This window comes from Rhizobium sp. SSA_523, assembly GCF_030435705.1.
Taxonomy (GTDB): domain Bacteria; phylum Pseudomonadota; class Alphaproteobacteria; order Rhizobiales; family Rhizobiaceae; genus Neorhizobium.
In genome coordinates this window covers 3177765-3290867 of sequence record NZ_CP129382.1, presented here as the reverse complement: position 1 = coordinate 3290867, position 113103 = coordinate 3177765, and the positions used below count along the sequence as shown (strand labels likewise).

Annotated in this window: 105 protein-coding genes and 1 tRNA gene (2 of these 106 running past the window's edge); 42 read left to right on the top strand and 64 right to left on the bottom strand. The window is 62.3% G+C overall.

The features are described 5' to 3' along the window. The 3 genes from QTJ18_RS23895 to pgi all read left to right on the top strand — a co-directional run. Positions 1-840, top strand: partial view of a long-chain-fatty-acid--CoA ligase gene (locus QTJ18_RS23895; protein WP_252753349.1) — the 3' end only. Its footprint begins 864 nt before the window's first position; only the last 840 of its 1704 coding nucleotides appear in the window; its start codon lies off the left edge, out of view; its stop codon occupies positions 838-840. 172 nt (positions 841-1012) lie between these two features. Then, positions 1013-2218 (top strand): alpha/beta hydrolase, encoded by a 1206-nt coding sequence (locus QTJ18_RS23890; RefSeq protein WP_252753671.1) that lies wholly within the window; start codon positions 1013-1015, stop codon positions 2216-2218. Between the two features lie 75 nt (positions 2219-2293). Beyond that, on the top strand, positions 2294-3910 hold the full coding sequence (gene pgi / locus QTJ18_RS23885) for a glucose-6-phosphate isomerase (RefSeq protein ID WP_252753350.1): 1617 nt from the start codon (positions 2294-2296) through the stop codon (positions 3908-3910). A gap of 221 nt (positions 3911-4131) precedes the next feature. Here pgi and QTJ18_RS23880 read toward each other — a convergent pair whose 3' ends face one another. The 5 genes from QTJ18_RS23880 to pyrC form a co-directional block, all read right to left on the bottom strand. Beyond that, positions 4132-5481, bottom strand: a complete 1350-nt coding sequence (locus QTJ18_RS23880; protein ID WP_252753351.1) for a dicarboxylate/amino acid:cation symporter — start codon at positions 5479-5481, stop codon at positions 4132-4134. Positions 5482-5725: 244 nt separating this feature from the next. Next, positions 5726-6652, bottom strand: a complete 927-nt coding sequence (locus QTJ18_RS23875; RefSeq protein WP_252753352.1) for a carbohydrate kinase family protein — start codon at positions 6650-6652, stop codon at positions 5726-5728. A 100-nt stretch (positions 6653-6752) separates the two neighbouring features. Further along, entirely contained in the window at positions 6753-7451 is a 699-nt protein-coding gene (locus tag QTJ18_RS23870; protein ID WP_252753353.1) for an orotate phosphoribosyltransferase, read from the bottom strand. A 73-nt stretch (positions 7452-7524) separates the two neighbouring features. Further along, a complete protein-coding gene (locus QTJ18_RS23865) occupies positions 7525-8700 on the bottom strand; it encodes a GGDEF domain-containing protein (protein ID WP_252753354.1) in 1176 nt (391 codons plus the stop codon). Positions 8701-8802: 102 nt separating this feature from the next. Beyond that, positions 8803-9840, bottom strand: a complete 1038-nt coding sequence (gene pyrC, locus QTJ18_RS23860) for a dihydroorotase (protein ID WP_252753355.1) — start codon at positions 9838-9840, stop codon at positions 8803-8805. A 237-nt stretch (positions 9841-10077) separates the two neighbouring features. Between pyrC and QTJ18_RS23855 the strand changes: the two genes are divergently transcribed. Then, positions 10078-11013, top strand: a complete 936-nt coding sequence (locus QTJ18_RS23855) for a tetratricopeptide repeat protein (RefSeq protein WP_252753356.1) — start codon at positions 10078-10080, stop codon at positions 11011-11013. 125 nt (positions 11014-11138) lie between these two features. Here QTJ18_RS23855 and QTJ18_RS23850 read toward each other — a convergent pair whose 3' ends face one another. After that, positions 11139-12179 (bottom strand): proline racemase family protein, encoded by a 1041-nt coding sequence (locus QTJ18_RS23850; protein ID WP_252753357.1) that lies wholly within the window; start codon positions 12177-12179, stop codon positions 11139-11141. Positions 12180-12389: 210 nt separating this feature from the next. Here QTJ18_RS23850 and cysQ point away from each other — a divergent pair, with 210 nt between their 5' ends. After that, entirely contained in the window at positions 12390-13184 is a 795-nt protein-coding gene (cysQ, locus tag QTJ18_RS23845; RefSeq protein ID WP_252753358.1) for a 3'(2'),5'-bisphosphate nucleotidase CysQ, read from the top strand. Between the two features lie 67 nt (positions 13185-13251). Here cysQ and hemN read toward each other — a convergent pair whose 3' ends face one another. Then, positions 13252-14601: an oxygen-independent coproporphyrinogen III oxidase gene (gene hemN, locus QTJ18_RS23840; protein WP_252753359.1), complete on the bottom strand. Its 1350-nt coding sequence runs from the start codon at positions 14599-14601 to the stop codon at positions 13252-13254. A gap of 309 nt (positions 14602-14910) precedes the next feature. On the opposite strand from hemN, the gene QTJ18_RS23835 reads away from it, so the two are divergent. Together QTJ18_RS23835 and QTJ18_RS23830 are read left to right on the top strand one after the other, a co-directional pair. Further along, positions 14911-15633, top strand: a complete 723-nt coding sequence (locus QTJ18_RS23835; RefSeq protein ID WP_252753360.1) for a Crp/Fnr family transcriptional regulator — start codon at positions 14911-14913, stop codon at positions 15631-15633. 119 nt (positions 15634-15752) lie between these two features. Next, complete coding sequence (locus tag QTJ18_RS23830; protein WP_252753361.1) at positions 15753-16262, top strand: flavin reductase; 510 nt, start codon at positions 15753-15755, stop codon at positions 16260-16262. Between the two features lie 23 nt (positions 16263-16285). Here the strand turns inward: QTJ18_RS23830 and QTJ18_RS23825 are convergent, their stop codons facing one another. The 8 genes from QTJ18_RS23825 to QTJ18_RS23790 form a co-directional block, all read right to left on the bottom strand. After that, on the bottom strand, positions 16286-18016 hold the full coding sequence (locus QTJ18_RS23825; RefSeq protein ID WP_252753362.1) for a M14 family metallopeptidase: 1731 nt from the start codon (positions 18014-18016) through the stop codon (positions 16286-16288). A 4-nt stretch (positions 18017-18020) separates the two neighbouring features. Beyond that, the gene (locus QTJ18_RS23820; RefSeq protein WP_252753363.1) at positions 18021-18875 is read right to left on the bottom strand and encodes an ABC transporter permease; all 855 of its coding nucleotides are present in this window, start codon (positions 18873-18875) and stop codon (positions 18021-18023) included. 8 nt (positions 18876-18883) lie between these two features. Beyond that, positions 18884-19807, bottom strand: coding sequence for an ABC transporter permease (locus tag QTJ18_RS23815; protein ID WP_252753364.1), 924 nt, complete (start codon positions 19805-19807; stop codon positions 18884-18886). Between the two features lie 135 nt (positions 19808-19942). Further along, on the bottom strand, positions 19943-21475 hold the full coding sequence (locus QTJ18_RS23810) for an ABC transporter substrate-binding protein (RefSeq protein WP_252753365.1): 1533 nt from the start codon (positions 21473-21475) through the stop codon (positions 19943-19945). A gap of 41 nt (positions 21476-21516) precedes the next feature. After that, the gene (locus tag QTJ18_RS23805; protein WP_252753366.1) at positions 21517-23343 is read right to left on the bottom strand and encodes an ABC transporter ATP-binding protein; all 1827 of its coding nucleotides are present in this window, start codon (positions 23341-23343) and stop codon (positions 21517-21519) included. Continuing rightward, the gene (locus tag QTJ18_RS23800) at positions 23340-25139 is read right to left on the bottom strand and encodes an acetyl/propionyl/methylcrotonyl-CoA carboxylase subunit alpha (RefSeq protein WP_252753367.1); all 1800 of its coding nucleotides are present in this window, start codon (positions 25137-25139) and stop codon (positions 23340-23342) included. The genes QTJ18_RS23805 and QTJ18_RS23800 overlap by 4 nt, the downstream gene beginning before the upstream one ends. Beyond that, positions 25136-26746, bottom strand: coding sequence for a 5-oxoprolinase subunit B/C family protein (locus tag QTJ18_RS23795; protein WP_252753368.1), 1611 nt, complete (start codon positions 26744-26746; stop codon positions 25136-25138). Before QTJ18_RS23795 ends, QTJ18_RS23800 begins: the two co-directional genes overlap by 4 nt. A gap of 41 nt (positions 26747-26787) precedes the next feature. After that, positions 26788-27564 carry a LamB/YcsF family protein gene (locus QTJ18_RS23790; RefSeq protein ID WP_252753369.1) on the bottom strand — a complete coding sequence of 259 codons (777 nt, stop codon included), beginning with the start codon at positions 27562-27564 and terminating at the stop codon, positions 26788-26790. A gap of 264 nt (positions 27565-27828) precedes the next feature. On the opposite strand from QTJ18_RS23790, the gene QTJ18_RS23785 reads away from it, so the two are divergent. Further along, entirely contained in the window at positions 27829-28539 is a 711-nt protein-coding gene (locus QTJ18_RS23785) for a GntR family transcriptional regulator (protein WP_252753370.1), read from the top strand. A 213-nt stretch (positions 28540-28752) separates the two neighbouring features. On the opposite strand, the gene QTJ18_RS23780 is transcribed toward QTJ18_RS23785, so the two are convergent. Both QTJ18_RS23780 and QTJ18_RS23775 read right to left on the bottom strand, forming a co-directional pair. Next, positions 28753-28829: transfer RNA gene (locus tag QTJ18_RS23780), tRNA-Arg, on the bottom strand. A gap of 142 nt (positions 28830-28971) precedes the next feature. Beyond that, positions 28972-30402, bottom strand: coding sequence for an ATP-binding protein (locus QTJ18_RS23775; RefSeq protein WP_252753672.1), 1431 nt, complete (start codon positions 30400-30402; stop codon positions 28972-28974). A gap of 570 nt (positions 30403-30972) precedes the next feature. Between QTJ18_RS23775 and rpmH the strand changes: the two genes are divergently transcribed. The 4 genes from rpmH to yihA all read left to right on the top strand — a co-directional run bounded on the left by rpmH (position 30973) and on the right by yihA (position 34127). Beyond that, positions 30973-31107: a 50S ribosomal protein L34 gene (rpmH, locus tag QTJ18_RS23770; RefSeq protein ID WP_252753371.1), complete on the top strand. Its 135-nt coding sequence runs from the start codon at positions 30973-30975 to the stop codon at positions 31105-31107. Between the two features lie 29 nt (positions 31108-31136). Beyond that, the gene (gene rnpA, locus QTJ18_RS23765; RefSeq protein ID WP_252753372.1) at positions 31137-31529 is read left to right on the top strand and encodes a ribonuclease P protein component; all 393 of its coding nucleotides are present in this window, start codon (positions 31137-31139) and stop codon (positions 31527-31529) included. Continuing rightward, positions 31529-33367 carry a membrane protein insertase YidC gene (gene yidC, locus QTJ18_RS23760; protein ID WP_252753673.1) on the top strand — a complete coding sequence of 613 codons (1839 nt, stop codon included), beginning with the start codon at positions 31529-31531 and terminating at the stop codon, positions 33365-33367. Before rnpA ends, yidC begins: the two co-directional genes overlap by 1 nt. A 91-nt stretch (positions 33368-33458) precedes the next feature. Then, positions 33459-34127: a ribosome biogenesis GTP-binding protein YihA/YsxC gene (gene yihA, locus QTJ18_RS23755; protein WP_252753674.1), complete on the top strand. Its 669-nt coding sequence runs from the start codon at positions 33459-33461 to the stop codon at positions 34125-34127. Between the two features lie 20 nt (positions 34128-34147). On the opposite strand, the gene QTJ18_RS23750 is transcribed toward yihA, so the two are convergent. Next, entirely contained in the window at positions 34148-34900 is a 753-nt protein-coding gene (locus QTJ18_RS23750) for an anti-sigma factor (RefSeq protein WP_252753373.1), read from the bottom strand. A gap of 413 nt (positions 34901-35313) precedes the next feature. Here QTJ18_RS23750 and argB point away from each other — a divergent pair, with 413 nt between their 5' ends. Then, positions 35314-36198: an acetylglutamate kinase gene (argB, locus tag QTJ18_RS23745; protein WP_252753374.1), complete on the top strand. Its 885-nt coding sequence runs from the start codon at positions 35314-35316 to the stop codon at positions 36196-36198. On the opposite strand, the gene QTJ18_RS23740 is transcribed toward argB, so the two are convergent. Next, positions 36199-37104, bottom strand: coding sequence for an EamA family transporter (locus QTJ18_RS23740; RefSeq protein WP_252753675.1), 906 nt, complete (start codon positions 37102-37104; stop codon positions 36199-36201). Positions 37105-37205: 101 nt separating this feature from the next. On the opposite strand from QTJ18_RS23740, the gene QTJ18_RS23735 reads away from it, so the two are divergent. Then, positions 37206-37916, top strand: a complete 711-nt coding sequence (locus tag QTJ18_RS23735; protein ID WP_252753375.1) for a pyrimidine 5'-nucleotidase — start codon at positions 37206-37208, stop codon at positions 37914-37916. A gap of 141 nt (positions 37917-38057) precedes the next feature. Further along, a complete protein-coding gene (locus QTJ18_RS23730; RefSeq protein WP_252753376.1) occupies positions 38058-38762 on the top strand; it encodes a calcium-binding protein in 705 nt (234 codons plus the stop codon). Between the two features lie 81 nt (positions 38763-38843). Here QTJ18_RS23730 and QTJ18_RS23725 read toward each other — a convergent pair whose 3' ends face one another. Next, complete coding sequence (locus QTJ18_RS23725) at positions 38844-39719, bottom strand: LOG family protein (protein ID WP_252753377.1); 876 nt, start codon at positions 39717-39719, stop codon at positions 38844-38846. Between the two features lie 143 nt (positions 39720-39862). On the opposite strand from QTJ18_RS23725, the gene dapD reads away from it, so the two are divergent. From dapD to QTJ18_RS23705, 4 genes are read left to right on the top strand one after another with little or no spacing between them, the layout of a single operon-like run. Next, positions 39863-40732, top strand: a complete 870-nt coding sequence (dapD, locus tag QTJ18_RS23720; protein ID WP_252753378.1) for a 2,3,4,5-tetrahydropyridine-2,6-dicarboxylate N-succinyltransferase — start codon at positions 39863-39865, stop codon at positions 40730-40732. A 16-nt stretch (positions 40733-40748) separates the two neighbouring features. Further along, positions 40749-42044 (top strand): succinyl-diaminopimelate desuccinylase, encoded by a 1296-nt coding sequence (gene dapE / locus QTJ18_RS23715; protein ID WP_252753379.1) that lies wholly within the window; start codon positions 40749-40751, stop codon positions 42042-42044. Further along, positions 42031-42663, top strand: coding sequence for a hypothetical protein (locus QTJ18_RS23710; protein ID WP_252753380.1), 633 nt, complete (start codon positions 42031-42033; stop codon positions 42661-42663). Before dapE ends, QTJ18_RS23710 begins: the two co-directional genes overlap by 14 nt. Positions 42664-42692: 29 nt before the next feature. Beyond that, positions 42693-43289, top strand: coding sequence for a hypothetical protein (locus tag QTJ18_RS23705; protein WP_252753381.1), 597 nt, complete (start codon positions 42693-42695; stop codon positions 43287-43289). Here QTJ18_RS23705 and truA read toward each other — a convergent pair. The 3 genes from truA to def form a co-directional block, all read right to left on the bottom strand. Next, on the bottom strand, positions 43236-44045 hold the full coding sequence (gene truA, locus QTJ18_RS23700) for a tRNA pseudouridine(38-40) synthase TruA (protein ID WP_252753382.1): 810 nt from the start codon (positions 44043-44045) through the stop codon (positions 43236-43238). The genes QTJ18_RS23705 and truA overlap by 54 nt on opposite strands. Then, the gene (gene fmt / locus QTJ18_RS23695; protein WP_252753383.1) at positions 44045-44980 is read right to left on the bottom strand and encodes a methionyl-tRNA formyltransferase; all 936 of its coding nucleotides are present in this window, start codon (positions 44978-44980) and stop codon (positions 44045-44047) included. Before fmt ends, truA begins: the two co-directional genes overlap by 1 nt. A gap of 135 nt (positions 44981-45115) precedes the next feature. After that, positions 45116-45631, bottom strand: a complete 516-nt coding sequence (def, locus tag QTJ18_RS23690; protein ID WP_252753676.1) for a peptide deformylase — start codon at positions 45629-45631, stop codon at positions 45116-45118. 124 nt (positions 45632-45755) lie between these two features. Here def and QTJ18_RS23685 point away from each other — a divergent pair, with 124 nt between their 5' ends. From QTJ18_RS23685 to QTJ18_RS23670, 4 genes are all read left to right on the top strand, one after another. After that, positions 45756-46970, top strand: coding sequence for a DNA recombination protein RmuC (locus QTJ18_RS23685; protein WP_252753384.1), 1215 nt, complete (start codon positions 45756-45758; stop codon positions 46968-46970). Positions 46971-47019: 49 nt separating this feature from the next. Continuing rightward, entirely contained in the window at positions 47020-47919 is a 900-nt protein-coding gene (locus QTJ18_RS23680; protein WP_252753385.1) for a ribokinase, read from the top strand. 133 nt (positions 47920-48052) lie between these two features. Further along, positions 48053-48481, top strand: coding sequence for an Hsp20 family protein (locus QTJ18_RS23675; protein WP_252753386.1), 429 nt, complete (start codon positions 48053-48055; stop codon positions 48479-48481). 42 nt (positions 48482-48523) lie between these two features. Beyond that, entirely contained in the window at positions 48524-48781 is a 258-nt protein-coding gene (locus QTJ18_RS23670; RefSeq protein ID WP_252753677.1) for a BQ00720 family protein, read from the top strand. Between the two features lie 75 nt (positions 48782-48856). Here the strand turns inward: QTJ18_RS23670 and trmB are convergent, their stop codons facing one another. The 20 genes from trmB to QTJ18_RS23570 form a co-directional block, all read right to left on the bottom strand. Further along, positions 48857-49564: a tRNA (guanosine(46)-N7)-methyltransferase TrmB gene (gene trmB / locus QTJ18_RS23665; protein ID WP_252753387.1), complete on the bottom strand. Its 708-nt coding sequence runs from the start codon at positions 49562-49564 to the stop codon at positions 48857-48859. 2 nt (positions 49565-49566) lie between these two features. Beyond that, on the bottom strand, positions 49567-50808 hold the full coding sequence (metK, locus tag QTJ18_RS23660; RefSeq protein ID WP_252753388.1) for a methionine adenosyltransferase: 1242 nt from the start codon (positions 50806-50808) through the stop codon (positions 49567-49569). Between the two features lie 195 nt (positions 50809-51003). Continuing rightward, on the bottom strand, positions 51004-51423 hold the full coding sequence (locus QTJ18_RS23655) for a helix-turn-helix domain-containing protein (RefSeq protein WP_252753389.1): 420 nt from the start codon (positions 51421-51423) through the stop codon (positions 51004-51006). Between the two features lie 156 nt (positions 51424-51579). Then, on the bottom strand, positions 51580-53196 hold the full coding sequence (lnt, locus tag QTJ18_RS23650) for an apolipoprotein N-acyltransferase (RefSeq protein ID WP_252753390.1): 1617 nt from the start codon (positions 53194-53196) through the stop codon (positions 51580-51582). Between the two features lie 287 nt (positions 53197-53483). Further along, the gene (locus tag QTJ18_RS23645) at positions 53484-54635 is read right to left on the bottom strand and encodes a hemolysin family protein (RefSeq protein ID WP_252753391.1); all 1152 of its coding nucleotides are present in this window, start codon (positions 54633-54635) and stop codon (positions 53484-53486) included. A gap of 9 nt (positions 54636-54644) precedes the next feature. Next, the gene (gene ybeY, locus QTJ18_RS23640; protein ID WP_252753392.1) at positions 54645-55154 is read right to left on the bottom strand and encodes an rRNA maturation RNase YbeY; all 510 of its coding nucleotides are present in this window, start codon (positions 55152-55154) and stop codon (positions 54645-54647) included. Positions 55155-55330: 176 nt separating this feature from the next. Beyond that, positions 55331-56389 (bottom strand): PhoH family protein, encoded by a 1059-nt coding sequence (locus QTJ18_RS23635; protein ID WP_252753393.1) that lies wholly within the window; start codon positions 56387-56389, stop codon positions 55331-55333. A gap of 32 nt (positions 56390-56421) precedes the next feature. Continuing rightward, complete coding sequence (miaB, locus tag QTJ18_RS23630; RefSeq protein WP_252753678.1) at positions 56422-57789, bottom strand: tRNA (N6-isopentenyl adenosine(37)-C2)-methylthiotransferase MiaB; 1368 nt, start codon at positions 57787-57789, stop codon at positions 56422-56424. Between the two features lie 176 nt (positions 57790-57965). Then, entirely contained in the window at positions 57966-58760 is a 795-nt protein-coding gene (olsA, locus tag QTJ18_RS23625) for a lyso-ornithine lipid O-acyltransferase (RefSeq protein WP_252753394.1), read from the bottom strand. Beyond that, positions 58757-59185 (bottom strand): Fur family transcriptional regulator, encoded by a 429-nt coding sequence (locus QTJ18_RS23620; protein ID WP_252753395.1) that lies wholly within the window; start codon positions 59183-59185, stop codon positions 58757-58759. The genes olsA and QTJ18_RS23620 overlap by 4 nt, the downstream gene beginning before the upstream one ends. Positions 59186-59227: 42 nt before the next feature. Beyond that, positions 59228-59722: a GNAT family N-acetyltransferase gene (locus QTJ18_RS23615; protein ID WP_252753396.1), complete on the bottom strand. Its 495-nt coding sequence runs from the start codon at positions 59720-59722 to the stop codon at positions 59228-59230. Positions 59723-59731: 9 nt separating this feature from the next. Then, entirely contained in the window at positions 59732-60391 is a 660-nt protein-coding gene (gene tsaB / locus QTJ18_RS23610) for a tRNA (adenosine(37)-N6)-threonylcarbamoyltransferase complex dimerization subunit type 1 TsaB (RefSeq protein WP_252753397.1), read from the bottom strand. A 7-nt stretch (positions 60392-60398) separates the two neighbouring features. After that, positions 60399-60965, bottom strand: coding sequence for a NifU family protein (locus QTJ18_RS23605; RefSeq protein WP_252753398.1), 567 nt, complete (start codon positions 60963-60965; stop codon positions 60399-60401). 157 nt (positions 60966-61122) lie between these two features. Continuing rightward, positions 61123-61614 (bottom strand): universal stress protein, encoded by a 492-nt coding sequence (locus tag QTJ18_RS23600; RefSeq protein WP_252753399.1) that lies wholly within the window; start codon positions 61612-61614, stop codon positions 61123-61125. A 112-nt stretch (positions 61615-61726) separates the two neighbouring features. Continuing rightward, the gene (gene trpS / locus QTJ18_RS23595) at positions 61727-62791 is read right to left on the bottom strand and encodes a tryptophan--tRNA ligase (RefSeq protein ID WP_252753400.1); all 1065 of its coding nucleotides are present in this window, start codon (positions 62789-62791) and stop codon (positions 61727-61729) included. 238 nt (positions 62792-63029) lie between these two features. After that, entirely contained in the window at positions 63030-63431 is a 402-nt protein-coding gene (locus tag QTJ18_RS23590) for a VOC family protein (protein WP_252753401.1), read from the bottom strand. Between the two features lie 232 nt (positions 63432-63663). Further along, on the bottom strand, positions 63664-65271 hold the full coding sequence (locus tag QTJ18_RS23585) for an ABC transporter ATP-binding protein (RefSeq protein WP_252753402.1): 1608 nt from the start codon (positions 65269-65271) through the stop codon (positions 63664-63666). 2 nt (positions 65272-65273) lie between these two features. Continuing rightward, complete coding sequence (locus tag QTJ18_RS23580) at positions 65274-66395, bottom strand: ABC transporter permease (RefSeq protein ID WP_252753403.1); 1122 nt, start codon at positions 66393-66395, stop codon at positions 65274-65276. Then, positions 66388-67311 carry an oligopeptide ABC transporter permease OppB gene (gene oppB / locus QTJ18_RS23575; RefSeq protein WP_252753404.1) on the bottom strand — a complete coding sequence of 308 codons (924 nt, stop codon included), beginning with the start codon at positions 67309-67311 and terminating at the stop codon, positions 66388-66390. Before oppB ends, QTJ18_RS23580 begins: the two co-directional genes overlap by 8 nt. A gap of 68 nt (positions 67312-67379) precedes the next feature. Beyond that, the gene (locus tag QTJ18_RS23570) at positions 67380-68978 is read right to left on the bottom strand and encodes a peptide ABC transporter substrate-binding protein (protein ID WP_252753405.1); all 1599 of its coding nucleotides are present in this window, start codon (positions 68976-68978) and stop codon (positions 67380-67382) included. Between the two features lie 351 nt (positions 68979-69329). Between QTJ18_RS23570 and QTJ18_RS23565 the strand changes: the two genes are divergently transcribed. Continuing rightward, complete coding sequence (locus tag QTJ18_RS23565; RefSeq protein WP_252753406.1) at positions 69330-69749, top strand: YcbK family protein; 420 nt, start codon at positions 69330-69332, stop codon at positions 69747-69749. On the opposite strand, the gene murJ is transcribed toward QTJ18_RS23565, so the two are convergent. The 4 genes from murJ to mutS form a co-directional block, all read right to left on the bottom strand. Beyond that, complete coding sequence (gene murJ, locus QTJ18_RS23560) at positions 69740-71323, bottom strand: murein biosynthesis integral membrane protein MurJ (RefSeq protein WP_252753407.1); 1584 nt, start codon at positions 71321-71323, stop codon at positions 69740-69742. The two genes, QTJ18_RS23565 and murJ, sit on opposite strands and share 10 nt — an antisense overlap. Further along, positions 71320-74157: a [protein-PII] uridylyltransferase gene (locus tag QTJ18_RS23555; protein ID WP_252753408.1), complete on the bottom strand. Its 2838-nt coding sequence runs from the start codon at positions 74155-74157 to the stop codon at positions 71320-71322. The genes murJ and QTJ18_RS23555 overlap by 4 nt, the downstream gene beginning before the upstream one ends. 261 nt (positions 74158-74418) lie before the next feature. Then, positions 74419-75441: a helix-turn-helix domain-containing protein gene (locus tag QTJ18_RS23550; RefSeq protein WP_252753409.1), complete on the bottom strand. Its 1023-nt coding sequence runs from the start codon at positions 75439-75441 to the stop codon at positions 74419-74421. A gap of 103 nt (positions 75442-75544) precedes the next feature. Then, positions 75545-78187, bottom strand: a complete 2643-nt coding sequence (gene mutS / locus QTJ18_RS23545; protein WP_252753679.1) for a DNA mismatch repair protein MutS — start codon at positions 78185-78187, stop codon at positions 75545-75547. Positions 78188-78395: 208 nt separating this feature from the next. On the opposite strand from mutS, the gene QTJ18_RS23540 reads away from it, so the two are divergent. Beyond that, positions 78396-80693 (top strand): NADP-dependent malic enzyme, encoded by a 2298-nt coding sequence (locus QTJ18_RS23540; protein ID WP_252753410.1) that lies wholly within the window; start codon positions 78396-78398, stop codon positions 80691-80693. A 226-nt stretch (positions 80694-80919) separates the two neighbouring features. Here the strand turns inward: QTJ18_RS23540 and olsB are convergent, their stop codons facing one another. The 5 genes from olsB to QTJ18_RS23515 form a co-directional block, all read right to left on the bottom strand. Then, the gene (gene olsB, locus QTJ18_RS23535; protein ID WP_489667219.1) at positions 80920-81792 is read right to left on the bottom strand and encodes a l-ornithine N(alpha)-acyltransferase; all 873 of its coding nucleotides are present in this window, start codon (positions 81790-81792) and stop codon (positions 80920-80922) included. 107 nt (positions 81793-81899) lie between these two features. Next, positions 81900-84188: a hybrid sensor histidine kinase/response regulator gene (locus tag QTJ18_RS23530; protein WP_252753411.1), complete on the bottom strand. Its 2289-nt coding sequence runs from the start codon at positions 84186-84188 to the stop codon at positions 81900-81902. A gap of 57 nt (positions 84189-84245) precedes the next feature. Continuing rightward, the gene (gene lspA, locus QTJ18_RS23525) at positions 84246-84761 is read right to left on the bottom strand and encodes a signal peptidase II (protein WP_252753412.1); all 516 of its coding nucleotides are present in this window, start codon (positions 84759-84761) and stop codon (positions 84246-84248) included. Next, entirely contained in the window at positions 84758-85615 is an 858-nt protein-coding gene (locus tag QTJ18_RS23520) for a TrmH family RNA methyltransferase (protein ID WP_252753413.1), read from the bottom strand. Before QTJ18_RS23520 ends, lspA begins: the two co-directional genes overlap by 4 nt. After that, complete coding sequence (locus QTJ18_RS23515; protein ID WP_252753414.1) at positions 85612-86838, bottom strand: class I SAM-dependent methyltransferase; 1227 nt, start codon at positions 86836-86838, stop codon at positions 85612-85614. Before QTJ18_RS23515 ends, QTJ18_RS23520 begins: the two co-directional genes overlap by 4 nt. Positions 86839-86965: 127 nt before the next feature. On the opposite strand from QTJ18_RS23515, the gene QTJ18_RS23510 reads away from it, so the two are divergent. Beyond that, positions 86966-87460, top strand: coding sequence for an SRPBCC family protein (locus QTJ18_RS23510; RefSeq protein WP_252753415.1), 495 nt, complete (start codon positions 86966-86968; stop codon positions 87458-87460). An 11-nt stretch (positions 87461-87471) separates the two neighbouring features. Here the strand turns inward: QTJ18_RS23510 and QTJ18_RS23505 are convergent, their stop codons facing one another. From QTJ18_RS23505 to sppA, 3 genes are all read right to left on the bottom strand, one after another. Continuing rightward, positions 87472-87816: a DUF1049 domain-containing protein gene (locus QTJ18_RS23505; RefSeq protein ID WP_252753416.1), complete on the bottom strand. Its 345-nt coding sequence runs from the start codon at positions 87814-87816 to the stop codon at positions 87472-87474. A gap of 137 nt (positions 87817-87953) precedes the next feature. Further along, complete coding sequence (locus QTJ18_RS23500; RefSeq protein ID WP_252753417.1) at positions 87954-88265, bottom strand: integration host factor subunit beta; 312 nt, start codon at positions 88263-88265, stop codon at positions 87954-87956. A gap of 27 nt (positions 88266-88292) precedes the next feature. Beyond that, positions 88293-89249, bottom strand: a complete 957-nt coding sequence (gene sppA / locus QTJ18_RS23495) for a signal peptide peptidase SppA (protein WP_252753418.1) — start codon at positions 89247-89249, stop codon at positions 88293-88295. A 187-nt stretch (positions 89250-89436) separates the two neighbouring features. Here sppA and lptC point away from each other — a divergent pair, with 187 nt between their 5' ends. From lptC to ptsN, 6 genes are all read left to right on the top strand, one after another. Next, positions 89437-90120: an LPS export ABC transporter periplasmic protein LptC gene (gene lptC / locus QTJ18_RS23490; protein WP_252753419.1), complete on the top strand. Its 684-nt coding sequence runs from the start codon at positions 89437-89439 to the stop codon at positions 90118-90120. Beyond that, the gene (locus tag QTJ18_RS23485) at positions 90117-90689 is read left to right on the top strand and encodes an LptA/OstA family protein (protein ID WP_489667220.1); all 573 of its coding nucleotides are present in this window, start codon (positions 90117-90119) and stop codon (positions 90687-90689) included. Before lptC ends, QTJ18_RS23485 begins: the two co-directional genes overlap by 4 nt. A gap of 15 nt (positions 90690-90704) precedes the next feature. Continuing rightward, positions 90705-91499, top strand: coding sequence for an LPS export ABC transporter ATP-binding protein (lptB, locus tag QTJ18_RS23480; protein ID WP_252753420.1), 795 nt, complete (start codon positions 90705-90707; stop codon positions 91497-91499). 277 nt (positions 91500-91776) lie between these two features. Then, on the top strand, positions 91777-93333 hold the full coding sequence (rpoN, locus tag QTJ18_RS23475) for an RNA polymerase factor sigma-54 (protein WP_252753421.1): 1557 nt from the start codon (positions 91777-91779) through the stop codon (positions 93331-93333). 272 nt (positions 93334-93605) lie between these two features. Then, complete coding sequence (gene hpf, locus QTJ18_RS23470) at positions 93606-94178, top strand: ribosome hibernation-promoting factor, HPF/YfiA family (protein WP_252753422.1); 573 nt, start codon at positions 93606-93608, stop codon at positions 94176-94178. Positions 94179-94249: 71 nt separating this feature from the next. Next, entirely contained in the window at positions 94250-94714 is a 465-nt protein-coding gene (ptsN, locus tag QTJ18_RS23465) for a PTS IIA-like nitrogen regulatory protein PtsN (protein ID WP_252753423.1), read from the top strand. A 124-nt stretch (positions 94715-94838) separates the two neighbouring features. On the opposite strand, the gene grpE is transcribed toward ptsN, so the two are convergent. Next, the gene (grpE, locus tag QTJ18_RS23460; protein ID WP_252753424.1) at positions 94839-95483 is read right to left on the bottom strand and encodes a nucleotide exchange factor GrpE; all 645 of its coding nucleotides are present in this window, start codon (positions 95481-95483) and stop codon (positions 94839-94841) included. Between the two features lie 192 nt (positions 95484-95675). Continuing rightward, complete coding sequence (gene hrcA, locus QTJ18_RS23455) at positions 95676-96773, bottom strand: heat-inducible transcriptional repressor HrcA (protein ID WP_252753425.1); 1098 nt, start codon at positions 96771-96773, stop codon at positions 95676-95678. Between the two features lie 168 nt (positions 96774-96941). Here hrcA and rph point away from each other — a divergent pair, with 168 nt between their 5' ends. From rph to QTJ18_RS23430, 5 genes are all read left to right on the top strand, one after another. Further along, positions 96942-97658, top strand: a complete 717-nt coding sequence (rph, locus tag QTJ18_RS23450; RefSeq protein WP_252753426.1) for a ribonuclease PH — start codon at positions 96942-96944, stop codon at positions 97656-97658. A 12-nt stretch (positions 97659-97670) separates the two neighbouring features. Further along, positions 97671-98075, top strand: a complete 405-nt coding sequence (locus tag QTJ18_RS23445; RefSeq protein WP_252753427.1) for a VOC family protein — start codon at positions 97671-97673, stop codon at positions 98073-98075. A 12-nt stretch (positions 98076-98087) separates the two neighbouring features. Further along, entirely contained in the window at positions 98088-98732 is a 645-nt protein-coding gene (gene rdgB / locus QTJ18_RS23440) for an RdgB/HAM1 family non-canonical purine NTP pyrophosphatase (RefSeq protein ID WP_252753428.1), read from the top strand. Positions 98733-98792: 60 nt separating this feature from the next. Next, on the top strand, positions 98793-99914 hold the full coding sequence (gene hemW / locus QTJ18_RS23435; protein ID WP_252753682.1) for a radical SAM family heme chaperone HemW: 1122 nt from the start codon (positions 98793-98795) through the stop codon (positions 99912-99914). A gap of 112 nt (positions 99915-100026) precedes the next feature. Further along, positions 100027-100767: a class I SAM-dependent methyltransferase gene (locus tag QTJ18_RS23430; RefSeq protein WP_252753429.1), complete on the top strand. Its 741-nt coding sequence runs from the start codon at positions 100027-100029 to the stop codon at positions 100765-100767. 9 nt (positions 100768-100776) lie between these two features. Here QTJ18_RS23430 and QTJ18_RS23425 read toward each other — a convergent pair whose 3' ends face one another. The 5 genes from QTJ18_RS23425 to mutM all read right to left on the bottom strand — a co-directional run bounded on the left by QTJ18_RS23425 (position 100777) and on the right by mutM (position 106323). After that, positions 100777-101730: a DMT family transporter gene (locus QTJ18_RS23425; protein ID WP_252753430.1), complete on the bottom strand. Its 954-nt coding sequence runs from the start codon at positions 101728-101730 to the stop codon at positions 100777-100779. 132 nt (positions 101731-101862) lie between these two features. Beyond that, entirely contained in the window at positions 101863-102459 is a 597-nt protein-coding gene (locus QTJ18_RS23420) for a class I SAM-dependent methyltransferase (RefSeq protein ID WP_252753431.1), read from the bottom strand. Between the two features lie 17 nt (positions 102460-102476). Beyond that, a complete protein-coding gene (dnaA, locus tag QTJ18_RS23415; protein ID WP_252753432.1) occupies positions 102477-104060 on the bottom strand; it encodes a chromosomal replication initiator protein DnaA in 1584 nt (527 codons plus the stop codon). Between the two features lie 883 nt (positions 104061-104943). Then, positions 104944-105210: a 30S ribosomal protein S20 gene (rpsT, locus tag QTJ18_RS23410; RefSeq protein WP_252753433.1), complete on the bottom strand. Its 267-nt coding sequence runs from the start codon at positions 105208-105210 to the stop codon at positions 104944-104946. Positions 105211-105429: 219 nt separating this feature from the next. Next, a complete protein-coding gene (mutM, locus tag QTJ18_RS23405) occupies positions 105430-106323 on the bottom strand; it encodes a bifunctional DNA-formamidopyrimidine glycosylase/DNA-(apurinic or apyrimidinic site) lyase (protein ID WP_252753434.1) in 894 nt (297 codons plus the stop codon). A 146-nt stretch (positions 106324-106469) separates the two neighbouring features. Here mutM and ubiE point away from each other — a divergent pair, with 146 nt between their 5' ends. Together ubiE and ubiB are read left to right on the top strand one after the other, a co-directional pair. Next, positions 106470-107246: a bifunctional demethylmenaquinone methyltransferase/2-methoxy-6-polyprenyl-1,4-benzoquinol methylase UbiE gene (gene ubiE, locus QTJ18_RS23400; protein WP_252753435.1), complete on the top strand. Its 777-nt coding sequence runs from the start codon at positions 106470-106472 to the stop codon at positions 107244-107246. Positions 107247-107288: 42 nt separating this feature from the next. Continuing rightward, positions 107289-108863 (top strand): 2-polyprenylphenol 6-hydroxylase, encoded by a 1575-nt coding sequence (gene ubiB, locus QTJ18_RS23395; RefSeq protein ID WP_252753436.1) that lies wholly within the window; start codon positions 107289-107291, stop codon positions 108861-108863. Here ubiB and QTJ18_RS23390 read toward each other — a convergent pair. Next, a complete protein-coding gene (locus tag QTJ18_RS23390) occupies positions 108856-109017 on the bottom strand; it encodes a hypothetical protein (protein ID WP_252753437.1) in 162 nt (53 codons plus the stop codon). The genes ubiB and QTJ18_RS23390 overlap by 8 nt on opposite strands. A 128-nt stretch (positions 109018-109145) precedes the next feature. Between QTJ18_RS23390 and QTJ18_RS23385 the strand changes: the two genes are divergently transcribed. Further along, a complete protein-coding gene (locus QTJ18_RS23385; RefSeq protein WP_252753438.1) occupies positions 109146-110510 on the top strand; it encodes a hypothetical protein in 1365 nt (454 codons plus the stop codon). Next, positions 110507-111313 carry a COG3904 family protein gene (locus tag QTJ18_RS23380; RefSeq protein ID WP_252753439.1) on the top strand — a complete coding sequence of 269 codons (807 nt, stop codon included), beginning with the start codon at positions 110507-110509 and terminating at the stop codon, positions 111311-111313. The genes QTJ18_RS23385 and QTJ18_RS23380 overlap by 4 nt, the downstream gene beginning before the upstream one ends. Before the next feature lie 3 nt (positions 111314-111316). On the opposite strand, the gene QTJ18_RS23375 is transcribed toward QTJ18_RS23380, so the two are convergent. Then, positions 111317-111865, bottom strand: a complete 549-nt coding sequence (locus tag QTJ18_RS23375) for a glyoxalase superfamily protein (protein ID WP_252753440.1) — start codon at positions 111863-111865, stop codon at positions 111317-111319. A 349-nt stretch (positions 111866-112214) separates the two neighbouring features. On the opposite strand from QTJ18_RS23375, the gene QTJ18_RS23370 reads away from it, so the two are divergent. Beyond that, positions 112215-113103, top strand: partial view of a TRAP transporter substrate-binding protein gene (locus QTJ18_RS23370; RefSeq protein WP_252753441.1) — the 5' portion only. Its footprint extends 143 nt past the window's final position; only the first 889 of its 1032 coding nucleotides appear in the window; the start codon lies at positions 112215-112217; its stop codon lies off the right edge, out of view.

The following is a 113103-nucleotide window of genomic DNA, read 5'->3' as shown; positions in this document are numbered from 1 at the left end:
CTCGGCGCGCATAATGTGCTGATTGCCAATCCGCGTGACCTGCCTGCTTTGGTGAAGGAGATTGCCCAGCACAAGATCCATATCTTCCCGGGCCTCAACACCCTGTTCAATGCCCTGATGAACAATGCCGACTTCCAGAAGATCGATCACTCGTCGCTGCTGATGGTCTTCGGCGGCGGCATGGCTGTGCAGAGGCCGGTGGCGGAGCGCTGGCACATGATGACCGGCTGCCCGATCACCGAAGGCTACGGCCTGTCGGAGACCTCGCCGGTCGCTACCGCAAACCGGATCGACACCACCGAGTTCACCGGCACCATCGGCCTGCCCGTTCCCTCGACAGATGTCAGCATTCGCGATGATGACGGCAATGCGCTTTCCTTCGGCGAAGTGGGCGAGATCTGCATTCGCGGGCCGCAGGTGATGGCCGGCTACTGGAAAAGGCCTGATGAAACGGCAAAAGCCATGACCGATGACGGCTTTTTCAGAACCGGCGATATGGGTTTCATGGACGAACGGGGCTTCACCAAGATCGTCGATCGCAAGAAGGACATGATCCTGGTGTCCGGCTTCAACGTCTATCCGAACGAGGTGGAAGAGGTGGCCGCCATGCATCCCGGCGTGCTGGAATGCGCGGCCGTCGGCATACCGGACGCGAATTCCGGCGAGGCGGTCAAACTCTTCGTCGTCAAACGCAATGCGGCCTTGACGGAAGCCGATCTCAAGGCCCATTGCGCCGAGAACCTGACCAATTACAAGCGACCCCGCTTCATCGAATTCCGCGATGACTTGCCGAAGACGCCGGTCGGCAAGATCCTGCGCCGGGAGCTGCGCCCAAAGTGATGCTTGTGGATTATCGTCACGAATAGTGATTGGCGCAGGATGGACGCCCGGCGGCCGTTCCGATAGACCGTCTACACGAAGGAAGGTCGATCGGCCGCCAATTGAGCCAGGATGCGTCGTGCCGAAAGTCTATTCCCCTGCCCCCGGCCGATCGGTCTGCCCGATTTCGATAATGCTGCTGATGATGATGATGCTATGCGGTTGCGTCAGCCGCGCTGAGGGCGTCTTGATCCCGGAAAAGGTCAATATTGCCGGCGCGTCTCGCGTCGACATCATGGTTGCAACGACGCGCCAGGCCTCGAACCGGCCGGGCTTCCTGTTTTCCGGCGAGCGTGGCAAGCAGCCGGAGATCACCGAGATCCAGGTATCCATACCGCCGGCCAGCAACCGCCAGGTCGGACAGGTGCAGTGGCCGCGGCGCCTGCCGGCCGATCCGGCAAAGGAATTCGCCACCATCGCAGTCGAACCGCTCACGGTTCCGGCGGCGGGCCGATGGCTGAAGTCGCATCTGCCGAAAAGCCGGCGCGTGCTTGTCTTCATCCATGGCTTCAACAACCAGTATGAGGATGCCGTCTATCGTTTTGCCCAGATCGTTCATGATAGCGGCGCCGATGTTGCGCCCATCCTGTTCACCTGGCCCTCGCGCGGCAGTATCTTTGCCTATAATTACGACAAGGAAAGCGCCAATTACTCGCGTGATGCGCTGGAAACGCTGCTGCGCCAGGTCGCTCATGATCCGGCCGTCGATGAAGTGACGATCATGGCCCATTCCATGGGATCATGGCTGACGGTCGAGGCCCTTCGCCAGATGGCGATCCGCGACGGCAAGGTGGCTCGCAAGATCCAGAACGTGATCCTCGCATCTCCCGATCTCGATGTGGACGTCTTCGGCCAGCAATTGGACGAGATCGGCCAGCCGAGACCGAAATTTTCGCTCTTCGTATCGAGGGATGATCGTGCGCTGCAGCTATCCAAGCGCATTTCCGGCAATGTCGACCGGTTGGGGCAGATCGACCCGACGCAGGAACCCTATCGGTCGCAGCTGGAAACGGCGGGAATCACCGTCCTCGACCTGACGGCGCTGCGCAGCGGCGATCCGCTCAATCACGGTAAATTTGCCGAGAGCCCCTATGTGGTGAAGCTCCTCGGCAACCGGCTGATCGCCGGCCAGACGGTGACGGATTCGAATGTGGGCCTTGGCGAGGGCCTGGGCGCGCTCGCCATCGGCACTGCGCAAACGGTCGGTAGTGCTGCAAGCGTTGCCGTGAGCGCCCCGATCGCCATTTTCGATCCCAATACGCGCCGCACCTATGACGATCAGATCAACCGTTTCGGTGCAAGTCTGGGCGGTACGCTGCAGACGGCGGTCGGGCAGTAAGCGAATGCCGCGCGCTTGATTTGCCGGGGAAAGCGAATAGGTTCGTCTCACCCATTATGACCCGTGAGGAGTGCCATGCAGGCGATCGTCGACCAACTCAAATCCACCGCCGCCGAAACCTCCGCCACCGACCTGCGTGCCGCCTTTGCGGCGGATCCAGCCCGGTTCGAGACATTCAGCGCGCGTTTTGACGACCTCCTGATGGATTACTCAAAATGCGCCGTCAACGAGCGCATCATGGCGTTGCTGGAGACCCTGTTTACCGAGCGCGGCGTGGCCGAGAAACGCGAGGACATGTTCTCCGGCAAGGCGATCAACTTCACGGAAAACCGGGCCGTGCTGCACACCGCCCTTCGCAATCGGTCCAATCGGCCGGTGATGGTCGACGGCAAGGATGTGATGCCGGAGGTGAACGCCGTCCTCCAGGCCATGGGCGATTTTTCCCAGGGCATCCGGTCCGGCGCGCTGAAGGGGGCGACCGGCCGGCAGATCACCGATATTGTCAATATCGGCATCGGCGGGTCGGATCTCGGTCCGGTCATGGCCACGCTGGCGCTGGCACCCTTTCACGACGGGCCGCGTGCGCATTTCGTCTCGAATGTCGATGGCGCCCATATTGCCGACACGCTGAAGCTCCTCGATCCGCAAACCACTCTCTTCATCATCGCTTCGAAAACCTTCACCACGATCGAGACGATGACCAATGCCGCCACGGCCCGCGCCTTCATTGCCGAAACTCTGGGCGAGGCGGCGGTGAAACATCATTTCGCGGCCGTCTCCACCGCGCTGGACAAGGTGGCGGCCTTCGGGATCGATAGCGATCGCATCTTCGGTTTCTGGGACTGGGTCGGCGGCCGCTATTCGATCTGGTCCGCTATCGGCCTGCCGCTGATGATCGCCATCGGCCCGGAGAATTTCGGCCGGTTTCTGGATGGCGCGCATGCCATGGACGTGCATTTCCGCGAGGCGCCCGTGCGGGAAAACCTGCCTGCATTGCTTGGCCTGATCGGTTATTACCACCGCAATGTGCTGGATTATCCCTCCCGCGCCATCCTGCCCTATGATCAGAGATTGTCGCGCTTCCCCGCTTATCTGCAGCAGCTGGACATGGAATCGAACGGCAAGGGCGTGACCATTGACGGCACCCCGGTCGAAGGCCAGTCCGGCCCTGTCGTCTGGGGGGAGCCGGGCACCAATGGGCAGCACGCCTTCTACCAGCTGATCCACCAGGGCACGAGCGTCATCCCGGCGGAATTCATGATCGCGGCCAAGGGTTTCGAGCCGAACCTGCGCCATCAGCACGCGCTGCTGATTGCCAATTGCCTGGCCCAATCCGCAGCGCTGATGAAGGGCCGCACGCTGTCGGAGGCCAAGGCTCAGCTGTTGAAGGCGGGAATGGACGATGCCAAGGCGGATCATATCGCGCCGCACCGCGTCTTTACCGGCAATCGTCCCTCGATCACCTTCGTCTATGACCAGCTGACACCTTTCGCGCTGGGCCGCCTGATTGCCCTTTACGAGCATCGCGTCTTCGTCGAAGGCGTGCTGTTCGGCATCAACTCCTTCGATCAGTGGGGCGTCGAGCTCGGCAAGGAACTGGCAACCGGGCTTTTGCCGGTGGTGGAAGGCAAGACGGGTACCGAGGGCCAGGACGCCTCCACCGCAGGCCTGGTGAAGGCATTGATCGGCTAAGCCGGCCACCGCCGAACAAGAGCCAGACGAAAAGGCCGGCTTGCATAGCAGCCGGCCCTTAATTTCTGGGATGCCAAAGGAAGCGCGTCGCAGCCTGTCACGCCCGGCTGTCATCCAGGCTGTCACGCCTGGCTGTCATCCAGGCTGTCACTCCGGGCAGGCATTCCTTGATGGCATTGCTTGATGGAGTGGCAGCCTGCCGGCATAGCCCTTCCCGGTGCTCATTCTGCCGGCACGGCCACCGGATCCAGCGCGTCGATGCCTTCCTGACGATCATAGGCCGTCTGGTCGAGAATGCCCTGGCGCTTGGCAACCAGTGTCGGCACCAGTGCCTGGCCGGCAACGTTGACGGCTGTGCGGCCCATATCGAGAATGGGATCGACGGCCAGCAAGAGGCCGACGCCCTGCAGCGGCAGGCCCAGCGTCGAGAGCGTCAATGTCAGCATGACGGTTGCGCCGGTCAGACCCGCCGTGGCGGCCGAGCCGAGAACCGAGACGAAGACGATCAGCAGATATTCCTGTATGCCGAGCGGAACGCCGTAGAACTGCGCCACGAAGATGGCTGAAATGGCCGGATAGATGGCAGCGCAGCCGTCCATCTTGGTCGTTGCCCCGAGCGGCACGGCGAAGGCCGCATATTCGCGCGGAACCCCGAGATTGCGCTCCGTGACCTGCTCGGTCACCGGCAGGGTGCCGATCGACGAGCGGGAGACGAAAGCCAGCTGGATCGCCGGCCAGGCGGAGGAGAAGAAGCGCAACGGGTTGAGGCCGTGGATGCTAAGCAGGATCGGGTAGACGACGAAGAGTACAAGGGCGAGGCCGATATAGATGGCCGCCGAGAACCAGCCGAGCGAGGCCAGCGCCTCCCAGCCATAGACGGCAACGGCGTTGCCGAGCAGACCGATCGTCCCGATCGGCGTCAGGCGGATGACCCACCACAAGATCTTGCGGGTGATGGCCAGCAGCGAACGGTTGAAGGCGAGGAAGGGTTCGGCCTTTTCGCCCACCTGCAGGGCGGCAATGCCGATGGCGATCGACACGACGAGGATCTGCAGCACGTTGAAGCTGAGCGCCGTTGTCGCACCGCCCGCCGTCACCTTGGTGGAGGCCTGCAGTCCGAGAAGGTTGGCAGGTATGAGGCCCTTCAGGAAATCAAGCCAGGAACCGGTGCTGGACGGCGCTGCCGCCGCTGTTTCGGCAAGGCCGGTATTGAGACCAGGCTGGATGAGCAAGCCGAGGGTGATCCCGATCATGACGGAGATCAAAGCCGTGATCGCGAACCAAAGCAGGGTCTGGCCGACGAGGCGGGCCGCATTGTTCAGCTCGCGCAGATTGGCAATGCTCGCCACGATGGCGGTAAAGATCAGCAGCGGCACCAGGGCGCGCAGCAGCTGGACGAAAATCGAGCCGATGGTGGCCAGAGTCTGCACGAGCCAGTTCGGACCGGTCTCCACCGGTCCCATCTGACGTGCGACATAGCCAAGCATCAAGCCGATGATCATCGCGGCGACCACCTGAAAGCCGAACGAGGCATAAATGGGTTTGTGAGCCCGGGCGGGAGATGGAGACATTTTGAAGGGTCCTTGAGGAGGGCGAGGATAGCCAGGGGCCGCGCTCGCAAAGTGATGATGAAATTATGGGCTTCCCGCCCACATTTTCAACAGACGCTATTGCGCCAACCATCCGACCCGGAGAAATTTATTGCAGCGTCGTGGCCTGTCCGGACAATTTTCAGCGCCAAGCCCTCCGCACAGGCCTCGGCAGCCATGGGCCGCTTTCGTCAGGCCTATGCGGGATCGAGGAGACCGGTCGGCGTCAAAGGCCGATTTCATGCGCGAAGGGCGGGTTTGCACCTGCGCGTGAGACGGTGACGGCGGCCGCTTTCGCACCCAGCGTCAGGGCATCCCTGATGGCCTGATCCGAGAGATTGGCCACCTGCTCTTTGGTGAGAAGGTTCTGCCGCTTTAGCGAAGCCAGTATGCCCGCGTCGAACGTGTCGCCGGCGCCGACCGTATCGACGACAGTGACCCTTTCGCTTGGAACGACGACCTTCTCGGCCTGCGAATACCCTATGGCGCCCTCGGCACCCCGGGTGATCACCACGAGCTTCGCCCCCTGGCCCAGCCAGTAGTTTGCCAGAGTATCATGGTCACCCTCCATGCCGAACCATTCGAGATCCTCATCTGAGAACTTGATGATATCCGACATGGCGGCCATCCGGGCGACGCGCGCATGGTGCTTGGCCTTGTCCTTGATGAAGCCCGGGCGGATGTTGGGGTCGAAGGAGATGACCCTGCGCGTATATTCGCGCGCCATCAGCGTCTCATAGGTTTCGCCGCAGGGTTCCGGAATAAGGCTGATCGCGCCGAAATGCATGGCCTCGATCTCGGATCCTAGCTCCGGCAGATCCTCGCGCGACAGCATTCGACCTGCCGTCCCTTCATCATAGAAGGCATAGGTCGCCTGGCCGTCGACGAGCTTGACGAAGGCGATGGTGGTAGGCCGCGAGGATATGGCACAGAAACGCGCATCGACATGACTGTCCTTCAGCGTCTGCCGCAGGATATCGCCCATCATGTCGTCGGAAAGACCGGTAAAGAAACCCGTCGGCTGGCCCAGCCGGCCAAGAGCAATGGCTGTATTGAAGATGGCGCCGCCGGCATAGGGGGCGAACCCATTTTCGCCGCGGGTCGTCTCGCGCGGCAACATGTCGATAAGGGCTTCGCCGCAGCACAAGATCATCTTTGTCCTCCTCCTCACACCACAGGGCTGTTCTTCAATCGATTAGATCAGCCGCGCGCAAAACACCAGATGCGATGCGCGCGATCCAGCACTCTTGACATCAGGCAACAGGCAGGGCGCCGACGCCGCCATTGCGGGCCGACCATTCGAGCGGCGCATCGAGGAAGCTCTCGACCTCGGAGAGGGTCTTTTCGTCAAACAGTTTCCCTTCGCGTGCCGCGCTCAGCACCTCCCGCCAGGTGGCGATATGGTGCAGCTTGACCCCGCCATGCCGGAAGCGCTGCTGGGCCTCGGGGAAGATACCGTAGAAGAACAGCGCCATGCCGTGATCCACCACGCCGCCCGCTGCACGAATGGCATCGATGAAGGTGAACATGCTGCCGCCGGCCGTTGTCAGATCCTCGATCACCAGGACACGCGCGCCCTGCGGCAGGTGGCCCTCGATCTGCGCGTTGCGGCCGTGTCCCTTCGGCTTCTTGCGGACATAGATCATCGGCAGACCAAGACGATCGGCCAGCAAGGCGGCAAAGGGAATGCCGGCCGTCTCGCCGCCGGCAATGCAGTCGAAGGCTTCGAAGCCTGCATCGCGCATCACGCTGGAGGCGGCAAAATCCATGATGGAGGAGCGGATCCGGGGATAGGACAGAAGCTTGCGGCAATCGATATAGACGGGGCTCGCCATGCCGGATGCCAGTCTGTAGGGCTGTGCCGCATTGAAATGCACCGCGCCGATTTCCCACAGCATCTTGGCCATCAATTCGGCCATGAGCGCGCGGTCTGGGTAAATCATCTGGATCATGCTGCTCTCCGTCATCCATTTGCCTGCGGCGGCAATAGCAGCATCGGAAGCGGTAGACCAGCGGTCTGAACGCTCAGGCGGTGGACCTTTCGCCGGCGAGCATGGCATCGACGGGCGGGCGGGCAATTTCCACCCGGTTGCGGCCATTGCGCTTGGCCAGATAGAGCGCGCTGTCGGCCGCGCTCAGCATGCCCTCGAAGCTGCGCCCCTCGGGATCGCCATAGGCAATGCCGGCACTGACCGTGGCGCGGATCACATGGGAATCGATGCGAATCTCGCGTTCGGAAAAGCTCTTGCGAATGCGCTCCGCCAGCCATTCGGCATAGCCCGGCGCCGAGGACCTGACGACGGCAGCGAATTCCTCGCCGCCCAGCCGCGCCGTCGTGCTGAGCCCGACGGAGGCACCGAGCTCCTGCGCCAGGGCCCGGATCACGGAGTCGCCGACGGCATGGCCATATTGATCATTGATGGATTTGAAGCGGTCGATATCGAAGACGATGACCGCCATCTGATGCGTAAAGACCTGCGTTTCATGCAGGCCGAACAGGGCGCGACGGTTGCGAAGGCCGGTCAGCGAATCCGTCAGGGCCTCGCGGCGATGATGTTCGGTGATCCGCGCCTGATGCACCATCAAAGACATGGCGCCGACGCCTGTCATGCCCGCAATGCTGATGGCGATATTGAGATTCTCCGCCCAGTTCTCGGGCGCGTGGCCGAGAACCCATCGCCCGTCGTGCAGCAGGACGATACCGCACAGGAGGAAGGAGATGCCCGTCAGGGCATAGAGGCCAGCCATGCCGCTCAGCGGCCCTGTTGCCTCTTGCCTGCCCCTCCAGAAGACCAGGGCCGTGGCAAATAGCAGGAGCGCGGCCCAGGCATTGAGGCTGATGAAGGCAATGCCGTCAAACCCTGAGAGCATTGGCGGGCCGGTGAACAGGATGGAGAGCGCCGACCAGATGAGGATCGAGCGCAAGGGGGATCCGCCATGGCAGAACTGGATCGAGGCCGAATAGATGATGGCAAAGCCGATCAACATTAGGCTGGTGCACACAAAGCCCACCAGCGCCGTCGGATACTGGGCATAATAGGAATAGGAGAAAATGCCGGGCACGAGAAAGGCGAGCCCGATCACCCATGTCAGCAGAAAGCCGTCTCGGCGACGGGCCATCCAGGTGCCCATCAGGGTCAGGAGTAGGCAAACAGCCGACACGCCCAGCGACACGAGAAGTGTTTTGTAATCCAGCATCATGCCCCCGTTAGACGCACACAGCATCCCGTCGCAGGTGAAGCTACGCCTCAAATCCTAACGGATTCATTACCGCGAACGGGAGAATAAAAGACAAATTTCGATTTACCGAACGGCCCAATGCAAAGGAAATTTGGGGTCAAAGACAGTAATGGGACCTGCATCCGTGTCGATCTTGGCGGGATAGACAATCGGATCGGGCTGTTTTTCGAGCACGATCGTCTCTTCATTGGCTGGCAGTCCGTACCAGGCTGGACCGTTCAGCGACGCAAATGCTTCCAGCCGATCCAGAGCATTCTCCTCTTCGAAGACATGCGCCAGACAGCTCATCGTGTTGATCGACGTATAGATGCCGGCACAGCCGCAGGCGCATTCCTTGAGGGGATCGACATGCGGGGCGGAATCGGTGCCGAGGAAGAAGCGCTGATCGCCCGAGGTCGCCGCCTTGCGCAGGGCCTGCCGATGATGCTCGCGCTTGGCGACGGGCAGGCAGAAGTAATGCGGGCGAATGCCCCCGACGAGAATGTCGTTGCGATTGATGATCAGGTGATGGGTGGTGATGGAGCCCGCCAGATTGCGATCGGCGGCAAGGATGTAATCAATGCCCTCCTTTGTCGTGACATGTTCCATGGTGACGCGCAGCTCGGGCAGGCGACGGCGAATGAGATCGAGCTTTTCCTCGATGAAGACGGCTTCGCGGTCGAATATGTCGACCTCCGGCGTCGTCACCTCGCCGTGAACGCAAAGCGTGAGGCCGATCCTGGCCATTCGCTCCAGGACAGGCATGACCTTGTCGAGGTCGCGCACCCCGCCATGGGAATTGGTGGTGGCCCCGGCGGGGTAGAGCTTGACGGCGGTGATCAGGCCGGAGCGCTTGCCCTCTTCCACATCGTCAGCATTGGTCTGTTCGGTCAGGTAGAGCGTCATCAGCGGTTCGAAGCGATGGTCTGCCGGCACCGCGGCGAGGATACGATCGCGATAGGCCTTGGCATCCTGGGTCGTTACCACCGGCGGCACCAGGTTCGGCATGATGATGGCACGTCCGAAATGCCGGCTGCTATCGCCGACGACGCCGGCAAGGACGGCGCCGTCCCGCAGGTGAAGATGCCAATCGTCCGGGCGGCGAATGCTGATGGTCTTCATAAGACTTCCCAAGTTCCTGATCCTGTCGACCCTCGCTCTAATACGAAACCGCGATCATGGGAACCTGTTGCGTCGACGCATACCGCGAGAAGCCGGGCTCGCCGGGAACGCGTCGTCGGCGGCAAATAACGCCAGAAACCTGATCATCTAGATGTGAACGCTGCAATAAAGAGGAACCGTCTGCCGATTTCCGCGTTCGTTAAACAAATCTGAAGATAAAGACATCGGAGACTAAGGATGAACAGCCGTTCCTCGCAGCAGCTGACGAGTTTTGCTTGCCTTTGTGCAGGTACGATCCTGACCCTGTCTGCCCTGACCGTTGCACCACAAGCCCGCGAGCCCGCACAAACGGTCGCTGTGAAGGAAATGCAGGACCAGTGCGATCGCCTGGCTGGCAGCCCTTTCGACCGTGACCGCAATCCGGCCTATAGCCCGGTCGCCATCAATGAAGTCGATGCCAGCGCTGCAACGGCCTGTCGTGTCGCCTTCGAGGCAACCAAGAATCCCCGCTTCGCTTTCCAGCTTGGCCGGGCTCTGAACAATTCCGAGCAGGCCGACGCCGCCATGCAGGCTTACGAGACGGCCGCCAACAGCAATTATGCTGCAGCGAAGGTCAATCTCGGCATGTTGATGGGTCGGCTCGGCGATAACGAGGCCGAGTTCAAGATGTACAGCGAAGCGGCGGCCGAGGGCAATATTCTTGCGGCCTATAATCTTGGCGTTGCCTATCGCGACGGCCTTGGCACGCAGCTGGACGTCAACAAAGCATTGAAGTGGTTCGAGACCGCAGCAGCTGCGGGCGATTCCACGGCGGCCTTCAACATTGGCGTGATCTATGACGAAGGCAAGCTTCTGGTCGAAGACAACCAGATGGCCATTGCCTGGTACGATGTTGCAGCCAAGGGCGGCAGCAAGGATGCCATGATCAATCTCGGCCTGATGTATGAGGGCGGCGAAGGCATTCCGGTCAACCGCCAGGTTGCCGCAGAGCTTTACGCACAGGCCGCCGCAGCGGGCGATACATTCGGCGCCACCAAGCTGCAGCAATTGCAGCAGGCAGGCATTGCGCCGGCACCGGCTCCGGAAATCTCTTCGCTCCTGCCGGATGGTTTCCAGATGCTCGTTCTGGCTCCGAACGAAGTTGAAAGCCCGTCCAAGCTGAAAAACATCTGATCTCTTGCAATCGGGCCGATCATCCGGCCCGATTGCCTGCATTTCTCGCCAGCCTCAGGCGAGATCCGGCTGCCACTCTCTCATCTGCAGCCGGACTGCCGCGAAGCGCCCCGACAGGGACGCTGTCACGACGGAATGTCGCCGGCAGAGGGTCCCCAGACATCGGTCATGGCAAAGCCGGATGCCAGCGGGTCGAAAGGATCGAGGGCCACTGTCTGCATGCCGAAGGTAAATCCCCTGCCGCTAATGGTCGGTATGACGGCATTGATCGATCCGACGGACGTCAACCCCTTCAGCCCCACGCGAAATTCCGAACCGATGATCGAGCGGGAGGTGAAGACATCGCCCACCGCCACCTTGCCGCGCGCATGCAATGTCGCGAGATTGGCGGAATTCCCGGTTCCGCAGGGCGAGCGATCGGCGCGTCCCGGCCACATCGTGGTGCATGTGCGGACGGCTCCATCGGCGTCCTTGCTGCGGAACATCACATAGGCAACACCTGAAACGGCCGGAATTTCCGGATGCACCACCGGGAACGCCGCGTTGACTGCCTCCTTCAGTTCCATGCCGGCGGCCACGAGCGCCGCGGCATTGTGCTTTTCGATCGTGAGCCCGATCTGCTCCACATCCACCAGGGCGTAGAACACCCCGCCATAGGCCAGATCCAGCGTCACCTGTCCCCAACGTGTGGCCAGGCTTACATCAAGCGCATGAACAAAGGCGGGCACCATTGTCAGCTCGACGCGCTCGCAGCGGCCGTCGCGGCAGCTGGCTTTCGCCTGCACCAGACCGGCAGCTGTTTCCAGCGTCACGATGGTTTCCGGCTCGCGCATGTCCACAATGCCGGCCTCCAGTAGCGCGGTCGTCACGCAGATGGAATTCGACCCTGAGCTGGCATGCGCCTGATCCGGCTGCAGGATGACGAAAGCGGCATCGGCATCGGGATGAACGGGCGGCAAAAGCAGATTGACCGAACCGATCGGGTTGCCCCGCGGCTCCAGGCAGAGGAAACGGCGCAGGTCCTGCCCCTTCGGATCGGAATTCAGCCAGGCGAGCTTTTCGGCGATGGTCGCGCCGGGGATTTTCGGCACGCCCCCAATGGCCACCTTGCCGATTTCACCTTCTGCATGGACATCCAGCAATTGCATGGTGCGTTTCCAACGCATGGCAGTCTTCCCTCTTGCGGCCTCTCTTGTGGCCCGTCTTGCGGCTTTTCCAGCGGCCCCTTGCGGCCCCCGATCGGCCGGCACCTTATTGCGCCCCGGGCATAAAGAAAATCCGCGGGCGTGCCGCTCCCCCGAATTTCGCGCGCCCGGCGCATTTGCAATTTCGAAGCGTTTGCCGCATCAGAGATCGAAACCAAGAGGGACGAATCCATGCTGGAGATTTTCGAACGGGCCGCTCTGGCCGCCGGCCGGGCCATTCTGGAAATCTATCATCGCGACTTCGCGGTCGAGACAAAAGCCGACCAGAGCCCGGTCACGGAGGCCGATCTCTGCGCCGAGGCGATCATCCTGCGCATTCTCCAGACGGAATATCCGGACCTGCCGGCCATTGCGGAAGAGCAGATGGCGGCCGGATGCCAGCCCGATATTTCCGGCGGCCGATTCCTGCTGATCGATCCGCTGGACGGGACGCGGGAATTCATCCACCGCAATGGCGAGTTCACCGTCAATATCGCCCTGATCGAGAACAACGCGCCGGTTGCCGGCATCGTCTACGCGCCGGCTATCGGGGTTGCTTATCTCGGAGATCAGAAAGGCGCCTGGAAGCTCTCGGTGAGGGAGGATCAGACCGTCGTCTCCCGCAGCCGGATCCAGGCGCGCTGTGTCGCCAGTCCGCCGGTGGCCGTCGCCAGCCGCTCCTATCTGGATGCCGAGACGAGCCGCTATCTGGAAGACCTTCAGCCGGCGGAATGCCGAACCGTCGGATCCTCGCTCAAATTCGGCCTGGTGGCCGAAGGCCTCGCCGATGTCTATCCCCGCTTCGGCCGGACCATGGAATGGGACACGGCGGCCGGCGATGCCGTGGTGCGGGCGGCGGGCGGATCTGTCCTGGCTGCCGACGGCAAACCGCTCACCTATGGCAAATGCGGGCGGGCCGAGGCCGCCGATTTTGCCAATGGCGCCTTCTTCGTCTGGGGCAGCCGCGACGCACCTCAAGCGGCGTGAGGCCGAAGGAAGATCCGCGGCTGCGGCCGCAGGAGGCCGAATAGTCTCAAAAGCCCGGCCTTTCCCGTCAGACCGCGACGGAATGCCTGGCAGTGCCGCGGCCGAAATACTGGTCGAAACCTGCAGCAATGGTCCGCACGAAGATCTGGCCCTGCGGCAGCACCTCGAAGTGGTCCCCGTCAAACCGGGTAATGCCATCCGGATCCTGCTGATGGATGCGGGCAGCGCTTGCCTGGACGACTTCCGCCGCCGCGCCGTAACGCTCCTTCAGACGACGCACCGAAAAGGCGAAGTGGCACATCAGCGATTCGATCGCCTCGCCGATTGCGCGGTCCACCGGACCAAGCGCAAATCCCTTGGCGATCGGCAGCCGCCCCTCGCTCACAGCCCGCATATATTCGCCCGTGGCGACGATGTTTTGCACATAACCGCCCTCCGTCCTGCCGATTGCGGAGGCGCCGAGACCGATCAGAGCAGGCGCCTGGTCCGTCGTATAGCCCTGGAAATTGCGCTTCACCTCCTTCTGGTCCAGTGCGGCGGCAAGGCTGTCTCCCGGCCTGGCAAAGTGATCGATTCCGATGGAAAGATATCCGGCGGCCAGCAATCGTTGCGCAATCATCTGCTGCATTTCGAACCGCGTCTCGATTCCGGCAAGCGCCGTCTCGTCGATCAGGGTCTGGTGCTTCTTCATCCACGGCACATGGGCATAGCCGAATATGGCGAAGCGGTCCGGCGCCATGGACAAAGAAAGCTCCAGGGTGCGGCCGAGGCTCTCGATCGTCTGGTGCGGCAGTCCGTAGACGACGTCCAGATTGATGCCGCCGACGCCATAGGTGCGCAGGAGGTGAAGAATGCGCTGCGTCTGTTCGAACGTCTGCGGCCGGTTGATCGCCTGCTGGACGGCCGGATCGAAATCCTGCACGCCGATGCTGGCCCGCGTCATGCCGATATCGCGCCAGGCCGAAAGCCTTTCCGCGTCGACATAGCCGGGATCAATCTCGACGCTGATTTCGGCTGCGGGATCCATATTGAAATGACGGTCGAGCGCGTGGCGGATGCGCGAGAGATCCGCCGGTGAGACGATGGTCGGAGAGCCGCCGCCGAAATGGATGGCGCTGATTCGGGCGCGCTTGGGCAGCCGGGCGGCAACCAGAGAAATCTCCTGCAGCAGCGCATTCACATAGTCCGCGACCGGCTGATAACGCCGCGTCTGCTTGGTGTGACAGCCGCAATACCAGCACAGCCGATCGCAAAAGGGCACGTGCAAGTAGAGAGACAGCGGAGCTTTTCCATCCTGGGCCTCCAGCCAGCCGGAATAGGTCTCGCCGGTGACGCCGTCATGAAAATGCGGCGCCGTCGGATAGCTCGTGTAGCGTGGCACCGGAGCGGCATAGCGGCGAAGAAGATCTGGCTGCATGGGATTTCCTTTCTTACCCAGAGTTAGAAAGAAAATCCGAGCCTACCTTGATCAAGATCAATTTAGCCGCAGGACCGACTGCTAGGACCAGATCTACTAGAAGGTCTTCAGATGAGGCAGGACCCGCCTTCGTGATGCCACGCGCCGCTCGACATCAACTTTCCACACGCAAGACGGAGGGACTGCGCCGCGCGACGATGTCTTCCGTCATCCCGGACAATGCCCCAGTGTCCGAAACGGAGAGTGCCGCGTCCGGGTCGAGAGTGTCGCATCGATCCGCCGGAGTCTTTCGAATATAGGTGAGTGATCATGGACCTGACCCGTCGCGATATCCATTCGACCGAAGTGCCCGCGCTCTGCCGCAGCTGCGAGGTGCGCCACAAAGGCATGTGCGGGGCGCTGAACCCGGACGAACTCTTGCTTCTGTCGCGCCATACCCGCCAGTTGCAGCATGGAGCCGGTGAGGAATTGGTGGGCGAAAGCACCAGCGTGGAAGCCTATGACAACATCATGCGCGGCGTGGTCAAGCTGTCCAAGACGCTCGAGGATGGCCGCCAGCAGATCGTCGGCCTGCAATTTGCCCCGGACCTGGTCGGACGGCTCTATGCCAGCGAAAGCCCGATCTCTGCCCAGGCGGCCTCCGAGGTGGATGTCTGCCGCGTGCCTAAGGTTACCCTCGAGCGGCTCATCGAGCGCAATCCGGCGCTGCGCAAACGGCTCATGGACCAGTCGCTGCGGGAGCTGGACGATGCCCGCGACTGGATGGTGACACTCGGCCGCAAGACAGCGGCGGAAAAGGTTGCCAGTCTGCTTCTGGTGATTGCCCTTCATCTCGATCCCGATGCCAAGGGAGAGGTCCGGATCTTCGATCTCCCGGTGACGCGTCTCGACATGGCCGATTATCTGGGCCTGACAATCGAGACCGTGTCGCGACAGTTTTCGAGACTGAAGCGGGAGGGCATCCTCTCCATCACCGCCAATCGCCATATCGAGGTGATGAGCCTGACCAGGCTGAAGGCGCGTTGCGGCTGATGCCGGGCCTTCTGGCCGCGCCACGCTTTTAACCACAAACGCGAGTTTCCTGCCCTGCCCCCTGAACTGTTAGTCCGTTCCGTCGTAAAATAGCGGCAATGACGAATTGGAGAGCGCCTATGTTGGCTGCCGCGGTACAGACTGCCATTCCTGAGGACGAACAGCGCATGGCGTTTCGCGACGCGATGGCGCGCCTGGGGGCCGCCGTTACCATCGTCACCACCGATGGACCGGGCGGGAAGGCCGGCTTTGCGGCCACGGCCGTCTGCAGCGTCTCGGATTCGCCGCCGACATTGCTGGTATGTCTCAACCGCGGTTCCTCAGCCTATCGGCCGGTCCGCGACAATCAGGTGGTTTGCATCAATATCCTGTCCGCTGACCATGAAGATCTCAGCCGTCTCTTCGGCGGCAAGACGCCGGTGCAGGAGCGTTTTGCCGCGGCCGAGTGGACGCGGACTGAGACCGGTTGCCACCGGCTGGAAGGGGCGCTCGCTTCATTCGACTGCCGGATCGGGTCCACGGCCGATGGCGAGACGCATGAAGTCCTGTTTTGCACGGTCGAGACGATCCACCTGCGCAAGAGCGGCCAGGCGCTGATCTACTTCGACCGCAGCTATCGGCGCGTCTGACGCAGCCGACAGGCGCGCGGACTTCAGGAGAGCCTTTGATGGATCTCCTGCCAGGCCCGATAGGCGGAAAGCACCGTCTCCATCTGGGCAGTGTGGCCGGCGATCAAGTCTTGCCCGTAGATCGTCTCGTCCGGATATTCGGTGATGAGCGTGATGGGAACCGCGTGACGATCGTCGACGGAGGACAGGCAGGGAAAGCCGTTGATGATACGGAAGCCCGTTTCACCGGAATGGGTTTCATACCGTTTGATCTGCCTGGCATTGTCGTCGAGCAGGCCGGGTATCGCGCTTAAGTGGCGGGTGACCCGGTCCAGCAGTTCCTCCGCCGTGTCTTCCCATCCCGCATGATGGCGAAGAACCAGGAAGAAGCCTTTCGGCAACGTCCACATGGCAAAGCCGCGCGGAACGTAGCCGGAGAGCGGCCGCGTCCATTCATGCGCGGGATAGCCGTGCAGGTTGATATGCAGCCCCGCCCCCGTCATTCGCTGCGCCTGCAGGCGAATATCCGTCTCGTTCAGATGACCGCCGGAATTCTCCGGCGTGCGATATTCGAGATCATCCCCAAGCGCGGTGTAGCGAGCGGCGTGATGCATATGGCGGGGATTGTCGCGCCGCAGCCGCTGATCCAGCGCGTAGCCATCGGGGTTTTCGAGCGGCGAGATGGTGAAATGCGCGCCCTCCCTGTTCTTCAGCATCAGCGCTGCCCGCAGGCATCCGATAATGCCGCTGACCTCGTTGGGATGCTGCCCGCCGCTGATCATGACCGGCAGATCCGTTCCCTTCACATAGCGCGCCGCAACGGTCCTGCCGGATCGGCTTCTTGCGGCAAAGCCCTGTCCGCCGATCGTCTCGAGGCAGGACGCGATCTGGCCGGCAGCGATCGGCTCCCGCGCCCGGTCGATCTCCTGCTCGGGACCATCGAGGAATTCCGTCGAAAGCGCCCTCGTGGTGACTGAGACGCTGACGCGCCCCTCGCTCTGGACGATTTCCGGCACGATCTGGCCGGGCCTGAGGTCGCGGTAGCCGGACGGCCGGCCGGATTTCGCCTGGAACACTTCCAGAAGCGAGAAATAGAAGTCCTCGTGCAGGGCTTCCCGCAGGCTCAGCACTTCATCGTCATAGGGAAGCGGTTCATCGGCGGCCGGATGTGCGACGCGGATGTTCAACTCCTCGAAATACGGCTCCTCATCACCCCAGCCAAAGCCGGCGATTGCCGCCATGGTCGAATGGAACAGCCGTTCGTAATCGGTTTCGAAACGGGCTCCATCCGGTTCGCCGTCCCGCCGCAGCCAGCCGGTCGGGGAGACATTGGTCTCGCCGAGAATGTCCTGGTGCACCCGGTTGGGGGCAAGCACGGTCAGGGTTTCCTCCGAATGGGCGCGCGTCAAGCGGATCTCGTAACGGAACTCCGCATCCTCGCGCGCGACGAAGATGAGGCTTGCCGAGCCCACCAGCGCTGCCAGCGGATAGGCTTCCAGCCGGAACCGGTTCTGCGCAGCCGCAGGGTGGACCGGATAGTGGATTTCGATCGTCTCGACATCGTCGAGATCGACTTCCTCCCGGAAAAACGTGACCAGCGGCTTATAGGCGCTGCGAATGCGCGCCGTAACGCCTTTTTCGGCAAGCCGTGCCATGGCGGCCTCGCGGCTTGACCGATCGTCGAAGGTCCAGGCCTCGAACCGGTCTCCCGGTTGCGCCATGGCCACAAGCTGGTCGAGGCTGCGCTCGAAGGACGTCTCGAAAATTTTTGTCATCGGATCACCTGGAGGTTCTGCCGGTCGGATCGAGGCTGTCACGCAGCCAGTCTCCGAGAAGATTAAGGCCAAGCACGGTCAGGAGAATGGCAAGGCCGGGAAAGACGCTGGCCCACCAGGCCGTCTGCATATAGGTGCGCGCATCCGCCAGCATGCCGCCCCATGTCGGGACGCTGGGATCCACGCCCATGCCGAGGAAGGTAAGGCTGCTTTCCAGGAGGATGTTGGTTGCCACATTCAACGTCATCAGGACGATGACCGGCCCCGTCAGGTTGGGCAGGAGATGCTGCAGGATGATCCGCCAGTTCTTGACGCCGATTGCCTTGGCCGCCAGCACGAACTCCCGGTCCCGAAGGGCAAGGACCGATCCCCGCACCAGCCGTGCATATTGCACCCATTGCGACACGATGAGCAGGATGATCGTGTTCTGCAGGCTGCCGCCGAGAATGGCGATAAAGGTGATGGCAAGCAGGATGAAGGGCAGCGCCAGCTGGATATCGGCAAAGCGCATCACCAGCATTTCGGTGACGCCCCGATAATAGCCGGCGATCAGGCCGACAGCGATGCCGATGATTGCCGCGCCGGCCACCGAGGTGACACCGACCAGAAGCGATATGCGCCCTCCGGCGATCACTCGCGCCAGAATATCGCGCCCCAGCGGGTCGGTCCCGAAGGGATGGGCCATGATCTGGAACGGCGGCTTGAGGCGGGCGAGAAGGTCGATGCGGTCGAACCCTGCCGGAAACAATACATTGGCCAGAAGCGCCGCCGTCAGGATGGTGCCGATCAGCACGAAGCCGAGGATGAACTCAAGGCTCCTGAAGCGTGAGAAGCGGTGTGGCTTGCTAAGCTTTGCCATGGCTGGTTCTACTCCGTCCGGATGCGCGGATCGATGAGGCCATAGGCAATATCGACCAGAAGGTTGACGCCGATGATCATCAGCGACAGCACGAAAATAGTGGCCTGCAGGACAGGATAATCGCGCCCGCCCACGGCATCGAAGGCAAGCGTGCCGAGCCCTGGCCAGTTGAACACCCGCTCGACGACGACGATGCCGCCAAGAAGCCCGCCGAACTGCACGCCGAGATAGGTGACGATCGGGATGGCGCAATTGCGCAGAGCGTGCTTGTAAAGCACCTTGGTCTCGCTGAGGCCCTTGGCGCGCGCCACCATGATATACTGCGAATTCAGCGTCTCCAGCATGGTTGTGCGCACGAGGCGTACATTCACTGCCGTCATGATGATGCCCATCGTCATGGCCGGCATGATGTAGCTCGAGGCACCGCTCAAGCCGCTCGGCGGCAAGAGGTTGAAGGTGATCGAAAAGATCAGGACGAACATGATCGCCAGCCAGAAGTTCGGGAAGGACAGGCCGACCAGCGACACGATGCGGATCGTCTGGTCGATCCAGCCGCCGCGCGATGTGGCGGCCTTGATGCCGAGCGGGATCGACAGGACGATGGAAACGAACATGGACCAGAAGGCGAGCGCCAGAGTCGCAGGCAAGGCCGTACCGATCAGTTGCGAAACCGGCGTTCCGCCGAGAAAGCTGCGGCCGAGATCGAAGGTGACGATGCCGCGCAGAAATTCGAGATATTGAACGAAGAAGGGGCGGTTGACGCCGAGCGCCTCCCGGATGCGGACCAGATCGGCCTCGGTGATGCTGCCGGCGCCCTGGGTGAGCATGAGTGCGGGATCCCCGGTCAAGCGTATGGCGAAGGACACAAGCAGCGTGACAGCCAGAACGGCAAATATGGCCTGAGCCAGACGCCTGAGGATAAAACCAGCCATGAACGGGGTCCGTTGATTTGACAGAACTAGAAAGGGTGGCAGGCACCGATCCTGCGATGCCTGCCTCGATAGCCTAAGCGACGACCGTCCGATCCACCCGCGCTGGGCTGAAGATCGTCGGCCTCGACGCGCCGCTTACTCGGCGACGGACACTTCGTTGAGCTTCACGCGGTTGTCCGGCGCAGCGACGAAATCCTTCACCCGCTTGTTGACGCCATAGATTGCGTTCAGGTTGTAAAGCGGCATTTCGAGCGCCTTGTCGGCAATATAGCCGGCAATGCCCTGCAGCAGCTTTTCACGCTGGCCGACATCCGTCATCGGGCGCTGCTCTTCGAGCATGGTATCGAGCTTCGGATCCGCGTCGTAAGGGTTCCACTTCTGGCCGGAATGGTAGAGAAGATAGGCGGTGTTGTCGTAGTCCAGCGTCCAGCCGCCCCAGCTCTGCTGGAACATTGCGCCGGTCTTGCCCTGCGGGACGATGTCGTTGAGGAAGACATTCGTCTCGTAAGGCTTCACGGTGGCATTGATGCCGACGGTCTGGAGATAGGCCGCGATCGCCTGCGAAACCTCGTTGAAGGTAGGATTGCCCGACCGGATATCGATCTGCACCGGCGTGCCGGGCTTGACGCCCGCCTCTGCCAGCAGCGCCTTGGCCTTGGCCGGATCATAGGGCAGCGGCTTCAGGGACGGATCGTCGCCGAAGGAAAGCGCGCTCTGGAAGCTGGCGATTTCCGTCGCCTGGCCACCCAGCAAGGATTGGATGATGGTGGCGCGGTCCACCGCCATGATCAGGGCCTTGCGCACCCTTTCATCCTTGGTGATGCCGTCCTTGGTATTGAAACGCAGGCCGTTGACGACCGGGCCGGTGGTTGACTCGACCGCCAGCTTGGAATCGCCTTCGACAACCGGGATCAGGCTGATCGGCAGGTCAATCACGAGATCCACGCGCCCCGCCTGCAACTCGGCCACGGCCGTGGCCGGCTCGGAGATGAAGCGGTAATCCAGTTCCGAGATCTTTGCCGCGCCGCCCCAGTAATCGGGATTGGCCTTCAGCTGCAGGTCGATCTTGGCATTGTAGGCGACGAAGCTGAAGGGGCCGGTCCCGACGGGATGAGCGTTGAAATAATCCTCACCCTTTTCCTTGATGTATTGCGGCGGCACGATCATCGCGCCGTAACCGGCAAGCTTGGTGATCAGCACCGGATCGGCAGCCTTGAGGTGGAAATCCACCGTCTTTTCGTCGATGACCTCCACACGATCGATCGAGGTGTAATTGGCGCGCTGCGGACCTTTTGCACCTTCCTCACCGAGAAGGCGGTCGAAGGTGTATTTCACGGCATCCGCATTGAAGGCTTCGCCATTGTGGAATTTGACGCCTTCGCGCAGAGCGAAGCGGACGCGCAGGCCATTGTCCAAAACCTCCCAGCTGGTCGCAAGGCCGGGCCCGATCTTGGCATTGGTGTCACGGCTCGTCAGACCGTCGAAGATATTGGAGCCGACCGAACCCCAGGCGACCAGGAAGGTGTCGACCGGGTCCCAGCTGCCGGGATCGGTTGCGATGGACACGGTGACCTTGCCTGCGGCGGAGGCAGGCGCGGCACCAAAGGCGACGCCGGCCAAGGCTAGCGCCATGAAAGTTGAAGTCATTCCCAGTTTGATGCTTGCCATCTTATCTGTTCCTCTTGGTTTCATGCGATTGTCGATATCACTCAGGCACTCATCGCAACGAAGTGGCCTGGATCTATTTCCTGATGCGGAAGAATGGGCCGCTCGTCGCCGACACGCCGAACGGGATCGGGGATCTCGCCGTCGATACGCTGCGGCTTGCGTTGTGCTGTCGGGTCGGCGACGGGAACGGCGGACAGAAGGCGGCGCGTATACGCATGCGCCGGCGTCTCGAACACCTGGCGGCGCGTGCCGATTTCCATGATCTGACCGAGATAGAGAACCGCCACGCGATGGCTGATCTGTTCGACCACGGCCATGTCATGGCTGATGAACAGGTAAGCGAGATCGCGTTCGGCCTGCAGGTCCATGAAGAGATTGATGATCTGCGCCTGGATCGAGACATCCAGCGCAGACAGTGCTTCATCGGCAATGATCAGTTTCGGTTCGCAGGCGAGTGCGCGCGCAATGCAGACGCGCTGGCGCTGACCGCCGGAGAATTCATGCGGGAAGCGATCGGCATAGCCGGATCCGAGACCCACCCTTTCCAGCAATTCGTCGACGCGCCGGCGAACCGCCGTCTCCCCCGAGAGGAGACCGTGCGTGTGGATCGGTTCCGCCACCGAAAACCCGACCGTCTTGCGGGGATCGAGCGAGGCGAACGGATCCTGGAAAATATACTGGACATTGCGGTGCATGGAAAAGCGCTCGGACGCCGACATGTCCGCATAGCTCTTGCCGTTGAACAGGATCTGCCCGGAATTGGCCTTCTGCAACTGCTGGATTGTGCGCCCGATGGTGGACTTGCCGGATCCCGATTCGCCGACCAACGCCAGTGTCTCGCCCGGATGAATGTCGAAGCTGACATTGTTCACCGCGCTCAATCGATGCGTCACCTGGCCGAACATGGTCTTGCGGACATCGAAACGGACGGCGAGATTGCTGACGGAAAGGAGCGGCGCCTGATCATAGCGCGCCGTATCCTGGCGTCTTTCCTCGCCAATAACGGTTTTCTCGCCATCCTGCACGAGGGTGATGGGCATTCGTCGGGGAAAATCGTGACCTTCCATGCTGCCAAGGCGTGGCACGGCCGACAGAAGGGTCTGGGTATAGGGATGCTGCGGATCGGCGAAGAGCTGCCGGACCGGCCCCTCCTCCACTTTCCTGCCCTTCCACATGACGACGACATCATCTGCCATTTCGGCCACGACGCCCATGTCATGGGTGATGAAGATCATTCCCATGCCGAGTTCCTGCTGCAGATCGCGCATGATCTGCAGGATCTGCGCCTGGATGGTGACATCCAGCGCGGTTGTCGGCTCGTCGGCGATCAGGAGCTTCGGGCGGCAGGCGAGCGCCATGGCAATCATCACGCGTTGGCGCATGCCGCCGGACAGCTGGTGCGGATAGCGCTTGAGAAGCGCCGGGCCGCCCGGCAGCCGAACCATGTCAAGAAGCCGGCCCGCTTCGGCCAGCGCTGCCGCCTTGCCGATCTTCTCGTGCAGCATCAGCACTTCGCTGATCTGATCGCCAATCGTAAAGACCGGGTTGAGGGAGGTCATGGGCTCCTGGAAGATCATGGCAATGTCCTTGCCACGGATGCGCCGCATGTCTTTCTGCGAGGTCTGCAGCAGGTCTTTGCCGCCGAACAGGATGCGGCCACCGTTAAGTGACGCGCCCATCATGTCGGCGAGGCGCATGATCGACAGCGATGTCACCGATTTGCCGGACCCGGACTCGCCGACGATCGCCAGCGTCTTGCCCGGCGACACGGCAAATGAGAGGCCGTCTACAACCGTCTGCGCTCCGAAGCGGACGCTGAGATTGTCGACCGAGATCAGACTGTCTTGAAGCGGCGCGGATCGTGTCATTGTGAGGCCTCCGGCTGACCTTGCGGGCTGGGCAAGGACGTCGCTGCATTGTGCGATGGTAGGATATGCGCGATCACCGCGCCGGCTTTCTGCAGCGAGCCGGGCTTGGCGATGATCTTGAGGGTCCCGGCATGCGGGGCGACGATAGTGGTCTCCATCTTCATGGCGTCGAGAACGGCAAGCACTGCACCCTCTTCCACCTGATCGCCATCGGCATGTGTCCAATGCGTCAGATTGCCAGGAACCGGGGAGTACAAGGCCGTCTCATCCTTGTTGGCCATGCCGGCCATGTCGGCCATGTCGGCCGCTGCCGCCGGTTGCGATCCGGCACGACCGAAGAGACCGAGGAGACTTTCGGAAAGGCGAAGAGAAGACCGCTTGCCATCGATTTCGACCGAGACCGAGATCATCGATTGGTGATCCGGGGCTGCCGGGCGCAGCTGAGCCTCAAGGTGTTCCGAAAAATCCGTTTCGATCCAGCGCGTATGGACGCAAAACGCCTCTCCCGTAAAATCCGGATGATCGACAACGGCGCGATGGAAAGGCAGGACGGTCGGCACGCCCCCGATCTCGAATTCCGCAAGCGCGCGCCGCGCCCGCGCCAGCGCCGTCTTCCGGTCCGGGCCCCAGACGACGAGTTTGGCGATGAGAGAATCGAACATGCTGGGAACCGACGATCCCTGCGCGACACCGCTGTCCAGGCGGATACCCGGCCCGGCTGGCGCCACGAATGTTGAAATATCTCCGGAAAAGGGCAGGAAACCCCGTGCGGGATCTTCGACATTGATACGGAATTCGATGGCGTGGCCGTTCGGCTCCGGCATCTGCGTCCGGCTGATGGGCAGGCCTTCGGCAATGCGGAACTGTTCGACCACCAGGTCCAGTCCCGTTGTCTCTTCCGTCACCGGATGCTCGACCTGCAAACGGGTATTGACCTCCAGAAAGGAGATGACGCCGCTGGCACTGAGCAGGAACTCGACCGTTCCGGCGCCGACATAGCCGACAGCGGCGCAGATGTCGCTCGCGGCCTTGTGGATGAGGCCGCGTTGGTCCGGCGTCAGGAAGGGCGCCGGCGCTTCCTCCACGAGTTTCTGGTTGCGGCGCTGCAGCGAGCAGTCCCGCGTCCCCACCACCAGAACATGGCCGTGACGGTCGGCAAGGATCTGCGCCTCGATATGGCGCGGCCGGTCGAGAAACTGTTCGACATAGCATTCGCCGCGCCCGAAGGCGGCCAGAGCCTCGCGCCTGGCGGAGTGGAAACTCTCTTCAACCTCTTCGAGTGCCCGTGCGATCTTGAGGCCGCGTCCGCCGCCGCCATGCGCCGCCTTGATCGCGATCGGCAGGCCGAACCGGCGGGCGAAGGCAAGCGCTTCGGCGGCATTGTCGATGGCACCCTCGCTGCCTGCGACAAGCGGCGCCCCGACCTGTCTGGCGATCTCGCGCGCCTTCAGCTTGTCGCCAAGCGCGGCGATGACGTGGGGATCCGGCCCGATCCAGACCAGTCCCGCCTCTATGACCGCTTCGGCAAATTCGGCCCGTTCCGACAAGAAGCCATAGCCCGGATGGACGGCATCTGCGCCGGTGCGTCTGGCGATCCGGATGATCTTGTCGATGTCGAGATAGCTGTCTTTCGGGTTTACCCCGTCAAGGGCGTAAGCTTCGTCCGCCTGGCGCACGAACATGGCATCCGCATCGGCATCGGCATAGGCTGCGACGCTCCTGAGGCCGTAATCCCTGCAGGCCCTGATGATACGGACGGCGATTTCACCGCGATTGGCGATCAACACCTTCTTCATGATGGTTTTCCTGACATCAGGGACAAAGCGTCCGGGCTCAAGGCACGAAAGCGGATACGCGCACCGACCGGCGCCTGCCCCGCAAGATCGAGGTGATGGGTGGCGACATTGGCGATGACAGGATAGCCGCCCGTCAGTGGATGATCGGCGAGAAAGAGAACCGGCTGGCCATTCGCCGGCACCTGGATGGCGCCGCGCAAGGTAGCTTCGCTGGGCAGTTCGGCGGATATGCCGCGCTCCAGCACCTCGCCTTCGAGCCGGATGCCGACGCGGCTCGACTGTGGCGACACCGTCCATTCGCGGCTCAGGAAATGCTCGATGGAGCGAGGCGTGAACCAGCCATCGCGGGGGCCCAGAACCACATCCAGCCAAAGCACTTCATCCGCCCGGGGCATGGAGAAAGCCATAATTTCATCCAGCGCGACGACGCTGCCGGGTCTGGCCTCCAGGATACCGATGACCTCACCGGCGGCAAGCGGTGCGGGGCCGATCCTCGCCAGCATATCGGTCGAGAGGCTTCCGAGAACCGGCGCCACGTCGAAGCCGCCGCGAACCGCCAGATAGGCGCGAAGCCCTGCCTGCGCAGCGCCGAGGCTGACCGTATCGCCATCCTCAAGCGGCAAAGGCTTGGAATGGGAGGCGTCGAAGGTCGCGCCGGCGGCGGTCGTGATCGCAATCGGCAGGGAAGCGCCGGTCACGGCCATCACGCCGCGGCCGCGCATGCGGAAGGAGAAATGCCCGAAGACGATTTCCAGACCTGCGGCTGAGGGGTCGTTGCCGACCAGGCGATTGGCCGCCCTGAGGCTGGCTTGGTCGGCCGCCCCCGAAGCACCGATGCCCTGGCGTGTGAGGCCCTTTCGGCCGAGATCCTGGAACAGCACAGGAAAGCCCATCGATACCACTTCGATGGCGCATGCCCCTTCGCTCTTGCCGGTCGGGGCCCGGTGCAAGAAGGATGGGTTCTCCGGCTGCGGCCGGATTGCATAGGCGCGGTCGGCCGTGATGTCGCGAAAGCGGACCCGCTGGCCGGGCTGCAGCAGCGATGGGGGATCGCGCATGAGATCGAACATGGCCAATGGGGTCGTGCCGATCAATTGCCAGCCGCCCGGGCTTTCCTTGGGATAGACGCCGCTGAACGCATCGGCCAGTGCGACCGCACCGGCGGGAACATGGGTGCGCGGCGATGTGCGGCGTGGCACGCAGAGCTGCGGGTCGCCATCGGCAAGATAGGCAAAGCCGGGGGCGAAGCCGGTGAAAGCGACGCGGTAATCGCTCTGCACATGCCGCCGCACCACCTCTTCGACGCTCATCTCGAGCATGGCTGCCACGGCCGGCAGATCCTCGCCATCATAGCGCACCGGGATTTCGATCGGCACCGCGTCGGAAACGCGACTGCGCCTGGTGTCGACGGCGGCGATGGCGGCCATCAGGTCCTCGACGCCGGTAAGAACCGGGTCGAAGCAGATCATCACCGTGCGCGCCGCCGGGATCATGTCCAGCACGCCGGCCGGCATGTCGGCGGCGAGCGCATCATAAAGCGCCAGCGCCTCGTCGAGCCCGGCAAGCTCGATCAGAATGCTATCCGACCGCACAGGCAGGACGTGCATGCTGTTTCGGGCCTCGGTGCGAGGTTTGGCCGCAACGGGAGTCACGCGGGCGCACCCCGCGTCGCGAAAGCGCGTATCGTCAGACCGGCTTCCTGCAGGCGCATCCGCAAACAGCGAGCCATGGCAACAGCGTCCGGACTGTCGCCATGGACGCATATGCTCTGGGCTTCGATCCGGACCGGCTTGCCATCGACCGATTCGATTACGCCCTCGCGGACCAGCCGGATCATCCGCGCGGCCACCTCTTCCGGTTCATGCAGGACGGAACCCTTTTCCAGCCGGGAGACGAGCTCGCCATCCGCCGTATAGGCCCGGTCGGCAAAGGCTTCCGCCACGACATCGAGGCCGGCGGCGCGCGCCTGAGCGATCAGCGGCGAACCCGCAAGTGCCATGAGCGTCAGCGTGGGATCGACGGCCTGGATCGCGGCGATGACATCGGCGGCCTGACGCTCGTCGAAAGCGATCGCATTATAAAGCGCGCCATGCGGCTTTACATAGGTGACGCATGTTCCGGCCGCCTTTGCCAGCGCCTGCAGGGCGCCGATCTGGTAGATGACTTCGCTGCGCAATTCCTGGCTGGAGACGACCATGGCGCGCCGCCCGAAGCCGGCAAGGTCGCGGTAGCCGACATGGGCCCCCACGGCGACCCGCCTGTCGGCGGCCATGGTCAGGGTCCTGAAGATGCCGAGAGGATCGCCCGCGTGGAAGCCGCAGGCAATATTGGCGCTGCTCGCCACATCCAGCATGGCTGCATCGTCGCCCATGGTCCAGGCGCCAAAGCTTTCCCCGAGATCGCTGTTGATGTCGATGTCCCGCACCCGGCCCTCCAAGGCAAGTTAACGGGATGAAATGCTAGTTAAGGAGGACAATCCCGTCAACCGTGTTGAACAATCTTTTTGCATTGCTCTACATTTAGTCAGATATCTCGCAGGAGCCACTGGCGGTTGCGGAGGGAATATGCCCATTTTCTGAAGCGACCGCGGCAAGTTCAATGTAAGCAGGTTGCAGCTTTTGCTCCCGATGCTATGGGATGCAATCGCCGGGGCGCTGTTCAGACAATCGGCATATGCAAGCGGGATGACATGACGATACTCAATCGGGAAGGTGGGCCAGGTGGCGGGCCGATCTCGTCCGCCGGTCAGACTCTGGCGGAAACCGTGGCGGCGCGCATTCGCGAGAAGGTGATTTCCGGTCGCCTGACGCCCGGCAGCCACCTCTCCGAACTGGCGCTGAGCGAGGAGCTCGCGGTTTCCCGCAATACGTTGCGGGAAGTGTTCCGCATGCTGACCAAGGAAGGCCTGCTGCGCCACGAGGCCAATCGCGGCGTCTTCGTCTCGACGCCGAGCGTCTCCACCATCATGGATATCTACCGGGTCCGCCGGATGATCGAGTGCCGCGCGCTCGACAGGGCGCATCCCAGCCATCCGGGCACGCGCAAGATGCGCGCGGCGGTGGAAGCCGCCCAGTCATGCCGCGAAAACGCCGATTGGCTTGGGGTCGGAAGCGCCGATATCGCCTTTCACAGCGGCGTGGTGGAACTGGCCGACAGCCCGCGCGTCTCCGCCTTTTTCGTCGAAGTGTCGCTGGAATTGCGGCTCGTCTTCGGCCTGCTGCAGGATCCGGAATTCCTCCACGCGCCCTTCATCGACCAGAACATGAATATTCTGACGAAGTTCGAAAGCGGTCAGGCGGCGGCGGCCGCGCAGATGATGGAGGCCTATCTCGACCAGGCGGAACGCTTCATTCTGGGCGCCTATCAGCGGATCGCCGCCCAATCCAGGTCGCCGCTTTAGCATTTCCGGATATGGGCCACGCGTATCAGCCCTGACTCGAAAGAAGACCACGCCGAGGCTCTGATCGCCGCAGATCCGGAATGATCGCGGCCGATGTCAGGAGATCATGTCAAGGTTTGGAAGTCGCCTCAGCCCCGACCGCTAGAGAAGCCGCAAAGGCTCGGCATGCCCAAGGGGCATGGCTGCAAGCTTCAATTGTCGAAGAAAGGAAAGTGGCGCACCCGAAGAGATTCGAACTCCTGACCCCCAGATTCGTAGTCTGGTGCTCTATCCAGCTGAGCTACGGGTGCCTGCCGTTTCTCGACGTTCAGTAGCGTCGCGGCGTGTGGCGATCCTCTAAAGCCTCTCGCTTTCGAATGCAAGCGATTTTGCCCAAGGCTCTGTCATTTTACTGAGATATCACTCCAAGCAATTGTTATTATTCCATATTTTTCATGCCCTCGCCCGGTAGTCCTCCAGCGAGACGGGGCGATCGGGGATTTCAATGCGAAATTGCGTTCCCGGTCCCGGCTTCTCGACCAGAGCGATCGTGCCGCCATGGGCGAGGATCAGTTCGCGCGCAATGGCAAGTCCAAGCCCTGTGCCGCCGGAGCGGGCGGAACCGCGAAAGGCGGTGAAGAGGTTCTCCCTCGCCTTTCGCGGCATGCCCGGTCCATTGTCGTCGATCGTGATGCTGACCACGCTACCGACGCGCTGGGCGGTGAGACTGAGGCGCTTGCCGCTGCCATCCTCCGGCGGCGAGGCCTGACCGAGAGCCTGCAGCGCATTGCGGCAGAGATTATGGATGACGCGGAACAACTGCTCCGAATCGGCATCCACCTCGATGTCCTCGGAGACCTGGTCAACGAAATCAATATCGCCTTCGGGATCGATGGCGAGCATGTCGCGCACCTCCCGGCACAGTCCGGCCAGCGGCAGGAGCCGCCTTCGAGGCATGGCCTCATCCGCCTGCCCATAGGCCAGAACCTCATTCGTATAGCCAACGGCGCGATCAATGGTGCGCAGCAGTTTCGGCGCAAAGCTTCGGACCATGGGATCATCGACATCCACCAGCCGGTCGGACATCAACTGGGCGGAGGCAAGGATATTGCGCATATCATGGTTGATCTTCGACACGGCCAGGCCGAGATCGGCCAGGTTCTTCTTCTGCTTGAGCGTCCGCTGCAATTCCATCTGCATTGCTGCCAGATGCGCGCCGGCGACCTCGAGTTCTCCCCGGGCATGGCCGGGCGCGAAGATGCGTTCGGGATCTTCCGGCTGTTCGGAGAAGCTCTGCATGCCATGCGTCAGCCGACGCAGCGGTCCGATCATCATCTTGTTGATGGCGATATAGATGAGGCCCGCGGTGACCAGCGATATCAGCAGCGAAATGCCGAACATCATTTTGGAGAAGCCGATCATCGCCTTGCGCAAGGCATCATCCGGCATCACCAGTTCGATGACCATATCGGTCTCGCCGATCGGGCCGAACACGCGCATCACCCGCCCACCGCCAAAGACAAGGGTATCGAGGGCATTGCGCATGGAGCCGAATGCCGTCTCATTGGCCAGATCGATCTGCTGGTCCACCTGCGGCGGCACATCGATGGCGGCAAGCAGGCGCGAGGTCCCGTCCTTTTTCAGGGCGAGAAGCTTGGTGCCGGTGGCCAGCAGTGTATCGTCCTGAACGGCGCGCGGCAGTTCGGCCGGCTGCAGACCGTCGATGACGATGCCGGCGGCGGCGGCGGTATCCAGCCGGTCACGCAGCCAGGTCATGCGCATCACCGAAATCGACGGCACGAAGATCAGGACCTCTGCGAACATCACGAAAATGACGGTCAGCCACAAAAGACGGCCGGACAGGCCGCGAAGCCGCTGCGGCATGCGCGGCAGGGTGCTGTCCGCCCCGCCCCGCGTCCCGGGCGAACCGTCCTCCACTCTAGCGGATATGTCCGCCTCGGATCTCATGCGGATCTCCGTCTCGATGAATGGCACCCGGTCTGGAACCAATCGTCCCGTTTGCACTGCAGAATAAAGGGTTCGGCCGCTTATTTCCAGTCCGGCTAGATGACAGTATGGTAAGGTTGGTCGTGCAGCTGTCTCCGCCCCGCACTCGTCATGGCCTCATGCCCGTCTCAAGCCTTGCCTTCGTCCCGAGCCTTATCTTCGTCACAAGCCTCATGCCTGTCCTTGTCTTATGCTCGGATTGGGCTTCCGGATCAGTCGCGTGATCAAAATCACGAGAGCAGGCGGGAAATACGGGCAAGGCAGAAAGAGGACGCAGCCGGCGGACGAATTGACTTTTGCCGCAAACTCCTCTTATAAGCCGCGCACGTGAGGTGTTTCGGCAGGCGCGCGTGCGCCCGGCCGTGCCGTAACGTTCCCAAAAGCAACGCTCTTGCTCCTCAAAAGAGGGCAAATTCAAGAAGGGCCGCACACCGCGGTGTTAAAAAAATGAAGCGTACCTATCAACCGTCCAAGCTTGTTCGCAAGCGTCGCCACGGTTTCCGTGCTCGTATGGCAACCCAGGGCGGCCGCAAGGTTCTGTCCGCCCGCCGCAGCCGCGGTCGCAAGCGTCTGTCGGCCTAAGGCCGGCCCTGCCCGGGTCGCTGCGGGCGATGACGGAACAGGATATCCACGAACAGACTGTCGGGCGGCTGAAGAGCCGGCCGCAGTTTCTTGCCGTTCGCAACGGCGAAAAGCGCCGCGGCCCGTATTTCCTCGTTGAAGTGCTGGACCGCAAGCAGCCCGGCACTGCCCCCCGCGTCGGCTTTACCGTCACGAAGAAACAGGGCAATGCTGTCGAGCGCAACCGGATGAAGCGGCGCCTGCGCGAGGCGGTGAGGCATTCTGCCGGATTTGCAATGAATGAGGGACATGACTATGTCATTGTCGCCCGGCGGGACATGCTGAACGCACCTTTTGCCGAGCTCGCGGCAGCGCTTTCCGAACGCGTGGGAAGCAGACCGAAACAGAAGCGGTCCGAGGAGACCCGTTCCAGGAAAGCATGATGGAAAAGAACCGTAACTATTACATCGCGATCGCGCTATCGGTGCTGATCGTCCTGGGCTGGCAGTTCCTCTATATGAACCCGAGGATGGAGGCCCAGCGCGCGGCCCAGCAGGCGCAACAGGCCCAGCAGGCCGAGATGCAGGCCCAATCCCAGGCCGCCGGCAATCCTCAGGCCGATGCCGCAGGCGGACAGGCGGGCCAGACCGGCCAATCGGGCCAGGTGAGCGGTACGCTGCCCGGTTCCTCGCAGGCCCCGGCTGCCGCCACGCGCGAACAGGCGATCGCCAGGACGCCGCGGGTGGCCATCGACACGCAGGCGCTTTCGGGTTCGATCAACCTCACCGGCGCACGCCTGGACGACCTGCATCTGCGCGATTATCACGAGACCGTGGATCCCGCGAGCCCGACGATCACGCTGCTGTCGCCGGCCGATACCAAAGGCGGCTATTTTACCGAAATCGGCTTTATTCCGGGTGAGAATGTAGGTTCCGTCCCCGGCCCTTCGACCGTCTGGACGGTTGCAAGCGGCGACAAGCTGACGGCACAGACGCCGGTGACCCTGCAGTTCACCAATGACAAGGGCGTCGTCTTCTCGCGCACTTTCGCGGTGGACGAACATTATATGGTGACTGTCACCGATAAGGTCGAAAACGCCACCGGCGCTGCGATCTCGCTTGCCAGCTACGGCCGGGTGACGAGGTACAACAAGCCCGAGCACGCCTCCGTCTACGTCATCCATGAGGGTTTCCTCGGCGTCCTCGGCACGGAAGGCGGCCTGACGGAAGAGAGCTACAGCAGCGTCGAAAAAGAGCCCTACACCTTCCCCAAGGCAACCGGCGGCTGGCTCGGCATCACCGACAAATACTGGGCGACCACGCTCATTCCTCCGCAGACCCTGCCTTATGAGGCGAGGTTCACGCATTTCGCCGATGGACAGGCGCGCTTTCAGGCCGATTACAAGACCGATGCCGTGACCGTGCAGCCGGGCCAGTCGACCGAAATGAAGAACCTGATCTTTGCCGGCGCCAAGGAAGTGCCGCTGGTGGACGGGTACGAGCAGTCGCTCGGCATTCCGCGCTTCGACCTCCTGATCGACTGGGGATGGTTCTATTTCATCACCAAGCCGATGTTCAAGCTGATGGATTTCTTCTTCCGCTACTTCGGCAATTTTGGCGTGGCCATCCTGTGCACCACGATCGTCGTCAAGCTCCTGTTCTTCCCGCTCGCCAACAAGCAATACGCATCCATGGCGGGCATGAAGCGCGTGCAGCCGAAGATGGAAGAGTTGAAGGCCAAGCATGGCGACGACCGCATGGCGCTGCAGCAGGCCATGATGCAGCTCTACAAGGAGGAGAAGATCAACCCGATCGCCGGCTGCTGGCCGGTCCTCCTGCAGATCCCGATCTTCTTCTCGCTCTACAAGGTGATCTACGTCACCATCGAGATGCGGCATGCGCCCTTCTTCGGCTGGATCCAGGATCTGTCTGCGCCCGATCCGACCTCGCTGTTCAACCTGTTCGGCCTGCTGCCCTATGACGTGCCGCATGCGCTGATGATCGGCGTCTGGCCCATCATCATGGGCATCACCATGTTCCTGCAGATGCGCATGAACCCGACGCCGCCCGATCCCACCCAGGCGATGATCTTCACCTGGATGCCTCTGGTCTTCACCTTCATGCTGGCCTCCTTCCCGGCCGGTCTGGTTATCTACTGGGCCTGGAACAACACGCTGTCGATCATGCAGCAGGCACTCATCATGAAGCGCAACGGCGCCAAGATCGAGCTGTTCGACAATTTGAAGGGCGTGTTCCGACGAAAATCGACAGCCGGGAAATAGCCTTTTACGGGACCCCGGACCTCGTCCGGGGTTTTCGTTTCAGGCAATGGCGAGCGCAAACGATGCAGGACGAGAAGAGAGACGAGGCATGATGGACAGCGACAGCACCGGCAACGAGAAGCCGCTTTTCGGCCGCCCGTGGATCTTCATCCGAGGCGTCCCGTCCCTGCAGTTCCTGCCGCCCGAGGGGCCGCCGGAAGTGGCCTTTGCCGGCCGATCGAATGTGGGAAAATCCTCGCTGATCAATGCGCTGGTCGGCCATCGCGGCCTGGCCCGCACATCCAATACGCCTGGCCGAACACAGGAGCTGAACTTCTTCGTGCCGGAAGGCTATTCCGGCGAGGCCGGCGACCTGCCGCCCATGGCGCTGATCGACATGCCCGGCTATGGCTATGCCCAGGCGCCAAAGGACCAGGTGGATTCCTGGACCAAGCTGGTCTTCGATTATCTGCGCGGCCGCGCGACGCTGAAGCGCGTCTATGTGCTGATCGACAGCCGTCACGGTATCAAGAAGAATGACGAGGACGTCCTGACGCTGCTCGACAAGGCGGCCGTTTCCTACCAGATCGTTCTGACCAAGACCGACAAGATCAAGCCGCCGGCCGTGACCCGCCTGATGGCGGAAACGGCGGAGAAGATCCGCAAGAGGCCGGCCGCCTATCCGGAAATCCTCTCGACCTCCTCGGAAAAGGGCGCAGGGCTGGACGAGCTGAGACAAGAGATCTGCAAGACAGTCGGACGGCCCGTGCAGGATCTCTGAGCGGCCCTGAAGAGAGCTGCTTATGGTCCCTGAACCTGGCCCTGCACCTGGCCAAGTGCCAGGAGCGGCAGGCTGGGTTCGCCGGTGGCGGAGCCGCCCGGCTCTTCGAGGCTGACGGCAAGCGTGGCGCCTTTTACCAGCTTCTGCCGCAGTGCCGGCGCAAGCACCAGGCTATCGCCCGCCTTCTGCGGCACGAGGCCCAGCGAGGTGGATGCGCCGCCGTCGCCCATCAGCCAAAGCTCAAGCACCTGGGGTCGGTCATCGGCCGCAGCCGCAACGGGCGCCAGCCGCAGCAGACCGGTTTTCGGATCGTAGGCTGCCGACAGGCTGATCGAACCGGTATCCTGTGTGGCGAGATCCGCCCGCAAGGCCGCGGCGCCCTCCGCATGGAAGGCGGAACGCTCGGCAAACAGAACCGTGCCGGCCAGCAGGAAGGTCGAGGCGAAGGCCAGCGATCGCCAGAGGCCAACGGATCGCCAGGCTGCGGCCAGGACCCCGCCGCGCGCCGAAGGCGTCCCCATGCCCCTGACAGGGCGAAGGCTCGGCAAGACCTGGGGAAGGGCCAGACGCAGGGGCGAGGCCGGCTGATCATCGTCCTCCAGCGGCACCAGGTTCTCCTCCCAGCGCGAGACGATCGCGGCGAAGGGCTGGTCATGGCGTAAGCGAGCCTCGACGCGCTGACGCGCTTCCGCCGACAGCATCCCCAAAACATATTCTCCCGCAAGAACCTCGTCGCGGGCGCGGTCTCCTTCGCTCTGGTCCCGTCTGGCCATCAATCCTGCACTCGTTCGGTTTGGAGGAGCTTTGGAAAGGACGCGCCGCCTGGAATGCCTGGCCGGCGCTGCATTCTCGACGGCACCAGTCCCGAAAAGGGTCGTCCGCAATGCCCGAGCCAAGCCTGAACCATGCCTGCGCTACCCATACCCACAGGCCGATGCTCACGCTCTACCGGCCGGTGGGCCGAACGTCCGATGGGTCGAGCCCGCTCCGGTGCCATGCGCGACACGCCTCCCCTGGCGCTCCTCACCTTCGCCATCAGGCCTAGGATCGGACTCTTCGTCCGGAGTGTCAATGCAGGAGTATCAGGCGGATCGCCGCGCAGCTGCGTCAATCGCGCCAGCACATGGGTTCCTAAGATCGCGTTTTGGTATTACAAGGCCGCACCCGGTGTTCAAGAGGTGTTTTGATGTCCCCTTCCGAAAGCGAAATGCAGGCCCGGCTCCTGGCGCAGGCCCTGCCCTACATGCAGAAATACGAGAACAAGACGATCGTCGTCAAATATGGCGGCCACGCCATGGGCGACAGCGCGCTCGGCAAGGCTTTCGCGGAGGATATCGCCCTGCTCAAGCAGTCAGGCATCAACCCGATCGTCGTGCATGGCGGCGGCCCGCAGATTGGTGCCATGCTGAGCAAGATGGGGATCGAATCGAAGTTCGAAGGCGGTCTGCGCGTGACCGACCAGAAGACGGTCGAAATCGTCGAAATGGTTCTTGCCGGCTCCATCAACAAGGAGATCGTGGCGCTGATCAACCAGACAGGGGAATGGGCAATCGGGCTTTGCGGCAAGGACGGCAACATGGTGTTTGCCGAGAAGGCCAAGAAGACGGTGATCGATCCGGATTCCAATATCGAGCGCGTTCTTGACCTGGGCTTTGTCGGGGAAATCGTCGAGGTGGACCGCACGCTGCTCGATCTCCTGGCAAAATCCGAGATGATCCCGGTCATCGCACCCGTCGCCCCGGGTCGTGACGGAGCCACCTACAACATCAATGCGGACACGTTTGCCGGCGCGATCGCGGGTGCCCTGCGCGCCGACCGGCTGCTGTTTTTGACCGATGTGCCAGGCGTTCTGGACAAGGACAAGAACCTCATCAAGGAATTGTCCGTGGCACAGGCTCAGGCCCTGATCAGGGACGGCACGATCTCCGGCGGCATGATCCCGAAGGTGGAGACTTGTATCGATGCCATCAGGGCCGGGGTTCAGGGCGTCGTCATCCTGAACGGCAAGGTGGCCCATTCGGTTCTTTTGGAAATTTTCACCGAAGGCGCCGGAACGCTGATCGTTCCCTGATCACGACCACGCCAGAAGCGCGAGGATGCCTGTAACGATCAGCAGGCATCCCACCAATTCGAGACGGTTGATCCGTTCCTTGAACAGGATGACCGAAGAGGCGAAGGTAAAGACGAGTTCGATCTGGCCGAGCGCGCGCACATAGGCCACCTGCTGCAGCGTCATGGCCGTGAACCATCCCGCCGAACCGACAACGCCTGCAAGCCCCACCAGCGATGCGGTGCGCCAGGCCTTGGCCACCCGGACAATCTCGCCGGCATCCGTCAGCAGCATCCAGCCCAGCATGAAGATCGTCTGGAAGCCGGTGACGCAGACAAGCGTCACCGCCGCCTGCATCACCGCGTTCGGTCCCTCGAGCGCAAGGGAAGCACTGCGATAGGCGACGGCGGAGATGCCGAACACGGCACCGGACGCCATGCCGATCAATGCCGTCCTGCTGAACAGCGAGGACCAGAGATTGCGCAGGGTGAGCGGCGAGCGGGCAATGGAAATGATCATGACTCCGACAACCCCGATAACGATGGCGACAGCCGCCCCGCTTGTGAGGCTCTCGCCCAGGATCAGGGCGCCGAAGATCGCCGCCTGGACCGGCTCCGTCTTCGAATAGGCCGTGCCGACGGCGAAATTGCGCAGGGTGAACAGATGGACGAGCATGATGGTGGCGTAGATCTGCGCCAACCCGCCGATCACGGCCCAGAAGGCGAAGGTAAGATTGAGCGCCGGAAGCCGGTAGCCGCCGAAGCGATGTAGGGCGACGACATAAAGGACGGCGATGGGAAAGCCGTAGCCGAAGCGCACAAAGCTTGCGCCTCGCGTTCCCAGTTCGCCCTGAAGGTGCTTCTGCAGGGTCGAGCGCAGGTTCTGCAGAAAGGCGGCGGCAATCGTGATCGGGATCCAGGCTTCCATGACCCATGGCGCTAGCACGGTCGCGTTGCCTCGCCAAGCCGGACAGAGGCCGGATCGGATCGCTGCTTTTCTTTCCCGCGGGGAAGGTGCATAAAGCCGGCATGCCTCATCTGACCACATCGCCCGATCCCGCCGCCTTTTCCCATGTTCGGGACTGGGTCTTCGATCTCGACAACACGCTCTATCCGCATCACGTCAATCTGTTTTCGCAGATCGATCGCAACATGACGGATTTCGTCGCCGAGCTCCTGCAGATGGATCGCGACGACGCCCGTAAATTGCAGAAGCAATATTACCACGAGCACGGCACGACGCTGAAGGGCCTGATGGTCCATCACAAGATCGACCCCAATGCCTTTCTCGAAAAGGCGCATGCGATCGATTACTCGGCGCTTCTGCCGCATCCGGAACTCGGCGCGGCGATCAAGGCCCTGCCCGGCCGCAAGTTCATCTTCACCAATGGCACCGTCTCGCATGCCGAGGCCGCGGCGCGGGCCCTCGGCATTCTCGACCATTTCGATGAGATCTTCGATATTGTCGCCGCCGAATTCGTGCCCAAGCCGGCTGGCGAGACCTATAACAAGTTCGCCCAGCTCAACCGCGTCGACGTCAAGAACGCTGCCATGTTCGAGGACCTGCCGCGCAATCTCCAGGTGCCGCGCGTGCTCGGCATGACGACGGTTCTGCTGGTGCCCCGCAATCTCGGGGATTTTGTAATCGAACGCTGGGAACAGGCGGACGAGGCCGATCCCAATGTCGACTTCATGACGGACGACCTGACCGGCTTCCTGCAATCCATCCTGCCGGCCTGACGCGGCGAGTGCCGGCTGACAGTCGCCGGAATCGCATGCGGGCGACATTACCGAAATGTCATGCAGGTTACGGATGTTTAAGTGGTTGCTTGAAGAAGCGCTCGCTACTTTCATCTCATGAGCAACCAAGGAGGCAGCTTCATGAGAGTGAACCGGTATATCGTAATGGCCCTCGGGGCAAGTTTCCTCGTCGGTGCAGCCGTCCCGGCGAGCTTTGCCGCTCCCGGCCCACGCCATCATGAGCATGGCGGCCATCGGGCTGGCCCCGGCGGTGACCGGGCCATGATGCGCGACGTGATGTTCGTCAGGCTCCTGAAGGCGGCCGACAAGGACAAGGACGGCAAGATCTCCAAGGAGGAGGTCACCGCCTGGCAGGCCGCCACCTTCACCGCGATCGACGGCAACAAGGACGAAACGCTGACGCCGGGCGAGATCCGCGACTACCGGCAAGCGCGACGGGCCGAGGCACGCGAGGCGCGCAAGGCCGAACGCGCAGAACGCCGCAAGGCTGCCGGTAACGAGGACGCGGCCAAGGACATGGCCGACGACACGGCGGACGACGCACCTGAGGCAATGGCCAAGGGACCGGAAGGCGGGCCCGGTCCGCGCGAAATGGCCGAGGGCGAGCGCGGTCCCGGCCGTCACCACGGCGGGCGGCACGGAATGGGAGTGGGTCCGCGCGACATGATGCCGGGCATTGGCTTGGTCCGGATGATCGACACGGATGAAAGCGGTCAGATCAGCAAGGCGGAGGCGAGCGCCGCCGCCGACAAGATGTTCACGCGCATGGATCGCAACAAGGATGGGGTCATCTCCATCGACGACCTGCCCGAACAGCGCTTCTGATCCGCCAGAGGCTTTGTTTCAGCCCTGAGGACGATGCCGTGATGCATCGTCGAGAGCCTGTCCCTGCCGCCCCGCCCGGCGTCAGGGGCGGGCTTCTTCCAGTCCGTAGAAATCCGAAACCACCTGCCAGGCCTCATCGGCCGTTTCGACGAAGCTGATCAGATCCATGTCTTCCGGCGCAATCGTCCCGAACTCGGCCAGCGCCTCGAAATTGACGATCCTGCGCCAGAAGGTCTCGGCGAACAGGATCAGCGGGATCCGCTCCATGCGGCGGGTCTGGATCAGCGTCAGCGCCTCGAAGAGCTCGTCGAGCGTGCCGAACCCTCCCGGAAACACCACCACGGCCCGCGCCCGCATGAGGAAATGCATCTTGCGGATGGCGAAATAGTGGAAGTTGAAGCTCAGAGCCGGCGTTACGAACCGGTTGGGCGCCTGCTCGTGCGGCAGAAGGATGTTGAGACCGATCGTGGGTGCGCCGGCCTCGGTCGCACCGCGATTGCCGGCCTCCATCACGCCGGGCCCGCCGCCGGTGACGACGACGAATTCCTGATGGTCGAGCGTTGCCGAATGGCGGGCGCAAAGTGCGGCAAACTTGCGTGCCTCGTCGTAATAGACGGACGCGGCCTTGAGATTGCGGCTCTGCACCTCGTTGCGCGCCGCCCAGGGCTCGGTACCAGGTTCGGGAATCCGGGCGCCGCCGAACAGGACGACGGTGGATTTGATGCCCATTTCCGTCAGCATCATTTCCGGCTTCAGCAGTTCGAGCTGAAGGCGGACAGGCCGCAACTCGTCGCGGCAGAGGAAATCCTCATCCGTATAGGCAAGCCGGTAGGACGGCGATTCCGACTGCGGCGTCCTGGGGATGGCCCGCGCCCGCAGCTTGTCGACGGAACTGTCCTTGAGCGGGTCGAAGACCCCGCCCTTGCGCCGCATTCCGCCCTCTTTATCTGCTGCCATGGGGATTCTCCCGAGCCCGAATCGCTTGTGCGCCAAAGCACATTGACGCCTGAGTGGCGGTCGCTTAGAGCAAATGGCATGATTTTGCCAGCCGGCAGAGAGCTTCCCCTCATCACGATGCGTGTGACAGACAAGGAATTCCCATGACGAGCCCCGCGAACCCCGATTTTGCCTCTCTCGAAAAGACGATCGAAGCTGCCTTCGACAATCGTGACAGCGTGACGGTCAGCACCAAGGGAGAGATCCGGGATGCCGTGGACCAAGCCCTCAGCCTTCTGGATGAGGGACGCCTGCGGGTTGCCTCGCGCGGCGAGGACGGCAGCTGGACTGTTCACCAGTGGCTGAAGAAGGCGGTTCTGCTCTCCTTCCGCCTGAACGACATGCAGGTCGTGACCGGCGGGCCCGGCTCTGCCACCTGGTGGGACAAGGTGCCGTCCAAGTTCGAAAACTGGGGCGACAACCAGTTCCGCGCCGCTGGTTTCCGCGCCGTGCCCAATGCCGTCGTGCGCCGCTCCGCCTATGTCTCGAAGGGTGTCGTGCTGATGCCCTCTTTCGTCAATCTGGGCGCCTATGTCGGCGAGAACACCATGGTCGACACCTGGGCGACCGTCGGCTCCTGCGCGCAGATCGGCGCCAATGTCCACCTGTCCGGAGGCGTCGGCATCGGCGGCGTGCTTGAGCCGCTGCAGGCGGGACCGACGATCATCGAGGATAATTGCTTCATCGGGGCGCGCTCGGAAGTGGTCGAGGGCTGCATCATCCGCGAGGGATCGGTGCTGGGCATGGGCGTCTATATCGGCAAGTCGACCAAGATCGTCGATCGCACCACCGGCGAGGTCATGTATGGCGAGGTACCGCCCTATTCCGTCGTGGTCGCCGGCTCCATGCCCTCGGCCAATGCCACAATGGGGAACGGCATGCCGGCACCGCATCTCTACTGCGCCGTGATCGTCAAGCGGGTCGACGAGAAGACCCGCTCCAAGACCGGCATCAACGAGCTTCTGCGCGATTGATCACAAGGATCGAGACATGTCGGCGCAAGATCAGGCTCACGATCAGCCCCAGGATGCGGCCCAGAATTCGGCTCAGAATTCGGCCCAGAATTCGGACCAGGTGAAGGGTCGGGTGAAGGGTGAAGCCCGGGAACCGGTGGAGAACCTGCGGCGGCTGATCCGCTGCCCCTCCGTGACGCCGAGTGATGCCGGAGCGCTGGCCGCTCTTTCGGACATGCTGACGCCCCTCGGGTTCAGCGTTGAGCGGGTGACCGCCCGCGAGGCAGGGACGCCGGACATCGACAACCTCTACGCCCGGCTCGGAACCAGCGGACCGCATCTGATGTTTGCCGGCCATACCGATGTGGTACCGGTGGGCGATGAGGCGGCCTGGAGTCATCCGCCCTTTGCGGCAGAGATTGCCGATGGTGCGATGTTCGGCCGTGGCGCCGTGGATATGAAGGGCGGCATAGCCTGCTTCGTGGCGGCCGTTGCCCGGCATGTCGAGCGGCACGGGGCGCCGCGAGGCTCCATTTCCTTCCTCATCACCGGCGACGAGGAAGGTCCGGCCATCAACGGCACCGTCAAGCTCCTGCAATGGGCGAGGGAAAAAGGCGAGCAGTGGGACGCCTGCCTCGTCGGCGAGCCGACCAATCCGGAAAGACTGGGCGATATGATCAAGATCGGCCGGCGCGGCTCGGTTTCCGCTTCGGTCACCATTCACGGGGTCCAGGGCCATGTCGCCTACCCGCATCTGGCCGATAATCCGCTGCGGGCGGCTGCGGCCATGGCCGAGGCCCTGATGTTTCCGCCACTCGATTCCGGCACCGCGCATTTTCCGCCGACCAATCTCGAAGTCACCACGATCGATACCGGCAACACGGCAACCAATGTGATCCCGGCCAGGGTGCGGCTCGAATTCAATGTGCGCTTCAACGATCTCTGGAGCGTCGAGACCCTGCAGGCGGAACTTCTGCGCCGGCTCGACGCCGCAGCCGCGCATGACCGTCTCAGGCCCGGCCGCGATCCGGTCCGCTACGAGATCACCTGGTCGCAAAGGCCGAGCCAGGTGTTCCTGACCCGCAACGAGGCCCTGGTCGAGGCTTTGTCCGCTGCGGTCGAAAAGGTGACCGGACAGGTGCCGACGCTGTCGACGACCGGTGGTACCTCCGACGCGCGCTTCATCAAGGATTACTGCCCCGTGGTGGAATTCGGCCTGGTCGGACAGACCATGCACATGGCTGACGAGCGGGTGTCCCTTTCGGATCTGGAGACGCTGACCGGCATATATGAGAGCTTCCTGGAGCGCTGGTTCACCCATGCGGCTGCCTGAAAAGGTCCAATCCTGGCTGGTCGAGATCAGACATCCGCTGCGCGGCCTTCAGCTGACGGCGCAAGGCGATGCACGCGGCCTTTCGCATTTCGATGTGTCCGACGAGGGCATCATCCGGTCCTTCCGGGCCGTGCTCTTCAGCCTCCCCGCCTTTCTCGTCTATGCGATCTTGCGCCGCATCGAGTTCCTGCAGGCCCTGCCGGACCTCGGACGCTGGCACCTGACCTTCATCTTTCAGGTTCTGGTCATCGAAGCGAGTCTGTGGTGCTTCACCATTCTCAGCCTCATCCTGTCCGGCATGGCGCTTGGCCTGCGGCCACTGATCCGGCCGATGATCGTCATGGCCAATTGGGGCGCCATTCCCTTCGTCTATGCAGCTGTATTGACCCTTATCCCCGTCCTCCTGCTGCTTAACGAGACCTCCACCCTGCAATGGCTTGTATCGATCGGTCTGCTGCTGGCTCTGCTGACGATGGCGCTGATCCTGGTCTGGCGCATATTGCGCACGGTTGTCGGCGGCACCAAATGGAGGCGCGCGGCCCTGCTCCTGATGACGATCCTGCCGCCGATGTGGATCATCCAACATCTTGAAGCCGCCATGGGTTTGACGCATGGCTGATTTTGCTGTTCCGCCCGGAGGCCTGCTGCTTGCCTGCTTTGTCTGAAGTTCAGCTTTACCTGTTTGGCCTCTGGCTGCTGGTCAAGGGCGACCGCGCCGGTTTCACATATCTCGACATCAGCGATCGCGGCATGATGCGATCCTTCTGGGCCGTGGTCTGGTGCCTGCCTGCTATTGCTCTGTCTTGGATCTGGTGGCGGATCGCCTTTCTTGAAGGCCTGCCGCCGGGTCAGTCGCTGGGCGGCGTCTTCTTCCTGCGCATGGCCATGCTGGAAGCGGCCAATTGGCTGGTGCCGATCGTCCTGGCCGGCGTGCTTGCCGCCATGCTCGGCATTGGCAGGCACTATCCGGCCATTGTCGTCACGGTCAACTGGATCTCCGTTCCCTTCGCCTATGTCTACAGCGTCATGAGCCTTCTGCTGATCATGACGCCGTCTCTGACCGGCATTGTCGCGCTTGCCTGGCTGGTTGCGATCTTGTGCATGATCATCGCGCTCAGCCGTATCCTCAGAATGTTTCTGGGAGACCACCGGCTGATGATCGCCACCTTGACGATGGTGCTGATCGTGCCGTCACTCATCCTCTCCGATGCGCTGGAACAGTTTCTCGGCGTCTATCCCGGCTGATCCGGCAGGATCCGGATAATCGACCTGCATGAAATAGAGACCTTCCGGCGGCGCAACCGGCCCACAGGCGGCGCGGTCCTTCGCCTCCAGGGCGGCGCGAACGTCCTGCGGCGTCATCTTTCCTTCGCCGGCCAGTTTCAACGTTCCGGCAAAGGAGCGGATCTGATTGTGCAGGAAGCTCTGCGCCGAGGCGCGGATCTCGATCAGTTCGCCCCGGCGGGTCACGTCCAGCCGGTCGAGCGTGCGCATCGGGCTCCTCGCCTGGCAATGGACCGAACGGAAGGTCGTGAAATCGTGATGCCCGACCAGCATCTGCGCCGCCGCATGCATGGCCTCGTGGTCGAGCGGCTTCGACACCCACCAGGCCCGCCTGGCTTCGATGGCGAGCGGCGAGGCGCGTGTGATGATGCGGTAGAGATAATGGCGACGCAGCGCCGAAAAGCGCGCGTCGAAGCCGTCGTCGACGGCCTCTACCTGCAGGATCGACACCTTCTCCCCGGCCATCGCCAGATGCGCATTCAGCGCATTGCGCAGCTTGTAGGGCACCCAGGCCCGCGCCAGATCGGCATGCACCACCTGCCCGAAGGCGTGAACGCCGGAATCCGTGCGGCCGGCCGCGCGAATGGAGACGGTCTCGCCGGTCAGGGAGCGAATGGCCTTCTCGATCGCCGACTGCACGGAATGGCCATTTTCCTGGCGCTGCCAGCCGACATAGGGGCTGCCGTCATATTCGACGGTCATCTTGAAGCGCGGCATCAGGCCAGCCTCGTTCCGGCGGCAAGCGCAGTCCCGCGCAGGAAGGTTTCGGCGTCCAGCGGCTTGCCACCGGCTTTCTGCAGGCGGATCAGTCGGATCGCTCCCTCGCCGCAGGCCACTGTCAGCCTGTCGTCCAGCACCATGCCCGCCTCACCCTTTGCCTCGGCAAGGCTGCTGGCCAGAACCTTGATCCGCTCCGTCCTGCCGGCGATCACGGCTTCGAACCAGGCGCCGGGAAAGGGCGAGAGACCGCGGATGTGATCGTGGACCACAGCGGCCGGCCTGGTGAAATCGATCCGCGTTTCGCTTTTATCGATCTTGGCGGCATAGAGAACGCCATCCTGCGGCTGCGGCGTCAGCGGCAGTTCATCAGCCTCCAGCTTTTCCATGGCCTCGACCATGGCGCGCGCCCCGACCTGCATCAGCCGGTCATGCAACTCACCGGCCGTGGTGTCTTTCGCAATCTCCACCTCCGCCGTCAGCGCCACAGGGCCGGTATCCAGGCCCTTCTCCATCTTCATCACCATCATGCCGGTCTTGTCATCGCCGGCCATGATGGCCCGCTGGATGGGCGCGGCGCCGCGCCAGCGCGGCAGGAGGGAGGCATGGCCGTTGTAACAGCCGAGCCGCGTGCCCTCCAGAACCTCCATCGGCAGAAGCAGTCCATAGGCGACCACCACCGCCACATCGGCCGCATGGGCGCGAAAACGGGCGCGCTCCTCCGGATCCTTGAAATTCAGCGGCGTGAAGACCGGAATGCCGAGAAGTTCCGCCGCCTGATGGACCGGCGATTTCTGCAGGTCGAGGCCGCGGCGGCCGCCCGGGCGGGGAGGCTGGGTATAGACCGCCACGATCACGTGTCCGGCCGCCTTGAGGGCGCGCAGGGTCGGCACGGAAAATTCGGGCGTCCCCATGAAGATGATGCGCAGTGCCATTGGCCGGGTCTCCTCGTTTCGATCAGGCGCCTTCAAACCGGCTCAAGCATAGAAGATCAAGCCCGGATCAGGCAGGGCGTGTCAAAACCCGATCGTGCAGCCGGGATGCATGTGCGACGACTGGCCCCGACGCCGTCAGATGGCCCTGGTCTTGGCTGCCTTAGTGAATTTCTTGATCACCATCTCGCGCTTCAGCCGCGATATATGATCGATGAACAGCACCCCGTTCAGATGGTCGATCTCGTGCTGCAAACAAGTGGCGAGAAGGCCGTCGGCCTCGATCTGGTGCTGCTTACCATCGCGTCCGACATAGTCCACCGTCACGGACGCCGGACGCTCCACCTCTGCATAGTAATCGGGAATGGACAGGCAGCCTTCCTCATAGACCGAGCGCTCGTCCGAGGAGGTGAGAATGGTCGGGTTGATCACCACCAGCGGCTGCTTTTCCTCGCCTTCGCGCGACACGTCGACCACAAGAATACGGCGCGGCACGCCGATCTGTATGCCCGCCAGGCCTATCCCCGGCGCGTCATACATGGTTTCCAGCATGTCATCGGCCAGTTGCAGCACGTCGGAATCGACCTGCTCGATCGGCTTGGACACCTGACGCAGAAGGGGATCGGGGAGAATGATAAGCGGCTTGATCGTCATGCGCTTCCCATAACGCATCTTTTTTCCGGATGAAACTGGCCGGATGACCCGATTTGGCGGATTTTCGCCGGTTTGTTCATGTTTTGATCTTTTCGGCTCCTGCTTTCTTGTTTAGGGTCGTCCGATGCAACACGCAAATGCTTCACTCGTCGATCCGGCTTTGGCCGCACTGCTTGCGGGTCCCATCGGCCTCATTCTGGGCGGCGCGGCCCTTCTCCTCCTTCTCGCCGTCTGGCTTACCCGCCGCGCGGCGAGCCGGCGGCGCGAGGAGATGGAGAACCGCCTGGACACGCTTTTACGGGCGCAGGCCGAAATGCAGGGCCGCATGTCCGCCATGACGGAGGCCCTGGGCAGCCGCCAGGCGGAGCTCAACCGCGCGGTCAACCAGAGACTCGACGGCATGACCCACAGGCTCGGCTCGACGATTGCCGAACAGACCAAATCCACCCATGACAACCTGCGCCTCCTGCAGGAGAGACTGGCGGTGATCGATGCGGCGCAGAGCAATATCCAGACGCTGGCCAAGGATGTGGTGGGGCTGCAGGCCATTCTCTCCAACAAGCAGACGCGTGGCGCCTTCGGACAAGGGCGCATGGAAGTGATCGTCGCAGACGGCCTGCCAAAGGGCGCCTACAGCTTTCAGACCACACTCTCCAACGGCCTGCGGCCGGACTGCACGATCACCATGCCGAATGACGCGCCGCCGCTTGTCATCGACGCCAAATTTCCGCTCGAAGCCTGGCATGCCTTTCGCGACGCGCCCCATCCCGACCAGCGCAAGATGGCCGGGCAGCAATTCCGGCGCGACCTGGAAACGCATATCAAGGATATTGCCGAGAAATACCTTCTGGCCGGCGAAACGCAGGAGACGGCCTTTCTCTTCGTGCCCTCCGAATCCATCTTCGCTGAGATTCACGAGCATTTCGAAGGCGTTGTGCAGAAGGCGCAGCGGCTGCGCATCGTCATCGTCTCGCCATCGCTGCTGATGCTCTCCATCCAGGTCCTGCAGGCGCTCCTCAAGGATCAGCGCATGCGCGAACAGGCGCATCTCGTCCAGAGCGAGGTGGCGCTGCTGATGGACGACCTCGTGCGGCTCGACGAGAGGACCCGTAAACTGCAGGGGCATTTCTCCCTGGCCCAGAAGGATATCGAGCAGATCCTGACCTCTTCCGACAAGCTGTCACGCCGCGGCGCCCGCATCAGCGCCCTCGACCTGGAAGAGGTCGAGCCTCCGGCTGCGGCCACCCAGCCTCTGTCGGAGCGCATGCCCGCACAGCCAAGTTCCGCGAATGACGGCCGCACGCGACTTCTGAAGCTTCGGATGGTTGACGAGGATTGATCCCGTCGGGCAGTGTCCGGTCCGCAACGGCACTCAACAGGACACACGCATGATCACCGTCTTCGGCTCCGTCAACATGGATCTCATCGCCACCACAGCACGCCTGCCGGAGCCGGGCGAGACCCTGGAAGGCGGTTCCTTTTCCACGGCCGCCGGCGGCAAGGGTGCCAATCAGGCTTTGGCTGCACGCCGCGCCGGATCGCAGGTGCAGATGGTGGCGGCTGTCGGCGATGATGCTTTCGCAGAGCCCGCCCTGGCCCTGCTGTCGCAGGCGGGAGTGGATCTCGCACGGGTGAGGACGGTCGACGGTTCGACCGGCACGGCACTCATCCTCGTCGGCGGCGACGGAGAGAACATGATCGTGGTGGTATCCGGCGCCAATGGCCGCGTGACACCGCAGGACGGCAAGGCCGCCCTTGCCTCCATGGCCGAGGGCGACATTCTCATGCTGCAGATGGAAATCCCGGCATCCTGCGTGGAGCAGGCGCTGACGGACGCCGCCGCCCGGGGAGTGACCACCCTGTTCAACACGGCGCCGCTGACGCCGGATTCGATCCGCCTCGCCCACCTGGCAACCATCCTGGTCTCCAACGAAACCGAATTCGAGCTTCTCATCGGCCGTCGGAAACTCTCCGCCGACGAACGGATCAGCGCCATGCGCCAGCATCATGCGGAAACCGGCCAGACACTGGTGGTGACGCTGGGCGGTGACGGTGTCGTTGCCATGCATCAGGGCGAGCTTCTGGCGCAAAAGGGCCTGACGATCGATCCCGTCGACACAGTGGGCGCCGGCGATACATTCTGCGGCTATCTGGCCGCGAGCCTCGACCAGGGGCTCGACTTTGCCGCGGCGCTGCGGCGGGCCGCGGTGGCGGGCTCGCTTGCCTGCCTGAAACCCGGCGCGCAACCGGCCATTCCCATGGCCGGCGATGTGGATGCCAGGCGCTGAGACGCCATGCCGTCCAGGCTTCCAGGTCGCAAAGGCCCCGCTTGCGAAGAGCACGGGCTCCACCCATATAACTGGGTGCTGGCGCAGGCCTTCCCGGATGCGCGCGCGGTCGCTTGTGATCAAGGACTGAGAGATGAGTCGGATGACACCGTTTACCAGCCCGCTGCTTCTGGGCTTCGATACGATGGAGAAGACGCTGGAGCGTCTTGCAAAGGCCAATGACGGCTATCCTCCCTATAATATTGAGCGCATGCGTCCCGAGCTCGACGGCGAGCCCGAGCGATTGAGGATCACGCTGGCTGTGGCCGGTTTTTCGGAAGACGATCTGGACATCAGCCTGGAGGAAAACCAGCTGATCATCAGAGGCCGGCAAACGGAGACAGGCGCGCGGGACTATCTGTATCGCGGCATTGCCGCACGGCAGTTCCAGCGCATGTTCGTCCTGGCCGACGGTATGCAGGTCGGTGGGGCGCGCCTGCGGAACGGCCTGCTCTCGGTCGATCTCATTCGGCCGGAACCTGAGCGCATGGTGCGAAAAATTAACATTTCCGTCTCAGAGTAAGTTCATGGCAGCGATGCCTGATGAATGGAGACGGAGGCGATGATGCTCCTGAAGAATGCGACCTCGCACTTGACGCAGTCGGAACTTGCCCATCTCGGTTCGGGCGAAATTGGCTACATTCGCAAAATGCGGTCCGAAGAAGTCTCCAAGTGCTTTCCCGAGGCTCCCGAAATCGACCCGAGCCTTGATCTCTGGGCACTGTTCGGCGCCGACGGCACCCCGATCCTGCTGACGGACAACCGGTCGAGCACTTTCTTCAAGGCGGCGGAAGACGATCTGAAAACCGTCAGCATTCACTGACACGTTTGCGCGGCCGAGGCGCCTGCCTCAGACGCGCCGGGTCTCAGACGCGCCGGGCCTCAGATCCGCCGGGCCTCAGATCCGCCGGAAGGTTAGATAGGCCGACGACCGCCCCTCCCTGCGCGCTTTGGCTTCATAGCGCGTACCGGGCCAGGAGGCGAAGGGCGACAGCCAGTCCGAGGGTTCTTCAGCCAGCCACTGGAAGCCGCCATGATCCCTGCAATGCATCAGGGTCCAATTCACATAGGTATCGATATCCGAGGCAAAGCAGAACAGTCCGCCGGGCTTCAGCACCCGCTGGAAACGCGTCAGATTGACCTGTGACACGAAGCGCCGCTTCCAGTGTTTCTTCTTCGGCCATGGATCCGGATAAAGCAGATCAATCTGGTCGATGGAGGCGGCAGGCAGCCAGTCGAGAAGCTGGGTCGCATCGTCATCATAGACGCGGATATTGTCCAGACCCTGCTCGTCCACCTTGGCCAGCAGCTTCGCCATGGAATTGACGAAGGGTTCGACGCCGATAAACCCGGTCGAGGGCTGTTCGGCCGCGCGGTGAGCCAGGTGCTCGCCGCCGCCAAAGCCGATTTCCAGCCGCAGCCGCTCGACTTCACGATTGTAGAGATCCGCCAGAGCGGCCGGCGCCGGAGCCGCCAGATCCAGCCGCAGTGACGGCAGCAGCGTCGACATCAGGTCGATCTGGTTCTCGCGCAAGGCCTTGCCCTTGCGCCGGCCGAAAAAGGCCTCGGTGGCTCGCGACCGGCGCTCGGTATCCTCAGACGACATTCTCAGCCCTTCATTGCTTCCTTGAGCGGCTTCACCAGATCCAGCTTCTCCCAGGAGAAGGAACCGTCGCGGCCGGCCTTGCGGCCGAAATGGCCATAGGCGGATGTTTTTGCATAGATCGGCTTGTTGAGGTCAAGATGCTTGCGGATGCCGGACGGCGAAAGATCCATGACCTTGCGGATCGCGGCCTCGACCTGATCTTCGGTCGCGTTCTTGCCGGTTCCATGCAGGTCGACATAGATCGACAGCGGCTGGGCAATGCCGATGGCATAGGAAATCTGGATCGTGCATTTTTCCGAAAGGCCGGCAGCGACGACATTCTTGGCCAGGTAGCGGGCCGCATAGGCTGCCGACCGGTCGACCTTGGTCGTGTCCTTGCCGGAAAAGGCGCCGCCGCCATGCGGGGCTGCACCGCCATAGGTGTCGACGATGATCTTGCGGCCGGTCAATCCGGCATCGCCGTCCGGTCCGCCAATGACGAACTTGCCCGTGGGGTTGATGTACCAGGCGCAGTCATCGGCAATCTTCAGATCGCCGAGCGCTTCGCGGATATAGGGCTCCACAACCTGGCGGACCTTCTTGGAATCCCAGGCTTCGTCCAGATGCTGCGTCGACAAAACGATGGAAACGGCTTCCGAGGGCTTGCCGTTCACGTAGCGGACGGTCACCTGGCTCTTGGCATCGGGCCCGAGCTTTGCGACATCGCCCTCGCCCGTCTTGCGCGCATTGGCCAGCAGCTGAAGGATGCGGTGCGAATAATAGATCGGGGCCGGCATCAGATCCGGCGTCTCGTTGCAGGCATAGCCGAACATGATGCCCTGGTCGCCGGCGCCCTCATTGCCCTGCTGATCGGCTGCATTGTCCACGCCCTGGGCAATGTCGGCCGATTGCGAATGGAGCAGAACATCGATGCGGGCGGACTTCCAGTGGAAGCCTTCCTGCTCATAGCCGATATCACGGATCGCGCGGCGCGCCACGGTCTTGAACTTGGCGGGATTGATGACGTCCTGGCCGTTCTTGTCCTTCTTCATCAGGCTCGGCGGCAAACGGACTTCCCCGGCGATGACCACACGATTGGTGGTGGCCAGCGTCTCACAGGCGATGCGCACCTTCCATGGATCCACCCCGGTCTTGGTGGCTTCGCGGTACACCAGGTCGACGATCTCATCGGAAATGCGATCGCAGACCTTATCGGGATGGCCTTCAGCGACGGATTCGCTGGTAAACAGGTAATTGGCGCGCATGCTGGGATTCCCCTCAAGAACAAACCGTCGAACGTCGTAGTCATTTTGCATTGCGCTGACAAGGACACAACGACATAAATATATCTTTATACGAGTCATCGGCAAAGTGACAGCGGGGATCTGCAGCCAATTATGCCTGAAGGCATAAAAAAAGCGGCCAGAAGGCCGCTTGTGGTGTTGACCGAGGCAGAACGCTCATTCGGAATCGGCTTCTGCCGCCAATGCCTTGACCAGATCCACCAGCCGCCGACGCACTTTGGGGTCGGTGATCTTGACGAAGGCGCGGTTCAGTTGCAGCCCTTCCGAGGAGGACAGGAAGTCCACCACGTAATTGGAGCTGGAGGCTTCCGCCATCCCCATTTCCGAAGCCGGGCGGTCGCCGGGCGCATCCTCGAAGAAAAACGAGACAGGCACATTGAGAATGCCCGATATGTTCTGCAGCCGGCTGGCGCCGACGCGGTTGGTGCCCTTCTCATATTTCTGGATCTGCTGGAACGTGATGCCGAGGCTTTCGCCCAGTTTTTCCTGGCTCATGCCCAGCATAGTGCGACGAAGACGAATTCGGCTTCCGACATGAATGTCGATCGGGTTCGGCCTCTTCTTGTTCTCGATCATATAGTGCGTCCTATCTGTAAAGTGGCCGCCGTCACTCGCCACACTGCAACTCTATGCACCCAATATGCATACACTATGTCACTGCTGCCCACACGGCGACGGAAGAATTTGCTTGCGCGAGAGCGGTCTACACTATGCAATTTCTAGGGTTTGCGGTCAATTGAGGTGTAATTTCGGCCCTAGTCGAGAGACTATTGCAATCACAAGCAAAGTAGAAATTATCAACCAGAAGTTATTATTACGAGTGTAATTGTCCCATTTGGAAACAGGAAAACGACCGAGGGTGGAATCTAATACGGCCTTGTCATCCAAGTTTATTTTACTGACGATCCTGCCATAGGGATCAACATAGGCCGAAATGCCATTATTGGCGCCTCGAATCAGTGAACGGCCCGTTTCTACGGCCCGCAGCCGTGATTGCAGAAAATGCTGGTAGGGCCCGGGTGTATTGCCGAACCATGCGTCATTCGTAATATTAAGAAGGGCGGAAACACTTGCCGATGACGGCTCGATCTCATCGGGAAAGATCGCCTCGTAGCAGATGAGCGGATAAAAGGTCTGCCCTCCGGGAAGGGTCAGCAGGGCGTGTCCGGCACCGGCGGTGAAACCACCCGGCACGTTGACGATATTGCCGATGCCGAGAGCATTGAAGATGCTTTCGAAGGGAAGATATTCGCCGAAAGGCGTCAGATGCACCTTGTCGGCGGCGGCCAGGATCTGCCCCTGGCTGTCGATCGCATAGACCGAATTATAGTAACGCGGCGGCTCTCCCGGTGGCCCGTCTTCCGTTCTGACCACACCCGCCAGCAGGATCTGCCCATCCTGCAGCACATCGGCGATGCGCACCAGCGCGTCGCGATATTGCGTCAGGATGAAGGGGACCGAGGTTTCCGGCCAGATGATGATATCCGGCCGCCGCTGCCCCTGTCGCGGCGGAAGCGCCGTCAGATCGAGATGCTCCTGAAACACGGCGACCCGATCATTGATATCCATTTTCTGGGCCTGATCGATGACCGGCTGGACGATGCGCACGCTGATATCGCCAGCCTCCGACGGCCCGGCCTCCGCCGCCGCGCCGAGCGGAGGCGCATCGGAGAGGCGATAGGCGCCGTAGCCGAGATGCGCGCATGCCAGGGCGAGCGCCAGCGCCAGGCCGGTCAGCATGCCGCGGCGCGTGCCCAACAAAGCGGGCGCCGCGGCGACGAAGACGGCGAGTGCGCTGACCCCGAACAGGCCGATCACCTGGTCGGTCTGCATCATCAGAGGGATCGGCATGACGCCATAGCCGATGGCATTCCAGGGAAAGCCGGTCAGAACAAAGCTTCTCAGCCATTCCGCCAGGCCGAAGCCGAGTGCCAGCGCCGTCAGCCGGCCGAAACCGTCGGACCAGAAGAGGCCGGCGATCCAGGTCGCAAGCCCATAGAAAATCGCCAGCACCGCCGGGAGGCCGAGGACCGCCAGCGGCAGCGCCCAGGCATATTCATCCGCCTCGACCAGCAGGGCGCTACCCAGCCACCAGAGCCCCGCCACGAAATAGCCGAAGCCGAAGAGCCAGCCGATCAGGATTGTGGAGCGGGACCTGGCAAGAAAGCCGGAGCCGGGCGCCGTCGACAGCCCATCCATCAGCCAGACAAGGAGCGGGAAGGAGACAAAGAGCGCTGCGACAAACGAGACCGGCGGAAGGGCCAAGGCGGCAAAGGCCCCGCTGGCGATGGCAAGCAGCGCCCGTCGCCAGCCCCAAAGCAGAATGACCCTGTTTGCTAGTCTTTCCATGCCCGCTATCCCCACCCGCATCAAGATCCGGTCAGAGCCCGGACTTCGCTCTGTTCGACCAGGTCCAGGTCCGCGCTTGCGAATCAGCCGCACCGCTTGCACCGCACCTGTCGGCTCTTGTTAGCGCAGTCCGTGGATGAGGGCCAAGCAACTTCCCGCATGCGGGCGCCCATTGACGCCGTCCCACGTAAAAGCGCGCCGAGAGCATCGGGCGTCGCCTCTCTTGGCAGAGCCGCAGGTCGGTTGCAGATCCAGCTCCGGTCAAGGGCGATCAGCCGTGATCGGCATCACCCTTGAGCCGGCGGGGCTGCCGGAGGCGTCCCCTCGTCCGTTGCGGAAAATTCGCCCTCTCCCTTGGAAAGACGGCGGCGCGCGGCCACCTGCCGCTTGCGCAGGATGCGGACACGCTTGATGCGCCTCGGATCGGCATCGAGGATCTGGAATTCGAAGCCAGGCACCGCCTGGACCAGTTCCCCACGCACCGGAATACGGCCAAGCGCGGAGAAGATCAGACCGCCAAGCGTATCGACATCCTCCAACTGATCGCGCACATCGAAATCGGGACCGATTGCCTCGGCGATGTCTTCCAGCTCGACACGCGCATCGGCAATGAAGACGTCGTCGCTGGTGCGGGAGAACATGGCCTCGTCGTCGTCATGCTCGTCCTCGACGTCGCCAATGACCATTTCGACAATGTCTTCGTGACTGACAAGACCATCGGTGCCGCCATATTCGTCGATCACCAATGCCATCTGGGTGCGCGCGGCCTGCATGCTCTGCAAGAGGTCGGAGGCCAGCATGGATGGCGGCACGAAAAGGATCTTGCGGATAAGACCTGCATCGGCAACCGTCTTGCTGAGATCCACACGGCCGAGATCGAAGGCCGGACGTGGCGTGCGCACCTGCTTCTCCTTCAGAACGGCATCAGGTGCGGCATCGACCTGCACGGCCTTGGCGGAGGCGCCGCGGCGCTTGTTGCGCGCCTGCTTGGCGAGGTAGGACAGAAGATCGCGGATGTGGACGAAGCCGCGCGGATCGTCCAGCGTCTCGGCATAGACGGGCATTCGGGAGCGGCCGGTTTCTTCGAAATAGATCAGCAGTTCCCCTAAGGTCATGCTCATCTCGACCGCCTCGATATCGGCGCGGGGGATCATGATGTCCTCGACCCGTACCTCGCGAAAGCGGAGAATATTGTGCAGCATGGCCCGTTCTTCGGGCGAGAAGGCTGAACTGACGGCGGTATCCGTCAGGAGCGCATCGGCGAGATCCTCGCGCAGGCGCTCCCCTTGCGCTGGCCTGAGAAGACGGATCGCCCGCGACCAGAATGAGTTTTGCGAGCGATGTGAAATCTCGCGTTTGGGAGAACTTCCGGAGTCGTCGGTGGAAGCCTGTTCCGAGCCGGCACTGTCATGCGCGGCATTTGTGGATATCTCGGTCATTGGTCCAGTTTACACGATTGGGTCTTGTCCCGCATAGGGATCAGATAGGCCAAGCCTTGCCAAAATACGAGTCTCGAGCGCTTCCATTTTTTCAGCCTCGTCGCTCTCCATGTGGTCGTAGCCGAAAAGATGGAGAAAACCATGCACCATCAGATGCGTCAGATGATGGTCGAAGGGCTTGTCCAGATCCTGTGATTCCCGCTCCAGGGTCTCTCTCGCAATCACGATATCGCCCAGCATCGGCCCCGGCATGCCACCGGGCGTGACCGGAAAGGCGGGAAAGGACAGGACATTGGTCGGCTTGTCCTGGTCGCGCCATTCGGCATTGATCTCTCTGATCGCCGCATCTGCGGTAAAAACCAGCGAAACCTCACAGGGTTGCGGCGGAAACGGCTGTTTTTCTTCTTCGGAGAGATAAGCCGCAGCGACGCCTAGGACGTGGGCGCAAAGCTCGTCCAGCCGTTCCTCGGCGGGCCAGCCCTCGTCTTCGACGCTGATCTGTATATCCAGTTGGGGCATGTGGCTGAAGACCTAGTGGACTGAATGCAATTGCGAGTTCCACCTGCTGCGGTCTGGAGGATCAAAAGTCAAATCCGAACTCCGGCCGCATCATTAAACTGCCAGTGACCTGTCGATTTCCGACATCTGCACTTGCGGCTGCTGCGAGCACTCGCAAATGTCGGGCAATCAGGCGACTAGGAGCGGTCCGCTTCCTCGCTTTCCTCATGAACGGCATATTGCGCATCATAGGCTCTGACGATCCGGCCGACCAGCGGATGGCGAACGACATCGGTGTCCTTGAAGCGGATGACGGAAATGCCTTCGACGTCCTTCAACACCTGCAGCGCCTCGACGAGACCGGATTTGACACCGCGCGGCAGATCCACCTGGCTGGGATCGCCGGTGATGATCATGCGCGAATTCTCGCCAAGCCGCGTCAGGAACATCTTCATCTGCATCGACGTGGTGTTCTGCGCCTCGTCCAGAATGACGGCGGCATTGGCAAGAGTCCGTCCGCGCATGAAGGCCAGCGGCGCGATTTCGATGACGCCGGCCGTGATCGCCCGCTCCACTTTGTCGCCGGTGATCATATCGTAGAGAGCGTCATAAAGCGGCCGCAGATAAGGATCGACCTTTTCCTTCATATCGCCCGGAAGAAAGCCCAGCCGCTCGCCGGCTTCCACGGCCGGGCGCGAGAGGATGATCCGATCGACCGCGCCGCGCTCCAGAAGCTGGGCGGCATGCGCAACGGCGAGATAGGTCTTGCCCGTACCGGCAGGGCCGACGCCGAAGACAAGCTCCGAACGCTCCAGCGCCCGCATATAGGAATCCTGCGTGGGCGTCCGCGCCTGAACTGTCTTCTTGCGGGTGGAAATCTGCGCCATGGAGAGCTTTGCCTTCCGCTCCAGCGTCGGCAAGGTCAGTTGATCCTCTGCCGCAACAGCCATGCGGATGGCGCCTTCCACGTCCGACGTCTCCACGGATCCGCCCTTCTGAAGCCTCTCATACAGAAAATCCAGCGCACGGCGGGCCTGATTGGTCGCCAGAACCTCGCCGCTGATGCTGACCGAATTGCCGCGCGCGCGCGCATCGACGTTCAGCCGCTCCTCAAGCAGCTTCAGGTTCTGATCGAATTGTCCGAAAAGCTCGCTCGCAAGCCGATTGTTCTCGAACGTCAAGACAAAGTGATTGGCGTCAATCGCGGCGGACCGGGTGTGGCGCGAGGATGAAGAGACCAATTCACGTTCGTTCAAGCAGGGAGACTCCCATAAGGTTGTCGGGCCATTTAACGCTCAATTCTCTCCGCGAACAAGCTATTCGGACCCGTGCCGGTGATTCGTACAGAAATAATGTCACCGATTTGCGATGAATTTGCATCAACATTCACCGATTGCAGCCAAGGCGAACGGCCGATCAGCTGGCCGGGGTTTCGCCCCGCTTTTTCCAGGAGAATATCGACTGTCTTGCCCACGCAGCCCTCGGCAAATTCATTCTGCTGTTTCAGAAGCAAGGCCTGAAGCCGCTCAAGACGCTCGGCCTTGACCTCCTCCTCGACCTGAGAACCGAGCTCGGCACCGGGAGTTCCGGGCCTGGTCGAATATTTGAAGGAATAGGCCTGGGCGTAGCGCACCCGCTCCACCAGCTTCAGCGTGTCTTCGAAATCGGCATCGGTTTCGCCGGGAAAGCCGACGATGAAATCGCCCGAAAGAGCAATGTCCGGACGGGCCTCGCGAATGCGCTCGATCAGCCGGATATAGTCATCGGCCGTATGGCGCCGGTTCATTGCCTTCAAGATGGCGTCGGAGCCGGCCTGCACCGGCAGGTGCAGATAGGGCATCAGGGCCCGCAGATCGCGATGCGCCGCGATGAGCCGATCGTCCATATCGCGCGGATGGCTGGTCGTATAGCGCAGCCGCGCCAGACCCGGGATCTCCGCCAGATGGTACAGCAGGTCGCCAAGGCTCCAGGCCGCGCCATTTGGCCCCTGGCCATGCCAGGCATTGACGTTCTGCCCGAGAAGGGTGATCTCGCGCACGCCGCCATCGATGAGCCGCTTTGCTTCGTCGACGATCTGTCCGAGCGGACGGGACACTTCGGAGCCGCGCGTATAGGGAACGACACAGAAGGTGCAGAACTTGTCGCAGCCTTCCTGAACCGTCAGGAAGGACGTCACGCCGCGCGCCCGGACCGCCGCGCGGTCGGTCTTCGGCAGATGCTCGAACTTGTCCTCCACCGCATAATCGGTTTCGATCACCCGTTCGCCCTTGCGCGCGCGTCGAAGCGCCTGGGGAAGGCGATGATAGGTCTGCGGACCGATCACCACATCCACGGCCGGTGCGCGTCGGAGGATCTCCTCGCCCTCGGCCTGAGCCACGCAGCCGGCGACCCCGATCATCATCTCGCGGCCACTGGCATTGCGCTCCTTTTTCATGTCGCGCAGCCGTCCGAGGGCGGAATAGACCTTTTCCGCGGCCTTTTCCCGGATATGGCAGGTGTTGAGGAGAACGAGATCCGCCTCCTCCATGCTGTCCGTCGTCACATAGCCTTCGCTTGCCAGCGCATCGCCCATGCGAACGGAATCGTAAACGTTCATCTGACAGCCATAGGTCTTGATGAAGACCTTGCGCGAATTCGCCCGGATCTCGGGTCGCATCTCGGGTCGCGTCTCGGCTCGCAGCGTGGGGCGCGCATCGGCATGCGCCATGCGCCCGGCTTCAAAACGGGTCTCGGTCATGGTCGCGGCCGCATCTGCGGTCCCTGGAAGAATGGCGGTCTCTTCGGTCATGGCGGCTTCTTTACTGCAAGATGCCCGCAAATAGAAGGGATGTTTCAACCGCCGCGCGGGTAGAGACGCTGCTGGAGCTGGATGCGCAAGCGGGCGATGACGGCAGCGCCGGCGATCTTGCGATTGGTATCGGCCCGAAACTCCACCGCCTCGCCGAAATCGACATCGACATCCAGCGCCTCCGCCTTCAGCACGCCCATCAGATGCGGCACGAGCTCCACATCGCCCGGCCAGGCAGCGATCGGCCGGTGATAGCGCCCCATGGGCATGCCGTAAATGCCGGTATAGGCGATCGAAACCGGCTGGACATAGACCACGCCATCGGGAGAGGCCGGAACGGCGGAGGCGGCCGCGCCGAAAAGCGATGTCTTGACAGTGAGCAGCCGGTTGCCGTCCGAGGTCGTGCCTTCCGGAAACAGCACGATGATCTCGCCTTTGGCCAGCCGTTCGGCGATCTCATTGACCTGCTCGCCGGCCTTGCGCTTCTGTTCGCGCTCGACAAAGACGGTCTTCTGCCACTTCGCCAGCAAGCCGAAGACAGGCCAGGTGGCGACGTCCGACTTGGCGATGAAGGCGACATCCGCCACGGCGCCGAGCACCAGGATATCCTTCCAGGAGGCGTGGTTGGCGACCAGCATCAAGGGGCGGCGGCGTTCCGGCTGCCCATGGATCCGTATGCGGATGCCGAGGAGACGGCAGGCCGTGCGGTGCCACCAGCGGGGCAGACGCCGCCGCAAGGGCCAGTCGAAGCGCAGCGCCATCAGCTGGAAGGGCAAAAGAAGAAGGGTGACCACCGTCAGAACGAGAACGGTGATGGCGATCCGCAGGACGGTGATCACGTATCGTCCTTGTCCAGCGGGATACCGTAGAGCTCCAGGCGGTGACCGACGAGGCGAAAGCCGTGCTCGCGGGCAATCCGTTCCTGCAACGCCTCGATCTCGGCCGAGTGAAATTCGATCACCTCGCCGGTCTTGACGTCGATCATATGGTCGTGATGCTCCTCAGGCACGGTCTCGTAGCGCGAGCGGCCATCGCGGAAATCATGCTTTTCGATAATGCCGGCATCCTCGAACAGTTTCACTGTCCGGTAGACGGTGGAAATGGAGATGCGCCCGTCGATCTTGGTGGAGCGTCGATACAACTCCTCCACATCGGGATGATCATCGGAATCCTGCAGGATCCGGGCGATCACGCGCCGCTGTTCGGTCATGCGCATGCCACGCTCGGCGCACAGCTCCTCCAGCGTCTTGGAAAGGTCTGTCATGTCGTTCCGGCCTTGCATTGCAGTCTGGTCAGAGGACAGGGACTAGCGAAGATCGCGCCGCATGACAAGCGCGGCGGTTCGCGTTCCATCGGCTGCGGCATAATAGGCCGGCCGGCGCGCCACATCGGCAAAGCCGAGCCGCCTGTAGAGCCCGATCGCGGCCGCATTCGCCTCATCCACTTCAAGGAAGATGGTTTCGGCGCCACGCTCCGTCGCTTCCCGCAGCGCAGCCTGCATCAGGCGCCAGCCGAGGCCGGCGCGCGCGAGCTTCTCACTGACGGCGATCGTCAGGATCTCCGCTTCGCCCGCCACTTCCCGCGCGAGGACGAAGCCCGCCAGCGGGCGGCTGAAGAACGCATTGGACTGGATGGCGGCAAAGCCGAAGACACCGGCCTGGCCGAGCAGGCTCAAGACCTCATCCTCGCCCCATTGGCGCGAGAAGCGCTGCCCGTGGAGATCCGATGCCGCCAGGGCATCCGCTTCCTGCAGCGGAACGATGTCGAAAAACGGCTTCCAGGTCAGATAATCTTCGAACATAGACGAGGTTCAGGCACGCGCGAGAGCAAATCCATCTTGCGGTTTAGCATCCGGCCCGCGCAAGTAAAGCGGTCTTGGCGCCGCATAGCGCTGATCCGCCATGGCGCCGATGCGCGCGACGGTGGCGATCTCGAAACGATCCGGTTCCGAGGAGGCCGATGCGTCCCGCAGGAGCGCTGCCGCCGAGCCGGTGACCTGCGCTTCATGATCGGCGAGCAGCTGGCGCAGCTCATCGAGCGACAGGATCGATGGCGCCGAGAGAGCCTCGCCGGCATCAGAAAAGGCCTGCGCGTAGATCTGCTCGCGCTTCGCATCCATGGCGGCAACCACCGCCTGACCAGGATGACGCTGCAGATGCGATGCGGCCATGGTCTCCAGCGTCGTCACACCGACACAGGGGATGCTGAGCGCAAGCGCCAGGCCACGCGCCGCGGCCACGCCGACGCGAATGCCGGTGAAGGAGCCGGGGCCGACCGTCACGGCGATCCGGTCGAGATCGTCGAGTTTCAGATCCGCGGCCGCCATGGTTTTCTCGATCATCGCCATGAGCCGCTCTGCATGGCCCTTGCCGATGAGATCCGTCTCCTGCGCCAGCACCGTGGTGCGGGACGCGTCGAAGACCGCGGCGGAACAATCCGCCCCGGCCGTATCGATGGCGAGCACTTTCATGATCTGGTCAGAGCGCCTCGACAGCCTGCACTTCGGGGACGAAATGGCGCAGCAGATTCTGCACGCCATGCTTCAGCGTGGCGGTGGACGAGGGGCAACCTGAGCAGGCACCCTTCATGTTCAGATAGACCGTTCCATCGCGGAACCCCTTGAAGGTGATATCGCCTCCATCCTGGGCCACGGCCGGACGCACGCGCGTCTCCAGAAGCTCCTTGATGGTGGCGACGATGGTTTCATCTTCCGCTTCGAAGAATTCGCCTTCCTCATCCGTCATTTCGGCAAAGCTTGCAGTGCCGCCCATGACCGGCTGACCGGACATGAAATGCTCCATGATCGAACCCAGAATGGCCGGCTTCAGGTGCTGCCACTCCTGATCCTCTTTGCTGACGGTGACGAAATCGTAACCGAAATAAACCGCCGTCACGCCCGGAATGGCGAAAAGCCGCGCCGCCAGGGGTGAGGCCTCCGCTTCACCGGCGGACCGGAAATCCGCGGTTCCCTTTTCCATCACCACCTTGCCCGGCAGGAATTTCAGGGTTGCCGGATTGGGTGTGGCTTCTGTCTGGATGAACATTGTCAGGCTCCCGGGCGGCCAGTACGGCGCCAGATTAGAATTCTTCCAAAGAAGATAGTTCGTATCAGGTTTACATTCAAGTGCGCTCTTGCGCCGACAAGGTCAAGCCCTGGACGGGCGCGGTGGTCGATCGGGCATTCACCGGAGCGTTCCCGGCTCAGCACAAGGCATCGATCTCGTCATTGCTGAGCGTCTCCGGCAGCACCGTCACCGGGATCGGGAAGGCGGAGGCGCGCCCGGCAAGCAAAGTCACCAGGGGGCCGGGCCCCTCGGTGGCGCCACCGGCGGCCAGGACCAGAATGGCGATATCCTGATCCTCCTCGATGGCGGCATGGATTTCCTCCGTGGCACTGCCCTCGCGAATCACCACTTCCGGATCGATGCCGATGGTTTCGCGAACCTGCTGCGCCGCCTTGGCCATGACGGCCTCGGCTTCGTCGCGCGCCTCTGCCCGCATGATCTGCTCGACGCCCAGCCATTGCTGGAAATCGCCTTCCGGAATCACATAGAGCAGAACCAGCCCACCATTGGAATTTTGCGCGCGCCGTCCCGCATAGTGGACGGCCTTTTCGCATTCGGGCGTGCCGTCGATGACGGCCATGAACTTGCGCCGATGCCCCTCCAGCCGCGAAAGCCGTTTAGAAACCATGACCGCTCCCCTGTCTCGAAACGTCTTGCGAGCGAACTTATACGAATGTCGCGAAATGAAAACCCGCCGTTGGATCTGTCAACGGCGGGCTGATCTGAAGCTGCGATCGGCCTCAGCGCAGGAAGCCGATGATGTCGTAGACGTCGTTCAGCACCGCCTCGGCGCGGGCGCGGGCCCGCTCGCCGCCATCGCGCAGGATGGCATCGATATGGCTCGTATCGCCCAGCAGCCGCTGCATTTCCGTGCTGATCGGCGCCAGCACCTCAACGGCCAGATCGGCCAGAGCCGGCTTGAAGACGGAGAATTGCTGGCCGCCGAATTCCGTCAGCACCTCTTGCTTCGTCTTGTCGGCCAGCGCGGCATAGATGCCGACCAGATTTTCGGCCTCCGGACGGCCGGAAAGCCCCTCGACCTCCGATGGCAGGCCATCCGGATCGGTCTTGGCCTTGCGGATCTTCTTCAGGATCTCGTCGGCATTGTCCGTCAGGTTGATGCGCGACAGATCGGAGGGATCGGATTTGGACATCTTCTTCGTGCCGTCGCGCAGGCTCATGACCCGCGGTGCAGGACCACCGATCAGCGGCTCGACCAGGGGGAAAAAGCCATGGATCGGCTCTTCGCCGACCACCATGTCGACGCCCTTGCCGGTCGTGCGGATCTTGTCCTGGAAGTCGATGTTGAACTTCTGGGCGATGTCGCGGGCCAGTTCCAGATGCTGCTTCTGATCGTCGCCCACCGGAACATGCGTGGCGCGATAGACGAGGATATCGGCCGCCATCAGGCTCGGATAGGCAAGCAGGCCAAGCGACGCGTTTTCGCGATCCTTGCCCGCCTTGTCCTTGAATTGCGTCATCCGGTTCATCCAGCCGATGCGCGCAACGCAATTGAAGATCCAGGCCAGCTCGGCATGCTGCGGAACCGCCGACTGATTGAAGACGATATGTTTGACCGGATCGATGCCCGACGCGATGAAGGCCGCGGCAATGGAGCGTATCTGGCCTTTCAAATCCTCATGGACCAGCTGCGCGGTGATCGCATGCAGGTCGACGACACAATAAATGCAGTCGTTATTGTCCTGCAGCGCCACGAATTTGCGAATGGCACCCAGGTAATTGCCAAGATGGAGATTGCCGGTCGGCTGGACGCCGGAAAAGACAAGCGGCTTGAAACTGTTCATATCGTCCTCGTTAAGGCTGGTGGAGGGCCACAGGCTTTCGGGAACGGGCCATCGGAGAGGGTGAAGATCTCTTCGCGACCCGCCCTTGAGGGCCAGGGTTTTGCAGTCGCGCATCAAGCATGGCAGCAGGCCTGCGATCAAGTGGCTTGCGGACAACAAAGCGGGTTAATCTGCGTCTCGCGGCTCACCTGTCGCGTCAGCCTGCACACAGAGGATCGGGACGAGAGGAAGGTTCTGATCAGCCTTCTGCGTGCTGGATAAGATCCCAAAGATTGCCGTAGAGATCGGCAAAGACGGCCACCGTCCCATAGGCTTCGTGCCGCGGTTCCTCGAGAAAGCGGACCCCTTCCGCCAGGAATGCCGCGTGATCGCGGGCGAAATCGTCGGTCTTGAGGAAAAACGAGACCCGGCCGGCCGTCTGCTGGCCAATGGCCGCCTGCTCGGCCGCGCCAACGGCCTTGGCGAGCAGAAGACCCGCACCCTCGCCGCCCTTCGGCCTGACGACGAGCCAGCGCTTGCCCTCCTCCGGCAGAGGCGTGTCGAAGACGCAGTCGAAACCGAGCGTGCGGCAATAGAAGGTCTTGGCACGGTCGTAATCATCAACAAGGAGGGTGACGAGAAAGATAGACGTCTGCTGCATGCGGCTCTCCAGCTTGGATTTTGCCACATGAGCATGGCGCACTGTCAGCGCGCAACCCTCGACGACAGCACCCGGCGAAAGCCGGGCGCCGATTGACGCCTATCCGCCGTCATCGCGGGCCCTGCGCCGAGGATTGGTGGCGTTGATGCCGTTGATGGCGTCGATGGCGTCGATGACAAGGAACGGGTCGAAAATGCCCGAGACGAGCCCGAGCATGACGCAAGGTAACCGATCAATGCGTGAAGGCGGCAGCGATCAGGGCCTTGGTGTAATCCTGCGCCGGGCTTTCGAAGATCTCCTCCGTCGGCCCCTCCTCGACGATCTTGCCGCTCTTCATGACGATCACATGATCCGAAATGGCCCGGACCACGGAGAGATCGTGGCTGATGAAGACATAGGACAGATCGTGCTTCTGCTGGAGATCCCGCAAGAGATCGATCACCTGCCGCTGCACCGAGCGATCGAGCGCCGAGGTGGGCTCGTCGAGGATCACCACTTTCGGTTTCAGGATCATCGACCGCGCAATGGCGATGCGCTGGCGCTGGCCGCCGGAAAATTCGTGCGGATAGCGGTTGCGGGCGGCCGGATCCAGACCGACCTCCGTCAAGGCCTCGATGGCCCGCTTGTCGCGGTCGGCCTTGCTGAGGTTCGGCTCGTGGACGAAAAGCCCTTCGGTGATGATCTCGCCCACGGTCTGACGCGGCGACAGGGAACCGTAAGGATCCTGGAAGACGAGCTGCATCTGGCGGCGGAAGGGCCGCATGGCGCGCCGGTCCAGCAGCGAGATGTCATTGGTCTCGAACCGGTAGCGACCCTCCGATTCCAGCAGGCGCAGGAGTGCGCGACCCAGAGTGGATTTTCCCGAGCCGGATTCGCCGACGATGCCGATGGTCTGCCCCTGCCGGAGCGAGATATTAACGGTATCCACCGCCCGGAAGGTGCGGTTGCTCTTGAACAGGATGCCGGAGCCGATCTGGAAATCCACCGTGACATTGCGGCCTTCCAGGATGATCGGCGCATCCGGTGCCGGCGGTGCCTTGGCGCCGGAGGGTTCGGCCGCCAGCAGCATCTTCGTATAGTCATGGCGCGCATGGTCGAAGATCTCGTCCCGGGTGCCTTCTTCGACGACTTCGCCACGCCGCATGACGATCACCCGGTCGGCCACATGCTTCACCACGCCCAGATCATGGGTGATCAGGACGATGGCCATGCCGAAGCGTTTCTGCAGATCCGCCAGAAGATCCAGGATCTGCGCCTGGATCGTCACATCCAGCGCCGTTGTCGGCTCGTCGGCGATCAGAAGATCCGGCTCGTTGGCGAGCGCCATGGCGATCATCACGCGCTGGCGCTGTCCGCCGGACATTTCATGCGGATAGCTGTCGATCCGACGGTCCGGCTCCGGAATGCCGACCAGCCTCAGCAGTTCCAGCACTCTCTCACGCGCTGCGCGCTTTCCCATATTGCGGTGGTGGATCAACGGTTCGGCGATCTGCCTGCCGATCGTGTAGAGCGGATCAAGCGATGTCATGGGCTCCTGGAAGATCATCGTGATCTTGGAGCCGCGCACGCCGTTCAGCTGCGACAGGGAGGCATTGACCAGTTCCTGGTCGCGATAGCGGGCCGAGCCGCTGACACGGCCATTGGCCGCGAGCAGCCCCATGATCGCCATCATGGTCTGGCTCTTGCCCGAACCGCTTTCACCGACGATTGCGAGCGTCTCGCCTTTGGCGACGGAGAAGTTCGTGCCCTTGACCGCCTGAACCTCGCCGTCGGGCGTGGCGAAATCCACCTTCAGGTTCTCGACCATCAGCACGGCATTGCTGTTATTGTCTTTCACCATGATCAACGGTCCTTCGGATCGAGGGCATCGCGCAGGCCATCGCCGACGAAATTCAGCGAGAACAGCGTAAGCACGAAGAAGATCGACGGGAAGATCAGCAGCCAGGGTGCGTTCTGCATGTTCTTGGCGCCCTCCGAGATCAGCGTGCCCCAGCTTGCCAAAGGCGCCTGCACGCCGAGGCCGAGGAAGGAGAGGAAGCTCTCGGTCAGGATGACCTGCGGCACGACGACGGTGACGAAGACGATCACCGGACCGATCGTATTGGGAATGATGTGGCGGCGGATGATCTGCCAATCCGTCAGGCCGAGCGCCTGGGCCGCACCGACGAATTCGCGCCGCTTCAAGGACAGGGTCTGGCCGCGGACGATACGGGCCATTTCCAGCCATTGGACCGCGCCGATGACGATGAAGATCAGGATCACCGACCGGCCGAAGAAGACGACCAGCACGACGACGAGAAAGACGAAGGGCAGCGAATAGAGGATTTCCACCAGCCGCATCATGATATTGTCGATGCGCCCCCCCAGATAGCCCGAGGTCGCGCCATAGATGACGCCGATGCCAAGGGAGACGAGCGAGGCGGCGAGGCCGACGGCAATCGATATCTGGCCTCCCAGCATGACGCGCACCAAAAGATCGCGGCCATTGCTGTCGGTGCCGAAGAAGAAATATTTCTGGTCGACGGTCCCCGTCAGCACCATGCTCTTCTGGTCGGCCGCGGTTTCCTTGACTTGCGTGTTCTTGAACTCGTTGACCCGGTCGAAATAGCGGATGGCTCGCGGATCGATGGGACTGGCGGACGTCACGGTTGCCGTAAAGACGCCGTCCTCCAGCTCGAACGCGTCGAGAGTCAGGCGGGCGCGCTTGGCGGCCGACGCCGCCACGTCTTCCAGGCTCTTCGGATCCGGCCGCGGATCAAGGCTCGGCGGAATGGTGACGTAGGACGGGAAGACCTCGTCATAGGCATGCGGCACGAAAAACGGCCCGGCAAAGGAAAACAGGCCGATCAGGAGCAGCATGAAGCAGCCGCCCATGGCGGCCTTGTTGCGGCGAAAACGCAGCCAGGCCAGTTGGCCGAGGCTTCGGCCCTCGATGGCCGGCTTGCTTGCGGAAATATCAGTCATGGCGAACCCTCGGGTCGAGCAGGCCATAGGCGATGTCGACGATGAGGTTGAAGACGATCACGAAGATCGCGACGAGGATCACGGTGCCCATCACCAGCGGATAGTCGCGGTTGAGGGCTCCGAGGACGAAATAGCGCCCGACGCCGGGAATGGTGAAGATGCTTTCCACCACGGCCGAACCGGTGAGCAGCGCCGCGGCGCAAGGGGCGAGATAGGAGACCACCGGCAGCATGGCGCCCCGCAGCGCATGGGTGACAACGACGACGCGGGAGGGCAGGCCGTAGGCCTTCGCGGTGCGGATATGATCGGTATGCAGGGCTTCGATCATGGCCCCACGGGTCAGGCGCGCGAAGACGGCGAGCTGCGGCAGGGCGAGCGCGATCATCGGCAGAATGAGATATTGTGCGGAACCATCGCCCCATCCACCCGCCGGCAGCCAGGAGAGGATGACGGCGAAGATCAGGGTCAGCACCGGGCCGACAACGAAATTGGGGATGGTCACGCCCACGGTGGCGAAGGCCATCAGGCCGAAATCCAGCACGCTGTTCTGACGCAGAGCGGCAATCGTGCCGATGATCACACCGCCGATCAGGGCAATCAGAATGGCAAAGCTGCCAAGCTGCACCGAGTAAGGCAGCGCCTTGCCGATCAGTTCGGCAACGGTGTTGTCCTTATAGATGAAACTCGGCCCGAAATCGCCGGTCACGGCATTGCCGACATAGTGGAGATATTGTTTCCACAGCGGCTGGTCGAGTTGGTAGGTGGCGAGAATATTCGCCATGGTCTGAGGCGGCAGCGGGCGTTCCAGGTTGAACGGGCCGCCCGGCGCGAAGCGCATCAGAAAGAACGAAATCGTCACGACGATGAAGACCGTGGGAACGGCACTCATCAGCCGTCGCAGGACAAAGCTGATCATGGGCTCAAAAAGAACGGACGCGCGGCACCCTTTTTTTCGGGCGGCCGCGCGTCATTCTCCCTTTACGATTATTCGGAAACGCTGAGGAACTTGGAGAGGTGTTCGTTGACCGCGTTATCCTGCCAGCCCGATACGCGCTGGGACACGAGCCACAGATTGGCCGTGTTCATCAGGGGCGCGATTGGCTGGTCACGGCTGATCAGCGCTTCCGCCTGCTTCAGGAGTTCGATGCGCTTGGCTTGATCCTGCTCGGCATAGGATTGCTGCATCAGCTTGTCGAATTCGGCATTGTTGTACTTGGCGTAGTTGAAGGTCTTGTTGGTGCTGATGTTCAGCGCCAGGAAGTTTTCCGGATCGGCATAATCGGCCGTCCAGCCGGCGCGCGCGACGTTGAATTTTCCGCCTTCCTGCAGATAAGCATAGTGAGACGCCACGTCGAGGTTCACCAGCGAGACAGTCGCGCCGAACGTGTTCTTCCACATATCGGCAACTGCGGTTGCCACGCGCTCGTGATTGGCATTGGTGTTGTAGCGGATCTCGATCGAAAGCGGCTTTGCGCCCTCGCCGTAACCGGCTTCCTTCATCAGCGCGATGGCCTTGTCTTCGCGGTCGATCTGCGAGATCGAAGCCCATTCGGGCACAGCGCCTTCGCCATAGCCTTCCATGCCCGGCGGAACCAGGTGATAGGCGGGCAATTGGGCGCCGGAATAGATTTCGCTGGCCAGGAAGTCGCGGTCGACGGCCATCGAAAGCGCGGTGCGGACGCGCACGTCGCTATAGGGGGCCTCGCGGGTGTCGAATGTATAGTAATAGGTCGCGAGCGACGGATTGACATGGACCTGCTCGCCATAGCTCTCGCGCAGGCGTTTGATCTGGTCGGCTGAGAAATTGTAGACGAGGTCCATTTCCTTCGCTTCGAAGCGGCGGACGGAGGCGGCATCGTCATCGATCGGGTAGAAGATGACCTTGTCGAGCTTCACATTGGCGACATCCCAATACTGGTCGTTCTTGACGACCGTCAGCGTATCGTTCGGCACATGCGACTGCAGCTTGAAGGCGCCGTTGGAGACCATGTTGCCCGGCTTGACGAACTGATCGCCGAACTTCTCGAAATTCGCCTTGCTGATCGGCAGGGCCGTCTGGTGCGCGAGAAGCTGCAGGAAGAAGGGGGTCGGGCGCTCCAGGGTGATCTGGAAGGTCTTGTCATCCACGGCCTTCACGCCCAGCTGGTCGAGCGGCAATTCGCCCTTGTTGACCTTCTCGGCATTCTTGATCGGGTAGAGGATGTTGGCATAGCCGGCGGCGGTCTTCGGATCCTCGACCCGGCGCATGGCGAATTCGAAATCACCGGCCGTGACCGGGGTCCCGTCGGACCACTTGGCATTGTCGCGGATCTTGAAGGTGTAGACGGTACCATCATCCGAGACGGTCCAGCTTTCGGCCGAGCCCGGCACGATCTTGCCCGCGGCGTCATAGACCGTCAGGCCTTCGAACAGGTCCTTGACGACAAAGCCCTCGATGTCGATCGAGATATGCGCATAGTCCAGAGTTTGCGGTTCACCGCTATTGCCGCGATGAAGCACCGCCTCCGCAAAGGCGCTCGACGCGCCGAAGACGAGTGCGCCGGCGAGCATTGTGGATGCCAAAGTCCGATTGAGGAAGCCCATAGGTTTCTCCTTTTCCCCGGTTCTTATTGGGTTGGGCGCGCAAGAAATGCGAAACCGTCTCGGAAAACAATAGGCGTTCGAGGCAATTTGACGGCAATCCATCACTTTTGCGGCAACGCCATTCCTCCCCGTTTCCACATGCTTGCAGGCTCACGCGCAAGACAAATACCGTCGGATGCAGAATGTCAAGAAACACCCGTAATGTTAGAATTTCTTAACGTGCTTTAATATAAACGGCCGACTTATCTCCAGTTTGAGCAAAAATGACCTTATTCGGGTCACTTTCTGAAACCACATGCTCTGCCATCACCGGCCGTCCATTGAAGGACGGTCTGTTTCAAGGAGCACTCAATGCGTAGACTGTTTTGCGTCGCGCTTGCGAGCGTGATTGCTCTCTCTTCTGCGGTCGCGGCAGAAACCAATTCGAAAAAGCGACGGAGCACTTTGTTCAAGCATGATTACAGCGCCGCCTATACTGTGCAGCGCGTCAGCGTCAAAACCGGCTGCTTCCCCGAAAGACTGGAAGCCATACTGGCCCATATCGCGGCCAAGACCGGCAAGAAACCGGTCGTCACCTCCGGCCATCGTCCGCGCTCGGGAACCTCGCAGCACAGCCATTGCCTGGCGGCCGATATCCGGGTGCCCGGCGTTTCCGATCGCAAGATCGTCGCGGCAGCCGCCAGCGCGCCGGGCATTGGCGGCATAGGCCGCTATTGCAACGGCATTATCCATGTCGATATCGGCCCGAAGCGCCGCTGGGTCTATTGCTGAGGCGGCGGCGTGCGCGGCTTGCGCTTCAGGTTTCGGCGGATCATGCCAAGATCAGCACCTCCGATCAGGAAGGCCGTGGCGAAGTAGACGATCATGGCCACGGCGATCAGGACGAACAAGGCCATCACCTGATGCAGGAGCCCCGTCTCCGGCGTCAGCCACGGGCCGGCGGGACCGAGGGCATAGGTCAGCGCCGCGCACATCACGCCGGTCGAGACGAGCAGCAGGGCCGTGCGCCTGGCAAGCGCCCATTCCCATTTCAGGTGGCCGCGCCACAACAGCGTCGAGAAGAGGAGAACCGTGTTGATCCAGCCGGCAGCGGCCTCGGCTGTGGCGATCCCGCGTTCGGCGATCAGCGGGAACAGCGTGATGGCCAGTGTCGAGTTGACGACCACCGAAACGATGGTGAACCGCATGGGCGTCCTGGTGTCTTCGCGCGCGTAAAATCCCGGCTGAAGCGCCTTGATCATGACGAAACCCGGCAGGCCCAGCCCGTAAATGGCGAGGATGGAGGCAACGACGGCGGTATTCTCGGCCGAAAAGGCGCCCCTCTCGTACAGGACGCGGATAATCGCCTCGGACAGGACCCACAGGCCGCCGGCAGCCGGCAGCGTGAGGAAGAGCACGAATTCCAGCGAGCGGTTCTGGATGCCCTCCGCCTCCTTCATGTGACCGCCCTTCAGCGCCCGGGCGAGCTCCGGCAGAAGTACCACGCCGACGGCCACGCCGACCACGCCCAATGGCAGCTGGTAGATCCGGTCCGCATATTGCAGCGCGGCGATCGCGCCTTCCTTGCCAGACGCGATCGCCTGGCCGATGATCTGGTTGATCTGCGTGATGCCGCCGGTCACGGCAGCCGGCACTGCGAGAATGAGGAGACGCTTGACGTTCGGCGTCATTCTCGGCAGCCGGAATCGAATGCTGATGCCCGCCCTGACCACGCCGAAATAAACGACCGCCAGTTGCAGGACGCCGGCGACCAGCACGCTCCAGGATAGATACCAGGCAGTGGTCAGCGGGTCGGCGCCATTCCACAAGGTATAGAAGAGGACGCTGATCATGACGAGGTTGAGGAAGATCGGCGCGATGGCGGCAGCGAAGAAATGATGCAGGGAATTCAGCATGCCGCTCATCATGGCGGTCAGCGACATGCACATGAGATAGGGAAACATCACGATCGCCATGCGGATGGTCAGCGATGTCTTTTCCGGATCCTCGGCAAAGCCCGGGGCAATGATGAAGCGCACCAATAGCGGCATGGACAGCTGCATGACGATGGTGATCGCCAGCAATGCCGTGAACAGGACGCCGAAGACTTCTTCGGAGAAGCGTTTGGCGCCCTCCACGCCATTGGCCTCTATTTCCTTGGAAAACAGCGGCACGAAGGCAGCGTTGAAGGCGCCTTCGGCAAACAGGCGGCGGAACAGGTTCGGAAACCGGAAGGCGGCGTAGAAGACATCGGCCATGGGGCCGGTTCCCAGCGCCGCGGCCATCAGGGTCTCGCGGGCAAAACCGAAAATCCGGCTTCCGAGCGTGGCGCCGCCAACCGTCGCGAATTTCTTGACGAGGCTCATGCGTCTGCCCGGCTCTTGCGCGGCCGGTTGGTCGCAGCCACCGCGACCGGATCGGGCGCGATGATGCCGGAGGGCATGCCGCGCCGCAATTCGTCTTCCTGCTCTGTAATCACCGTCTTCAGCCGCTGCACGATCGTGCCCTGCCGGTTCTCGTTGGTGACCTTCTGGCCAACCAGATCGGTAACGTAGAAAGTATCGATCACCTTCTCGCCGAAGGTCGTGATGCGGGCGGAATGAATGTCCAGCGACAGATCGGCCAGGACAAGGGTGATATCCGCAAGCAGACCGGTGCGGTCCAGGCCCTCGATCTCGATCACCGTGAACTTGTTCGACAGCGTATTGGAAATCGTCGCCGAGGGATGAACGATGAAGGTCTTGTTGCGCTTCTTGTTCTTGGCGCGGGTGGCGATCACCTCCGGCAGCCGCTTCTTGCCGGAAAGAACGTCCTCGATCATCCGGCAGACGGTGGCCGCCCGGCGCAGTTCGTCCTCGTCATTGGCAAATTCGCGATTGATGAGAATGGTGTCGAGCGCCCGTCCGTCGGTGGTCGTATAGATCTGCGCATCGGCGATATTGGCTCCGGCGGCAGCGCAGGCTCCCGCGATGATCGACAGGAGGCGCGGATGATCCGGCGCAAGCACCGTGATTTCGGTGATGGCGCGGAAGCTGTCGGTGCGCACCATGGTGGCCAGCGCCCGCCCTGCTCCATCGGCCTCGCGGATGAACTGCGCATGGCGCACCTGATCCTCCAGTGCGACCGAGAGAAGGTAAGGCTGGTAGTGGAGCTTGGAATAGAGCTTGCGCTCCTTCTGGCTCCAGTCGGACAAGGCCGCCGCGAGCGTTTCCTCGGCCGCCTTGGCGCGCTCCTTGCGTGAAACCTCCGAGAAGCCGCCGGACAGAAGCAGTTCGGTCTCGTAATAAAGCGTGCGCAGCAATTGGCCTTTCCAGCCGTTCCAGACGCCCGGGCCGACGGCGCGAATATCGCAGATGGTCAGGATCAGCAGCATCTTCAGCCGATCCATGGACTGAACCTTGTCGGCAAAATCGGTGATCGTCTTGCGGTCGTGCAGGTCGCGCGTCTGCGCCACCATGGACATCAGCAGATGCTGATCGATGAGCCAGGCCACCAGATCGACCTGCTTCGGCTTCAGGCCGAACCGCGTTCCCAGCTTGCGGGCCACGCGGGCACCGGCAACGGAATGATCCTCCTGACGGCCCTTGGCAATATCATGCAGCAGAACCGCGACATACAGCGCCTCGCGTTCCTCGATATGCGGCATCAGCTTGTTGGCCAGCGGATGCTGATCGGCGAAACGACCCTTGTCGATATCCGACAGGGCATCGACCGCCCGGATGAGATGCTCGTCCACCGTGTAATGATGGTACATGCTGAATTGCATCATGGCGACGATCTTGCCGAATTCCGGAATGAACCGGCCCAGCACGCCGGCCTCGTTCATCCGCCGCAAGGTCAGCGCCGGCTCCAGCCGCGACGTCAGGATGGAGAGGAAAAGCCGGTTGGCTTCGGCGCTTTCGCGCAGGGCGTCATCGATCAGAGCGAGCCCGCGCGTCACGGCCTTCAGAGCATCGGGATGATATTCCAGGCCGTGCAGGTCCGCGACGTGAAAAAGCCGGATGATGCTGACCGGGTCGCGCTTGAAGACGTCCGGATCGGCAAGCGCGATCCGGCCCTGGTCCTCGACGAAGTCCGAGCTTCCGGGGATTTTGCGCACGCGGCGTCGAAACCTCGAGATCACGCCGGTAATGCCCGGCGCCGGCTTGGCCTGCTCTTCCTCCAGTGCCGAACACAGGATGCGGGTCAGATCGCCGACATCCTTGGTGACGAGGAAATAGTGCTTCATGAACCGCTCGACGGCGGAGAGGTTGGGCCGGTTGTGATAGCCGAGGCTTTCGGCGATCTCCCGCTGGATGTCGAAGGACAGCCTCTCCTCCGCCTTGCCGGTGAGGAAGTGCATCTGGCAGCGGACCGCCCAGAGAAAATCCTCCGCCTTCTGGAACAGCCGCCATTCCTGGCGCGACAGGACGCCGAGCTTGACCAGTTGCGCGGCGTCACGCACGCGATAATGATATTTGGCGATCCAGAAGAGAGTCTGGATGTCGCGCAGGCCGCCTTTGCCTTCCTTGACATTCGGCTCCACCAGATAGCGGGTATCGCCGGCCTTCTGGTGGCGCTGGTCGCGTTCGGCAAGCTTGGCCATGATGAAATCCTGGCCGCCAAGACCGACGATTTCCGCGTCGAACCGCCTCTGCAATTCGTCTTCCAGGCTCGCATTGCCGCAGATGAGCCGCGTTTCGAGAATTGCGGTGCGAATGGTCATGTCCTGTTTGGACAAGGCAATGCATTCGTCGACCGTTCGGGTGGCATGTCCGACCTTGAAACCGAGATCCCACAGGACATAGAGGAGAAATTCGACGGCCTTGCGCATCTCCTCATTGTTCTTCGCCGGCAGCAGGAACAGAAGGTCGATATCGGAACCCGGCGCCAAGGTGCCGCGGCCATAGCCGCCGACAGCCGTTACCGAGACTTTTTCGGTGGCGGCACTGTAGAAATGCCGGGCAATCACGCCATAAATGGTGGAGATCAGCTGATCCTGGACCCAGGAAATTCGCTCGGCGCAGTTCAGGCCGCTGCCATCGGTCGCCAGTCGCTGCCTTGCCTTGTCGCGCCCTTCCTGGCTCGCGCGGCGCAGGACCGGCAGCAGGGCGGTGCGCGCATCGAGGAGCTTGGGTGAGCCCTGAAGAAGCGCCTCGCAATCCAGATGCAGCCGGTCCACATCCAGAAGTTCGGAATAATCGATTTCTTGTCGTGCCATGTCGTCCTGCCGCTGCACCCGTGCCGTCGCTATAGCGGTTTTCCGCTGCACTTGCACGGTTGTTCGAACCTTATGCCTCTTGAGGGCACCGTCGGTCCAATCCCTTTCCAAGGCGTTCACGAGGGGAGGCCGCACCCGCCTTGCACATCAACTATCGCTGCCATTGGTTTCCGAGCCGTTATGCGCTCTTTACGTCCCCGAATACCCCTTGATGCCCAAACCGTTACACCCCTGCCCCACGCGATGCGCCGCATGCGGATCTCATGCCCGCCGTGGAGTTTCCACTTTGCGTGCCCCCTGCATGGCTGAACGCCATTGCGACGGGCTTTGCCCGGTGACACGGCGAAATTCGCGGTTGAAGTTGGATTTGGTCGAGAAGCCGCTGTCGAACATCACCGTCATCAGCGGCTTGTCCGTATCCTGCAGCAGGCGGCAGGCTTCGCCAATGCGACGATTGTTCACATATTGCGAGACATTGAGACCGGTGGCGCGATTGATGAGCGCCGAGACATCGCGCGCCGGCATTCCGGCCTTTCGCGCCAGCCGCGCAAGGCTCAAATTCTCCTGCGCAAACAAGGCATCGGCCTCAAGCGCGGCGCTGATCCTGGCAAGCGCGGCCGCATCATCGTCAGACAGAGGCGCTGCGGCAGCAGGCGCTGCGGCTTTTTCCTCCATCGCGCGCTCGGGCCACCAGTAATAGAGGCTGACAATGACGATCGCGCCGATATTCATGCCCGTCACCGCCATCGGCACATAGGCATTGCCATAGACAAAGGTGAAGCTCGCGAGAAGCGCATCCGTCAGGGCGAAAAAGGCCAGAAGCAGCGCCGTCACCCGTGCCGCCCGCACGGTGACCGAAGTCTTCTGCAAGGCGGCCTCGGTCATATCCTCCCGCCGGGTCAGCTGCCAGATCGCCCCGGCATAGCCAAGAAAGATCAGCAGCAGCAGCGCATCGACCACGAAGGGCGCAAACGCCACGCCGAGCGCCAGGAGAAGCGGCGGCAGCGCATGCGGCCATGGCCTTGCCACCGGCGCCGACGACATGGCCCGGAAGGTCAGATAGGCCAACGGCGGCATGATGGCTGCCGTGACCGGCTGCACCAGGCTCAGAGGCCGAACGTCATAGCCGAAGCGCAGGCCAATGATCATGCCCTGCACGGCATAAAGGCACAGAAACGCATTCAGGTAACGGCGCGACCCCGGCACATCGACGCCGTTCAGGCTGCGGAAGAGGATCGCTGCGATGACAAGGCCGGCTATGAACGGCAGGGGAACGGAGAGCAATGCGGCGCCTTAGGACCAGAGACAGGATTTGAGACCGCCTGTAGCATGTTCCGGTCGGATCCGCATCGGCCCGCCATGCCGCTTTCCTTGGCTTGACGGTCCGTTACCCCAATTGCTTCTTCAGCGCATACAGCGCATCCAGGGCTTCGCGCGGCGTCATATCGTCCGGGTTGAGCGCCTTCAGCGCCTCCTCCGCGCGGGAGGGGCCGCGTGCCTGCTGCTCCTTGCGCACCGCGACCTGGAAAAGCGGCAGGTCATCGATCAGCTGGCTGGCGGGGTTTTTCCGGTCGGCATCCTCAAGCTTGTTCAGCACATCCCGCGCGCGGGCAACCACCGCCTCGGGAAGGCCGGCGAGCTTGGCGACCTGGATGCCGTAGGAGCGATCGGCGGCGCCAGGACCGACTTCGTGCAGGAAGATGACATCGCCATCCCATTCCTTCACCCGCATCGTGGCGTTGGACAGCCGGTTGAGCTTTTCCGACAGAGCGGTCAGCTCATGGAAATGCGTGGCGAAGAGGCCCCTGCAGCGATTGGCCTCGTGCAGATGCTCCACCGCCGCCCAGGCGATCGACAACCCGTCGAAGGTTGCGGTGCCGCGGCCGATCTCGTCCAGGATCACCAGCGAGCGATCGGTGGCCTGATTGAGGATTGCGGCCGTCTCGACCATCTCGACCATGAAGGTGGAGCGACCGCGCGCCAGATCGTCCGAGGCTCCGACGCGCGAGAACAGCCTGTCGACGACGCCGATCTGCGCCAGGCTCGCAGGCACGAAGGATCCCATCTGCGCCAGGATGGCGATGAGCGCGTTCTGGCGAAGAAAGGTGGATTTGCCGCCCATATTCGGCCCGGTCAGCAGCCATAGCGCGCCGAACCCGCCTTCGCTGCCGGGCGACAGATCGCAATCATTGGCGATGAAGGCGCTGGCAGACTGGCGGCGCAGCGCCTGCTCGACCACCGGATGCCGCCCACCCTCGATCAGGAACTGGCGCGAGGCATCCACCTGCGGCCGGCAGTAATTCCACTCTTCCGCCAGAAGCGCGAGACCTGCGGCGACATCGATGATTGCAAGCGCACGAGCACCGGCCTTAATCGCATCGGCAGAGCCAAGCACCGCTGTTGTCATACGGTCGAAGGCCTCGAGCTCGATGGTGAGCGCCTGATCGGCGGCGTTGGCAATGCGGCTTTCGAGATCGGCCAGTTCGGTCGTGGTGAAGCGCATGGCATTCGCCATGGTCTGGCGATGGATGAAACGCGCCTTGGCCTCCGGCGTATCGATCAAGGGTCCGGCATTGCCGGCACTGACCTCTATGAAATAGCCGAGCACATTATTGTGCTTGATCTTCAGGGACTTGATCCCCGTCTCTTCCGCATATTGCAGTTGCAGGCCGGCAATTACCCGGCGCGACTGGTCGCGCAAGGCGCGCACCTCGTCGAGCTGTGCAAAAGCGCCATCGCGGACAAAGCCGCCGTCACGCTTCAGGAGCGGCATTTCATCGGACAGGGTCTCAGCCAGCAGCGGCCCCAGCGCGGGCGGGAAGGCCTGGAGATCCTGCAGAGCCTCCAGCAATTCTTCCGGCAAAAGGGCTGAAGACAAGGCGGCAGCGACGTGGCCCGCGGCGGCGAGACCCTGGCGGATGCAATCGAGATCGCGCGGCCCGCCGCGATCGAGCGCCACGCGCGACAGGGCCCGCGGCATGTCCGGCACATGTTTCAGCGCCTGGCGAAGGCTGCCGCACAGCGTCGGCTCGTCGATCAGGAAGGCGACCGAATCCAGCCGCCGGTTGATCAGCTCGGGATCGGTCAGCGGGGACATCAGGCGCTCGGCCAAAAGCCGTGCACCGCCGCCGGTGACGGTGCGGTCGATCGCCTTCAGAAGCGAGCCGTCCCGGTCGCCGGAGAGAGTCCGCGTCAGTTCGAGATTGGCGCGCGTCGCCGGATCGATGAACAGTGTCGAACCGCCGCTCTCCCGTTCGGGTACGCTCAGCGGCGGGCGCTCGGCGATCTGCGTCTTTTCGACATAGGCGACGGCCGCTGCCGCCGCTGCCAGTTCCGCGCGCGAGAACGTGCCGAAACCATCGAGTGTCCCGACATTGAAATAGCGGGTAATGCGTCCTTCCGCCGTGGCGCTGTCGAAGAGCACGCCCGGCTGCGGCACGGCGATACGGCCGAGAACATCGAAGCTTGCCCGCAAATTGGGATCATGGAAGACCGTATCCGGCACGATGAGTTCGCGCGGCTCGATGCGCAGAATATCCGCCAGGAGGCGCAAGGGCGTGGTTTCGGCGACGCGGAAGACGCCTGTCGAGATATCGATCCAGGCAAGACCGAGTTGAGCCTCATCGCCACCCCGAATGCGCGCCAGCGCCATGAGATAATTGGATTCCGAGGGCGACAGCAACTTGTCTTCCGTCAGCGTCCCCGGCGTCACGAGACGCACGACATCGCGCTTGACCACGGATTTCGAGCCCCTCTTGCGCGCTTCGGCCGGATCCTCCACCTGTTCGCAGACGGCCACGCGGAAACCGAGGGCGATCAGCTTCTGAAGATAGTCATCGGCCGCATGAATGGGCACGCCGCACATCGGAATGTCGATCCCCATGTGCTGGCCGCGGCGGGTGAGGGTTATGCCCAGCGCGCGCGCGGCTTCCACCGCATCTTCGAAGAAGAGCTCGTAGAAATCGCCCATACGGTAGAACAGCAGCGAATCCGGATTATTCGCCTTGATCTCGATATACTGCTCCATCATCGGCGTGGCCGATGCGCGGCTTTCCTGCGAGATCAGGTCGGCGGTCTTGAGGATATCGGCGTTCACAGGTTCCAAGAGCGTGGTTCCAAAAGCGTGTGGCCCGTTTTCTGTTGCGCGGTTGGGGCCGCGACCTTATCGATTATTCCCCCGACAAGACAACAGAGTGCGTCCGAGCTTTGCCGGATGCCCACAACATGCTGGAGGAGACATGGTGAAGGACAGCGGTATCGCGGAAGGGGCACCTCGCAAGCGCGCATCGGTGACGGAACAGGAAGCGCTTGATTTCCACAGCAGCGGCCGTCCCGGCAAGCTGGAAATCATGCCGACCAAGCCGATGGCGACCCAGCGGGACCTCTCGCTCGCCTATTCTCCCGGCGTCGCCGTTCCGGTCAAGGCCATCGCCGCCGATCCGGCAACGGCCTATGACTACACGACGCGCGGCAATATGGTTGCGGTGATTTCCAACGGCACCGCCATTCTGGGTCTCGGCAATCTGGGCGCTCTGGCATCCAAGCCGGTGATGGAAGGCAAATCGGTCCTGTTCAAGCGCTTTGCCGATGTCGATTCCATCGATCTGGAGGTCGATACGGAAAATGTCGAGGAATTCATCAACTGCGTCCGCTATCTGGGGCCTTCCTTCGGCGGCATCAATCTGGAGGATATCAAGGCTCCGGAATGCTTCATCATCGAAAGCCGCCTGCGCGAGCTCATGGACATTCCGGTTTTCCATGATGACCAGCATGGCACGGCAATCATCGCCGCGGCGGGCCTGATCAACGCCCTGGAACTGACGGGCCGCGACCTGAAGACGACCAGGCTCGTGTGCAACGGCGCCGGTGCCGCCGCCATTGCCTGCATCGAACTCATCAAGGCGATGGGCTTCAATCCCGACAACATCCTTCTCTGCGACACCAAAGGCGTCATCTACCAGGGCCGCACGGAAGGGATGAACCAGTGGAAAAGCGCCCATGCGGTGACGACCGATCACCGGACGCTTGAAGAGGCGATGGCCGGCGCCGATGTCGTCTTCGGCCTGTCCCAGAAGGGTGCTTTCACCGAAGAGATGATCCGCTCCATGGCCGAGCGGCCGATCATCTTTGCCATGGCCAATCCCGACCCGGAGATCACCCCGGAGGAAGTAGCGCGCATTCGCGATGATGCCATCATGGCGACGGGCCGGTCGGATTACCCGAACCAGGTCAACAACGTGCTCGGCTTTCCCTATATCTTCCGCGGCGCCCTGGATGTGCGGGCGCGGCAGATCAATGATGCCATGAAGATCGCCGCGGCCCAGGCTCTGGCCGATCTGGCGCGCGAAGATGTGCCGGATGATGTCGCGGCCGCCTATCAGGGCGTTCGCCCGCGGTTCGGGCCGAATTATATCATTCCCGTTCCCTTCGACCCCCGCCTGATCTCCGCCATTCCGGTTGCCGTTGCGCGAGCCGCGATCGAGAGCGGCGCCGCACGGCGGGTGATCGAAGACCTGGAAGCCTATGGACGGGAACTGTCGGCCCGCCGCGATCCGATCGCCGCCACGACGCAGGGCATTTACGAGCAGGTGCGCCGCCGGCCGAAGCGGGTCGTCTTTGCCGAAGCCGAGGAGGAGCAGGTCATGCGGGCGGCCGTCTCCTTCATCGCCCAGGGCCTCGGCACCGCCATCCTGCTTGGCCGCGACGACGTGATCCGCTCCACCGCGGAGCGCGCCGGAATCGAGCTGGAACGGCCGGGCATCGAAATCGTCAATGCCCGGCTTTCGACACGCGTCGAAGCCTATATCGATTATCTCTACGCCAGGCTGCAGCGCGAAGGCTATCTTCTGCGCGACGTGCAGCGCCTCATCCACAATGACCGAAACCACTTCGCCGCCTGCATGGTGGCGCTGGGCGATGCCGATGCCATGGTCACCGGAACGACCCGCAATTATGCGACGGCCCTGTCGGATGTGCGCCGCTGCATCGACGCCAAACCTGGCCATAAGGTCATCGGCGTCTCGATCCTCGTCTCGCGCGGCCGTACCGTCTTCGTCACCGATACGGCTGTCCATGACATGCCCTCGGCCGAAGACCTGGCCGATATTGCCTGCGAAGCCGCGCGGATGGCCCGCCGCATGGGCTATGAGCCGCGGGTGGCCATGCTCGCCTACTCGACCTTCGGCCAGCCGCGCGGCGAGCGCTCGGAACGGGTCCGCGAGGCCGTGAAGATCCTCGACGGACGCCGCCTGGATTTCGAATATGATGGCGAGATGGGAGCCGACATTGCCCTCAGCGCCGCGCGGATGGAGCAGTATCCGTTCTGCCGGCTATCCGGCACGGCCAATGTCCTGGTCATGCCGGCCATTCATTCCGCCGCCATCTCGACGCGGATGCTGCAGGAACTCGGAGGATCGACGCTGATCGGCCCGCTTCTGGTCGGGCTGGACAAGTCGGTGCAGATCACCTCCATGGGCGCCAAGGATAGCGATATTCTGAACATGGCAGCAATCGCCGCCTATAATGCCGGAACGTGAACCGCCACGGCGGCGTTCGGCATGAGTTTGAGGGATCCGGATGGGCTGACCGCTGCGTCAGCCCGTCCAAGGATCCATTCCCTCACCCGTGAGACGCTGAGCAGACGAGTCAGGCCTGTTACGGCCCCAACCCGTCCTCGTCAGCGCGTGTCGGTTCTTGATATCCCATGTCGGCCGACCATCCCCGCCGAGACGGTGCAAAGATGGAATGAATGGATGGCGACGCTCAGCTGGCAAACCGGCCGGCATCGGCCCCGTAGTAATTGATGTATCGACCGGAAATGGATTCGATCGGCAGCACCACGAGAACATCGGTGGTGTTGAATGCCTTGTCGACCACGGCGCCGTCTCCCACCATGGCGCCGAGCCGCAGATAGCCCTTGATGAGCGGCGGCAGGGCCATCAGCGCCCGCTTCGGATTGACCGCTTCCTGGGGCATCAGATCCATTTCACGGTAGAGTTCCGGCCTTGCCTGGACGGCCCAATCCCCCTTGGCGAGGACCGACTGGTGGAGGAAGGACAGCGCCAGCGCATGTTGCTCCGGATGAATGCCGGGGAAGGAGGCGCAGCCGAACATGGCATGCATTCTGTGCTTCAGCGCATAGGCCCAATTGCCCTGCCACAGGAGTTCGACAGTACGCTTGGTGCGGTAATGCGGCAGCACACAGGACCGGCCGAGCTCCATGAAGCGCTTGTCGGGATGGCGCTCCAAGAGCGGGCCGATCTCGAATTCACAAGCCGAATAAAAGCCGCCATGGGCCATGGCGATATCCTGCCGCAGCAGGCGATAGGTGCCGACGATCTGGTCTTCCGGATCGCCCTCGAGCGCCGTGTCGACGACAAGGAGGTGGTCACAGATATCGTCGAACAGGTCCATGTCGCGACGCCGGCGCATGGCCTCGGGAGGCAGCTGGGCCTGCATTTCCTCGACGAAGACGCGGTAGCGCAGGGCCTGCGCGGCGTCCACTTCCCGCTCCGTCCGGGCGAGCCGGGTTTCCAGGCTGCCGATCCGACCGAAGACATCCTCCGCCGGCGTCGGCATTGCCGGCGCTCTCTCCATCTCAAGAGACGGATCTCGTTCCAGAAAGTCGATTGTCATGGCAATTCGCCCGTCTCCAGTAGTCGATCCCATAGAACACCAATCTACGACAGGAAAGTGACAAAGCGGATGCGATGATAGAGGCAGAGACGGGATTATGACAAGAACTATGACGCGTGCCGGCGATCCAGTCCGGCAAGCACAAGACGCATCTCGTCCAGGAGGTGCTGCGGATCGACCGGCTTTTGCAGGACCCTTCGGGCGCCCTTTGCCAGGATTTTCTGTTTGACCTCCGGATTGGTCTCGCCGCTCATGACCAGGAGCGGCAGAGGGCCGGCGCCGGTCTGGCCGGCCAGCAGGGGCAGGATTTCTTCTACGGTGCCGTCAGGCAAGTGAATGTCGGAAATCACGAGGTCGAGGCTATGGGCGCCTGACAGGACGGCCCTGAGGCCAGCGAGATCGTGAACCGGTTGCACGGTACATCCCGCCTTGCGCAGGATTGCCCCGACCATCATGGCGCTCACCGGATCGTCTTCCGCCAGAAGCACGCTCAGCCCCAGATCGCGCCGCTCCCCCGTTTCAGCCGCGCTGGGCAAAACGTGACGCGCCCGCGCGCGCAGCGACGAGCCTCCCAGGTGACCGCGCAGCACATCCACGAGCGATTGCTCGCGGATCGGCCGGATGAGCCAGGCATCATAGGTATCGGCGGCCTGCGCATTGCGCTCCTCGGGGCTGACGAGCAGGATCCGGCGCAAGGCATCGGCTGCCGCGGTGAATTCGGCAGGATCGGTCACGCGCTGGTCCACCACCAGATCGGTAAAGCGCATTCCCTGTCGATCGGACTGTTCGATGAGGTGATTGGCCTCGGCAATGCTCCTGGCATGACGCCCCCGCCCACCCAGCGTCTCGATCGTCGAAAGCGTTGTCGTCGCAACCGGTCCTGCCGGCGCCACCAGAAGGACGCGCGAGGATCGCAACCACAGCATCCTGTCGCTTCCCTCCTTGCCGCCCTCCACGGGGCTTGCGGGGAAGCGGATGGAGAAAGTGGTACCCCTGCCCTTTTCGCTGACCAGCGACAATGCGCCGCCCAACTCGGTCAGGATGCGCGCCGAGATCGACAGGCCAAGACCGGTTCCGCCGCTTCGTTCCATCGCGCTGCCGGTCTGTTCGAAATCCTGGAACAGGCGGGCCTGCTCGTCTTTCGAAAGACCGGGGCCCGTATCGGCAACGGTGATGACGATATCCGGGCTGTCGAGGCTCACCCGGATCAGCACCCCGCCGCTCGTCGTGAACTTGACGGCATTGCCGATGACGTTGAACAGCACCTGCCGCAGCCGGCCGGAATCGAAATCCATCAGGCCGGGAACATCATGTGCAACGGTCGCGCCGATCTCGATTCCTTTTTCATGCGCGCGCGGCGCCAGCATCTCGACGACGCTTTCCAGGAGCTGCCGGAGGTTTTCCGCACGGCTGTTCAACCGGAAGCGGCCCGCTTCGATGGTGGCATAATCGAGAAGATCGTCCACCAGCTGGGCCAGGGCCGAGCCCGCCTGGCGAATGCCTCCGATGTAATTCTTCTGCTCGAGCGTCAGCGCGGTCTGGTTCAACAGCTGGCTCATGCCGAGAATGCCGTTCAACGGCGTTCGAAGTTCATGCACCACAGTTGCAAGCTGGCGGCTCTTTGCCGCGCTCGCCTCTTCGGCCTGGATGCGCGCCTCCTCCCGCGTCCGGGCGGTTCCGCGCTCGGCAGTCACATCGCGGATCTGGCTGAGGATGAGCCGATCGCCGCTCTGGGCGTCCCGCACCATGACATCCTGCCAGAGCAGAATGCGATAGCCCTCCGGCGAGACATATTCCACATCGCAGCTCTGCTGCGCAGGTGCAGGCGGCGGCGAGAGGCCAAGCATCTCCAGGCTGAGCGTCTCGGGGCTCAGCGTCTCGGGGCTAAGCGTGTCGGAGCTGAGCGTCTCAGGGGTCTGACCCTCGACCCTCCTGGTGCCGATCAGGCTGCGGAAGGCCGCATTGGCGCCCCGGATCCGACCATCGCTTTGCCGCAGAATGGCCGGAAGCGCAATCAGGTCAAGACTGTCCAGAACATGTTGCGGGTTGACGGAGACAAGCGCCCCGTCATCGTCATGCGCTCCACCGGATCTTTCTTCAACGTCTCGCTCTTTAACGTCTCGCTCTCTAACGGTCCGCTCGCCCGCCAGGGGCTCGGTCTCCTGGCCCAGCGGCGCAAAGCGGCTGAAGGCGCCAATCCTGGCGAGAAGGGAACTTAGAACAGTCTGGGCTGATGCCGCATTGCCCCGGGGGGATGGCGCGTTTGGGACGGATGGCGCGTCTAGGGCGGATAGCGCGGGCGGCGCATCGGATGGCGCAGATGTCTCGCCATCGGTCCAACTCTTCTGGCCGAATGACTTGCGAAGGTGGTCATGAAGATCGGCAAGATCACGCATGCGCGTGTTCTACCACCGGAATCCTTAAGATGTGTTACGATGGTCGCAGCGCCGGCATCACGGGCGGCGGCGGATGGAGAGGATCTCGTCCAGGATGACGCATCCCGCCCCTATGGTGATGAAGCTGTCGGCGAGGTTGAAGACCGCAAAGGACCAGGTCTGCGTGTAGAAGAGCACGTAATCGACCACATGGCCGTAAAACAGACGGTCCAGGATATTGCCCAACGCACCGGCGATGATGAGGGCGAAACCGGCATGCGCGAAGGGGCGATCCTTGGGCGTTCGCCGCCAGAGCCACAGCACGAAGACGACGATGACCAGCCGCATGCCGACGATGAACCAGCCATCCAGGTGGTCAAGCATGGAAAAGGCGACACCCAGATTATAGGTGCGGTAGAGGGCGAGGAAGGGAGCCACCGGCACCGCCTCGCGCAGCGGAAGATAGGCTTCCACCGCGACCTTGATCAGCTGGTCTGCCAGCACCGCCAGGATCACGAAAATCATGATCGGTACCGGCCGCGAGAACAGGGTGGGGCGGGCGGATGTCGCAGTGTGCGTGCGGGTATCGGTCATTTCGCCTCCAGCGTCAGCAGATGGCGACGCGCTTCGAAAAGCATGACGGCACTGGCGACGGCAAGATTGAGGGAATCCGCCCTGCCCTGCTGCGGAATGCGCGCCAGGCGATCGGCCGCGCGCGCCAGGTCATCCGGCAGGCCGGACTGTTCGTTGCCCATCAGCAGAATGGTCGGCTTGGCACGATAATCAATGGTCCGGTAATCGACGGCACCCGCCAGATGCGTCGCGACCACCTGGCCGCGGCTGGTTTTGCTCCAGGCCAGGAATTCAGCCGGCGAGGCCCGGTAGAGCGGCATGGCGAAGACGGAGCCCATGGTGGCGCGGATCGTCTCGATGGAAAAGGGATCGGTGCATTCGCCGACCAGCACGACACCGGAAGCGCCGGCGGCATCGGCAGTGCGGATGATCGTGCCGAGATTGCCGGGATCGCGCACCCGGTCGAGGGCGACGATCGTCTCGCCCGGCTGCAGCACGAGACCATCGAGGCGCTGCAAGCGCTGCTCGAATATGCCGACGACCATTTGCGGATTATCGCGGCGGGTGATGGAGGAGAGCACTTTCTCGCTGACCTCCAGAACGAGCCCGCCCCGCGCGACCGTCTTTGCCGCAACCTGCTCGACCAGCGGCTTGCCCTTGGCATTCTTGGCATAGACGAGCGTGCGGATATCCCAGCCGAGTTCGATGGCATCGATCACCAGCTTCAGACCCTCCGCCATGAAGGTGCCGCTTTCCTCGCGGTCCTTCTTATTGGTCAGCGTCTTGATATCCTTGATGATCGGATTGGTGAGGCTGGTGATTTCCTTGACCTGGCCCACTCTCCGGTTCGTTGCTCTGCGGTCGAAATCGGTCATTGGCTCACCCAGCGGCTGAAAAGGGATGTGGAAAGGGCGCGGCCTTTGTCCTGTCCGTCGGCTCCGGCTTCGCGGATGACCAGTTCGCCCGATTCCACCACCCCGCCGGCACCGCGCATGGTTTCGCGCATGAGTTCATGGATGGAAAAGAAGCTTGCGCGAATGGAATAGGCCGTGAGCACCAGGCCGGTGGCTTTCGGCGCCAGGATTTCCCGGCAGATATCCAGCATATGCGGCAATTGTTCGAAGAGATGGAAGACTTCACCATTTGGCCCGCGTCCGAATTTCGGTGGATCGGCCAGGATGATGTCATAGCGGCTGCCGCGCCGTTCCTCGCGCAGGATGAATTTCATCGCATCCTCGCAGATCCACCGGATGGGCGCGCGGTCCAGTCCAGCCAGCGACTGGTTCTCGCGGGCCCAGGCGATCGCTTTTTTCGAGGCGTCGACATGCGTCACCTCGGCGCCGGCTGCGGCAGCCACCAGCGAGGCGACACCCGTATAGCCGAACAGGTTCAGCACCTTCAAAGGCCGTCCCGCCTGTTCCGCCTTCTCCTTGACCCAGGCCCAATGGACGATCTGCTCCGGAAACACGCCGACATGGCGGAAGGAGGTGAAGCGTCCGAGGAAATCCACGCCGAGCAGGGACATTGGCCAGGTCTCGCCCAGCGCCTCCCGCGGAAAGCGCCAGCGGCCCATGCCGTCCTCATCCGTATCGCCGGTGAAGACCGCATCGGCCTTGTCCCAGATATGGGCGGGCAGCGAGGGCTGCCACAGGGCCTGCGCCTCCGGCCGGACGATGCGATAGGGACCGTATTGCTCGAGCTTCAAGCCGGCACCGCTGTCGATCAGGTGGAACTCGCCGGCGCTGGAGGATTCCAGGATGACCGGCACGCGCTCGGCCGGCAGAAAGCCTTCGCGCGTGATCAGCGGGCGCTGTTCCGCAATCGTCGGCCCGGCCGGAACCGCCTTGGCCGGCACCGGCCTTGGCGCCTGTGGGGATGATGGCCTGTTTGTGGCGGGCCTGGCTGTGGCGGCCTTGGCTGTGGCGGGTTTCGCTGATCCAGACCTCGCTGGTCCGGATTTGGCTGTTGCGCCTGCGAACGCTCCGGCCTGCGGCTTTTCCCGCTGCCGCGAGGGCCCGGACGGGCCGTCGCGCCGCGAACCGGGATTGCTCTTGCCTTTTGCGCTGCGCGGCTCTTGCCGCTCGGGTCTCTTCTTCAAAACGTCTTCCGCTGACTGCCGGTCTTTCCGCTGCAGATAGCATTGGTGAGGCCCTTGGCAAAGACCTTTCCCTTCTGCGATACAGGAAGGGCAATGCCGGCAGGGAGGCCGGCTCTGGAGGATGAACATGGAGATTAAGGGTGAAGAGCGGATTGCGGCGCCGCGCCGGGTGGTCTGGGAAGCGCTGAACGATCCGGTTATTCTGCAGCAGTGCATTCCCGGCTGCCAGTCGCTGGAGCAGCGCTCGCCGACGGAACTGGCGGCCACCGTCAAGTTGAAAATCGGCCCGGTCTCCGCGAGTTTCCAGGGCGAAGTGACCCTGAGCGACATCAATCCACCGCAGAGCTATCGCATTTCCGGTGAAGGCAAAGGCGGAATTGCCGGCTTCGCCAAGGGCTTTGCCGATGTCGTGCTGACCGAGGAGGGCGAGCAGACCCTCTTGTCCTACAGCGCCGATGCGCAGGTAGGCGGCAAGCTGGCGCAACTGGGCTCGCGCCTGATCGGCTCCACCTCGCAGAAACTGGCGCAGCAATTCTTCGCCAATTTCAACGAGGCGCTCAGCCAGCCAGAAGGCGGCGAACCGGCCGATGCGAGCGGCACGGACGAGGAAGGCGCGGCGTAACCCGCGGCGCCTCAGCCCTTGGCTGTCGGCACAAGCATGCTTCCGGGACTGGTCGTGGACGGGCGGGTGCCAAGCTGGCGCTCCCGCTCGATGGCGGCCTTGGCCTCGATGCGCGCCTGCTTGCGGTAATGTCCCTGGTTCAGCCAGGTGGCGACCGATCCGACGAACATGCCGACGATCAGCGCCAGGAACAGGAAGACGAAGAAGGGGCCGCTCAGCGCCAGCACCGTATCGTCCGGACGAAACGGATTGAGCGCCAGCGTCACCGGCTGCCGGTTGGCGACGCACAGAACCACCAGCACAATGGCCAAGGGAAGGAAGACCAGGAGGCTCACGATTTTCTTGACCCGGCTCATGGCAGTCTCTCCGCAGGTTCATGGTCCCCCGCCGGTCGCGGCCGGGGTTCAGTCAGGGTGAGAATAGGTGGCAGCCGGCGTCTTTCAAGACGTATGGCCGCCGCAAGATCCGGTTGCCGGACCGAATTGCTTCAGTCTCAGTCCTGATCTTCGTCTTCCTCATCGGCAAGATCGGGATTGAGCCGCTCGCGCAGTTCCTTGCCCGTCTTGAAGAAGGGCACCCATTTCTCCTCGACGAACACCGTTTCGCCGGTTCGCGGATTGCGTCCCGAGCGCGCCGGACGGTTCTTGACCGAGAATGCGCCGAAGCCACGCAGCTCGACCCGGTTCCCCGACGCCAGAGCATCCGTGATCTCGTCCAGGACCGCGTTGACGATGTTCTCGACATCACGGTGGTAAAGGTGCGGATTTCGGGCCGCGACGATCTGCACCAATTCTGACTTGATCACGACTTCCCCCTGAAAGAATTGGAGTTTTCAATCCGCGCCAACCTGCCAAACCGAGACCAGACCGTCAAGGAACAAGTTTTGCCCCGTCAGGTCGGCCAGCGCTTCCGGCATGGTGCGTGTGTCGAGACCCATTGCTCTGGCAAGGCCCGATGCGGCGGAGGCGAGGCTGAAAAATCCGCCCTCATCCTTCGCCTTCCATTCCAGGATCGGCAATTCCTTGGCAACGCCGCGCGATGCCAGATAGGTGCGGATTTCCGGCGTGCCGCCGAGACTGTCGACCAGCTTCAGCTTCAACGCCTGGCGTCCGGTGAAGATGGCGCCATTGGCGAGCTGAAGCACGTCTTCCCGCGGCAGATTGCGCCGCTCGGCAACGAGATCGACGAACCAGTCATAGCTGTCCATGATCATCGAACGGATCATGGCTTCCGCTTCGGGGCTGGCCTCATGGAAGGGCGATGGCTCCGCCTTCAGCGGTGCCGACTTGATCTCGTTGACCGAGACGCCGAGCTTTTGCAGGAGCTCGCCGAATTGCGGATACTGGAAGATCACGCCGATGGAGCCGGTGATGGAACTTTCGCCGGCGATGATGGTATCGCCTGCCGACGCGATCATGTAACCGGCGGACGCCGCCAGTGTGCGCACATCGGAGACCACCGGCTTTTCGGCCGCGACGGCACGAATGGCTTTGAAGATGCGCTCGCCGCCATAGGTTGTGCCGCCCGGCGAGGAGATGGAGACGACCAGCGCCTTGACCTGGACATTCCTGGCAATGGTGTCCAGCCGCTCGAGAAGCTCGTCGTCATCGGTGATCATTCCAGAAATGTCGACGCGGGCGATATGCGGACGCACGACGGAGGACGATCCGCCGAAAGTGACTGTGTACAGGGAAAAGCCGATTGCGACCAACAGCAGGGCGGCTGCCACGCGCCAGAAGGTCAACTTGCGGCGCAGGTGCCGCCGATCTGCAAAAGCAGATGGATCCATGGGGCCTTTTCCTTATCTTGACCTGTTGCCGTTCGACCATATCGAGAACGGCGAAGGGACGGAACTACACGAATTTGTGTCGTTCGTTATTGTTTCTTGATGGATAAAAGCCATATTGGCACTTGAAGGAAGAGTCGAGATGCGGGTGCGCCCGTGCCAGCGACATTCCCAATGGCTTAAGGTTTCAATGCTACAAAGAATAGGTGACATATCGCAGGCCGCACAGGCCGTGGGCGGTCGGGCTGACGCTTATCAGGCGGCACTGGCCCATTCGCGCCGCGTGCGCCGTCTGCGTATCGCCCTGCCCATCGCCGCGCTTGTGATCTCGGCAGCCTTTATCGGCGTCTCTTTCGTGCGTGCCTATCTGCCGGAAAATCTGAGCGTGCAGAGCGCCACGATCGAAGATGGCAAGATCGTCATGGAAAGCCCGGCAATGGCAGGCCGCAACGACAAGGGCATGAGCTATTCGATGACGGCGACCCGGGCGCTTCAGGATCTTGAAAACCCCAATATGATCACGCTGGAAAACGTCAAGGCGGCCATGCCCTTGAACGAGGATGTCATTGCGCGCGTTTCGGCCGCGGGCGGGATATTCGACCGTTCGGCGGACAGGCTGGAAATGACGCAGCCCTTCACCGTCAATCTCAGCAACGGCATCACGGCCAAATTCGAAACGGCGCAGCTCGACGTGCCGCAGAGCATGATGAAGACCGATGATCCGGTCGAGATCACGACGAATGAAGCCTCGATAGTTGCGAACTCGATGAAGATATCGGATAACGGTAAAACACTTCTCTTCGCGGGCCAGGTCCGGGTCGTTCTGGAACGTTCCGCACCTCCCCAGCAAGGTAACCAGAGCGCAACGCCATGACCCATAGCCGCACATCTGCCAAGAGCCTCCTGCCCCGTCTTCTGGTGGCCGCAGTGGTGGCGGGCCTTGCGCCTTCAGCCATTGCCCAGACGACGACCAAGACGATGGACGGAATGAAGCTGTCCAACGACAAGCCGATCCAGATCCAGAGCGACCAGCTCGAAATCAAGGACAATGAAAAGAAGGCTTACTTCACCGGCAATGTCGAGGTTGTTCAGGGTACGACCACGATGCGCTCGATGAAGATGACGGTTCTCTACAAGGGTGACCCGGCCGGTTCGAGCGGCGGCAGCGTCACGTCCGGCCAGCAGGACATCGACAAGATCCTGGTGTCCGGCAAGGTTCTTCTCTCCTCCGGCACGCAGACCGCAACCGGCGACGAGGGCGAATACGACATGGGCAGCCAGGTCTTCACGCTGACCGGCAAGCAGGTCGTCCTCACCGATGGACCGAATGTGCTGACCGGCTGCAAGATGGTCGTCCGTGTCGATAGCGGCGAAGCCAAGCTCGACAATTGCGGCAAGCGCATCGAAATCATGCTTGACCCCAAGTCCAAGCCGAAGCAGTAAGCGAACCCATTCTCTATGGCTTTCTTTTCCCGGCGGCCCAAAGACGGCGTAACCGAAGGCTTCGATCCGCATGACAAGGCGCGATACGAAGGCACGCTGATTGCCCACAGCCTCTCCAAGACCTATGACACGCGTCGCGTGGTCAATGGTGTGTCCCTGATCGTCCGGCGCGGCGAAGCCGTGGGCCTGCTGGGGCCGAACGGCGCCGGCAAGACCACCTGCTTCTACATGATTACCGGCCTTGTCGGCGTGGATGAGGGCGTCATCGCCATCAACGGCAATGATGTGACGCGCATGCCGATGTATCGGCGCGCCCGGATCGGGGTCGGCTATCTGCCGCAGGAGGCGTCCATCTTTCGCGGCCTGACGGTGGAGGAGAATATCCGCGCCGTGCTGGAAGTGCATGAGCGCAACCGCGCCAAGCGCGAGCGCAAGCTCGACGAACTGTTGGAAGAATTCAACATCGGACGCCTGCGCAAATCACCGGCCGTTGCTTTGTCCGGCGGCGAGCGCCGCCGCCTCGAGATTGCCCGCGCCCTTGCCACCGATCCGGCCTTCATGCTGCTGGACGAGCCCTTTGCCGGCGTCGACCCGATTTCCGTCTCCGACATCCAGAACCTTGTCCGGCATCTCACGGCGCGCGGCATCGGCGTCCTGATCACCGACCATAATGTCCGCGAAACGCTCGGCCTGATCGATCGGGCCTATATCATCCATGCCGGCGAGGTCCTGACGCATGGACGAGCCGATGACATCGTCAATAATGCGGATGTGCGCCGGCTCTATCTCGGTGATAAATTCCATCTGTGAGACCTCATCCCACTGAAATTTACCCTGCGACGACGTCGCATCTTGACCAAACCTGCTAAACAAGCAATTTTTGGGCCAACAGCTCGAGCCTGTTCAACAAGGCATCGAGCCTGCGCATCGCTGTGATGACCGATTGCTCGTGTCCCCTGGCGTTCTTCTCGATGCGGCCACAGAGAAATGCCCGTCAGCGGACGCTTTTTCTCGACGCAGCGGCCGGGAAGCATGCGCAGTCGGTCGCTTGGTTCGGGTTCGGGTTCGGAGGGAGTTTGCGTTCATCATGGCCCTATCCGCCAGCCTGCTGTTGCGTCAGGCCCAGTCCCTTGTGATGACACCGCAGCTGATGCAATCCATCCAGCTGCTCCAGATGACGCATATCGAACTCAATCAATTCATCGCGCAGGAGGTGGAGAAGAACCCGCTGCTCGAATTTCTATCATCCGGCGATGAAAACGGCGGCGAGCCGCCGGAGCCGCGCGAGGCGAGAGAAACGAGAGAGGCATCCCCAGCGGAGGAGAGCCTCGCCTCCCCCGATGCGGGCGAGGACTGGTTCGACCGCGACACCACCAGCGCGGGCGACCTGGCAGACCGGCTGGACTCGGATTTCGAAAACGTGTTTCCCGATGATGCGCCGGCACAGCGTCCCGATGCGCCGGAACTTCTCAGCCAGTGGAAATCCATGCCGGGCGGCGAAGCGGCGGAGGCTTTTGACCTCGACGATTTCGTTGCCGGCACGGTCACCCTGGCCGATCATCTGGCCCAGCAGATCCCCTTCCTCCTATCCGCGGCCGCGGACCGGCTGATTGCCCATCACCTGACGGATCTTCTGGACGAAAACGGCTATCTGCAAGGCGAGACGGGCGAGGTGGCCGAGCGGCTCGGTACGCAGCCCGGCGAGGTCGAGCGGGTGCTCTCAGCCCTGCAGGGCCTGGATCCGCCCGGCGTCTATGCCCGAACCCTCAAGGAATGCCTCGCACTGCAATTGCGGCAGAAAGACCGGCTCGACCCGGCCATGCTCGCTTTGCTGGACAATCTGGAGCTTTTGGCCAAGCGCGATTTTGCCAGCCTGCGCAAGCTCTGCGGCGTCGATGACGAAGACCTGATCGAAATGCTTTCAGAGATCAGGGCGCTCAATCCGCGGCCGGGAAGCGCCTTCCAGACCGGCACCATGGAGGCGGTCACGCCGGATGTCGTTGTTCGGGAGGGCGGCGACGGAGGCTGGGTCATCGAACTCAATCCCGATACTTTGCCGCGTGTCCTCGTCAATCAAAGCTATTATCAGACGGTGTCGAAGACCGTCCTGCGGCAGGGCGAAGATCAGAACTTCCTGTCCGAATGCCTGCAAAACGCCAATTGGCTGACCCGCAGCCTGGATCAGCGCGCCAAGACGATCATGAAGGTTGCCGCCGAAATCGTCCGCCAGCAGGATGCCTTCCTCGTCAATGGCGTCGATCACCTGCGGCCGCTCAACCTGAAGACGGTCGCGGATGCAATCAAGATGCATGAATCGACCGTCAGCCGCGTGACCTCCAACAAATATATGCTGACGCCGCGCGGCCTGTTCGAACTAAAATATTTCTTCACCGTCTCGATCAGTTCGGCCGAGGGCGGCGACAGCCACTCCGCCGAAGCCGTGCGACATCGGATTCGCATGCTGATCGACAGGGAAAGTCCGGATGCGGTTCTGTCCGATGACGATATTGTGCACAGTCTGAAAGAGGGCGGAGTCGAGCTCGCCCGGCGCACAGTGGCCAAATATCGAGAAGCGATGAACATCCCCTCTTCGGTGCAGCGCCGCCGCGAAAAGAAGGCCTTGGCAAAGCTTGCCGCCGGCTGATGCAGCACGCATGTTCCCCGCGAAATGAAGGGTTTCCGGCCCAAATTGCGGGCTTTCTCCGCCGGCTTTCCGGCGGGGGCGTTGACTTTCGCCAGAGGCACCGCTAGAAGCGCGCCGCATCGACAGAAAGAGACAGACGCTCACCGACGGTCACGCGCGATCAAGAGCATTTCCGACCGAATACGGCCCCCGCGCTCACCGAGACGCTTGGATGCGTGAGCCGCTTGACGTAGACTGGTCAACGCAAGTCACGACAAGAAGGAAAGAATTCCATGAGTGTGCGTGTATCCGGAAAACATATGGAAATCGGCGATTCGTTCAGAACGCGTATTGAGGGCCATATCGGGGAGGCGGTTACCAAATACTTCGACGGCGGCTATTCAGGACAGGTGATCGTTGAGAAATCAGGGTCCCGTTTTGCCACCGATTGCAAGGTTCATCTCGACACCGGCATCGTGTTGCATGCCGCAGGAGAGGCGAACGATCCGCAGGTGAGCTTCGATGCCGCTGCCGAGCGGATCGAGAAGCGCTTGCGCCGCTACAAGCGCAAACTACGGGACCACCATGCTGGCGCAACCTCCAACGGCTATGGGGAGATTGCCTACACGGTCATGGACCGCGTGCCGGACGAGGCCGAGGAAATACCGGAAGACTTCGCCCCCACGATCGTGGCGGAGAGCTCGAAACCGCTGAAGACCATGACCGTGGCTTCCGCGGTGATGGCACTCGACATGACGGATGAGCCGGTGCTCTTCTTCCGGAATCCGGAGCGTCAGTTGAACATTGTCTACCGCCGGAACGACGGCAATATTGGCTGGATCGACGCCGCCAGTATCAAGGGATAAAAGCCTGACGGGAGCGTCCGCGACGCTCCCATACCCCCCACCATGCTTAAGGGGGAAGAAGGATGGAAAGAATGGCGTTGGCAGACCTGCTGCAGCAAGATGCAATAATCCCCGCCCTCAAGGTGAACTCCAAGAAGCAGTTGTTGCAGGAACTCGCAGCCAAGGCTGCCAAGCTGACCGGCGTTCCAGAGCGCGAAATCTTCGACGTGATCCTCCAGAGAGAGCGGCTCGGTTCCACCGGCGTCGGCCATGGCATTGCCATACCGCACGGCAAGCTTTCGAGCATCGACCAGATTAGGGGCCTGTTCGCACGCCTCGAAACGCCGGTCGATTTCGAAGCGCTTGATGACGAACCGGTTGATCTCGTCTTTCTTCTTCTGGCGCCGGAAGGCGCTGGCGCGGATCATTTGAAGGCGCTGTCGCGGATTGCACGGGTGCTGCGGGACCAGGAACTGGTGGCCAAGCTCCGGGCGACGGATTCCGCATCGGCCATCTATGCCTTTCTCAATGAAGAACAGGCCTCGAACGCCGCCTGAGCGGCGGCGCGACGCGAACGATGAAAAAAGGGCCCGCTTGTCGCAAGCGGGCCCTTTTTTCATGCTCTCGTCTCCGAGGGTCCGGCCGCCCAAGCGGCGGCCCTTCCCCGTCGGCGGCCCTCTCTCAGGCCTTGTCGGTATCGGCGCCGGCTTCTGCGGCATTGGCTTCGGATTTCGGACCACCCTTGGCCACGCCCACCATGGCAGGCCTGAGGACGCGCTCGCCGATCACGTAGCCGGCCTGGACGACCTGCACGACGGTATTGTTCGGCACATTGGGATTGGGGACTTCGAACATGGCTTGATGGAAATGCGGATCGAATTTCTGTCCGTCGGCTTCCATCTTGCGCACGCCGTGCCGCTCGAGCGCCGACAGCATGGCGCGCTCCGTCATGTCCACGCCTTCGATCAGCGCGGTGAGGCCGGCATTGCCGCTCTCCCTGGCATCGGCGGGAATGCTGTCGAGAGCGCGGCGCAGATTGTCGGAAACGGCCAGCATGTCCCGTGCAAAGGCGGTCACGGCATAGGACTTGGCATCCTTGACGTCGCGATCGGTGCGGCGGCGCAGATTGTCCATCTCGGCCGCCAGCCGCAGGAAGCGGTCGCGCAATTGCTCGTTTTCCGCCCGCAGCGCCTCCAGCGACTCCTGCGCCGCCGGCGGCTGCTCGGCAGCCGTCGATGCCGCCTCTTCCAGCCTGGATGCGACAGCTTCCGCGACGTTCTCGTTCTCAGACGCGTCAGGTCCGTTCTTCTTCGTCTCGTCGGTCATGACGTTCTCCGGTAAGGGGTTGGATTTGAGCCCGATATCGAGGTTTGCCGGCAAAAAATCAAGGCTTGGCTTCAGGATAAGCAAAGGGCTCTAAAGCAGACTTGCATTGGCCTGCCAATGCTGCGTCCGCATAGTTTAAGGTTCCAACGCCGGTTCTGGCCGGAAAACCGTGGGCACTTTTCCGGAACCGGCTTAGAGAGGATTGCGTGTCAGACGACTCAAGAGCTGTGCCGTATAATCCACCATAGGCACGATGCGGGAATAGTTGAGCCGGGTCGGGCCAATGACACCGACCGCGCCAATGATGCGATCCTCGTCGTCGCGATAGGGCGCGACGATCAGCGAGGAGCCTGACAGGGAAAACAGCTTGTTCTCCGAACCGATGAAGATCCGCACACCGGGTCCCGTCTCGGCCAGTTCGAGGATTTCGATCAGGCTGTCCTTCTTCTCCAGATCGTCGAAGAGGAGGCGCAGCCGGTCGATATCATCCGTGCCCACCAGCCCCTGAAGCAGGTTGGCGCGGCCTCGAACGATGAGCCTGGCCGGCTTGCCATCCTCGTTGTCGCCGGCCCAGACCGCCAGGCCCCGCTCCACCAGGTCCTGGGAGAGCGAATCCAGCTCGGTCTGCACCTCGTCCTTGAGCGTCTTCAATTGGCCGCGCAATTCGGGAAGCGTCTGCCCGGTCAGATGGGCATTGAGAAAATTGGCCGCTTCCGTGAGTTGTGACGAGGTGACGCCGGCCGGCAATTCGATGATGCGATTTTCAACCTGGTTGTGTTCGCCGACCAAAATGGCCAGCGCCTTTGTCGGCTCCAGCCGGATGAATTCCACATGCTTGAGAACCGGATCGCTCTTGGCGGTGATGACGATGCCGGCACCCCGGGAGACGCCCGAGAGCATGCGGCTGGCTTCCGTCATCAGGCTTTCCATCGGCTGATCACGGTCCACCGCCCTGATCTGCCGCTCGATATGCGTCCGCTCCTCCGGCGACAGATCGCCCACCTGCATGAAGGCATCGACAAAGAAGCGAAGCCCGGTCTGGGTCGGCAGGCGGCCGGCGCTGATATGCGGCGCGTAGATGAGGCCGAGTTCCTCCAGGTCGCTCATCACATTGCGCACCGAGGCGGGCGAGAGCGACATGGGCAGAAGGCGCGACAGATTGCGCGAACCGAGCGGCTCGCCGGTGTCCAGATAGGACTCCACGATCCGCCGGAAGATTTCGCGCGAGCGGTCATCGAGCACGGAACCACTATCCTTGCCTGCCGATGTTTGAATGTCACCCTGGCGCATCGTACCCAATCATTGATTGCTATTGATGGAATATAATGCGTGCTGCGCCATTGGCAAAAGAGATTTCGTCGCCCATCGCCCCGCAGGCGCGCCTTGAACCGGCTTTTCCTTTGCAAAAGCCGCCCTTGAGCCTTAAGACGCGGGTCACCGAACCGTCAGGAGAACCAGATGCGACCCTCAGGCAGAAAAACCGACCAGATGCGCAAAGTCAGTTTTGAGCGCAATGTCTCCAAGCATGCGGAAGGCTCATGCCTGGTGAAGTTCGGCGACACGCATGTTCTGGTGACGGCAAGCCTCGAGGACAAGACGCCCCCGTGGCTGCGCAATTCCGGCAAGGGCTGGGTGACGGCGGAATACGGCATGCTGCCGCGCGCCACGGGCGAGAGGATGAAGCGCGAAGCCGCTGCCGGCAAGCAGGGTGGTCGCACGCAGGAGATCCAGCGCCTGATCGGCCGCTCCCTGCGCGCCGTGGTTGATCTGGAAGCGCTCGGCGAGCGTCAGATCACGGTGGATTGCGATGTGATCCAGGCGGATGGCGGCACCCGCACCGCGGCCATTACCGGGGCCTGGCTGGCGCTCCACGACTGCCTGAAATGGATGGAGTCGCGGCAGATGATCAAGGTCGAGCGCGTCCTGAAGGATCATGTCGCCGCCATTTCCTGCGGTATCTTCGCCAAGCAGCCGGTCATCGACCTCGATTATCTGGAAGATTCGGCCGCCGAAACGGATGCGAATTTCGTCATGACCGGCTCGGGCGGCATTGTCGAAGTGCAGGGCACGGCGGAAGGCAAGCCCTTTTCGCGCGACGAGCTTCTCACCCTGCTTGATCTCGCCGCGGCCGGCACGGCGCAGCTGGTCGAGATGCAGAAGCAGGCCATTGGCTGACAAGGGCGTGTCATGATCGACGGGATCCTGGAAACCGCCCTTTATGTGGACGACCTGGACAAGGCCGAAGCCTTCTATGGCGGCGTGCTTGGACTTCAGACCATTCGCCGGGGCGGCAACAGACATATCTTCTATCGCTGCGGCGCGGGTATTCTCCTGATCTTCAATCCCGACGAGACCATGCAGCCGGCGGATGGCGATCCCTTTCCAGTGCCCCCGCATGGGACAAAGGGTTCCGGGCATGCCTGTTTCACCGTCACCGCGGATGATCTCGACGCCATGGCGCAGCGTCTGCAGGCGGCTGGCGTCGCGATCGAAGCGAGCGTCACCTGGCCAAGCGGACTGCGATCGCTCTATTTTCGCGACCCGGCGGGCAATAGCCTGGAAATCGCGCCACGCACTCTCTGGACTTCATGAACGGAACACCCCATGCGCAAGCTTGAGACCCGCACCATCGTCGTGGCCAGCCACAATGCCGGAAAGATCCGCGAGATCGCCGATCTCATCGGCCCCTTCGGCTTTTCGGCCAAATCCGCCGCCGAACTGAACTTCGAAGAGCCGGAAGAGACCGGCACGACCTTCGAGGAAAATGCGGCGATCAAGGCTTTGGCGTCTGCGAAAGCCTCCGGCCTGCCGGCGCTGTCGGACGATAGCGGACTGGTCGTCGATGCGCTGGGCGGCGATCCCGGCGTCTACACGGCCAATTGGGCGGAGACGGCCGATGGCACGCGCGATTTCGCCATGGCGATGGAAAAGGTCGAAAAGGCACTTTCCGATCGCGGCGCCATGACGCCGGCCGAGCGAAGCGCCCGTTTTGTCAGCGTGCTTTGCCTTGCCTGGCCGGACGGCCATACGGAAATGTTTCGTGGCGAGGTGGAAGGTGTTATTGCTGAAGCACCGCGCGGCGATCAGGGCTTTGGCTATGACCCGATCTTTCAGCCGGCCGGCTATGAGACGACTTTCGGCGAAATGAGCGCCGAGGAAAAGCATGGCTGGAAGCCCGGGGAACCCGAAGCCCTGTCGCATCGCGCCCGTGCCTTCAAGATTTTTGTCGAAACCTGCCTGGAAGCCTGATCCTTGCTCACCGATGCCCCTCTCCTGCCCGACACCGGCGAACCGGGCTTCGGTCTTTATATGCATTGGCCCTTTTGCGCGGCCAAATGTCCCTATTGCGATTTCAACAGTCATGTCCGCCATCAGCCGGTGGACCAGTCACGCTTTGCCGCAGCCTTTCTGACGGAAATGGATGCGATGCGGGCGCTGTCGGGCCCGAAAACCGTGACCAGCATCTTTCTCGGCGGCGGCACGCCCTCGCTGATGGAGCCGGCGACGGTCGAGCGCATCCTCGATGGCATTGCTACGCGCTGGCATGTGCCGGCCGGCATCGAAGTGACCATGGAGGCCAATCCCTCCAGCGTCGAGGCAGATCGCTTTCGTGGCTATCGCAGTGCCGGCGTCAATCGCGTCTCCCTCGGCGTCCAGGCGCTCAATGATCGGGATCTTAAATTTCTCGGCCGCCTGCATGATGTCGAGGACGCGCTGAAGGCCATTCGGCTCGCCCGCGAGATCTTCCCGCGCATGAGCTTCGACCTGATCTATGCCCGCCCGGACCAGACGGTGGAGGCCTGGGAGAAGGAACTCAATGAGGCTGTTTCCTATGCCGTGGATCACCTGTCGCTGTACCAGCTGACCATCGAGGAAGGCACGCCCTTCTACGGCCTGCACAAGGCTGGCAAACTCATCGTTCCCGATGGCGACCAGTCGGCGGCCCTTTACGAGGCGACCCAGGAAATCACCCGCGGCTTCGGCATGCCAGCCTATGAAGTCTCCAACCATGCCAAACCCGGGGCGGAAAGCCGCCACAACCTGACTTATTGGCGTTACGGCGATTATGCCGGCATCGGTCCCGGTGCGCATGGCCGATTGAGCCAGCGCAGCATGAAGATCGCCACGGCAACCGAGCGCAAGCCGGAGGCCTGGCTCGATCTGGTGGAGAGAAATGGCCATGGCATGGTGGATCAGGACGTGCTCGACCGGGAGGAGCAGGCCGACGAACTTCTGTTGATGGGCCTTCGCCTGCGGGAAGGCGTCGATCTGGCGCGCTGGCAGCAGCTGTCGAAACGCGACCCCGATCCGGCGCGCGAGCAGACTTTACTGGAACACGGCTTCATCGAGCGCATCGGCAATTCCCGCCTTCGCTGCACGCCGAAAGGCATGCTGATCCTGGACGCCGTGGTGGCGGATCTCGCCTGCTGAGAGGCTCCGGCTGGCAAGGCCTGCTGTGCATGCCGGCTTTCTGACATAAGGCTGTCATTGCCGGGCTGCAGGATCGCCGCCGCGCCAGGTTTTGCAGGGAAGGAATAGCGGAATGATTGTCGATGACCAGTTCGCCCGCGAGGACATGGCGATCTTCTACGACAGCTTCAACCAGCACGGCGAGGATGGCGCCTTCTATCTCTCGCTGCCCAAGGCGCCCAGCCGAATTCTGGATGTGGGCTGCGGCACAGGCCTTCTGACGCTTTCGCTGGCCGAGATGGGGCATCAGGTCACCGGCGTCGATCCCGCAGAGGGCATGCTGTCGGTGGCGGCGCGCAAACCCTTGGCCGGGCGGGTGCGATGGGTCCGGGCATTTGCCGAAGATTTCGAGCTGGTCGAGCGCTTCGATCTGGCCATCATGACGGCGCATGTCTTTCAGGTCTTTCCGGATAATGCGGCAACGCTTGCCGCGCTCGGCAATATTCGCAGGCATCTGGTGCCGGGCGGTCGGCTGGTCTTCGAAAGCCGCAACCCGGCCATCCAGGAATGGCAAAACTGGACCCGCGAGCGGACGGCCGAGAGGAAAGAGCTCACCGGCATCGGGCCTGTCGAGGTCTACTACCAGTGGCGGGAGGCCGAGGGCGATCATGTCACTTTCGATGCCGTATACACGCTTCTGCGGACCGGCGAGCAGCGCGTCAGCGCGAGCACGCTGCGCTTTGCGGACAGGGAAACGATCATAGACCTCCTGATGGCGGCGGGCTTTCGTCTCCAATCGGTCTGCGGATGGTGGGACGGCGCAGCCTTCGACCGGCACACAAGCCGTGAAATGATCTTCTCCGCCGAAGCCTGATCGCTCCTGTCACTGCACAGGGCGGCTTCGCATGATGATCCGCCGCCACAGCCGGCCATCAATGGCCGCAAGGCCGATTCCGATCAGGAGAAGCCCCACAAGGTGGCGCAACGCCAATTGCTCGCCGAGCACCAGGGCGCCGAGCAGGATGGCGCTCGGGGGGATGAGGATCGTCACAAGCATCAGATTGGTGGCTCCGGCGGTCGCCAGGATCCGGAAGAACAGGATATAGGCGAGGGCCGTGGAGAAAAGCGCCAGGCCGAGCAGGGCGCTCCACGTCTCCAGGCCGCCGGGCGCAAGCGTCCAGGGACGATCGACCAGCAGTGTCACGGGAACAAGCAGCAGCGCGGACGCCGTGACCTGTCCAGCCGCCGGCATGATCGGGGCAAGACCCATGCTGCGGAAACGCCGCCCGAATATGCCGGCAAAGGCATAGGAGAGCGCCGCCGCCAGTGTCGCCAGTTCGCCCCACAGTGACCCGCCGCCGAGATCGACGAATGCGGGGCCAGACGGCGAAGGCGCCAAGACCGTAAGGCCAATCATCCAGACGACCCCCGTTATGCCGATCACGACGCCGGCCAGTCGATTGACCGTCAGCGTCTCATCCTTTGTCAGCACATGCGCGAGAAGGACGCCGAAGAGCGGCGTCGTGGCGTTCAGGATGGCAGCAAGTCCGCTGGCAATCTGAGTCTGCCCCCAGACGATCAGGGTGAAGGGAATGACATTGTTGAGGAGGCCCATGCCGAAAAAGGCAAGCCAGACCTTGCCGCCGCGCGGAATGGCGAGACCGGACAGGCGGATGAAGGCCCACAGCGCGAGCGCGGCCAGCAGGACGCGGGCCGTGACGATGGTCAGCGGCGGCCAGGTCTGCACCAGGATGCCGTTGAACAGGAAGGAGCCGCCCCACAACAGGGAGAGCGCCAGCAGCATCAGCCATTCCACCACCGTCATTGCTCTTTGCATGTCGCCATCTCCGCTCTGATCGGACGAGGTCTACAGCACGTGTCGCGTCAGGCCACCCGATTTCCGGCAATCTTCTGAACCTTGCGCGGCCCGCACTTTGTATAGCGGCACCGTCCGGATCCGCTTTGTGGATCAGCTGCGCCTGGCCAAGACATGCAGCCAGCGGGTTTCGGCCCCATCATAGCCGGAGCCGTCGGCCGTATCGATGGCGAGACTGGCCCAGCCGGTGCCATAGGCGTTTCGCAGAAAGGTCGCATCGGGATAGTTGAAATAGCGGCCGAGCCGATCATAGCCTTCCCCCGTGCCCGCCTTGAAGCTGGCAAAGAAGACGCCATCCGGCGTCAGGGCCCGGCGGATACGGTGCACTATGTCCGGCAGATCGATGCGTGGCACATGCAGGAGACAGGCATTCGCCCAGACGCCCTGATAGGCGGCAACCGCTTCGATCCGGTCGAACGGCAGAACCTCGACCGGCACAGGCAGCCTCTTTGCAGCCTCAGCCGCCATTTCCGCTATACCGTCCGTCGGATGCACGTCGAAGCCCTGTGCCAGCATCCAGGCGCTATCGCGCCCGCTGCCGCAGCCGAGTTCTAAGATGCGCGCGCCTGCCGGCAGGCAGGCGACAAACAGCTGAAGTGGCGCTGGAACTGGAAAAGCGCCGGTATCGGCGGCGTATTGTGCCGCCTTTCCGGCGTAGAAGGAGGCCGTCGCGGCAACGGGTTGCGTCATTGCCGCGCTCCTGCCGATCAGGCGTTGTTCTCGTTGATCAAGCGCTTGAGCAATTCGATCTCGTGGCTGAGCTTGGTGTCGCCAGAGATCAGTTCCTCGATCTTGCGCACCGCATGCAGAACGGTCGTGTGGTCCCTCCCGCCGAAGCGGCGGCCGATTTCCGGGAAAGAGCGCGGCGTCAGCGTCTTCGACAGATACATGGCAATCTGGCGAGGCTTCACGATCACCCGGGTCCGGCGGTTCGACACCAGTTCCTGCCGCGAGACATTATAGTGCCGGGCGACGATCCGCTGGATGTCCTCGATGCGCACGCGCTTGGCTTCGCCAGCACCGACCAGATGCGCAAGCAGCTCATCCACCCGCTCGATGGACAGTTCCGGCTCGAAGGAGCGCCGGAAGATCAGCTGGTTGAAGGCGCCTTCCAGCTCGCGTCCGGAATTGGCAACATTGCGGGCGACATGGTCGAGAATGGCATCGGGAATATCCAGCGCCGGATCGTCCTGCCGGGCCGTCTCCAGCCGACGCTTCAGCATTTCGAAGCGCATCTCGTAATCCGGGCTTTCCACCTCGATGGCAACGCCGCCCTGCAGGCGCGAGCGCACGCGTGGATCCAGCGATTCCAGCTCCCAGGGCGCGCGGTCGGCGGCAACGACCACCTGTTTGGCACTGTCGAGCAGCATGTTCAGGAGATGGCAGAACTCGTTCTGGATCATTTTCCCTTGCAGGAACTGCATGTCGTCGATGATCAGAAGATCGATATTGCGCAGCGATTCCTTCAGCGTCAGCGCATCATTGTCGCGAATAGCGGTGGCAAAGCGCCACATGAAATATTCAGCGGTGAGATAGACAACGCGCGGGTTGCGATCACTGTTGACCGCGGCATTGGCGATTGCCTGAAGAAGATGGGTCTTGCCGAGCCCGACGCCGGCATGGACGAAGAGCGGATTGAAGCGAACGGCGCTTGCGCCGGCCTCCGCAATCGTTCTTGCCGCTGCGAGCGCCACCCGGTTCGACGGTCCCTCGACAAAGGTGTCGAAGGTGTAACGGCTGTCCAGGGGAGAACCGAAGAGCGGGCTTGGCGCGCTGGAGGACCGGGCCGGCTGGCCGGACTGCTGCGCCTGCGCGGCGGTCGGAAAGCTGGCGATCTGGCCAATCTCGCGGGCGGGATTGCGGCGCGCGGCATGCGTCTGCACGGCTTCACCGGCCGGCGCTGCCCGCTCTTCACCAGAGGGGCGTGCCTGGCTGGCGCGGCTTGCGGTGCGCACGAGGATTTCCACCTTGAGGATGCCCGCATCTTCAGCCTGGAAAATGGTGGTGATCTGATCCAGGTAGCGATTGTTGATCCATGATTTCAGGAAGGTCGTCGGGACGGTCAGGCGGACGACGCTCTTGGACACGGAATGCAGCTTCAGGCGCGCGAACCAGCTGGCATAGACCTCGGGGCCTACCTGAGCCTTCAAGCGTGCACTGAAGCGCTCAAACAGGGCATCATGCTTCATTTCGGATTTGTCTCCCGCCGCCTGGGCGCAAACTGAACCGTTATCCTCAGACGCCTTGTTCCCGCTCTCCAGCGTCCGGGATGTAACCGTATTCATCTGCATTCTTCGCCGCCTTCTCATTGTTTACCCGCCGGAGCGGTTCATCCGCCCGCCGGGACGTCTTGCTCTTGAAGGCGGGGCCACCTGTTCACCTCGTGTCGAACAGAAAGTTCCCGCCTTTGCTTCATTGACCCCGCATGACATGCAGGGCAGATCCGGTTGCCAGCCGGCTTGGACGTTCCCCGTATGCGTCCTGTCGTCTCTCTACCCCTGGCCGTTGAGGCAGACCTTTTCTCTTGCTCCTTCCAGGCGCGGTCTTCTGCGCCACAGATGACATGCGCAGTTCCCTGCGCGACACATTCGATGCGCAGCCCCCTGCGCCACACAAAAATCCAGCCCCCGCGAATCCGAGAGGATTCCGGCGAACAACTTAAAGTTACAAGAAAAAGACGGATCAGCACGATCCGCTGCAAAAGTTAGAAGACCCGTCGCCCGACATGTCGGTGCGATCAGCGACCTTCCGGAGAGTTCCCCTGCGCCCTTGCTGGAGCTTATTAAGGCAGGATCGGAGGGCGATATCAACGATGAATTTTCGGCAAAATCCGTCCCTCAGCGTTGACTCTCGAAGCCGAATTTGACTCGGGAACCTGCCCGCGTGGGAGAATCTCTGTTGAATCAACAAGATTCAAATTCATGCCTATAGCCGGACCAATGTGAAGGCCGGAAAAATAAAATTTGCTTGACTCGTTTTGCCCCTGCCGCACACCCATGCAAAGCCTCGGGCCGGCGAGCATCCTCCTGCAAGTCATTGCAATTGTTTTGTTTTTTCTGTCACGGCTTTGTCATTGGCATGTCAAGAACGGGTCAGTCCAGAAAGTTATGGATGAGAATCACGAAAAGCCCGGTCGGGGACCGGGCTTCAAATATGACAGCGATTTTGGCGGAATTAGGCCGACAGAGCCTTCACCCGCATGGCCAGACGCGACACCTTCCGGGATGCCGTGTTGCGGTGCAGGATGCCCTTGGTGGCCGCACGCTGAATTTCCGGCTGCGCAGCGCGCAGGGCCTCTGCCGCCTGAGCCACATCGCCGGAGGCGATGGCTTCTTCGACCTGGCGGATGAAGCTGCGAACGCGCGAACGGCGCGACTTGTTGATCTCAGTGCGGCGTGCGATCTTGCGGGTCGCCTTTTTCGCCGAAGTTGTATTGGCCATGTATGCCTCTCTACGAATTCGAACCAAAACTCCGCCGTCGCCGCGCCGGGTCCTGCGACCTGTCTTCCAGCAATTCGGGAGCAATAGAGGAAGCCGTCAAAGGCTTTCCCAACTGTGGGCGGCGATATAGCTGGAATGCGGGTTCCAGTCAACGCGCAATTTGCATTGTTATGCGCCGGCACGGCGTTTTCCGCCGGGCGCCGGCGGTTTGCCGGCCGCTCACCGCTGGCAGGCCGGGCAGAAAAAGGTGGAGCGGCCCGACTGGACGATGCGCGTGATCCGGCCCGCGCAGCCGGCCCGCACGCAGGCTTCGCCCTCGCGATCATAGACAGCGAACCGGTGCTGGAAATAGCCGAGCGAGCCATCCGTCTGGATATGATCGCGCAGGGAGGAGCCTCCAGCCGCGATGGCATCGGCGATCACCTCGCGAATGGCCTGTGTCAACACAGGGAGCGCGGCCCGCGGCTTGCCGGTTCTCGTCACCAGCGTTCCCGCGGCGCGTTTCGGCGACAGGCCGGAGCGCCACAGCGCCTCGCAGACATAGATATTGCCGAGCCCGGCAATCACGCTCTGGTCGAGCAGCATGCCCTTCAGCGGCTGGATGCGGTTGAGAAAGCGCCCCGCGAGATAGCCGGCATCGAGCAGGTTGCCGGTCGGTTCCGGGCCAAGGCCGGCAAAGGCCGGATAGAGGTCGAGTTCGCTGCGGCTCCACAGATGCATGAAACCGAAGCGGCGGGGATCATTGTAGATGACGCGCACGGGAAGGCCGTCGCGCCGCTCCAGATCGAAGAGAACGTGGTCATGCTTCTCGTCCTTGGAGCGTGGATGGTGGAAGACGCCAGGCGCAAGCGCCGGCTCCGCCGCCTCGATCCGGAACGAGCCCGACATTCCCAGATGCGCAATGATGGTCATGCCGTCATCCAGATCGATCAGCAGATATTTGGCCCGCCGGCCGAGGCCGACGATCCTGCGTCCGCCGACCCGCTCTTCGAACCTCTCCGGCAGCGGAAACCGCAGATCGGGGCGCCGCGTCTCCAGCCTGACCAGCCGCGCCTCCTCCATTGTCGGCGCAAGGCCGCGACGAACGGTCTCCACCTCTGGCAATTCGGGCATGACTTCCTAAGTTCCTGTTTCCAACATGGTGAGCAGCCTCTATAGACCAGCGCCATAGTGCCGCAAGCACGACAAGAGATAGTATCGCCCGGCTGTCTTCGCTATGGTCGCGGCGCATCGGGTATACGGATGAGGATGTGATCGCCATGGCTGACAGCCGGACCTCTGCTGACGGTGGAATGGAAACCTCCTATGGCTTCCGCGATGTGGGACAGGGCGAAAAGCAGGGTCTCGTCAACGAGGTCTTCCACAAGGTGGCCAAGCGCTACGACATCATGAACGATGTCATGTCCGCCGGTCTGCACCGCCTTTGGAAGGACGCCATGGTGGCCAGCCTGAACCCGCGCAAGGATCCCGCCTACAAAGTGCTGGATGTCGCGGGCGGCACAGGCGATATCGCCTTCCGGATCGTCGAAGCCTCGGGCCGGCTGGCGCATGCGACGGTGCTCGACATCAACGGATCCATGCTTGCGGTCGGCGCGGAGCGTGCCGCAAAGCGCAAGCTTTCCGACAATCTGACATTCGTCGAAGCCAATGCGGAGGAGCTGCCCTTCGCCGATGCGAGTTTCGACGCCTATACGATCGCATTCGGCATTCGAAACGTGCCGCGCATCGATGTGGCCTTGTCGGAGGCCTTCCGGGTCCTCAAGCGCGGCGGCCGCCTTCTCGTACTCGAATTTTCCGAGGTGGAGATGCCCTTGCTGGACCGCTTCTATGACGAGTGGTCTTTCCGCGCCATTCCGCAGTTCGGCAAGATGATCACCGGCGATGCCGAGCCTTACCAGTATCTGGTGGAGTCCATCCGCAAGTTTCCCAATCAGGAGAATTTTGCCAAGATGATCCGCACAGCGGGCTTTTCCCGCGTGACCTACAGCAATTTCACCGGCGGCATTGCGGCTCTTCACTCGGGCTGGAAGATCTGACGGCGCAATGAAGCAAGCAACAGCCTCCATGGAAGTAAGCTCATGAGCACGATCGGCGCCTATTTCCGACTGGCGCGCGTGGGCTGGGTCCTCGTGCGCGAAGGAGTCGTTGCGGCGCTGCCGACGCAGGGATTGCCGCCGGTGGTCGGGCTCGTCAAGTCTGTGGCGCAGATCTTCACCCGGCCGGATTCGATCCAGGAAAGCCGCAGCGTCAGGCTCACACGGGCCGTCGACAGGCTCGGCCCCTCCTATGTCAAGATCGGCCAATTCCTGGCGACCCGCCCGGACGTGGTCGGGGTGGACTGGGCGCTGGACCTGTCCATGCTGCAGGACCGCATGGCCTTCTTCCCGACCCAGACCGCCAAGGCGGCAGTCGAGCTGTCGCTTGGCCGCACGATCGGCGATCTCTATACGCGCTTCGACGAACCGCTGGCCGCCGCCTCCATCGCCCAGGTGCATCCGGCGGCCGTCGCCTATGCGGACGGGGAACGCAAGGTGGCGGTGAAGGTGGTGCGTCCCGGGGTGCGCCAGCGCTTCGCGCATGACATCGAGAGCATGTATCTGATCTCCCGCATGCAGGAGCGTCTGCTGCCTTCCACCCGGCGCCTGAAGCCGGTGGAGGTGACGCGAACGCTGGAACAGACGACCAAACTGGAAATGGATCTGCGGCTCGAAGCGGCCGCCTTGTCCGAGATCGGCGAAAATACCCGCAACGATCCCGGCTTTCGCGTGCCGAAAGTGGACTGGGAGCGCACCGGCCGCGATGTCATCACCATGGAATGGATCGATGGCATCAAAATGTCGAATATCGAGGGCCTGCGGGCGGCAGGCTACAATCTCGAGGGCCTTGCCGAGACGCTGATCCAGTCCTTCCTGCGCCATACGCTGCGGGACGGCTTCTTCCATGCCGATATGCATCCCGGCAATCTCTTCGTTGATCCGGACGGCATGATCGTCGCGGTCGACATGGGCATTGTCGGGCGGCTCGGCAAAAAGGAACGGCGCTTCCTCGCCGAAATCCTCTACGGCTTCATCACCCGCGATTATCTGCGCGTGGCGGAAGTCCATTTCGAGGCGGGCTATGTGCCCTCTCATCACGACGTGGCCAGTTTCGCCCAGGCCATACGCGCGATCGGCGAACCGATCCATGGCCAGCCGGCCGAAACCATTTCCATGGCGCGTCTTCTGGCGCTTCTATTCGAGGTGACCGATCTTTTCGAAATGCAGACGCGGCCCGAACTGATCCTCCTGCAGAAAACCATGGTGGTGGTGGAGGGCGTGTCGCGCATGTTGGACCCGCGCTTCAACATGTGGCGTGCGGCAGAGCCGGTCGTCAGCGGCTGGATCCGCGACAATCTGGGGCCGAAACGTATCGCCACCGATCTGCGCGACGGCTTGAAGGCCGCCGTCAAACTGGCGGAAGCGGCTCCGGAGATTGCCGCCAAGACCGAGAAATTCCACCAGCAGCTGCTGCACATGACCGAACACGGCGTGCGCTTCGACAATGAGACGGCGGAAGCACTCGGCAAGGCGGAGGCCAAGCACAGCCGCTGGGGTCGTGCCGCACTCTGGGTGATGGCCGCAACGCTGATCTATATCGCCGTTCAGATCAGCTGATCGATCGGCCCAAGCTTTGCCAGGAAAGCGGCGATGCTCGCCCGGTCCGGCAGGCGATGCTTGCGACCTGCAAAACCGTCATAGGTGGCCAGGTCTTGCCCGCGCCGCCATTGCCGATGATGAGGATGCGGTTCACTTTGTTGTCGGCAGCCATGTCATCTCCGTCTGTCAACGAACACGTTTACCCTGTTCGGCGATAGATCCGCCAGCTGGCCGGGTAGAGCCTTCATTTCGCCCCCTTCTTCATGGTTTGTTAAGCCTCATCTCATGAGGAGAGCGTGAATGGCGCTTGGCGCATCGCATCGGCTTCACGACGGGGTGGCCGCCGTCGAAACCATGACCCGTTTTGCGCTTGCCGTTCTGGCACTGGCGTCCGGCGTCTATACCTATCTTGGCGTGCGCAGCCTGCTGGACGGCTCGCCGACCTCCGTCTTCTTCGCTGCGGTCATCTATGCGGGCTCCGTTTCCGTCGCGATCTACGCCTTCTGGTCCTATATGGCCCGGTTCTTCCCGCATGTGACGGGTCCTTCGGCCCGTGGCGCGATGATCGGCGTCATGGCCCTTGGCTGCGCGATGATCATCGCCATGTCCAGCTGGCTGAATGCGGCGGCGCTTGCCGGCTCGGCGGCGCTCGAACAGCATCTGGCGGAAACGGTGGAAGGCTATACGGCCGATCTCGACCAGGCGCACCAGAATGCGCTTGCCGCGCAGAGCCTGCTGCCGGATATCCAGCGTGCCTCGGAACGCTTTGCGCAGCTGGCAGAGGATGAACGCCAGTCCGGCGCGCTGACCGGCACGACGGGTGCGGGCAGCGTCGTGCAGCTTCTCAGCCAGATGTCGGCCCAGCTGAAGGAGCTTGAAACAGGCATCGTCGCATCGCGCGAGCAGGTGGCCAATCTCTTCGGTCAGGGACAGAAACGGCTGGAGACGATGCGCACCCTGGTCTCGGCGCCGGGTGCTGTCGCACCGCGTGCCGATCAGTTCTCCTCCGAAGTCGTGGCGCTGACAGGTGTGATTACCTCGCTCAACCAGACTTCGATCGCGCCGTCGATCCGCCGCGCTGCGGATGACCTGTCGCTTGGCTTCATTGCCCCGGTGGCCGACGGGGCGCAGGCGGATCTTGCAGGCCGCCAGGACCAGGTGATGGAGACGATCCGCACCTCGGTTGCCGCCCAATCCAAGGTGCTGGCCCAGGCGGCCGACGATATTCTCAACCGCCCGCCGGTTGCCGAACGCCGCTTCGTGCCGCTCTCCTCGGCCGAGGCCGTGCTGCGTTATGCCGGCGATTTCATTCCGGCCTGGGCGGGTGCAATCTCCATCGATCTGCTTCCCGCCGTGCTCGTCTTCATCCTCGCCACCGTGCATGGCGCCATCCGCCGGCAGGAGAGCCGCATGCCCTTTGCCGAGCGCATCACGGCCGCGGAACTTCTGCAGGCGCTGGAGGTGCAGCGCGCGCTGGGCGCCGGCGGCGTGGACCTTCAAGAGACCCTGCGTCGGGAGGAGGCTAAGGAAGAGGCCGGGAGGCGTGCCGCCGACCCGGTAAGGAGAGACGAAGATGAGGGCACTGAGGAGGGTGGCTCCGAGGACGGGGGCAAGGTCACCAGCCTCGATCTGAACAAGCTGCCGCGCAAGGGACCTGCCCCATGAGCCCTTCCGCAGCCGCCGCACGCGCCTGGCAGGCCTTTGCCAGGGCCGATGACAGCATCATCATGCGTGGCGCCTTTTACGGCCTTCTGGCCGTCGCTGTGCTCTTCGTTGCGGTCGACTTGCGCGACTTCGCCAATCAGGCAAGCGAAAGCCCGCCTGGCCATGATCCCTTACGCACCGATCAGCCGGTTCTGCCGCCGGCGCTCACCGATGGCAAGCCACATGCCCCGCCTGTCGAACCCACGACGTCGACGGAGAGCCTGCGCCAGCCGATCCGCTTCGAATTGCAGACCGGCGGCATTCTTCTGGCGGAAGGCGCCATCGATCCGGGCGCCGCATCGCGGTTCGCGCAGGAAATCGAGACCCGCGGCGAATATGTGAAGACCGTGTCCCTCAATTCCCCCGGAGGCGCCGTGGATGATGCGATCGCCATCTCGGCGCTGATCCGCGAGAAGAAGCTGGCAACGCGGGTGGCAACAGGCGCCCTGTGTGCCTCCTCCTGCCCCATCCTCATGGCGGGCGGCATGTCCCGCGAGGCCGAAAAGGATGCCGTTATCGGCGTGCACCAGGTCTTCAATGCAAGCCGCGAGCGTCCCTCAGCCGAAGAGGCCATGGCCAGCGCGCAAGCGACGACCGCCCGCGTGGCGCGACATCTCGAAGAGATGGGGATTGGCGCGGGCCTCTGGTTCCATGCGCTCGAGACGCCGCCCGACCGGCTCTATTACCTGACCGAGGCGGAGCTGAAGGAGTTCAAGCTCGTCACACCGGCAGCGCCGCCGCAGCCGGTGGCGCGCAGGAAATGATCGTCAGGCCTTGATCTCGCGCTCGCAGAAGACGAGGCGGTTGCTGAACGGATCCGTGACCGTCAAGTCAAGGCCCCATGGCATCTGCTGAAGGGCGGGCCGGGTGAAACGGCAGCCTTTCTCCGTCAATTCCCGATGGAAGGCTTCGACACCGGAGACCGGCACGAAGACCTTGGCGCCGGGAGACGAATCGCCGGCATGCTCGCTCAGATGCAGCACCATGGCACTGCGCGACACCTGCATATAAATCGGGAGATCTGGCGCATGCCGATGCTCCCAATCGAGGCGGAAACCGAGAAAATCACGGTAGAATTCCAGTGCCATGTCGAGGGCGAAGATCCGTATGACCGGGATGGCCGGCTGAAGCAGCACCCGCGCCGCCTTGACCTCTTCCGCCGCGCCGATCCTGGCGCTCAGCACGTTCCATTCATCGAAGCCGAATTGGCCCGCCACCAGTTCGAGAGCTTGCGAATGGCTGATGGAAAGGCCCTGCTCCTCCAGGCCTGCCCGAAGGGCCTTGGCCATGAGCTTGGCGTCACGATAGTCACGCATGTCGTTATCTCCTGGACGAACGCCGTTATCAGTGCCCGTATTGCTGATCCGCTCGTCGCTCGGAAGACGCATGCTCGATGCGTGAGGCGAAGGGTATGGGACGCGTTCACCAAACACTCGAACAAGTGCCACGGGCGGCAGGCCGCGTCCGGCCCGGGCCGAAGCTTAGCGGTGCTTCCCTTGCGATGCAACATGATCGCACGGGGCTGATTTTCCTGAAGCCCGCACGGTCAAAGAGCGCTTGCAGTTTCTGCTCTTTTCGGCTCAACTGCGCAGCATCGGATGAAAATTTGAGGCTTCAACGAAGAAGCCCGGGAACAGCTGAACCGATGAACGGAGCCAGTGAACCATGCGTTTGACCCATTCCCTCGCCGCTCTTACCTTGACCGCCGCCTGCACGCTCTCCAGCGCCACCTTTGCCAGCGCCGACACCATGCTGAACATGGCCAACTGGCTGCCCCCGACCCATCCGCTCGTGACCGATGTCATGAAACCCTATGCCGAGGCGGTCAAGACGGCGACGGAAGGCCGCGTGACGATCAATATCATGCAGGCGCCGCTCGGTCCCCCGGCTGCGCATTTCGATTTCGCGGTCAATGGCGTTGCCGATATCACCTATGGCGTGCAGGGCTATAATCCGGGCCGCTTCAAGACCACGAATATTGCCGAAATCCCCTTCCTGGGTGACACGGCGGAAAGCGTTTCCGTCGGCTATTGGCGTGTTTTCGACAAGGACCTGCGCAAGGCGGGCGAATATGACAAGGTTCATGTCCTTGGCGTCTTCACCCATGGACCAGGGCAGATCTTCATGAAGGGCCGCGACGTGACCGGTTCCGAACCGGTAAAGGGCGCCAAACTGCGCGTCGGCGGCGGCATTGTCGCCGATCTCGTCAAGGCCATGGGCGGCGTGCCGGTGGAGGGTCCCTCCTCCAAGACCTATGAAATCCTCTCCAGCGGCGTTGCCGACGGGATTACCTTCCCGTTCGAATCCGTCGCCTTCTTCAAGCTCATCCCGATGCTGGATACGGCACTCGTGGTGCCGGGCGGGCTCTTCAACACCTCCTTCTACGTCGTGATGAACAAGGCCAAATGGGATGCGCTGTCGGAGGCAGACAAGACGGCCATCGACAAGGTTTCGGGCGAAGCTTTGGCACGACTGGCCGGCAAGGCCTGGGATGCGGCAGACAATGCCGGCAAGACCGCCATGCAGGGCAAGATCAAGATGGTCGATGCCACGC

What these genes read in the sequence shown, in the direction of transcription:
- QTJ18_RS23890 (WP_252753671.1), top strand. Translation starts at nt 1,013, where the DNA reads ATGCTGCTGATGATGATGATGCTATGCGGTTGCGTCAGCCGCGCTGAG.
- pgi (WP_252753350.1), top strand. Translation starts at nt 2,294, where the DNA reads ATGCAGGCGATCGTCGACCAACTCAAATCCACCGCCGCCGAAACCTCC.
- QTJ18_RS23880 (WP_252753351.1), bottom strand. Translation starts at nt 5,481, where the DNA reads ATGTCTCCATCTCCCGCCCGGGCTCACAAACCCATTTATGCCTCGTTC.
- QTJ18_RS23875 (WP_252753352.1), bottom strand. Translation starts at nt 6,652, where the DNA reads ATGATCTTGTGCTGCGGCGAAGCCCTTATCGACATGTTGCCGCGCGAG.
- QTJ18_RS23870 (WP_252753353.1), bottom strand. Translation starts at nt 7,451, where the DNA reads ATGATCCAGATGATTTACCCAGACCGCGCGCTCATGGCCGAATTGATG.
- QTJ18_RS23865 (WP_252753354.1), bottom strand. Translation starts at nt 8,700, where the DNA reads ATGATGCTGGATTACAAAACACTTCTCGTGTCGCTGGGCGTGTCGGCT.
- pyrC (WP_252753355.1), bottom strand. Translation starts at nt 9,840, where the DNA reads ATGAAGACCATCAGCATTCGCCGCCCGGACGATTGGCATCTTCACCTG.
- QTJ18_RS23855 (WP_252753356.1), top strand. Translation starts at nt 10,078, where the DNA reads ATGAACAGCCGTTCCTCGCAGCAGCTGACGAGTTTTGCTTGCCTTTGT.
- QTJ18_RS23850 (WP_252753357.1), bottom strand. Translation starts at nt 12,179, where the DNA reads ATGCGTTGGAAACGCACCATGCAATTGCTGGATGTCCATGCAGAAGGT.
- cysQ (WP_252753358.1), top strand. Translation starts at nt 12,390, where the DNA reads ATGCTGGAGATTTTCGAACGGGCCGCTCTGGCCGCCGGCCGGGCCATT.
- hemN (WP_252753359.1), bottom strand. Translation starts at nt 14,601, where the DNA reads ATGCAGCCAGATCTTCTTCGCCGCTATGCCGCTCCGGTGCCACGCTAC.
- QTJ18_RS23835 (WP_252753360.1), top strand. Translation starts at nt 14,911, where the DNA reads ATGGACCTGACCCGTCGCGATATCCATTCGACCGAAGTGCCCGCGCTC.
- QTJ18_RS23830 (WP_252753361.1), top strand. Translation starts at nt 15,753, where the DNA reads ATGTTGGCTGCCGCGGTACAGACTGCCATTCCTGAGGACGAACAGCGC.
- QTJ18_RS23825 (WP_252753362.1), bottom strand. Translation starts at nt 18,016, where the DNA reads ATGACAAAAATTTTCGAGACGTCCTTCGAGCGCAGCCTCGACCAGCTT.
- QTJ18_RS23820 (WP_252753363.1), bottom strand. Translation starts at nt 18,875, where the DNA reads ATGGCAAAGCTTAGCAAGCCACACCGCTTCTCACGCTTCAGGAGCCTT.
- QTJ18_RS23815 (WP_252753364.1), bottom strand. Translation starts at nt 19,807, where the DNA reads ATGGCTGGTTTTATCCTCAGGCGTCTGGCTCAGGCCATATTTGCCGTT.
- QTJ18_RS23810 (WP_252753365.1), bottom strand. Translation starts at nt 21,475, where the DNA reads ATGGCAAGCATCAAACTGGGAATGACTTCAACTTTCATGGCGCTAGCC.
- QTJ18_RS23805 (WP_252753366.1), bottom strand. Translation starts at nt 23,343, where the DNA reads ATGACACGATCCGCGCCGCTTCAAGACAGTCTGATCTCGGTCGACAAT.
- QTJ18_RS23800 (WP_252753367.1), bottom strand. Translation starts at nt 25,139, where the DNA reads ATGAAGAAGGTGTTGATCGCCAATCGCGGTGAAATCGCCGTCCGTATC.
- QTJ18_RS23795 (WP_252753368.1), bottom strand. Translation starts at nt 26,746, where the DNA reads ATGCACGTCCTGCCTGTGCGGTCGGATAGCATTCTGATCGAGCTTGCC.
- QTJ18_RS23785 (WP_252753370.1), top strand. Translation starts at nt 27,829, where the DNA reads ATGACGATACTCAATCGGGAAGGTGGGCCAGGTGGCGGGCCGATCTCG.
- QTJ18_RS23775 (WP_252753672.1), bottom strand. Translation starts at nt 30,402, where the DNA reads ATGCCGCAGCGGCTTCGCGGCCTGTCCGGCCGTCTTTTGTGGCTGACC.
- rpmH (WP_252753371.1), top strand. Translation starts at nt 30,973, where the DNA reads ATGAAGCGTACCTATCAACCGTCCAAGCTTGTTCGCAAGCGTCGCCAC.
- rnpA (WP_252753372.1), top strand. Translation starts at nt 31,137, where the DNA reads ATGACGGAACAGGATATCCACGAACAGACTGTCGGGCGGCTGAAGAGC.
- yidC (WP_252753673.1), top strand. Translation starts at nt 31,529, where the DNA reads ATGGAAAAGAACCGTAACTATTACATCGCGATCGCGCTATCGGTGCTG.
- yihA (WP_252753674.1), top strand. Translation starts at nt 33,459, where the DNA reads ATGGACAGCGACAGCACCGGCAACGAGAAGCCGCTTTTCGGCCGCCCG.
- QTJ18_RS23750 (WP_252753373.1), bottom strand. Translation starts at nt 34,900, where the DNA reads ATGGCCAGACGGGACCAGAGCGAAGGAGACCGCGCCCGCGACGAGGTT.
- argB (WP_252753374.1), top strand. Translation starts at nt 35,314, where the DNA reads ATGTCCCCTTCCGAAAGCGAAATGCAGGCCCGGCTCCTGGCGCAGGCC.
- QTJ18_RS23740 (WP_252753675.1), bottom strand. Translation starts at nt 37,104, where the DNA reads ATGGAAGCCTGGATCCCGATCACGATTGCCGCCGCCTTTCTGCAGAAC.
- QTJ18_RS23735 (WP_252753375.1), top strand. Translation starts at nt 37,206, where the DNA reads ATGCCTCATCTGACCACATCGCCCGATCCCGCCGCCTTTTCCCATGTT.
- QTJ18_RS23730 (WP_252753376.1), top strand. Translation starts at nt 38,058, where the DNA reads ATGAGAGTGAACCGGTATATCGTAATGGCCCTCGGGGCAAGTTTCCTC.
- QTJ18_RS23725 (WP_252753377.1), bottom strand. Translation starts at nt 39,719, where the DNA reads ATGGCAGCAGATAAAGAGGGCGGAATGCGGCGCAAGGGCGGGGTCTTC.
- dapD (WP_252753378.1), top strand. Translation starts at nt 39,863, where the DNA reads ATGACGAGCCCCGCGAACCCCGATTTTGCCTCTCTCGAAAAGACGATC.
- dapE (WP_252753379.1), top strand. Translation starts at nt 40,749, where the DNA reads ATGTCGGCGCAAGATCAGGCTCACGATCAGCCCCAGGATGCGGCCCAG.
- QTJ18_RS23710 (WP_252753380.1), top strand. Translation starts at nt 42,031, where the DNA reads ATGCGGCTGCCTGAAAAGGTCCAATCCTGGCTGGTCGAGATCAGACAT.
- truA (WP_252753382.1), bottom strand. Translation starts at nt 44,045, where the DNA reads ATGCCGCGCTTCAAGATGACCGTCGAATATGACGGCAGCCCCTATGTC.
- fmt (WP_252753383.1), bottom strand. Translation starts at nt 44,980, where the DNA reads ATGGCACTGCGCATCATCTTCATGGGGACGCCCGAATTTTCCGTGCCG.
- def (WP_252753676.1), bottom strand. Translation starts at nt 45,631, where the DNA reads ATGACGATCAAGCCGCTTATCATTCTCCCCGATCCCCTTCTGCGTCAG.
- QTJ18_RS23685 (WP_252753384.1), top strand. Translation starts at nt 45,756, where the DNA reads ATGCAACACGCAAATGCTTCACTCGTCGATCCGGCTTTGGCCGCACTG.
- QTJ18_RS23680 (WP_252753385.1), top strand. Translation starts at nt 47,020, where the DNA reads ATGATCACCGTCTTCGGCTCCGTCAACATGGATCTCATCGCCACCACA.
- QTJ18_RS23675 (WP_252753386.1), top strand. Translation starts at nt 48,053, where the DNA reads ATGAGTCGGATGACACCGTTTACCAGCCCGCTGCTTCTGGGCTTCGAT.
- QTJ18_RS23670 (WP_252753677.1), top strand. Translation starts at nt 48,524, where the DNA reads ATGCTCCTGAAGAATGCGACCTCGCACTTGACGCAGTCGGAACTTGCC.
- trmB (WP_252753387.1), bottom strand. Translation starts at nt 49,564, where the DNA reads ATGTCGTCTGAGGATACCGAGCGCCGGTCGCGAGCCACCGAGGCCTTT.
- metK (WP_252753388.1), bottom strand. Translation starts at nt 50,808, where the DNA reads ATGCGCGCCAATTACCTGTTTACCAGCGAATCCGTCGCTGAAGGCCAT.
- QTJ18_RS23655 (WP_252753389.1), bottom strand. Translation starts at nt 51,423, where the DNA reads ATGATCGAGAACAAGAAGAGGCCGAACCCGATCGACATTCATGTCGGA.
- lnt (WP_252753390.1), bottom strand. Translation starts at nt 53,196, where the DNA reads ATGGAAAGACTAGCAAACAGGGTCATTCTGCTTTGGGGCTGGCGACGG.
- QTJ18_RS23645 (WP_252753391.1), bottom strand. Translation starts at nt 54,635, where the DNA reads ATGACCGAGATATCCACAAATGCCGCGCATGACAGTGCCGGCTCGGAA.
- ybeY (WP_252753392.1), bottom strand. Translation starts at nt 55,154, where the DNA reads ATGCCCCAACTGGATATACAGATCAGCGTCGAAGACGAGGGCTGGCCC.
- miaB (WP_252753678.1), bottom strand. Translation starts at nt 57,789, where the DNA reads ATGCGACCCGAGATCCGGGCGAATTCGCGCAAGGTCTTCATCAAGACC.
- QTJ18_RS23620 (WP_252753395.1), bottom strand. Translation starts at nt 59,185, where the DNA reads ATGACAGACCTTTCCAAGACGCTGGAGGAGCTGTGCGCCGAGCGTGGC.
- QTJ18_RS23615 (WP_252753396.1), bottom strand. Translation starts at nt 59,722, where the DNA reads ATGTTCGAAGATTATCTGACCTGGAAGCCGTTTTTCGACATCGTTCCG.
- tsaB (WP_252753397.1), bottom strand. Translation starts at nt 60,391, where the DNA reads ATGAAAGTGCTCGCCATCGATACGGCCGGGGCGGATTGTTCCGCCGCG.
- QTJ18_RS23605 (WP_252753398.1), bottom strand. Translation starts at nt 60,965, where the DNA reads ATGTTCATCCAGACAGAAGCCACACCCAATCCGGCAACCCTGAAATTC.
- QTJ18_RS23600 (WP_252753399.1), bottom strand. Translation starts at nt 61,614, where the DNA reads ATGGTTTCTAAACGGCTTTCGCGGCTGGAGGGGCATCGGCGCAAGTTC.
- trpS (WP_252753400.1), bottom strand. Translation starts at nt 62,791, where the DNA reads ATGAACAGTTTCAAGCCGCTTGTCTTTTCCGGCGTCCAGCCGACCGGC.
- QTJ18_RS23590 (WP_252753401.1), bottom strand. Translation starts at nt 63,431, where the DNA reads ATGCAGCAGACGTCTATCTTTCTCGTCACCCTCCTTGTTGATGATTAC.
- QTJ18_RS23585 (WP_252753402.1), bottom strand. Translation starts at nt 65,271, where the DNA reads ATGGTGAAAGACAATAACAGCAATGCCGTGCTGATGGTCGAGAACCTG.
- QTJ18_RS23580 (WP_252753403.1), bottom strand. Translation starts at nt 66,395, where the DNA reads ATGACTGATATTTCCGCAAGCAAGCCGGCCATCGAGGGCCGAAGCCTC.
- oppB (WP_252753404.1), bottom strand. Translation starts at nt 67,311, where the DNA reads ATGATCAGCTTTGTCCTGCGACGGCTGATGAGTGCCGTTCCCACGGTC.
- QTJ18_RS23570 (WP_252753405.1), bottom strand. Translation starts at nt 68,978, where the DNA reads ATGGGCTTCCTCAATCGGACTTTGGCATCCACAATGCTCGCCGGCGCA.
- QTJ18_RS23565 (WP_252753406.1), top strand. Translation starts at nt 69,330, where the DNA reads ATGCGTAGACTGTTTTGCGTCGCGCTTGCGAGCGTGATTGCTCTCTCT.
- murJ (WP_252753407.1), bottom strand. Translation starts at nt 71,323, where the DNA reads ATGAGCCTCGTCAAGAAATTCGCGACGGTTGGCGGCGCCACGCTCGGA.
- QTJ18_RS23555 (WP_252753408.1), bottom strand. Translation starts at nt 74,157, where the DNA reads ATGGCACGACAAGAAATCGATTATTCCGAACTTCTGGATGTGGACCGG.
- mutS (WP_252753679.1), bottom strand. Translation starts at nt 78,187, where the DNA reads ATGATGGAGCAGTATATCGAGATCAAGGCGAATAATCCGGATTCGCTG.
- QTJ18_RS23540 (WP_252753410.1), top strand. Translation starts at nt 78,396, where the DNA reads ATGGTGAAGGACAGCGGTATCGCGGAAGGGGCACCTCGCAAGCGCGCA.
- olsB (WP_489667219.1), bottom strand. Translation starts at nt 81,792, where the DNA reads ATGACAATCGACTTTCTGGAACGAGATCCGTCTCTTGAGATGGAGAGA.
- QTJ18_RS23530 (WP_252753411.1), bottom strand. Translation starts at nt 84,188, where the DNA reads ATGCGTGATCTTGCCGATCTTCATGACCACCTTCGCAAGTCATTCGGC.
- lspA (WP_252753412.1), bottom strand. Translation starts at nt 84,761, where the DNA reads ATGACCGATACCCGCACGCACACTGCGACATCCGCCCGCCCCACCCTG.
- QTJ18_RS23520 (WP_252753413.1), bottom strand. Translation starts at nt 85,615, where the DNA reads ATGACCGATTTCGACCGCAGAGCAACGAACCGGAGAGTGGGCCAGGTC.
- QTJ18_RS23510 (WP_252753415.1), top strand. Translation starts at nt 86,966, where the DNA reads ATGGAGATTAAGGGTGAAGAGCGGATTGCGGCGCCGCGCCGGGTGGTC.
- QTJ18_RS23505 (WP_252753416.1), bottom strand. Translation starts at nt 87,816, where the DNA reads ATGAGCCGGGTCAAGAAAATCGTGAGCCTCCTGGTCTTCCTTCCCTTG.
- sppA (WP_252753418.1), bottom strand. Translation starts at nt 89,249, where the DNA reads ATGGATCCATCTGCTTTTGCAGATCGGCGGCACCTGCGCCGCAAGTTG.
- lptC (WP_252753419.1), top strand. Translation starts at nt 89,437, where the DNA reads ATGCTACAAAGAATAGGTGACATATCGCAGGCCGCACAGGCCGTGGGC.
- QTJ18_RS23485 (WP_489667220.1), top strand. Translation starts at nt 90,117, where the DNA reads ATGACCCATAGCCGCACATCTGCCAAGAGCCTCCTGCCCCGTCTTCTG.
- lptB (WP_252753420.1), top strand. Translation starts at nt 90,705, where the DNA reads ATGGCTTTCTTTTCCCGGCGGCCCAAAGACGGCGTAACCGAAGGCTTC.
- rpoN (WP_252753421.1), top strand. Translation starts at nt 91,777, where the DNA reads ATGGCCCTATCCGCCAGCCTGCTGTTGCGTCAGGCCCAGTCCCTTGTG.
- hpf (WP_252753422.1), top strand. Translation starts at nt 93,606, where the DNA reads ATGAGTGTGCGTGTATCCGGAAAACATATGGAAATCGGCGATTCGTTC.
- ptsN (WP_252753423.1), top strand. Translation starts at nt 94,250, where the DNA reads ATGGCGTTGGCAGACCTGCTGCAGCAAGATGCAATAATCCCCGCCCTC.
- grpE (WP_252753424.1), bottom strand. Translation starts at nt 95,483, where the DNA reads ATGACCGACGAGACGAAGAAGAACGGACCTGACGCGTCTGAGAACGAG.
- hrcA (WP_252753425.1), bottom strand. Translation starts at nt 96,773, where the DNA reads ATGCGCCAGGGTGACATTCAAACATCGGCAGGCAAGGATAGTGGTTCC.
- rph (WP_252753426.1), top strand. Translation starts at nt 96,942, where the DNA reads ATGCGACCCTCAGGCAGAAAAACCGACCAGATGCGCAAAGTCAGTTTT.
- QTJ18_RS23445 (WP_252753427.1), top strand. Translation starts at nt 97,671, where the DNA reads ATGATCGACGGGATCCTGGAAACCGCCCTTTATGTGGACGACCTGGAC.
- rdgB (WP_252753428.1), top strand. Translation starts at nt 98,088, where the DNA reads ATGCGCAAGCTTGAGACCCGCACCATCGTCGTGGCCAGCCACAATGCC.
- hemW (WP_252753682.1), top strand. Translation starts at nt 98,793, where the DNA reads ATGCATTGGCCCTTTTGCGCGGCCAAATGTCCCTATTGCGATTTCAAC.
- QTJ18_RS23430 (WP_252753429.1), top strand. Translation starts at nt 100,027, where the DNA reads ATGATTGTCGATGACCAGTTCGCCCGCGAGGACATGGCGATCTTCTAC.
- QTJ18_RS23425 (WP_252753430.1), bottom strand. Translation starts at nt 101,730, where the DNA reads ATGCAAAGAGCAATGACGGTGGTGGAATGGCTGATGCTGCTGGCGCTC.
- QTJ18_RS23420 (WP_252753431.1), bottom strand. Translation starts at nt 102,459, where the DNA reads ATGACGCAACCCGTTGCCGCGACGGCCTCCTTCTACGCCGGAAAGGCG.
- dnaA (WP_252753432.1), bottom strand. Translation starts at nt 104,060, where the DNA reads ATGCAGATGAATACGGTTACATCCCGGACGCTGGAGAGCGGGAACAAG.
- rpsT (WP_252753433.1), bottom strand. Translation starts at nt 105,210, where the DNA reads ATGGCCAATACAACTTCGGCGAAAAAGGCGACCCGCAAGATCGCACGC.
- mutM (WP_252753434.1), bottom strand. Translation starts at nt 106,323, where the DNA reads ATGCCCGAATTGCCAGAGGTGGAGACCGTTCGTCGCGGCCTTGCGCCG.
- ubiE (WP_252753435.1), top strand. Translation starts at nt 106,470, where the DNA reads ATGGCTGACAGCCGGACCTCTGCTGACGGTGGAATGGAAACCTCCTAT.
- ubiB (WP_252753436.1), top strand. Translation starts at nt 107,289, where the DNA reads ATGAGCACGATCGGCGCCTATTTCCGACTGGCGCGCGTGGGCTGGGTC.
- QTJ18_RS23390 (WP_252753437.1), bottom strand. Translation starts at nt 109,017, where the DNA reads ATGGCTGCCGACAACAAAGTGAACCGCATCCTCATCATCGGCAATGGC.
- QTJ18_RS23385 (WP_252753438.1), top strand. Translation starts at nt 109,146, where the DNA reads ATGGCGCTTGGCGCATCGCATCGGCTTCACGACGGGGTGGCCGCCGTC.
- QTJ18_RS23380 (WP_252753439.1), top strand. Translation starts at nt 110,507, where the DNA reads ATGAGCCCTTCCGCAGCCGCCGCACGCGCCTGGCAGGCCTTTGCCAGG.
- QTJ18_RS23375 (WP_252753440.1), bottom strand. Translation starts at nt 111,865, where the DNA reads ATGCGTGACTATCGTGACGCCAAGCTCATGGCCAAGGCCCTTCGGGCA.